Below are 111,819 nucleotides of genomic sequence, written 5' to 3' on the forward strand. Positions count from 1 at the left end.
TCGGCTACGTGCTGGCCTTCTTCGCCGTGGCGCTGGGCGCGATGAACGTGGTGGGCGGATACGTGGTCACCGACCGGATGCTGCACATGTTCCGCGGCAAGCGCGAGGAGAAACCGGCCGGGCCGCCCGCCGGGTCGCCCGCTGAAGCGCCCGCCGGGCCGCCCGCCGTCGCGCCCACCGGCGGCTTCACCGGCGACGACCGGCCCGCCGAACGGCCCGCCGGCGCCGAAGGCCCGTCCGCCCCCGGGAGGCCGGAGTGAACAGTCTGGACGCCGCCGTCCGGTACGTCCTCCTCGCCGCGGCGGCCTGCTTCGTCGTCGGCCTCCATCTGATGAACACCCCGCGTACGGCCCGCCGCGGCAACGCGATCTCGGCAGCCGCGATGGCGGTGGCCGTCCTGGCCACCGCCGTCCTGCTGCTCAACGACGGCGCGATCAGCGGCTACGGCTGGCTGGTGCTGCTCCTCGGCGGGGCGCTGGGCTCGGCCGCCGGACTCTACTCGGCGCGCCGGGTCGCGATGACCGCCATGCCCCAACTGGTCAGCCTCTTCAACGCGGTGGGCGGCGGGGCGGCGGTGCTGATCACGGTCACCGACCTGCTGCAGACCTCCCACCCGGCCGGAATCGCCGCCCGCACCACCGTCCCCGGCGCACTGGACATCGTCATCGGCGCGGTCACCTTCTCCGGCTCGCTGATCGCCGCCGGGAAGCTCCAGGGACTGGTCCCCGGCCGCCCGATCGGGCTGCCCGCGCTGCGTACCGCCTGCACCTTCGGGCTGCCGCTGATGTTCGTGGCGGGGCTGATCTCGGTGCTGGACCCGCAGTGGCTGTGGCTCTCGGCGGCGCTGCTGCCCGCGCTGGGCCTCGCCTTCGGGGTGGCCATGGTGCTGCCGATCGGCGGGGCGGACATGCCGGTGGTGATCTCGCTGCTGAACGCCTGCACCGGCACGGCGGTGGCGATGGCCGGATTCGTCCTGGACGAGCCCGCGCTGATCACCGCCGGCGCGCTGGTCGGCGCCTCCGGCGGGATCCTCACCAAGCTGATGGCGGACGCCATGAACCGCTCGATCGTCTCGATCATCGTCGGCGGCTTCGGCACCGGCGACGAGGGGCCGGTAGGCGGTGAGGGCGCCGGCGACGCCCGGGTCCGCTCGCTGTCCGTGGACGACGCGGCGATCCAACTCGCCTACGCGGAACGGGTGATGATCGTCCCCGGCTACGGCCTGGCGGCCGCCCAGGCCCAGCACGAGCTGGGCGACCTGGCCCAGCTTCTGGAGGAGCACGGGGTGCAGGTGCGGTACGCGGTCCACCCGGTGGCCGGGCGGATGCCGGGCCATATGAACGTCCTGCTGGCCGAGGCAGACGTGCCCTACCCCCAGCTCCTCGACCTGGAGGAGGCCAACCCGGCCTTCCCGCAGACCGACGTCTCGCTGGTGGTCGGGGCCAACGACGTCACCAACCCGGCCGCCCGCCGCCCCGGCAACCCCGTCTCCGGGATGCCCGTCCTGGACGTCGACCGCTCGAAGAACGTCATCGTGATCAAACGCTCGATGGCCCCCGGCTACGCCGGCATCGACAACGAGCTCTACACCGCCCCGCAGACCGGAATGCTCTTCTCCGACGCGAAGCAGGCGCTCTCCGACCTCCGGGCGGCCGTCCGCACCTTCGTGGCCTGAGCCGCGGCAGGGAGCGGGCGGGCGGCTGGAGGAGGAACAGCCAAGCGAGTGACGGGACTTGACGACGCGTCGGCGGAGCCCGCCGGTTCCGCTTATCATGGCGGCGTTCTGGCGGATGATCAGTCGGGTGGTGGCGGATGACGAACACCGAGTGGATGCGGACCGGGCCTGACGGGCGGGAGCCGGTCGAGCTGCGGACCGACGTCCCGCACAGCGCCCGGATGTACGACTACTACCTCGGCGGCAAGGACAACTTCCCCGCGGACCGCGCGGCGGCGGAACGCTTCGTCGCCAACGCGCCGAGCGTCCCCGATGCGGCCCGGGCCAACCGCCGCTTCCTCGGCCGGGCCGTCCGCTTCGCCTGCGAGCAGGGCATCAGCCGCTTCCTCGACGTCGGGACGGGGATTCCGACGGCGGAGAACACCCACGAGGTGGCGCAGTCCGTCGACCCGGCGGCGCAGGTCGTCTACGTCGACAACGACCCGATCGTGCTGGCCCACGCCCGGGCCCTGCTCAGCTCGAAGAACGGGTCCGGCTCGACGGCCTTCCTGGGCGCGGACTTCCGGGATCCGGAGGCGATCCTCTCGGCGCCGGCGACGCGCAAGCTGCTGGAGCCGGGCGAGCCGGTCTGCCTGATGATGGTCGCCCTGCTGCACTTCTTCGCCGACGAGGAGGCGTACGCGTCGGTGCGGCGGCTGACCGCGGCGCTGCCGGACCGGAGCCTGGTCGTCCTCTCCCACCTGACCTCGGACTTCTCCACCCCGGAGTCGGACGAGGAGGGCCGCAGGATCTACCGCGAGGCGGGTATCCCCCTGACCACCCGCAGCCGCGAGGAGGTCGAACACCTCCTCGCCGACTCCGGCCTCACCCTCCTCGCCCCCGGCGTCGTCCCCACCATCGACTGGCGTCCCGGCGACCACCCCTCCGACGCCGCCCTCACCGCCGAACTCGTCTGCACCTACGCGGCCGTGGCCGCCAAGGACTGACCCTTCCGGAAGTCACGGCACGGACCGCTCCCCGCCGCTCGACGACCAGCGCAAGCGCACCCCAAGGGCGCGGGGATCGGCGCGGCCGACCACCCCACCAGCCCCGGCCGGCAACGGCGCCCCCTCGCCCGCGGCTACTCCGCGGCGAGCGCCCGGCGCAGGTGGGGGGCCGTCGCCCCCTCCGTCGCGCGGGCGACGTCCGGCGGCTCGCCGGCGGCGACCACCCGGCCGCCCGCCTCGCCGCCGCCGGGCCCGAGGTCGATCACCCAGTCCGCTCCCGCCGCGACCGACATGTCGTGCTCCACGACCACCACCGTGTGCCCCGCGTCCACCAGCCCGTGGAGCTGCGCGTTGAGGAGGTCGACGTCGGCCGGGTGAAGCCCGGTGGAGGGCTCGTCCAGCACGTAGAGGGTGTGGCCGCGCCGCCCCCGCTGCAGCTCCGCCGCCAGCTTGACGCGCTGCGCCTCGCCCCCGGACAGCGTGGTGGCCGGCTGCCCGAGCCGCAGATAGCCGAGGCCGACCTCCTCCAGGACGGCCAGCGGGCGGGCCGCGGCCGGGTCCTCGGCGAAGAACTCCCGGGCCTGCTCCACGGTCAGGTCCAGGACCTCGGCCACCGACCGGCCGCGCAGCCGCACCTCCAGCGTCTCCTCGTTGTAGCGGCGCCCGCCGCAGACCGGGCAGGGGGCCGTCGCCCCCGGCAGGAAGAGCATCTCGATCCGGATCTCGCCCTCGCCCTGGCAGTTCTCGCAGCGCCCGCCGGCCACGTTGAAGGAGAACCGGCCGGCCCCCCAACCCCGTTCCCGCGCTTCCCGGGTGGCGGCGAAGAGCTTGCGGACGGTGTCGAAGAGGCCGGTGTAGGTGGCCAGGTTGGAGCGCGGGCTGCGGCCGATCGGCTTCTGGTCGACGCGCACCAGCCGGCGGACCGCCTCCCCGCCGCGGACCACGACCCCCGCGGCCGGATCGTCCTCGCTCGGGGCCTCCGGCTCCCCGTCCGGCTCCTCCTCCGCCGGCCCGGCCTCCGCGGAGGCGTCCCGGGCCACCACCGCCGGCAGCACCTGGCCGACCAGCGTCGACTTCCCGGAGCCCGAGACCCCCGTGACCGCCGTGAACGCGCCCAGCGGAAAGGCGACTTCGAGACCGTGGAGGTTGTGCCGCTCGACACCGGAGAGCTCCAGCCAACCGCTGGGGACGCGGCGGGCGCCCGGCCGCCCACCCGCCCCGGCCGCCCGCGCACCGAAGAGGTAACGGCGGGTCACCGACTCTTCCACATCCGCGAGTTGCGGCACCGCGCCGCTGTAAAGCACCTCACCGCCGCGCTCCCCCGCGCCCGGCCCCACGTCCACGATCCAGTCCGCGGCCCGGATCACGTCCAGGTCGTGCTCCACCACGAAGAGCGAGTTGCCGGCCACCCGCAGCCGCCGCAGCGCCGTCAGCAGCGCGTCCGTGTCGGCCGGGTGCAGCCCCGCGGACGGCTCGTCCAGGACGTACAGCACGCCGAAGAGCCCCGCCCGCAGCTGCGTGCCGAGCCGCAGTCGCTGGAGCTCCCCGGAGGAGAGGGTGTCCGTGGAGCGGTCCGCGCCGAGGTAGCCGAGCCCCAGCTCGACCAGCGCGCCGATCCGGCCGCGGAGGTTCTCCACCAGCGCGGCGGCCGCCTCCGCCCGGGCCCCGTCCACCCCGCCGGCGGCGAGCGCGCCCGGCGCCGCCGCCTGGGCCAGCGCCTCGGCCAGCTCGGCCAGCGGCAGCCGGGCGTACGCGGTGATGTCCCGTCCGCCGAAGCGGACGGCCAGCGGCTCAGGCCGCAGCCGGCGCCCACCGCAGGCCGGGCACGGCCGGGAGAGCAGGAAGCGGGCCGCCTTGGCGCGCAGCGTGCGGCTCTTGGTGGTGGCGTAGGTGTGCAGCACCCAGCGGCGCGGGCTGGAGTACGTCCCCTCGTACGGCCGCTGGATGCGGCCGGCCTCGCGCACCGGGTGGACGGTGACGACCGGCTGCTCCTCGGTGAGGAGGATCCAGTCCCGGCGCTCGGCGGGCAGCTCGGACCAGGGCGCGTCCAGGTCGACGCCGAGCTCGCCGAGGATGTCCCGGTAGTTCTTGCCCTGCCAGGCGCCCGGCCAGGCGGCGACGGCTCCCTCGCGGATGCTCAGCGAGGGGTCCGGGACCATCGCCTCGGCGTCCACGTCGTGCACCCGCCCCAGGCCGTGGCATGCGGGGCAGGCGCCGGCCGGGGTGTTCGGTGAGAAGGCGTCGGAGTCCAGCTGCTCGGCGCCCGGCGGATAGGTCCCCGCCCGGGAGAAGAGCATCCGCAGCACGTTGGAGAGCCCGCTGACCGTGCCGACCGAGGAGCGGGCGCTGCCGCCCCCGCGGGGCTGCCGCAGCGCGACCGCCGGCGGCAGCCCGGTGATCTCGCCCACCCGGGGGGCGCCGACCTGGTCGATCAGCCGCCTGGCGTAGGGGCTGACCGACTCCAGGTAGCGGCGCTGCGCCTCGGCGTAGATCGTGCCGAAGGCCAGCGAGGACTTGCCGGAGCCGGAGACCCCGGTGAAGACCGCGATCCGGTCCCGCGGCACGGCGAGGTCGACCCCGCGCAGGTTGTGCTCCCGCGCGCCGTGGACGCGGACCATGCCGTCGGAAGCGCTCTCGGCCGGCGCGGGCGCGGGCGTCGGCCCCGGCCTGGGGGCTGGGTTCGGCCCCGGTTCGGGCCCCGGTTTTGGCTCCGCCCCAGGTCCCGGCTCTGACGATGCGATCACCCGTCGAACGTACCCGAACGGTTAGGGTGTCCGGGTTTGCCCCCGCGAAGCCCTCGCCCCGCGCCCCCAGGGAGTACCCGTATGCCGGACGGCCCCGACCGCCTCCTGCCGATAGCGGTGGACGCCTGCCGCTCCGCGGCCAAGCTGCTGCGCGGGCTGCTCGGCGGCGCCGAGGACCGGCTCACGGTGCGGGAGAAGTCCGCGGACGGCTTCGACACGGTGACGGCGGCGGATCTGGCGGTCGAGGACCATCTGCGCGGCCTGCTGGCGGACGCCGTCCCCGGCTCGGCCGTCCTCGGCGAGGAGCGCGGCGGCGGCGAGGCCGGGGGCGGGCCAGCACCGGTCCGCTGGTACGTCGACCCGATCGACGGGACCGGCAATCTGCTGCGCGGCATCCCCCTCGCCGCGGTCTCGGTCGGCGCCGCCGTCGGGGACCGGGTGGTGGCCGGCTGCGTGCTGGACGTCTTCCGGGACGAGTGCTTCACCGGCGGGGAGGGGCTGCCGTTCAGGCTGGAGACCCCGCCCGGAGCCCTGCGGGTCGCTCCCGCCGCCGCGCGCAAGCCCCTTGTGCTCACCGACATCCCCCTCCCCGGCCGGGTGGAAGGACCCGAACTCGCCTTCCTGGCCGAGCTGTTGACCAGGGCCGAGGTCCGGCGGATCTACTCCACCGCGCTGAGCCTGGCCTGGGTGGCGGCCGGCCGCGCCGACGCCGCCTGCAACCTCGTCATCAAGCCCTGGGACACCGCGGCGGGCCTCGCCCTGGTCCGCTCGGCGGGCGGCGCCTTCCTGCCCATCGCCGCCCGGGCGCGCCCGCCGCCCATGACGCTCCCGGCGCCCTGCCGCCCCCGGCGACCTTCGCACCCCGCCCCAGCACTCCCCGGCTTCCTGGCCCACCGGCGCCAGGCCGATCCGGCCCTCACCGGCTGGCTGCACACCCGGCTGACCGGCCTCGCGCTCACGTCCCCGGCACCCGCCGCCGCAGGAGGTCCGGGCTGAGCTCGGAGACGCTGCGCACCCCGCACAGCCCCATCGTCACGGTCAGCTCATGGGCGAGGATGTCGATGCAGTGCCGGACGCCCGCCTCCCCGGCGGCTGCCAGCCCGTACAGATGGGCCCGGCCGAGCAGCACCGCCCGGGCGCCCAGGGCGAGCGCCGCCGCGATGTCGCTGCCGCGCCGGAACCCGGAGTCCACCAGCACCTCCACCCGGTCCCCCACCGCCTCGACGATCCCCGGCAGCACGTCGATGGTGGCCGGCACATGGTCCAGCTGCCGGCCGCCGTGGTTGCTCACCACGATGGCGTCGGCCCCGGCCCCCGCGGCCCGGACCGCCTCCTCCGGCCGCAGGACGCCCTTGACCACGACCGGCCCCTCCCACTGCTCGCGGATCCACTTCAGGTCGTTCCAGCAGACCGTGCCGTCGAACAGGTCGGCGACCACGTCCAGCGAACGCCGGTCGTCCGGGCCGATGTTGGGAAAAGTGATCAGCTCCGAGGTGAGGAGGTGCCAGGACCAGTACGGGTGCAGCGCGCCGTCCAGGAAGGACGGCAGGGTCAGCTGCGGCCGGGGCAGCGAGAGGCCGGCGTGCTTCTCCCGCTCGCGCTTGGACCGCACGTTGGTGTCGATGTTGAGCACCAGGGCGTGGAACCCGGCGCGGCGGGCCCGCTCGATCGCCCCCCGGATCACCTCGCGGTCGCTCCAGAGGTAGAGCTGGAACCACAGCGGCGTGTCCGTCTGCGCGGCGACCTCCTCCACCGAGGTGTTGGCGAGGGTGGAGATCCCGTACGGGATTCCCGCGTGCCGGGCCGCCCGGGCCACCGCCACCTCGCCCTCGTGGTGGACCATCCGCGGAGCGCCCACCGGGGAGAGGACGAAGGGCAGCGGCTGGTGGATGCCGAGGACGGTGGTACCGGTGTCGATCTCGCGCACATCGCCCGGGGCCTCGGGGAGGAACTCGAGTTCGTCGAAGGCCGCCCGGTTCCGCCGCAGCGTGTACTCGTCCTCCGCGCCCCCCTCCAGGTAGGCCCAGGCCGCGGACGGCAGCCGGCGGCGGGCCCGGCGGGCCACGTCCGAGATGCTCTCGCAGCGCGCGAGGCGCCAAGCCCCGTACGGCGCCGGGGGCCTGGCGACCCTCAGCATGGCGGGAATCTCAGAGGGTTTCATAAGACGCCGGATATCCCGGGTGGGCCGCGCCAAACGCCCGCGCCCGGGGTGCGGCGGGCAGGCGGGGCGCAAGCGGGGTGGGCAGGCGGGGTGGGCAGGCGGAGCGGCGTCAGAAGGTGGTGTAGCCGCCGTCGACGGTGAACTCGCCGCCGGTGCAGTAGCTCGACTCGTCCGAGAGGAGGAAGAGGACCATGGTGGCCAGCTCCTCGGGGCGGGCCTGGCGCGGGATCGGGAGGTGGGCGACGGCGCCCTCGGTGCCGGGCGCGTCCGCGGTCATCGGGGTGGCCACCATCCCCGGGTGGACCGAGTTGACCCGGATCCCGTACCGGCCGAACTCCTGGGCCGCGGTCTTGGTCATCCCCCGCACCGCCCACTTGGCGGCGGTGTAGCCGACTATGCCGCTGAAGGCGATGATCCCGCCGACCGAGGAGATGTTGACGATCGAGCCGCCGCCGGCCCGCCGCATCGACGGCAGCACGGACTTCATCCCGAGGAAGACGCCGACCTGGTTGACGTCGACCACCTTGCGGTAGTCGGCCTCGGAGAGCTCCGCGATCGGGCCGACGTGGACGATGCCGGCGTTGTTGACCAGCCCCGAGACCGGGCCGAAGGCCTCCTCTGCGGCGGAGACCGCCTGCTGCCAGGCCGCCTCCGAGGTGACGTCCAGCGGCTGGAAGAGGGCGGCGTCCGGGCCCAACTCCTTGGCCAGCGCGCGCCCTTCCTCCTCCAGGATGTCGCCGACGACGACCCGCGCGCCCTCGGCCACCAGCAACCGGGCGTGCGCCTCGCCCATGCCGCGGGCGCCGCCGGTGATCAGCACGGTCCTGCCGGACACCCGGCCGCTCTTGCCCATGCTCATGCTCATCCCGCCATGGTGGCAGTGGGCCCCGCGGACCGGAAGGCGCCGACGCCGGCGGCCCGCACCCTCGCCCGGAGAGCACTTCTCTCCCCCGAATCGCTCACACGACGAGCAGATCAGCCCTACGATTCGATCTCGTGAGCACCTCGCCCGAGTGGATGAGACCCGACCCGGACGCGCCCGCCCAGCGGTCCCTGGACCTGCAGACCGATCGGCCGCACCCGGCCAGGGTCTACGACTACCTGCTCGGCGGGAAGGACAACTTCCCCGCCGACCGCGCGGCCGCCGAGGAAGGCCTCAAGGCCAAGCCCGGCGGCCCGGTGACGGTTCGTCAGAACCGGGACTTCATGCGCAGAGCCGTCCGCTGGCTGGCCGGGGAGGCAGGGGTCGACCGCTTCCTGGACATCGGCACCGGCCTGCCCACCGCGCCGAACGTCCATGAGACCGCGCAGGCGGTCCGGCCGGGGGCCCGCGTGGTCTACGTGGACAACGACCCGATCGTCCTCACCCACGCCCGCGCCCTCCTCCAGGGCACCGCAGAGGGCCGCACCGCGTATCTGGAGGCCGATCTCCGCGACCCGGAGGCGATCCTCAACGCGTCGCTCACCCGCGAGGTGCTCGGCCTGGACGAGGAGCCGGACCGGCCGATCGGGCTCCTGCTGGTCGCGGTGCTCCACCATCTCCAGGACGAGGACGCCCCGGCGGAGATCGTCCGCCGGCTCACCGCGGCGCTGCCCTCCGGCAGCTACCTGGTCCTCTCGCACGTCACGGCGGACTTCGCCCCCGAGGAGTGGGAGGCCGCTCGCAGCGTCTACCGCGAGCACCGCGCCACCAGCCTGATCCGCCCCCGCCCGCGGGCCCGGATAGCCGGCCTGCTGGACGGCCTGGAGCCGGTGGACCCCGGGCTCCGGCTCGTCCACAAGTGGCGCCCGGACGCGGGCGCGCCGGACCCGTCCCTCACCCCGGCGCTGGTCTCCTGCTACGGCGCGGTGGCTCGCGTGCCCTGACCTGGGCTAGCGAACGGGAGCGCCGTGCATCTTCGGCGGCGCGGTCAGGTCGCCCAGATGCTGCGTCACCCCGCTCAGCCCGCTCAGCGGACCGGACTGGGCCACCTTCGGCGGCTGGTGCGAGGTCACGCCCTGGACGTACAGCAGGTCCGCCGGGACGGCGGTGAGTCCCGGCTGGGCGGCCTGCCCCAGCAGCTCACCCGGCCCCAACTGGTTCGCCTGCGCGGTTCCCGCCTGCCCCAGTACGGCGGCGGTGACGGCGCTCGCGGTCAATGCGGTGGCGGCGACGGCTCGGCGCACGATGCCCACCCTCTCTCCTCGACGACCGATGATCGTCCTGCCCAACGACCTCCGGCCGCCGACGTCACGGCCTGGCGTCATGGCCCGGCGTCACGGCCTGGCGTCATGGCACCCGCGCCGTCCACTCCCCCGTGCCGAACTTCTCCTCCACCAGCTCCTTCGCCCGTCCCAGCTCCTCGGCGGAAACCTCGCCCGCGCTCAGCCCGTACCGCGCCCGGAAGGAGTCGACCATCCGGTCGATGACGGTCTCGCGCGGCAGCCCGGTCTGCCGCCGCAGCGGGTCGACGCGCTTCTTGGCGCTGCGGGTGCCCTTGTCGGACATCTTCTCCTTGCCGATCCGCAGCACCCGCAGCATCTTCTCCACGTCGATGTCGTAGGACATCGTCACGTGGTGGAGCACCGCGCCGGGGCCGCCACCCGGGCCCACCAGCCGCTTCTGGGCCGCCCCGGCGATCTTGCCCTGCTCGGTCGCGATGTCGTTGAGCGGCTGGTACCAGGCCTGGATCCCCATGTCCCCGAGGGCGCCCAGCACCCAGTCGTCCAGGTACGCGTAGCTGTCGGCGAAGCTCAGCCCCTGCACCAGCGAGTCCGGCACGGACAGCGAGTAGGTGATGGTGTTCCCGGGCTCGACGAACATCGCCCCGCCGCCGCTGACCCGGCGGACCACGTCCACGCCGAGCCGGGCCGCCGCGTCCAGGTCCACCTCGTTCCGCAGCGACTGGAAGCTGCCGATGATGACGGCCGGGGAGGCCCACTCCCAGACCCGTAGCGTCGGCGGCCGGCGGCCGGCCGCGACCTCCTCGGTGAGCACCTGGTCCAGCGCCATGTGGAGGGCCGGCGGCTGCGGGGCCTCGTGGATGTACTGCCAGTCGTAGTCGGTCCAGTCGGTGGCCTCGGCCAGCGCCCGGCGGACGGCGACGCCGATGCCGGCGCTGGTGAGTCCGAAGAGCACCGCGCCCTCGGGGAGCGCCGCGTCGATCCGTGCGGCGAGCGCCGCCGCGTCGGCGTCCGCGGGCGCGCCCTCGAGCGCCCGGTCGATCAGCAGGATGGCCTCGTCCGGCTCCAGGAAGAAGTCCCCGGCCACCCGGACGTCCCGCAGCACCCCGTCGCGGACCTCCAGGTCCACCGCAACCAGCTTCCCACCGGGGATCTTGTATTCGCCGTGCATCACACCGCCTTCTCCCGCTCTCGCCCCGAGAACGCTATGACCGGTCGGGTTCCTTCCCATCCCGGACACGCGGTGGGCCCCAGGGGATCGGGCGGCGGGCGGTTCGGCGGCCGGGCGAACGGGTGAACGGCGCGGCGCGGCGGCGGCGCGGCGGCCCGGAGCGGCGGGGCCGTCTCCGATGATGGCCGTCGGCCGACCCGCAGGAGGAGACGGTGGCGACCCCGAGCCCGGCCCCGGCTCCGAAGCCGGCGCCCCGCGAGCCGTCCGGACGCCCGCCGCGCAAGCCCCGTCTGGCCCTCCTCGCGGTGCTGGTCGCCCTGGTGCTGATCAACCTGGCGAACAACCGCTGGCTGCACGGCTGGGGCCTGGCCACCGCCTGTGCCGCCACGGCGCTGCTGCTGGGGATCGCCCGCCTGGCCGGCTGTGACGCGGCGGACCTGGGCCTGGGCAGAGCGGCGCTGCCCCGGGGAGCCGCGTGGGCCGGAGCACTGATCGCACTGGTCGCCCTGGTGTATCTGGCCGGCGCTCTGCTGCCGATGACCAGGAGCCTCTTCGACGACCAGCGCAACGCGGGCCTCGGCCTGGGCGCGGTACTGCTGCGGGCCCTGGTCTATGTCCCGATCGGCACGGTGATGCTGGAGGAGGTCGCCTTCCGCGGGGTGCTGTACGCACTGGTCCGGCGCGGCTGGGGAGGGCGGTGGGCGACAGCCGTCTCCTCACTGCTCTTCGGGCTGTGGCACATCCTGCCCTCCCTCGACCTGGCCTCCGACAAGCCCGCGCTGGGCTCGGTGTTCGGGGACTCCCTGGCCGGCCGGGTGGTGGTGGACCTGGGGGCGGTGCTGTTCACCGCGCTCGCCGGGGCGCTCTTCTGCGAGCTGCGCAGGCGGAGCGGCAGTCTGCTGCCGCCCGCCGCGCTCCACTGGTCCACCAACGCCCTCGGCTACCTGGCCGGCTACCTGCTGCGGTAGCCGGTCCGGGAGGCGCTGCCCCGGTCAGCGCACCGCGAACTCCGGATGCAGCCGGCGGGTGTGGTCCACCGGCCGGGCCGGCCCGGTGAGCTCGACCTGAGCGGTGAGCCTGATGTCGGTGCTGGAGGCGCCGAAGCGCAGTTCCAGCCGGCCCGGCTCGACGATCCGCCGGCCCTCGCGACCGGTGAAGGAGGCCAGGTCGCCCGGCACGACGACCTCGATCCTCCGCCGCTCCCCCGGCTCCAGCGGCACCCGCTGGTAGCCCACCAGCCGCTGCACGGGCTGCACCACCGAGGCCACCGGGTCGTGGAGGTAGAGCTGGACCACCTCGGTCCCGGCCCGCTCGCCCCGGTTCCGCAGGGTGAACTCCGCCCGCAGCTCGCCGTCCGTGCCCGCGCTGGGCACGGTGGTCTCCAGCTCCGACCACTCGAACTCGGTGTAGCTCAGGCCGTGGCCGAAGCCGTACGCGGGGGTCGGGTCGATGTTGGAGACATCGCTGACCCCGCCCAGCCGGGCGGTGAGATAGCTGGAGGACTGGACGCCCGGACGGGCCGGAATGCTCACCGGCAGGCGTCCGGACGGGTTGACCCGGCCGCTGAGCACCCGGGCCACGGCCGTGGTCCCCTCCTCGCCGGGGAAGAAGGCCTGCACGATGGCGGCCGCCTCGGTGACCGCCCGCCCCAGCGCGTACGGCCGTCCGGAGAGGAGGACCACCACCACCGGGGTGCCGGTGTCCAGTACGGCGTCCAGCAACCGGCTCTGCACGCCCGGGAGTTCGAGGGACTCCACATCGCAGCCCTCGCCGCTGGTGCCGCGGCCGAAGAGGCCTGCGCGGTCGCCGAGGGCGAGGACCGCGACGTCCGCTTCGCGGGCCGCGGCGACGGCGGCGGCGAAGCCCTCGGTCCCGGTGCCGTCCACGGTCGCGCCCGGCACGGTGGTCACCGTGCTCTGCCCGAACTCGGCGGTCAACGCCTCGCGGAGGGTGGGCAGTTCGATGCCGACCGGCACCTCGGGGTGGTGGGCGCCGACGTGCATCGGGAAGGAGTAGCAGCCGAGCACGGCGTCCGTGGTGTCGGCGTTCGGCCCGACCAGCGCGATCCGGGCGGGCCCGGCCAGCGGCAGGGTGCCGTCGTTGCGCAGCAGCACGACGGCGTTCTCGGCCACCTCGCGGGCGAGGGCCCGGTTCTCCGGCGGGTCCAGGTCGACGCTGCCGCGCAGCGCCTCGGCGGCGGCCTCCGCGGCCTCCGCGGGCGCCTCGGACGTGCCGTCGAGCGCTGGGACCGCTGCCCTGAGGACCTCGGGCACGGGGCTCCAGTCCGGGTCGAGCAGCCCGAGTTCGGCCTTCTGCCGCAGCACCCGGCGCAGGGCGTCGTCGATCACGGACTCCGCGAGCCGGCCGGCCGCGACCTCGGCCTGCAGCGGCTTGCGGAAGGCCTTGACGGTCGGCAGCTCGACGTCGAGTCCGGCCGACAGCGCGGTGACGGCCGCCTCGCCGAGGTCGCCCGCGACCCCGTGGAGGGTCTGGAGGAAGGCGACGCCGAAGTAGTCGGCCACCACGGTGCCCTGGAAGCCCCAGGTCTCCCGGAGGAGGCCGGTGAGGAGCGCCTCGTCGGCGGCCGAGGGCATTCCGTCGGTGTCGGTGTAGGCGTGCATCACCGAGCGGGCGCCGCCCTCGCGGACCGCCATCTCGAACGGGGGCAGGATGACGTCGGCGCGCTCCCGCGGGCCCATCCCCACCGGCGCCAGGTTGCGCCCGGCGCGCGAGGCCGAGTACCCGGCGAAGTGCTTGAGGGTGGCCACCAGACCGGCCGACTGGAGGCCCCGCACATAGGCGGTGCCGATGCTGCCGACCAGGTAGGGGTCCTCGCCGATGGTCTCCTCGACCCGGCCCCAGCGGGCGTCCCGCACCACGTCGAGCACCGGCGCGAGGCCCTGGTGGACGCCGACCGCGCGCAGGTCGCGGCCGATCGCCGCGGCCATCCGCCGGATCAGCCCGGGGTCGAAGGTGGCGCCCCAGGACAGCGGCACCGGATAGGCGGTGGCGCCCCAGGCGGCGAAGCCCGCGAGGCACTCCTCGTGGGCGACGGCGGGGATGCCGAAGCGGTTGGAGCGCGCCACCCGGCGCTGGGTGCGCTGGAGGGAGAGGGCGCCCAGCGCCGGGTCGACGGGGGCGGTGCCGAACGGCCGGGTCAGCTGGCCGAGACCGCTGGGCAGGAGCTCGTCGAGGTCCGGAGCCTCCTCCAGGTTGTCGTGCTGGTGCGGGGCCACCTCCCCGCCCTCGCTCGACGCCCCGACCCAGACTCCGTAGAGCTGCGCGGCCTTCTCCTCCAGGGTCATCTCGGAGATCAGGGCCTCGACGCGGGTGGCGACGTCCAGCGAGGGGTCGTTCCACGGGGCAGGCGCCGGGGTCGGCACCCCGGTGTCGTCGTTCACTTTCCTCCAACTCCCATCAGCCCCTGCACCAGAGCGCGTCGGGCGAACAAGTACACGAGCAGAACGGGCACCATCGACAGCACCACGGCGGCGAGCATGGCCGGGACGTTCACCCCGAACTCGGTCTGGAAGTCGTACAGTCCGAGGGTGATCACCCGGGTGCTGTTCGACTGGGTCAGCACCAGCGGGAAGAGGAACCCGTTCCAGGCCTGGAGCGCCGAGAAGACCACGATGGTGGAGACCCCGCTCTTGGACAGCGGGAGCACCAGGCGGAAGAAGACCCGCCAGGACGAGGCCCCGTCGATGGCCATGGCCTCGTAGAGCTCGGGCGAGATGTCCCGCATCACCCCGGACAGGACCAGGGCGCAGACCGGCAGCGCGAAGGCCGCGGTGGGCAGGATGACGCCGATCAGGTTGTCGTACAGCCCGGCCTTGCTGATCAGGTAGAACATCGGGATGATCACGGCCTGGGCCGGGATGGCCAGCCCCAGCAGGAACATCCGGAAGGCGCCCCTGGTCAGGAAGCCCCGGCCGCGCACGATGGCGTACGCCAGCGGCGGGACCACCAGCAGGACGACGGCCACCACGCTGACCGTCACGATCACCGTGTTGAGGTAGTACCGGCCGAAGCCGCCGGAGAAGTCGGAGACGAAGTTCGAGAAGGTCACGTGGTGCGGCAGGCCCAGCGGGCCGCTCGCGGAGAAGCCGCTGGTGTCCTGCACCGAGGCGGAGACCATCACGTACAGCGGCAGGCCGACCAGCACGAGCCAGACGATGGAGGCGAGGCCGGCGAGGTAGTTGGGTCGACGTCGCATCAGACGCCCTCCGCCATGCTGCGCATCTTGTCGTAGCCGGAGATCCGCACCACGACCAGCGAGATGATCGTCGCCACCACGACCAGCAGCAGGGCGATCGCCGAGCCGGTGCCGAAGTCGAAGCCCTGGAAGGCCTTCCGGTACATGTAGTAGGCGCTGATGGTGGTGTCCGTGCCGGGCCCGCCCTGGGTGAGGATGAGGACGGTGTCGAAGGTCGTCAGACCGCCCACCACCATCAGGATCATCGAGGTGATCATGGCGTTGCGCAGCTGCGGCAGGGTGATATGGAGGAACTGCCGCACCCGCCCCGCGCCGTCGATCTCCGCGGCCTGGTAGAGCACCCGCGGGATGGCCCGCGCGGCGCCCTGGTAGATCAGGGTGTGGAAGGGGGTGTACTGCCAGGCGCCGACGAAGACCAGCACGCCCATCGCCCCGGCCTGCGAGCCGAGGAGGTTCCCGCTTCCGAAGAGCCACCTGGCCTGGGACGGGATACCGAAGTTGGGGTCGAGGAGGGCCCGCCAGAGCACCGAGATGGCGGTCGCCGAGAGCAGCAGCGGAACGAAGTAGATGGCCGAGAGCACCGCGCGGTTGCGCTGGTACCCGGCCGCCCAGACTCCGATGAAGATGCTGACCGGGGTCTGCACGGCCACGCCGAGCACGGTGAGCAGCAGGCTGAGCCAGAGGCTCTGCAGCATCACCGGGTCGTGGAAGAGCTTGGTCCAGTTGGAGACGCCCGCCCACTGCGGCGAGCCGAGGCCGCCCCAGCTCACGAAGGAGAGCACGGCGACCAGGACGAGCGGGACGATGGCGAAGAGCAGGAAGAAGACCGTGGCGGGGAGGGCCCAGGCGAAGCCCGGGCGGGCCACCCGGTCGGTGCCGGCAGCACTGCGCTGCCGGCCCCGGCGGATCGCGACGGTCCGTGCGATGGAGGTCATTTCTGGTGTGCGTCCATGTGGTTCAAGGCGTCCGCGTCGATCGCGTCCGACACTGCGTCAGGAGGTCGACAGCGACTGCATGGCCTGGATGAAGCCGTTCTGGTCGATCTGCCCGTCGAAGAACTGCTGCACGGCGGTGCGGATCGGCTGGCTGTCCGACGGCGGGTAGGCCTGGTCCCAGGAGAGCGCGAAGGAGGGGGCCTTCTGCACCAGTCCGTACTGGAACTGGTCGTAGGCGGGGCTGGCGGCCGCGGTGGAGATGAACTGCCTGGTGTTGGTGGTGGTCGGCAGGTTGCCGATGGACAGCTGCTCCTTGACGAACTGGTCGGAGTACATCAGCGTCAGGAACTTGGCGATGGCCGCCTGGTACTTGGTGGTCTTCAGCACCGAGTAGAAGTTGTTGGTGTTGCCGACCACGTCGGCCGGGTCGCCCTTGCCGCCGGGGATGCTCGGGAAGGCGCCGTAGCCGAGGTCGGTCTTGACGAAGTCCGGCGAGATGGACTGCAGGGTCGAGTAGTCCCAGGAGCCCATCAGCTCGAAGGCGGCCTTGCCGGTGGCGAGCAGCTTCGGCGAGCCGTTGTCGGTGAACTTCACCGAGTCGTAGTTCTTGCCGAAGGCCCCGGCGTCGATCAGCTGCTTGAGGACGGTCAGCGCCTTCTTGCTGTCGCTGCTCGCCCAGGCGCTCTTGTCGCCGCTGAGCGCCTTCTGCAGCAGGTCCGGGCCGGCGATCCGGTCGTAGACGTACTCGAACCACATCTGGGTGGGCCACTGGTCGCCGCCGCCGAGCGCGATCGGGGTGACGCCCTTGGCCTTCAGCGCGGAGACGTCGGCGAGGAGGTCGTTCCAGGTCTTCGGCTGGCTGATGCCGGCCGACTTGAGCACCTTGGTGTTGCTGAACAGCAGCACGGGCTGGGTGCCGCGCATCGGGATGCCGTAGCTCTTGCCGTTGACCTCGGCGGAGCTGAAGACCGAGGGCAGGAAGCTGGACTTGAGCTTCGGGTTGCTCTTGATCATGTCGTCCAGCGGCAGCAGCAGGCCCGCCTTGACGAAGGGCGAGATGCTGCCGCCGCCCCAGTTGAAGAAGACGTCGGGGGCCTGCTGGGTGCCGATGATGGTCTGCAGCTTGGCCTGGTAGTCCGCGCCCGGGATAGTGTCGAGCACGGCCTTGACCTTGGACGTCTTGTTGAACTGGGCGACCACTTCCTGCTCCACCTTGTTGGTGGCGTCACCGTAGACGAGGACGTGGAAGCTGCCGGAGGTGGCCTGCTTGGGAACGCCTCCGGAGCTCCCGCAGGCTGCCAGCCCCATGCTCGCGGCCACGGCTATGCATCCGGTGACGACGCGGGCAGTCCACGTGTGTCTGCGCACTGTTCTCTCCCTGACTCCGAAAAGTTTCGTACACTTCGCCGAAACATATTGTTCGACGAGACCCTAGAATGCGTGCGATCTTGGGTCAACGCCCGAGCGACAGGTTGCCGAAGCGTTACATCCGAGCTTCATGGCCTACTCAACGTGTAGGTCTGGCAAGGAAATCGGGGATAGTGTCCCGATTTGACCGAAAGCGGGACGGAAGTCCAGGGAAGGGATCAGTGACGGACACCGAGAAGTCGGGAACAGCGACTCTGGCCGCGATCGGGCGAGAGGCCGGGGTATCCGTTCCGACAGTTTCGAAGGTCTTGAACGGCCGGGGCGACGTGGCGCCCGCGACCCGCGAGCGGGTGGAACGGCTGCTCCGCCGGCACGGCTACCAGCGCCGGCGCGGCCGCCCGCAGCCGGCGCCCCTGCTGGAGCTGGTCTTCCACGAGCTGGAGAGCGCCTGGGCGACCGAGGTCATCCGGGGTGTGGAGAACGTCGCCCGCGAGGAGGGGATGAGCGTCGTCCTCTCCGAGTGCGCCGGCCGCCTCGAACTCCGCCAGTCCTGGCTGGACGCGGTGCTCGCCCGCCGCCCCACCGGCGTGGTGCTGGTCCTCTCCGGCCTGGACGCCGCCCAGAAGGCCGAACTGACCCGCAGCGAGGTGCCGTTCGCCGTCCTCGACCCGGCCGGCGACCCCGGCGAGGACGTCCCCGCGGTCGGCGCCGCCAACTGGCACGGCGGCCTGGCCGCCACCCGCCACCTGCTGGAACTCGGTCACCGCAGGATCGGGGCGATCGCCGGACCGTCCCGGATGATGTGCAGCCGGGCGCGGATCGACGGCTACCGGGCCGCGCTGGAGACCGCCGGAGTGGTCTTCGATCCCGGCCTCATCGCCGAGGGCAACTTCCACCACGACGCCGGCCGCACCGCCGGCCTCGAACTGCTGGGCCGGCCCGACCGCCCGACCGCCGTCTTCGCCGGGAACGACCTCCAGGCCCTCGGCGTCTACGAGGCGGCCCGGGAACTCGGTCTGCGGATCCCCGAGGACCTCAGCGTGGTCGGCTTCGACGACCTGCCGGTCGCCCGCTGGGTCGGACCGCCGCTGACCACCGTGCGCCAGCCGCTCACCGACATGGCCGAGACCGCCGCCCGGATCGTCCTCGACCTGGCCCGCGGGGACGAGCCGGCGACCCTGCGGGTGGATCTGGCCACCCGGCTGGTGGAGCGGAGCAGCACCGCCCGGCTGCCGGACTGAGGCCGCCCCGGCGCCCGCCGGGCCGCCGGCGGCTCAGCAGGCCGAGCGGACCGAGCAGACCCAGAAAGCTCAGCAGGCCCAGCAGGCTCAGTAGTCCACCGGGTCGCGGCTCAGCGGGCAGGTCATGCAGTGGCCGCCGCCGCGACCGCGGCCGAGCTCCGCGCCGACGATGGTGACCACCTCGATGCCCGCCTTCCGCAGCAGGGTGTTGGTGTGGGTGTTGCGGTCGTAGGTGAAGACCACCCCGGGCTCCACCGCCACCGCGTTGTTGCCGCTGTCCCACTGCTGGCGCTCGGAGGCGTAGGCGTCGCCACCGGTCTCGATCACCCGCAGCTCCGGCAGGCCCAGCGCCTCGGCGACCACCTCGGTGAAGCGCCGCGAGCCCTCGTCGGTGATCTCCAGCCCCGGTGCCCGGTCGGCCGACCGCAGGGTGAAGGTGTGCACCCCGTCCATGATGTTCGGGTAGAGGGTGACGGTGTCCCGGTCGACGAAGGTGAAGACGGTGTCCAGGTGCATCGCCGAGCGGAGCTTGGGCATCCCGGCGACGATCACCCGCTCGGCCGCCCCGTTGGCGAAGAGCTCGTGCGCGACCTGGGTGATGGCCTGCCGCGAGGTGCGCTCGCTCATCCCCATCAGCACCACGCCGTTGCCCACCGGCATGATGTCGCCGCCCTCGAAACTCGCCTGGCCCCAGTCCCGTTCCGGGTCGCCCCACCACACGGTGCTGCCCTCGAAGTCCGGGTGGAAGGCGTAGACCGCCTTCATCAGCAGCGTCTCGTCGTGCCTGGCCGGCCAGTACAGCGGGTTGAGGGTGACCCCGCCGTACAGCCAGCAGGTGGTGTCCCGGGTGTAGAGGGTGTTGGGCAGCGGCGGCATCAGGTACTCGGGGACGCCGGTGGACTCCCTGGCCAGCGCCAGGTACTCCGGGCGCAGCTCCTCCGGAAGGTCGCCGGTGGCCAGTCCGCCGATCAGGTACTCGGCCAGGGCCCGGGGCCGCAGCGTCTCCAGATAGGCCCGGGTGGGCTCGATCAGTCCCAGGCCGACCTGGTTGGCGACGATCTTCCGGTCCAGCAGCCAGTCCCGGGCGCCGGGCACGGCCATCGTCTCGGCGAGGAGGTCGTGCAGCTCGACCACCTCGACCCCGCGCGCGGTCAGCTTGTTGACGAAGTCGGCGTGGTCGCGCTGGGCGTTCTCCACCCACAGCACGTCGTCGAAGAGCAGCGTCTCGGCGTTGCTCGGGGTCAGCCGGCGGTGGGCCAGCCCGGGGGCGCAGACCAGCACCTTGCGCAGCCGGCCGACCTCGGAGTGGACGCCGAGAGTGTGGGGATCGGTGGAGTTCGGGGCTGACATGGGGGTGTTCCTCCCGAGGGCGGCGGTGCGGTGACGAGGTGTGCGGTGACGAGGGGTCAGATGCTGATCCAGCCGAGAGCCAGCGCGACCACCCCCAGCACTCCGCCGGCGCAGACCACCGCGAGGATCACCAGTTCGGACCGGCTGAAGACGGTGCGCCCCTGCTCGCGCCTGGTCATCACGAAGAGCACGGTGGCGGGGGCGTAGATGACGAACGAGAGGAGGAGGTACTTCAGCCCGGCGGCGTAGATGAGGAACGCGGTGTAGACCGTGGCCAGCAGCGCCACCACCAGTTCGCGGACGGGCGGGCGCCCAGCCTCGGCCGCCGCCCCTGCCGCCCGCTCCGCCCCCGCCCGCTCCGCCCCCGCCTGGCCCGGCCTCCTCGGCCAGGCGATCAGCAGGGCGTACCCGGCCGCGAGGAGGAACGGGATCAGGGTCAGCGCGCTGGTCAGCTCCAGGGCGAAGTTGAAGGCGTCGTCCGAGAAGATCGTCACGATCAGCACCAGCTGGGACAGCGCGGTGGTCATCACCAGCGCCGGGACCGGCACGTCCGCCTCTGTCGACCGGCCCAGGAAGCGCGGCATGTCGCCGTCCTGGGCGGCCACGAAGAGCACCTCGGCGGCCATCAGTGTCCAGGCCAGATAGGCGCCCAGCACCGAGACGATCAGGCCGACGCTGACGAAGACCCGCCCCCAGGTGCCGACCGCGGCCTCCAGCACCCCGGCCATCGAGGGCTGGCGCAGCCCGGCGATCTCGCCCATCGGCAGGAGGCCGTAGGAGACGATGGTGACCGAGGCGAAGATCGCGAAGACGCTGAGGAAGCCCAGCACCGTCGCCCGCCCGACGTCCTCCCGCCGCTTGGCGTGCCGGGAGTAGACGCTCGCCCCCTCCACCCCGAGGAAGACGAAGACGGTGGCCAGCATGGTGCCGCGGACCTGGTGGAAGAGGGAGCCGGCGTAGTCCGCGCCGCCGAAGTTCTCCGCGAAGACGTGCGGCTTGAGGTAGAAGAGCGCCAGCACGACGAAGACGAGGATCGGGATCAGCTTGGCCACCGTGACGATCCGGTTGATCGCCGCGGCCTCCCGGACGCCCCGCCGGATCAGCAGGAAGAAGCCCCACAACCCGAGGGTGGAGAGCCCCGCCGCCAGCAGGGTGTCGCCGTCGCCCAGGGACGGCCAGATCGCGCCCACCGTCGACATGATCAGCACCCAGTAGGTCACGTTGCCGACGCAGGCGCTGGCCCAGTAGCCGACGGCCGAGTAGAAGCCGGTGTACTCGCCGAACCCGGCCTTGGCGTAGGCGTAGACGCCGGCGTTCAGGTCCGGCCTGCGCACCGCCAGGGTCTGGAAGACGAAGGCCAGCATCAGCATGCCGACGCCGGCGATCGCCCAGGCGATCAGCGCCCCGCCGACCCCCGTCTCCTCGGCGAAGCGCCGCGGCAGGGAGAAGACCCCCGCGCCGACCATCGAGCCGACCACCATGCCGGCCATCGTCGGCATCGACAGCTTGGCCGCCGCCGGCTCCCCGTCGGCCGTCGCTGCGGCGGGTCGGTCTGCCTCGGTCACCTGTTCCTCCTCCCGTGGTCGCGCCCGGTCGCGGCTCGCGGCCGGCGCACCACCATCTCCCCACGCTGCCCCGGCCCCCGGGCACAGCGCAGTCCACGCGCGGCCGTTGGAGGGCTGTGGGGTTCTGCGGCTTGGGCCGTACGGGTCATCGGACGGCGTGGAGCCGCCGCCCGGCGGCCGGCGGGACGGGATAGTCGGCGGATGGGCAGTTCTCGATCGGGAGTCCCCCGCCGGCTGGTGCGTCGCCGCCCGGCCTGGACGGCGCTGCTGGGCGCGGTGCTGGGCTACTGGCTGTCCTTCACCCCCTCGCTGCTGCCCCGGCCGTGGCTGCTGCAGGCGCTGGCGGCCGCCGTCACCGCGCTGATCGGCTACGCCCTGGGCGCCTTCGTGCAGTGGCTGGCCGGGCGGTGGGTGACGATCGATCCGCGGTTCCGCCGCTGGGCCTGGTGGGCGATGGCGGTGGGCGGCCCGGCGGCCGCGGTCTACATCACCGCCTGGAGCGTGCGCTGGCAGGGCGACCTGCGGCGGGCGGTCGGGATGGACCCGCGGCTGGTGTGGTGGCAGTGGGCGCTGGTGCCGGTGGTGACGCTGGTGCTGGCCGGGCTGCTGCTGCTCCTCGGCCGGTCGATCCGGCTCGGCACCCGGGCGCTGGGACGGCAGCTCGGCCGGCTGCGGTTCGTCTCACCCGCGGTGGCGCTCTGCGCGGCCGTCGTGGTGACCGCCGTCATCCTCGCCGGCAGCCTGCAGGGCTTTCTGGAGCGGGGACTGCTGGCCTCGGTCGAGCGCAGCGCGGAGCTCTCCAACGACCTGATCGCCCCGGACGTGCCGCAGCCCCAGCTGTCCACCGTCTCGGGCGGGCCGGGCTCGTTCGAGGACTGGTCCTCGCTCGGCGCCAACGGCCGGGACTTCGTCTCCCAGACGCCCGCCCGCGCCAGGATCGCGGACTTCTCCGGGCACCCGGCGATGGACCCGGTCCGGGTCTACGTGGGCCTGCGCTCGGCCCCGACGCTGGCCGACCGGGCCCGGCTGGCCGTCGCCGAGCTGGAGCGCACCGGCGCCTTCAAACGGCGGGTGCTGGCGGTGATGAACACCACCGGCAGCGGCTGGATCAACGAGAACATCGCCAGCCCGCTGGAGTACATGTACGGCGGGGACACCGCGCTGGTCGCGATCCAGTACTCCTATCTGCCCAGCTGGGTCTCCTTCCTGACGGAGGGTGAGGCCAGCTCGGCCGGGTACGCCCTGTTCTCCGCCGTCTACCAGCACTGGCGCTCACTCCCCGCCGACTCCCGGCCGACCCTGCTGCTGGCCGGCGAGAGCCTCGGCTCGTACGCCACCGAGCAGTCCTTCCACGGCCGGCTGGACCAGCTGACCGCGAGCGCCGACGGGGCGCTGCTGGTCGGGCCCACCCCGGACAACCCGATCCACCACCACGTCACCGAGCGGCGCGATCCCGGCAGCCCCGCCTGGCTGCCGGTCTACCAGGACGGGCGCACCGTGCGCTTCGGCCAGACCGCCGCCGACCTGGACCGCCCCGGGGGCCAGGAATGGCGGCCACCCCGGGTGGCCTATCTGCAGAACGGCACCGACCCGGTCACCTGGTGGATCCCCGACCTCATCTGGAGACATCCGGACTGGCTGCGGGGCCGCCGGGCGCCGGACGTCTCGCCGGACATGCAGTGGTACCCGCTGCTCACCTTCTGGCAGGTGACCTGCGATCTGGCGGCCGCCGACACCGTGCCGGACGGCCACGGCCACCGCTTCGGCCAACTCCCCGTCGAGGCCTGGGCCCGAATCGCCCCCCCGCCCGGCTGGACCGCCGCCGACTCCCGGCGCCTGGCCCACCTCCTCCGCGGTGAACGGGAGGAGCAGGGCTGAGACGGCGATCGCCTTCGGCCCCCCGGCGTCGGGTGAACGGTGACCTCTCGGAAGAGGCCCGAGCCCCGGCTAGGCCCCCTCGAGGGGCCCGGCGCTCCACGCCAGCAGACCCGCCTCGTCCTTGACCTCGCGGGCTACCGGTCGGCCCTCCAGCAGGGCCTTCAGATCGTTGAGGCTGTCCCGTTCGACCCACTCGCGGGCGATCCGGGCGACCGATTCCGGGAGGAGCGCGGTGCACTGACGGAGCGTCACCACGGTGAGCCGCAGCGCGGCCTCCGGGCCGTCCGCGGTCCACCGGATCCGGAACTGCTCCGAATCGGCGGACCCCGGGACCCAGTCGCAGACCACCCGCATGGTGCGCGCGGACGGCGACGTCGAAGACGGCTTCGCAGCGTGCTTCCTCGGTTCGCGCATCAGCGCGCTCCTCCTTCTTCGCAAGAGCCCTGCCGGGGTCAGGGTTTGAAGGCGACCCCGGCGTACTGCGAGACCTCGGTGTCGGTGATGTCGCCGGTGCGCGCCCGCAGCGGCCCGACGTCCTCGGGGCGCCAGCGGTGCGGCACCTCGACCCCGGGGTCGACCAGATCCAGTCCCTCGAAGAACTTCTCCACCTCGGCCCGGGACCGGGTGCGCAACGGGGTCCCGCCCTTGCGGTAGACCTCGGCCACCCCCGCCCAGCCCTCCGGGTCGAAGTCCGCGGTGGCGTGCGAGAGGGCGAGCGCCGACCCGGAGGGCAGCGCCGCCAGCAGGCGCCCGACGATCTCGTAGGGCCCCCACTCGTCCGGGACGAAGTGCATCAGGGCGTTGAGCGAGAGGACCACCGGACGGCTGAGGTCCAGGGTCCGCTCCAGCTCGGGGGAGGACAGGATCGCCTCCGGGTCGCGGACGTTGCCGTCGATGTACGCGGTGGCCCCGCCGGGAGCGGCGTTGAGCAGCGCCCGGGAGTGGGCGAGGACGATCGGGTCGTTGTCCGCGTACACCACCCGGGCGTCCGGGGCCACGGACTGCGCCACCTCGTGGAGGTTGGGCGAGGTGGGGATGCCGGTGCCGATGTCCAGCCACTGCCGGATCCCCCGCTCGGCGAGGAACCGGGTGGCCCGCTGCATGAAGGCGCGGTTCACCCGGGCGGCGATCAGCACCCCGGGGAAGGCGGCCATCGCCTTGGCCACGGCCGCGCGGTCCACCGCGTAGTTGTCCTTGCCGCCCAGGTAGTAGTCGTACATCCGGGCGCTGTGCGGACGGTCCTGCTGGAGGTCGCGCGGCACTGAGGCCCCGCCCGGCCCGTCGGTCTGCATGACTGCTCCCCTTCGTCTGCTGCTCGGCCCCCGTGTGCCCCGCATGCTAGCGGCACCGCGGCCCGCCGAACCCCGGCCTGATGCCCCGTCAACTCAGCTGGTGGCAGCGGCACTCAGGCTCGCCCAGACGCTCTTCCCGGGGCGGTCGGCGGACAGCGTCCAGCCCCAGGACTCGCTGAGCGAATCGATCAGGTGCAGTCCGCGGCCGGACTCGGCGAAGTAGTCGGGCTCCTTCAGCACCGGCGGCGCCGGGCTGGGGTCGGAGACCGAGCAGAGCAGCCGGCCGCGGCGCAGCCGCAGGTCGAGACGGATCGGCGGGGTCGCGGAGCAGCCCCCCGTGGTCCCCTCCGAGACCCCGCCGATCCCGTGCCGGAGCGCGTTCCCCAGCAGCTCGGACGCCACCAGCGCGCAGGAGTCGAAGACCTCCGCCGCGCCCCAGAGCCGCAGCGTCGTGCGGATCAGGCCGCGGGCGGCGCCCACGGTCTGCGGTCTGGGGGCCAGCGCCCAGCACGCGTGCTGCGGAGCCGCCGCGTCGCGGCAGACTCCGGGGGGTCCGGCGGCCGAGGCCGAGCCCTCCGCCGACACCGCAGAAGTTGTCATCACGCTCTCCGAGCGGCCGCCGGAGCCGGGGCCGCAGGTTGTCATGATCAGATGCCCGCTCTCGCCCACTATCCCCGGCGGAGGCTGGCGCTGCAAGTACATCTGCACTTACATTCGCAAGCACCACGGTACGCACACCTGCAAGCGAGCGTGCAAGAACGCATGCAAGCACCGATGCATGAACAGGCGTACGAACACCGCGAGTTGGGCAAGGAGCGCGCAATTGACCAGTGAGCACCAGACGGTCGCGAACGGCACGCGGGCGACCCGCATCGCAGGGGCGGCCTGGCGGAAGAGCCGGTACAGCAACCCGAACGGCAACTGCGTGGAGGTGGCCCTGCTGCCCGGCGGCGACGTCGCCATGCGCAACTCCCGCCATCCGGACGGCCCGGCCCTCGTCTACACCCGGGCCGAGATCGCCGCCTTCCTCGACGGCGCCAAGGACGGCGATTTCGACTCCCTTGTGGACCAAGCGAGTTGAGTTTCTGTGAAGAAGCGGAGGGACCCGGCCGATGACGGCGGGTCGCCGCTTGTAAGGTGCATCCTTCTGCTGCGAGACTGAGTGCTCGTCCTGTCACTCTTGGGAGTCGTAATGACCGCGGCCGCCAGGCCTCACAGCGAAGCGCTCCACGCTCCCGCCGCCGAGCAGCCGCGCGGCGGCCCCACCGTGCTGCGGATGGTGCTCGGCGGCCAACTCCGCAGGCTCCGCGAGAAGTCCGGGATCACCCGCGAGGCCGCGGGCGACGCCATCCGGGGTTCGCACGCCAAGATCAGCCGTCTCGAGCTCGGCCGGGTCGGCTTCAAGGAGCGCGACATCTCCGACCTCCTCACCCTCTACGGGGTGCTGGAGGCGGACGAGCGGGCGCGGTACTTCGAACTCGCCCGCCGCGCCAACGAGCCGGGCTGGTGGCAGCGGTACGGCGACGTCCTCACCAACTGGTTCGAGACGCTGATCGGCCTGGAGGAGGCCGCCTCCCTCATCCGCACCTACGAGGTGCAGTTCATCCCCGGCCTGCTGCAGACCGAGTCCTACGCCCGCTCGGTGGTCCGGCTCGGCCACGCCCAGGCGACGGAGCGGCAGGTGGAGCGCCGGGTCGAGCTGCGGCTGACCCGGCAGAAGCTGCTCACCGCGCCGGACGCCCCTCGCCTGTGGGCGGTGATCGACGAGGCCGCGCTGCGCCGCCCGCTCGGCACCGCCGAGGAGATGCGCGAGCAGCTCGAGCACCTCCTGGAGGTGGCCGAGCTGCCGAACGTCACCCTCCAGGTGGCCCCGTTCGCGGTCGGCGGCCACGCCGCCGCCGGCGGCCCGATCACCATCCTCCGGTTCCAGACCCACGACCTCCCCGACATCGTCTATCTGGAGCAGCTGACCAGCGCGCTCTACCTGGACAAGGAGGACGACGTGGACGGCTATCTGACGGTCATGGACCGGCTCTGCGCGACCGCCCAGCAGCCCGCCGAGACCATCCGCTTCCTCAAGGAACTGATCAGCCAGAGCGGCTGACCCGCATGGCGTCGGCGTCACCCGCCCGGTCCACCCGTCCCACGATCGGCCGCCCTCACCTCGCACGGGGGCGGCGCACGGGTTCGGATCGAGGGGTCAACGCACCACCCTCCCTCTAGGAGAGATGACCATGCGCATCCGGACCCTCGTGGCCGCCGCCGCCGTCGCCGGCGTCACCGTCCTGGGCACCGCCACCGCCGCCAGCGCCGACTCCGGCGCCGTGGGCGGAGCCGCGGGCTCCCCCGGTGTCCTGTCGGGCAACAACCTCCAGCTGCCGATCCACATCCCGATCAACGCCTGTGGTGACTCGCTCGACATCATCGGCCTGCTCAACCCGGCCTTCGGCAACGTCTGCGCCAACGGCTGACCCGGCCTAGTCCGGCACCGCCGGCCCCGCCCCGCACCCCGCGGGGCGGGGCCGGCCGCCGTCGTCCCTCAGGCCACGGCGCCGGCCACGGTGTCGCAGGCCAGGCGGGCGACGGAGCGGAGCTCGGCGTCGGTGGCACCGGCCCGGCTGAGCACCGCGAGGGCCTGGTTGACCGCGACCACGTATCCGGCCAGCTCGTCCAGCGCCCCCGGCGCGGCGGAGGCGCCGTCCAGCGCCGCGCGCACCCGCCGCCGCTGCTGGTCGAGCAGTCCGCGCACCCGCTCGCCGTTCTCCGCGGGCAGCGTCGCCGCCTGGGCGGCGGACTGGGCGATCAGGCAGCCGCCGGGCACCGCCGGATCGGCGAGCCGGGCCAGCACCGTGTCGAAGAAGGCCCGGACGGCCCGCACCGGGTCGCCGGAATGCCCGTCGAGCGCCCGCTCGAACGCCGCCCCGTAGATCGCGGAGTAGCGGTCCAGGCACTTGCGGAAGAGGGCGTCCTTGTTGCCGAAGGCCCCGTAGAGCGAGCCCCGGCCGAGGCCGGTGGCGGAGCCCAGCGCGTCGAGCGAGGCGTCGGCGTAGCCGCGCTGCCAGAACACCCGCATCGCCTGGTCCAGCGCCGCCTCGGGGTCGAACTGCTTCCGGCCGGCCATCGCGGCCACCTCCGTTCCGGTACTCCGCCTGCCGGTGTGATCGTATCGCCATCCTGGACCGATCGGTCGGAACATCCTTGACCGATCGGTCCAGGATGGCTAGCGTGGCGCCGACCAGCCCGCTCCGGCCGAAAGGCGCCCCATGGCCGCCCCCACTCCCCCGCTTCCGTCCGCTCCTCCGTCCGCGCCTCCCGGCCCTCCGCCGGCCGCGCCGGAGGGCTCCGGCTCGGCGTCCGGGGCACCGGAACTGCCCGCCGGCTTCGGCGAGACCTTCACCAGCCGCTATGTGGACACCGGCGCACTGCGCCTCCACGCCGTCGTCGGCGGCCGGGGCCCCGCCCTGCTGCTGATCTGCGGCTGGCCGCAGACCTGGTACGCCTGGCGGCTGCTGATGCCGGCACTGGCCGAGCACTTCAGCGTGGTCGCCGTCGATCCGCGCGGGGTCGGGCTCTCCGACAAACCCGCGACCGGCTACGACACCGGCACCCTCGCGGCCGACCTGGCTGCGCTGATGGACGCACTGGGCCATGCGCGGTTCTCCGTGGCCGGCCACGACGTCGGCATGTGGACCGGCTACGCGCTGGCCGCGGACCACCGGGAGCGGGTGGAACGGCTCGCCCTGGCCGAGGCCCTGGTGGCCGGGATATCCCCCTCCCCGCCGCTGCTCGGCGACCACGAGGCCAACCGCCGGCTCTGGCACTTCGCCTTCAACCGGCTGGACGGACTCAACGAGGAACTGGTCCGCGGCCGGGAGCGGCTGTACTTCGGCCATCAGTTCGCCACGAAGGCCGCCCGCCCGCTGCCGGAGCACGCCGTCCGCCAGTACACCGACCCGATCGCCGCCGGCCCGGAGGCCCTCAGCGCCGCCTTCGGCTTCTACCGCGAGCTGGACCGCACCATGGCACAGAACCAGCGCCGCAAGGAGCGGCCGCTCACCATCCCCGTCCTCACCATCGCGGGCGCGGACTCCCTGGGCGGGGCGGTCGGCGGGGCCATGCGGCTCGCCGCGGAGGACGTCCGCGAGGTGATCCTCCCGCAGTGCGGCCACTACCCCGCCGAGGAGGCCCCGGAGGCGACCCTGGCCGCGCTGACGGCCTTCCTCACCGCGCGCTGACGACCTTCCCCGCCGCACCGGGCGCAGCCCGACGACGCGCGGCCGCGGGGCCCGGGACGGCCGATCGCCGTCCCGGGCCCCGCGGTCTGCGCTCTGTGCGCCGCGCGCTGTGGTCTGCGCTCTGCGGTCTGCGCTCGACCGCCCCTTACTGCCCCTGGGGGTTGTCGCCCCCCTGGTTGCGGATCTGGTCCTCGACCTTCTCGCGACCGGAGTCGATCTGCTGGTCGTACTTGCCGCCGGTCTTGCCCTTGGCCATGTCGGCGGCCTTGCCGACCCCTGAGGAAGCCTGGTCCTCGTGGCCGTGCAGCATGCTCTTGAGCTTGTCCATCACACTCATCGCTGGCCTCCAGTCGTGCTCGAGTGCTCGTCTCAGGGAAAGCCCCTCGGACCGCGTATGTCCCGATCTCCTACTCCGTATGAGGGTCGCCCCCGGAATGCGGGGCTCCCCGGCGGCGCGCAGGCTGGGAGCCGAAGCAAGACCGGAGGTGTTCCCGTGACCGTGCCCGACCCGCATCCCGCCGTCTGCCTGATCTGTGGGCTGCCGATCACCTGGGAGGAGAGCAAGGCGGAATCCCCACCGCCGGAGACCGACACCAGGCCCGGCGACCCGGGGCACCCCTTCCCCCACCACTCCCGGGTGGGCGTCTGCCCGAACGGCCATGTCCGGCGGGAGCCGATCGCGCCGGAGATCGAGTAGCGGCCCGGCCGCCCTCGTCGAGTGCCTGAACCGCCTCCCCTCCGGGTGCGCGGCCGGCGGCCCGGTCCGGCTAACCTGCTCGGCGGATCCGGTGATCCGGTGACCCGGTGATCCGTTGGAACGAGTCGGACCGGGAGGCCGCCGTGCCCGTACATCCCTTCTACCAGGCGAGGTTCGCCGCGCTGCTGGAGCCGCGCGGCGACGGACGGCCCGATGACGCCCTGATCGAGGAGCGGACCCGGGAGCAGTCCCGGCGGCTGGCCGAGCGCGCCCGCTCCTGGGCGCCGGCCGGAGTCGAGATACGGGCCGCGGAGACCGCGGGCCCGCACGGCCCGGTCCCGCTGCGCACCTACCGCCCGGCGGCCGGCGCTCCGCTCGGCTCCGCCCTGGTCTGGGCGCACGGCGGGGGCTTCCGGGCCGGCGACCTCGACATGCCGGAGGCGCATGTGGTCTGCGCCGAACTCGCCCAGCGGGCGGGCGCGTTGGTGGTGTCCGTGGGCTACCGGCTGGCGGTGGACGGCGTCCGCCATCCGGTGCCCGTCGACGACGTCCACGCGGTCTGGACGGCTCTCTGCCGGGGCGAACTCCCCGCCGAGGCGGGGGCGGTGGACGTCGAACGGCTACCGGTCGCGCTCGGCGGGGCCAGCGCCGGAGCCGCGCTGGCCCTGGCCACCGCGCTGCGCGGGCGGGACGGCGGCCCCCGGCCGGCCGACGCGCTGCTGCTCGCCTATCCCTTCGCCCACTTCCCCAATCCGGCGCCGGACGAGGCGCTGGCCGCCGGAATGGCGGGCCTGCCGCTGCGGCTCGGGCCGGACCGGGTCGAGGACATGGTGCGCGGATACGTCGGGCGGACGACCGACCTCCCGCCGGACGCCCTGCCCGGCGCCGCTCCGCTGCGCGGACTGCCGCCGACCAGGATCCTCGTCTCCGAGTACGACGACCTCCGCCCCTCCGGGGAACTACTGGGGCGTCAACTCGCGGAGTGCGATGTGCCGGTGGCCTCGCTGCTCGCCGAGGGGATGGTGCACGGGCACCTCAACAACCTGCCGGACGAGCTGCCGGAGATCGGCAAGTCGCTGGAGTTCCTGGCCGAGGGGCTGCGCCTGGCCGGGCGCTGACGGCACCGAAGCGGGCCCGGAGGCGGGCCCGGAGGCCGGCCCGGCGGCGGGCGCGCCGACGGAGCCCGCCGGGCCGCGCCGAAGACCGCCGACCCCCGTGCGGCAGCGGCCGGCGCGGCCCGGCGGCGTTCCCCCGGGGGGTTCTCCCGGTGTCTCCCCGACGGACCGGGCGCGGACCGGAGTCCCTCCCGAACCGTGCGCGCACCCACGATACGAATTGCGAACACGCATGTACATAGTCTCGGACTAACCGTCCAGCATGGCCGCCGCCAGTTCCATCACCTGGCCGCGCAGCGCCGGCAGCCGGTCGTACTCGCCGGCGTCCACGTGCGCGGTCACCAGGGCGCTGACCGCGCCGATCACCGCCCGCCCGATGAAGGCCGGCTCCAGGCCGCCCCGCCACCGCCGGCCGTAGGTGATCACGTCGGCGATCGCCACCGCGAAACGCTCCTGGACGGCGATCCGGCGGGAGACCGCCGCGTGCCCGGCGCCGTACACCTCGATCAGGAAGGTCCTGGCCAGGGCCGGGAAGCCGGCCAGGGTGTCGAGGTAGACGGCCAGCACCCGGTCGAGCCGGTCCAGCACCTCGTCCCCGGGCGGGCCCAGGGCCTCCTCGATGACCGCGATCAGCAGATCGGAGGCCTGGTCGAAGGCGGCGAGGAAGCACTCCTCCTTGTTGGCGAAGTGCTGGTAGAAGGTCTCCCGGGAGATGTGGACGCGCCGGAGGACATCGCCGACCGTGGTGTCGGCGTAGCCCTTCTCGGCCACCGTCTCGGCGATCCCCGCCAGCAGCCGGTCGCGCTGCGAACGGCGGACCTCGTCGCGGCTCAGGCGATGGCGCCCGCGGGGCAGCGGGGTCGGTGCGCTCGCCGGGACCGGGGCGCTCGATGCGCTCGATGCGCTCGATGGGCTCGGTGCGCTCGGACCGCTCGATTCGCTCGGTTCTGCTGGTGCCTTGTCGCGTTCCACAAGCAGAATCTATGCCCGCCGGTCAGTTCGCCCGGCGCAGTCCCGTGATGAGGAGCCGGACCAGCCGCCGGGCGTCGTACTCGGGGTCGGCGTCCGCGCCGATGCAGAGGTTGCCGACGCCGTGCATCAGCTCCAGCGGCGCCATCCCCGGCTCGATCTCGCCGGCCTCGACCGAGGCGTCCAGCAGCATGCCGCAGACCGGCACCAGGGTCTCGATGAAGTAGGCGTGGAGGGCCTCCTGGCCGGCGCCGTCCGAGCGGAGGACGCCGGCCAGTCCGTGCTTGGTGACCAGGAAGTCGACGAAGAGGTCGATCCACCGCTCCAGCGCGGCGAACGGGCCGACGCCCTCCGCGAGCAGCGCCGGGCCGGCTTCGGCGCAGGCCTCCACCTGGTGCCGGAAGACGGCGATGATCAGGTCCGCGCGGGTCGGGAAGTGCCGGTAGATGGTGCCCATGCCGACTCCCGCCTCGGCAGCGATCGCCCGGACCGGGGCGTCCACACCCGAGCGGACGAAGACCTTTGCGGCCGCGTCGAGCAGGGCCTCCTGGTTGCGCCGGGCGTCCGCGCGCTTGGGCCGGCCGGGGCGCGCCGCGTCCGCCGCCTCTGCCGCGCCGGTCGCGCTCGTCCGCGCCTCGCGGGCACCGCCGCGCTCGCCGCCGTCCTTCACCGCATCGTCCCATCCACTCGACCGGCCCTCGCGAGCCTCGCGCTTGCAAAGTGGAACAACGCTCCGTATTGTTAACGGAGCATAGTTCCGTTTCCCATCATGCCAGAGCCGGCCGCCGACGGCCATCGCCGCGGCACGCCTCCGCGCAGGAAAGGACCGACGGCCCATGACCACCCACGCCTCCCGGCCGAGCTTCGGCATCATGACCGCCCCGCAGCAGGTCGCCTACCAGGACCTGCTGGACGTCTGGCGGGCGGCCGACGCGGTCCCGGAGATCGAGCACGCCTGGCTGTTCGACCATCTCATGCCGATCGCCGGCGACCCGGAGGGACCCATTCTGGAGGGCTGGACACTGCTCTCCGCGCTCGCCGCTCAGACCCGGCGGCTGCGTCTCGGCCTGATGGTCACCAGCAACCGGTTCCGCCCGCCGGCGATGCTGGCCAAGATCGCCACCACCGTCGACATCGTGTCCGGCGGGCGGCTCGACTTCGGCATCGGCGTCGGCTCCCGCCCGGGCCACCCGCTGGCGCGGCGCGAGTACGCGGCGCACGGCCTCCCCTTCCACGACTCCGGGCGGGCGGTGGAGAGCCTCGCGGAGGCCTGCACGGTGATCCGGCGGCTGTGGACCGAGGAGAAGCCGTTCGACTTCGAGGGGGCACAGGTCCGGCTCAGCGGGGCGTTCGGCAACCCGAAGCCGGTGCAGCGGCCGCATCCGCCGGTCCTGATCGGCGGCCGCTCCTCCTCGACCCTGCGGGTCGTCGCCGAGCACGCCGACCTGTGGAACATCCCCGGCGGCGACCTCGCGGACGCCGTCGCCCGCAGCGCGCTGCTTGACCGCTACTGCGCCGAGATCGGGCGCGACCCGGCCGGGATCACCCGCTCGATGGTGCTGCCCGTCGATCTCGAGCGACCCGACGCGGCCCGCGCCGAGATCCGCGAGGCGATCGCCGCCGGCTTCCCGCACATCGTCCTCCCACTGCCCGCCCCCTACCGGCCGGAGACCGTCCACCGCATGGCAGACGAGCTGATCAGAGCTCTGTAGCCGAACGCGGGACGACGGCGCCTGGGGAGGGTGACGCCTGGTCGGGTGCCAGGCGGCGCAGGGCGAGAGCCGACCGGCCGGCGCCGAGAACAACCAGGGCCGCGCTGTGGGCACGCCCACAGGCCACGCGAGGTCCAAGCAGGGTCCGCGGCGCCGTCGGCCTCGCGGCCGGCCGAGGCGGCGGCGCAGGCCCACCGGAGACGGGCGGTGGCCGCCGCACGCCTTCGCCGTCGGACGGGGCTCAGGGGCCCACCGACCCCCAGGGCAGGCCAGGTCCAGACGTGGACCACAGCGCCGTCGCGCAGCCACCTGGCCTCACAGCCGGCCGAGGCGGAGGCCCACCGGACACGGGCGGTGGCACGCCGCACGCCTTCGCCGTCGAACGGAGCGCAGGCGCCCACCGACCCCCAGGGCAGGCCAAGACCAGACGGGGACCACCGCGCCGTCGCGCAGCCACCTGGCCTCACAGCCGGCCGAGGCGGAGGCCCACCGGAGACGGGCGACGGCACGCCGCAGGCCTCCGCTGGGGGACGGAGCGCAGGGGCCTACCGGTCCCGGGGGCGCGCCAGGTCCAGACGGGGACCACCGCGCCGTCGCGCAGCGACCGGGCCGAGGGGGAGGTCCACCGGAGACCGGTGGTGGCGAGTCGCGGGTCTTCCGGTGTCGGACACGACCGCGGGGGTCCGCCAGGCCACCGGACGCATGGAGACCAGGCGAGAGTCGCGGCGCCGTTGCGCGGTGGCCGGGTCTCGGCGGTCCGGCCGCGGCAGGGCTACGGGGTGGGGTGCCGGGTGGTGGTGACGGTGATGACGGCGGCGGTGCCGTGGACGTGGGTGCGGGCGGCGGCGGAGGCGGCCGGGTGGTGGATCGCGTCATGGCGGCGAAGCCGGAGGGCTGCGGCCGGGAGGGTCGCGGTGCCGGACAGGACCACCAGAAGCCGCTCCTCGCCCGCCTCGGCGGCCGGCTCGACGGCCCGGTCCCGGACGATCTCGACCCGGCCGGCCGCCCGGCCCCGCCCGGTCATCAGGTTCAGCGCCGTCACCGGCCCGCCGAGGAGCCGGCACTCGGTCGCGGCGTCGCCGGGGAAGGCGAAGGGCCGGAACGGCCTTTCCAGGCCGTGCCGTTCGCCGTCCACGGTCAGCTCGATCCCCGCGTCGCCCTCGACGACCGTGAGGATCCGGTCGACGTCGGGGAAGGCCGAGAACGGGCCGTCCTCGGCGATCTCGGCGAGGCTGACCCGCCAGTCGAAGCCGTCCGCCCCGGCCGAGGCCGGCGCCGACGCGACCTCCCTGGTCGCCCCGCCGCCGTTGCGCCAGGGGACGGCCGGCCGCCCGGCCGCCCGCAGCACCCGAAGATCCGTCATGGCCCGATGATCACATGCCGGCCGCCCCGGCGGAAAACCCGGTGAGGCGACCGTCCCCGGCCGCTTATCCTCGGCCCATGCCAGCCTTCCCGGAACCCCGCCTCCTCTCCGTCAACGTCGGCCGCCCGCGCCCCAATCCGTGGAAGACCGCCGGGTACACCTGGTTCGACAAGCAGCCGGCCGACGGGCCGGTCGGCGTCTCCGCCCCCGGCCCGAAGGGCACCGGCGAGGTCGGGCTCGCCGGTGACGCCGTCGGCGACGTCAAGCACCACGGCGGCACCGACCAGGCCGTCTACGCCTACGCCAGGGAGGACCTGGACGACTGGCAGCTGCGGCTGGAGCGGCCGATCGCCGCCGGCGGCTTCGGCGAGAACCTCACCACCGCCGGAGTCGACGTCAACGGCGCCCTGATCGGCGAGCGCTGGCGGATCGGCCGGGACGTGCTGCTGGAGGTCAGCTGCCCGCGGATCCCCTGCGGGACGTTTCAGGGCTGGATGGAGGAGCCGGGCTGGATCAAGCGGTTCACCCTGGCCGCCCTGCCGGGGGCCTACCTGCGGGTGGTCGAGCCGGGCGAGATACGCGGCGGCGACCGCGTGGTGGTCGAGTACCGGCCGAGCGGCCACGAGGTCAGCGTCGCCACCGCCTTCCGCGCCCTCACCACGGCTCCGGAGCTGCTGCCCGGCCTCCTCGACGCCCCCGCCCTCCCCGCCGAGCTCCGCGAACGCGCGCGCAAGCGGCTGCCGTTCGACTGACGACCGCCCACCGCGGGCTCGACGATGTCCGCCCGCTCGCCTGAACATGCGGAACGCCCGATTGCCCGGGTAGCGTTCTGCCCGACTCGGCGCCGGCTTCGTCGAAGGAGCATCCGACATGGAATTCCTCGTCACGATGACCACCACCGTCCCGGCGGGGACCCCGGAAGCGGAGGTCGACGACGTCCGCGCCCGCGAGGCCGCGAACTCCGCCCGACTGGCCGAGGAGGGCAGCCTGCTGCGGCTGTGGCGTCCCCCGCTGCAGCCCGGCGAGTGGCGCAGCCTCGGCCTGTTCGAGGCCCCGGACGCGAAGTGGCTGGAGGAGACGCTGGCCGGCATGCCGCTCCGGATCTGGCGGAGCGACGAGGTCACCCCGCTCGCCCCGCATCCCAACGATCCGGGCCCGGCCGCCTCCGACGGCGGTGCGGACTCCCCCGAGTTCTTCGTCCTCTTCGTCGTCGATCCCGCGAAGGGCGGTCCCGCCGACGCCTTCAAGGAGGCCACCGCGGCCGAGGCGGTCCGCACCCGCGAGCTGGCCGCGGAGGGGCATCTGGCCCGCCTCTGGCGCCTTCCCGGGGACGGAAGGGCGCTCGGCCTCTGGCGGGCCGGGTCCCCCGAGGAGATGCGGGACATCCTCGGCACCCTGCCCCTCACCCCCTGGCTCACCACCGAGACGACGCCGCTCACCGCGCATCCCAGCGACCCGGCGAGCCGGCCCTGACGTCCTGCCCCGGAGGTTCCGGGCTCCCGAGCTCTTGGTTCCGATAAGAACAATCGTTCCTAAGGTGGTGTACGTTTGTTCCTATGGCGACCGCAGAGCAGCGACACGAACGTCGGCCCCGCCGGCACGACCCGGAGCGGCGCGCGCGGATCCTGGACGCCGCGCTCGACGCCCTGGTCTCGGACGGGGCCGCCGGCCTGACCCATCGGAAGGTGGCCGCGCGGGCGGACGTGCCGCTGGGCTCGGTCACCTACCATTTCGCGAGCCTGGCCGACCTCCAGGCACAGGCCTTCGCCCGCTATGTGGAGCAGCGGACGGCGGAGTTCGCGGCACTCTTCACGGGAGTGCGCGAGCGGGCGGAGCTCGTCGAGGTCCTGGTGGAGCTCGTGCAGGGAGGACCCGCCCGCAGCCGCAGCGCGGTACTCGGCTTCGAGCTCCACCTGGCCGCCCTGCGTGACCCCGCCCTCCGCGCCCTCACCGCGCGGTGGACCGCCGACAGCCGGGCCGTGCTGGCCCGCTTCACCGATCCGGAGACCGCGGGGCAACTCGACGCGCTGCTGGAGGGCCTGATCATGCATCAGCTGCTGGCGACCGAACCGTCCTCCCGCGCGTCCACCCGAGCGGCGATCACCAAGGCACTGTGTACGACCGAACCCACTGGAGGCCGCGATGCCGAGCAGTAGCAGCCGCAGCGGCGAGGGCAGCAGCCGAGCCGCCCGTCCGCTGATCGCCGTCCCCGCCGTCCCCGGCGCCCCCGCCGTCTCTGACGCCGAACTCGCCGATCTGCGCGAGCGGTTGAGACGTACCCGGTGGGCCGCGCGCTGGCCGCTGGACGGCTGGGCGGCCGGCACCGATCCGGAGGAGCTCCGCCGCCTGGTCGCGTACTGGGCGGACGGCTACGACTGGCGGGCCCGCGAGGCCGAGCTCGGCGCCCTCCCGGCACACCTCGCCGATCTGGACGGCACTCCCCTCCACTACCTCCGCTACGACGGCGAGCACCCGGACGCACTGCCCCTGGTCCTCACCCACGGCTGGCCCAGCACGGTCCTCGAACTCACCGCGCTGGCCGAGCGGTTGGCCGCCCCCAGCCGCTACGGCGGCGAGGCGGCGGACGCCTTCACCGTCATCGTCCCGGCCCTCCCCGGCTTTCCGTTCTCCCCGCAGCGCCCGGCGCTCACCGCCGCCGAGCAGACCCACGACCTGTGGCACCGCCTGATGCACGACGTCCTGGGCTTCGAGCGGTATGCCGCCCACGGCGGCGACCTGGGCGCCGGCATCACCTCCCGGCTCGCCGAGGCCCACCCGGAGTCCCTGGTCGGCATCCACCTGCTGGCGGTGGCCGCCCCGGCCTCGTACCAGGCGTCCGAACTCACCGCCGAGGAGCGGGAGTACCTGGACTCGCTGACCGCCTGGCAGCAGCAGGAGGGCGGCTACCAGCACCAGCAGAGCACCCGCCCGCTCACCCTCGCCCAGGGCCTCTCCGACTCCCCCGCCGGGCTGCTCGCCTGGCTGGTCGAGAAGTACCGGGCCTGGAGCGACTGCGGCGGCGACCTCTCCACCCGCTTCACCGACGACTTCCTCCTCACCCAGGCCTCGCTGTACTGGTTCACCAACAGCATCTCCACCTCCTTCCGGCCCTACTACGAGTACGCCCAGGGCCTGACCCACCGGGTGGCCCGGGTGGAGGTTCCGACCGCCGTCGCGGTCTTCCCCGCCGACATCAGCCGCCCCCCGCGCTCCTGGGCCGAGCGCACCTACGAGGTCGCCCGGTACACCCGGATGCCCCGTGGCGGCCACTTCGCCGCCCACGAGGAGCCGGCCCTGCTGGCCGAGGACATCACCGCCTTCTACCGCCCGTACCGTCGCCCCCCCGGCCTCAGCCCGCGGTGAACCCGCCGTCGGCGGCCAGGACGGCGCCGGTCACGAAGGAGGAGCGCGGCGAGGCGAGGAAGCAGAGGACCTCGGCGATCTCCCGGGGGCCGGCCACCCGGCCGAGCGGATGGGCGTCGCCGAAGGAGGTCAGATACGCGCGGCTGTCCGGGCGGAAGGTGTCCAGGAAGTCCGTCTCGATCACGCCCGCCGCGACCAGGTTCGCCCGGATGCCGAGCGGGCCGCCCTCCAGCGCCAGCACCTTGGTCAGCTGGGCCAGTGCCCCCTTGGAGGCGCTGTAGGCGGCGCCCTGCGGCAGGCCGACGGTGCCCGCATAGGAGCCGGTGGAGACGATGGCGCCGCCGCCTCGGGCGGCCATGACCCGGAAGCACTCGCGGGCGAGGAGGAAGGCGCCGCGGGCGTTGACCGCCAGCAGCTCGTCCCAGTCCTCGGCGGTGGTCTCGGTGACCGGCTTGTTGAGGGTCCGGCCGGCGTTGTTGACCAGGATGTCCAGCCGGCCGAAGGCCTCCAGGGCGGCGCCCACCGCACGGACCGCGGTCTCCTCCAGGGCCACGTCCCCGGTGAGCGTCACCACGCCCGGCGTCTCCTCGGCGAGGGCCGCGAGTTCGGGTCCGCGCAGGTCGACGGCGAGCACCCGGGCGCCACGCGCGGTGAGCAGCGCGGTCGTCTCCCGGCCGACGCCGCGCGCGGCCCCGGTGACGAGGGCGGTCATTCCGGCGAATTCGTTGGTGGTCATGCGGTCTCCCGGTTCAGGTCGGGGCGGTGGCGGAGGAGGGTCGCCGCGGCCAGTCCGGCCAGCACGACGGCGACGATGACGGCGGTCGCGGAGGCGTATCCGGCCGGCGCCCCGCCCGCCGGCCCCGCCCCCGCCGGCTGCCCGGACTCGACCACGGCGGTGACCACGGCGAGCACCACGGCGCCGCCGATCTGCATGGACGTGTTGAGGAGGGCGCCCGCGAGGCCCTGGTCCCGGTCCGGCACCCCGGCCACCGCGCTCAGGTTCAGCGCCGGGAAGACGGCCGCCGTGCCGAGCCCGTTGAGCACCATCACCGGCAGGACGACGCCGGTGAAGGAGGCCCCGGGCCCGATCCGGAAGAAGAGCGCGTACGACAGCGCCAGCAGCAGCATCCCGACAGCGATCATCCGGTGGGCGCCGAACCGCGCGGCCAGCCGCCCGGCGAAGGGCGCCAGGCCGCCGTTGACGAGTCCGAGCGGGACGAACGCCCCGGCGGTCCGCAGCGGCGACCAGTGGAGCACGTTCTGCAGACAGAGGGTGGCGATGAAGGCGAACGCGGTGTAGCCGCCCCACATCGCGAAGATGGTGAGGCTGGTCCCCGCGGTCCTCCGCCGCGCCAGGAAGGGCAGCGGCACCAGCGGCCGGCGCGTCCCGGACTCGATCCGCAGGAAGAGGGCCAGCAGCAGCACCGCAGCCGCGAACAGCACCAGGGTGCCGGCGGACCCCCAGCCCTCCTCGGGCGCCCGCGTGATGGCGTACACCAGGAGGACCAGGCCGCCGGTGGCGGTCAGCGCGCCGGGGACGTCGACCCGGGCCCGCTCCCCGGCCGGCGGGTCCGCGGGCAGCAGCCGGAGCCCGGCGAGCAGGGCCAGCACGGCGATCGGCGCCGGCAGGACCAGCACCAGCCGCCAGGAGAGCTCGGTGAGCACCCCGCCCAGCACCAGCCCGCCGACGAAGCCGCAGGCGCCCGCGGTGGCGTACCAGCCCAGGGCGCGGCCGCGCCGCGGCCCCTCAGGCCAGCCCGTGGTGATCAGTGAGAGGGCGGCGGGAGCAAGGAAGCCCGCCGCCACGCCCTTCACCAGGCGGGCCGCGATCAGCAGCCCGCCGTTCGGGGCCAGCGCGCCGAAGAGGCTCACCACGGCGAACACCGCCACCGCCGCCAGAAAGGCCCGGCGGCGGCCGAAGAGGTCCGCCACCCGCCCGCCGAGCAGCAGGAACCCGCCGTAGCCGAGGGCGTAGGCGGAGACGATCCACTGCAGCGCGCCGGAGCCCATGCCGAGGTCGCGCTGGATGGCGGGCAGGGCGACGTTGACGTCGGAGAGGTCGACGGCGTCCATGAAGTGGGCGGCGCACAGCACCAGGAGTGCGGCTGCGCCGGGGTCGGTTGTGCCGGGGTCGGTTGTGCCAGGGTCGGTTGTGCCAGGGTCGGCTTTGCGTGTCGTCCGCATGTGAGTCCCAGGGGTCGGTCGGTTCCGGCACCGAGTCTGGGCGGCTCGTCCCGCGGCGGCCAGGACGCGTGCAGCCTGGGTGCGGCACACCCAGGCTGCCCCGCGGACCGGCCCTTACGCTGGACGTATGGACGGCAACCACCTGGGAGAGTTCCTCCGCGCCCGCCGGGCCCGGCTGCGGCCCGAGGACGTGGGGATGACCGGCTACGGGGTGCGCCGGGTCAGCGGGCTGCGCCGCGAGGAGGTGGCCGTCCTGGCCGGCGTCAACGCCGACTACTACACCCGGCTGGAACAGGGCCGGGAGCGCCGCCCGTCAGCCCAGGTGCTGGACGCCCTGGGCCGCGCGCTGCGGCTGGACGCCGACGCCCGGGCGCACCTCCACCGGCTGGCCGGTACCGCCCCGGAGCCGGCCCCGCCGCTGTACACCGCCGAGCGGGTCAGCCCCGAGCTGCGGCAGCTGATGGACGGCTACGCCGGCACCCCGGCCTTCGTGATGAACAGGACCCTGGACCTCCTGGCCGCCAACGCGCTGGCCGAGGCGCTCTACTCGGCCTTCACCCCGGCCGACAACCTGGCCCGGATGACCTTCCTCGACCCGGCGGGCCGGCGGTTCTACCAGGACTGGGATCGGGCCGCCCAGTCCGCCGTCGCCAACCTCCGCGAGGCCGCCGGCTTCGACCCCGACCATCCACGGCTGCGCGAACTGGTCACCGCCCTCAGCGAGGGCAGTTCCCACTTCGCGCGCCTCTGGCGGGCCCACGACGTCCGCGGCAAGACCCGGGACGCCAAGCACCTCGTCCACCCCGACGTCGGCCCCCTCACCCTCACCTACCAGTCCTTCGACGTCCGCGAGGCCCCCGGCCAGCAACTGGTCATCTACCACGCGGAACCCGCCACCCCCAGCGCCGAGGCCCTGAAGCTCCTCGGCTCCCTCCACGCCAGTCGGCACCCGAGCCGACCGGCTGCCGGCGGCTAGGCCGCCGCCCCGGGTCATTCGGTCAGGAGGCGCTCCGCCACGGCCGAGTCGGTGACCAGCGAGGTGATCAGGCCCGAGCGGAGGACGGCACCGATGGCGCGGGCCTTGCGGACCCCGCCGGCCACCGCGAGCACCTCGGGGACCGCGCGCAGATCCTCGGCGCCGATGGCGACGCAGCGGTCGGTCAACTCCTGTGCGGTGAGCGAGCCCTGGGCGTCGAAGAGGAGTCCGGCCATCTCGCCGACGACGCCCTCGTCGGCCAGCCGCTCCCGCTCCTCCGAGCTGAGCGAGTCGTAGACCGTGGAGACCCCGGGCCCCCAGGCGCCGATCGACACCACCGCCACCCGCACCTGCGGATACTCGGCGAAGACCCTGGCCACGCCCGGCTGGGCGCGCAGGGTGGCCGCCGTCCCGGGGTCGGGGAGCACCAGCGGCGCGTAGATGGGCAGCGCGGAGCCGCCGGAGATCCGGGCGGCCCGGCGTACCGACTCGACCGAGCCGGCCTGGCCGGGCGGCACACCGGGGGTGCCGGTGCCGTTCGGGCCGCCGTCGTAGACGCCGGTGAGCTGGACGACCGTGCAGTGCGGGAGGGTGGTGAGGGCGTCGGCGGTGGCGTTCACCGCGTTGCCCCAGGCGAGGCCCAGCACCCCGTCCTCCTCGACGAGTTCGCCGATCAGGCGGGCCGCCGAGCCGCCCAGGCCGACCGGGTCGGGCAGACCCTCCTCCTCGTGGGCGGTGACCACCACCGCGTGGTGCAGCCCGTAGCGGGCGCGCAGCGCGTCGGAGCGCTCGGCGTCCAGCTCGTCCGGGGTGCGGATCTCTATCCGGACCAGTCCGGTCTCCAGCGCGCGGTCGAGGACCCGCGCCACCCGGAACCGGCTGACCCCGAACTCCTCGGCTATCTGCACCTTGGAGCGGCCCTGCAGGTAGAAGCGCCGCGCCATGGCCGCCGCCTGGATCAGCTCGCCCGGCCCCATGCCGCCGGTTCCGACCGCCGCCACCGTTCCCCACCTCCCCTGCCGCGACCGCTTCGGGACCGATTCGCCGCGGGGGGAGACCGAAACCTCCACGAAAGCAGCTGACGGGTGACCTTGACGGCCGGATCTGACAGTACTTCAATGAGCGTCGCTCAGATGATACTTGCCGCGCTCAGATGAGCACCATACGCCGATGGCAAGCAGGACAGGAAGACCCAGCAGGACGAGCAGGCACGGGAGCCCAGAGAGATGCCGATACCCAGAGCCGCCGGACGCCCCCACCGCCGGGCCGCGACCACCACCGGCGCCGCCGCACTGACCGCCGTGCTCGCCCTCACGGCCAGTGGCTGTGCCGGCGCCGGCGAGGTCGGCAGCGCGTCCGGCGGGACCACCGTGACCGTCGCGATCGTCGCCAACCCGCAGATGCAGGACGTCGAGACGCTCACCTCGGAGTTCACCAGGACCCATCCGGGGATCCACATCGACTACGTCACCCTGCCGGAGAACGAGGCCCGGCAGAAGATCACCGAGTCGGTGGCCACCGGCAGTGGCGAGTTCGACGTCGTCATGATCAGCAACTACGAGACCCCGATGTGGGCCAAGAACGGCTGGCTGGTGGACCTCCAGCCGTATGCGAACAACACCGCCGGCTACGACCCGGCGGACTTCATCGGCCCGATCCGGCAGTCGCTCTCCTACCGGGGCGACCTCTACTCGGTGCCGTTCTACGGCGAGTCGTCGTTCCTGATGTACCGCAAGGACCTCTTCGCCGCCCACCACCTGACCATGCCGGCCCACCCCACCTGGCAGCAGGTCGCGCACTTCGCCGACGTGCTGAACGACCCCGGGCACAACATGGCCGGCATCTGCCTCCGCGGCGACCCCGGCTGGGGCGAGAACCTGGCGCCGCTCGACACCGTCATCAACACCTTCGGCGGCACCTGGTACGACAAGGACTGGAACGCGAAGCTCGACTCACCCGCCACCGAGAAGGCGGTCTCCTTCTACACCGACCTGGTCCACCGGGACGGCGAGCCCAGCGCGGCCACCTCGGGCTTCACCGAATGCGGCACCGACATGGGCCAGGGCACCGCCGCGATGTGGTACGACGCCACCTCCGCGGCCGGCACGCTGGAGGACCCGACGTCCTCCAAGGTCGCCGGAAAGGTCGGCTACGCGCCGGCGCCGGTGGTCGACACGCCCTCCTCCGGCTGGCTGTACTCCTGGTCGCTCGCCCTGCCCAAGACCTCCCAGCACAAGGACGCGGCCTGGCAGTTCGTCTCCTGGGCCACCTCGAAGGAGTACATCAGACTGGTCGGCTCGAAGCTCGGCTGGTCCCGGGTGCCGCCCGGCAGCCGGGAGTCCACCTACGCCATCCCGCAGTACCGGAAGGCGGCCGCCGCGTTCGCCCAGCCCACCCTGGACTCGATCAGCACCGCACGGCCGCAGCAGCCAGGCGTCCAGCCGGTTCCGTACACCGGCGTGCAGTTCCTGGACATCCCGGAGTTCGAGGACCTGGGCACCCGGGTGAGCCAGCAGATCTCCGCCGCCGTCGCCGGACAGGAGTCGGTCCCCTCGGCACTGTCCCAGGCCCAGTCCTACGCCGAGACGGTCGGCCGCACCTACCGCAAGCAGTGATCTGACCAACCGTCGAAGACACCTCATCTCACGAGAGTTGGGAGGCACCCACGCCATGGCCGCCCTCGCCCCGACCGCCTCCGCGCCGGAGCTCAGCCGCCCCGCGGGCGGCCGGCGAAGCCCGCGCGCCGAGGCCAGAAGCCGCCGGATACCGCTGAGCCCGGCTCTGGTCTTCATGCTGATCGTCACCCAGATCCCCTTCCTGCTGACGATCGTCTTCTCCTTCGAGTCCTGGAACCTGGTCCGCCCCGGATCGCGGCACTGGGTCGGGTTCTCCAACTACGCGGACGTCTTCACCGACAGCGAGTTCCGCGACTCGCTCTTCACCGAGATCGAGATGACCGCGCTCGCGGTGGCGATCTCGATGGTGCTCGGCATCGGCCTCGCGGTGCTCCTGGACCGCAAGTTCCCCGGCCGCGGGGTGGTCAGGACCCTGCTGATCGCGCCGTTCCTGATCATGCCGACGGTCGCCGGGCTGCTCTGGAAGACCACGATGTTCGACCCGACCTACGGCATCGTCAACTGGCTGCTCCACCTGGTCGGCGCCGGCCCGGTCGACTTCACCAGCCAGTTCCCGCTCTCCTCGGTGGTCGCCGTGCTGGTCTGGCAGTGGACGCCGTTCATGATGCTGATCGTGCTGGCCGGGCTGCAGAGCCAGTCCGCCGACGTGCTGGAGGCCGCCCGGGTGGACGGCGCCGGGGCCTGGACCACCTTCCGGGCGATCACCGTCCCGCATCTGCGCCCCTACATCGAGCTGGGCGTGCTCCTCGGGGCGATCTACCTGGTCAACACCTTCGACGTGATCTACATGATGACCCAGGGCGGGCCCGGCACGGCCACCACCAACCTGCCGTACTACCTCTACCAGCGGGCCTTCCTCGGCTTCGACGTCGGCCAGGCCTCGGCGCTCGGGGTGGTCACCGTCATCGGCACGCTGATCGTCGCCTCGGTCGCGCTGCGGATGCTCTTCACCGTCTTCTCCGCCGCCAACGACACCACCGGGAGGCGTTCCTGATGGCCGCTCAACTCACCGCCCCCGCACGACCGGCGGCACCGGCCGCGGCACCGCCGCGCCGCCGGGGCGCGGTCCGGCGCAGGATCGGCCGCACAGCCTGGGCGGCCGGAGCCTGGATCTGCGGGATCGTCTTCTTCTTCCCGGTGCTGTGGATGGCGCTCACCGCGTTCAAGTACGAGGCGGACGCCTACACCACCACCCCGCACCTGATCTTCACCCCCACCCTCAGCCAGTTCCGTGCCGTGTTCTCCGCCGGGATCGGCCCCTACCTCGGCAACTCGGCGATCGCCACCGCGGTCTCCACGCTGCTGGTGCTGGCCCTCGGCGTGCCGGCGGCGTACGCGCTGTCCATCCGCTCGGTGGCGAAGTGGCGGGACGCCATGTTCTTCTTCATCTCGACGAAGATGCTGCCGGCGGTGGCCGCGATCATCCCGATCTACCTGGCCGTCCGCGACCTCGGGGCACTGGACAGCGTCTGGACGCTGGTCGTCCTCTACACCGCGATGAACCTGCCGATCGCGGTCTGGATGCTGCGCTCGTTCTTCCTGGAGGTGCCGGTCGAGGTGCTGGAGGCGGCCCGGGTGGACGGGGTCTCGCGGCGGGAGGAGATCACCCGCGTGCTGCTGCCGATCTCCGCGCCCGGGATCGCCGCCACCGCGCTGATCTGCGTGCTGTTCTCCTGGAACGAGTTCTTCTTCGCCCTCAACCTGACCTCCTTCCGGGCCGCGACCATGCCGGTCTTCCTGGTCGGCCTGATGACCAGCGAGGGCCTGTACTGGGCGAAGCTGGCCGCCGCGGCGACGCTGGCCTGCCTCCCGGTGCTGCTGGCCGGGTGGATCGCGCAGAAGCAGCTGGTCCGCGGGCTCTCCATGGGCGCGGTGAAGTAACCGCGCCGGGGCCGGGGAGGCGCAGGGGCATCGATCTCCTGTCACCGGTCACCGAATCGACCTACGACGAGCAAACCCCCACCGTTTGGAGCAAGATTTCATGCGCGCTGTGGTCATCGACAAGCCCGGCCGGGTCCGCGTCACCGAGGTCCCGGACCCGACGCCGGCGGCCGGGCAGGTGGTGGTCGAGGTCGCCGCCTGCGGGGTGTGCGGCACCGACCTCCACATCCTGGACGGCGAGTTCCCGCCCTCCCCGTACCCGCTGATCCCCGGGCACGAGTTCGCGGGCACCATCGCCGCCTCCGACGACCCCGCGCTGCCGGTGGGCATCCGGGTCGCCGTCGACCCGTCGCTGTACTGCGGCAGGTGCGAGTACTGCCGCATCGGGCGGGGCAACCTCTGCGCCGACTGGAACGCCGTCGGCGACACCGTCGACGGCGCCTTCGCCCAGTACGTCGCCGTCCCGGCAACCAACGTCCACCGACTCCCGGACTCCGTACCGGACTTCCGCACCGCCGCGATGATCGAGCCGCTCTCCTGCGCGGTGCACGGCGTGGACCTCCTCGGTCCGGTGCTGGGCAAGCGGGTGCTGGTCATCGGCTCCGGGACGATGGGCCTGCTGATCGCCCAGCTCCTGGGCCGGGCCGGCGCCTCCGAGGTGGCGGTGGTCGACCGGGCCGGCGAGCGGCTGACCATCGCGCAGGCGCTCGGCTTCACCTCCACCGCCACCTCGGTCGGCGAACTCGCGGGCGGGGCAAGGGGGTTCGACATCGCGGTGGATGCCACCGGCGCGCCGGCGGCGATCGCCTCCGGGCTGGACGCCCTGCGTCGCGGCGGCACCCTGCTGGTCTTCGGGGTCGCCGACGCGGAGGCCGTCGTCCCGGTCTCCCCGTTCCGGATCTACAACGACGAGATCCGGATCCTGGGCTCGATGGCGGTGCTGAACAGCTACGCGCCGGCCGTCGACCTGATCGCGGCAGGTGCGGTGGACGTCGCCCCGCTGCTCGGCGACGCCTACCCGCTGGACGGCTACACCGAGGCGGTCGACGCCGTCCGCACCGGCGCCACCGGCGCGGGCCCGAAGATCCACGTACTGCCGAACGCGGAGGCGTAGGCGCCGGCTTCGGCGGGCGGCAGACCGGCCGCCGGTTCGGTCCGCGTGGGCCGCGGCGGCGGCCGGCGGCGGGGCACCCACCGCGGGCCAAGGGCCGCGCGCGGCTTAGCCGGGGAGACGGGACTCGATGGCGTCGGCCGCCCGGGGGGCGCCGCCCGCCTTGCATATCTCCTCCCGCATCGCTTCCAGCCGGCCGTGGAGGGCGGCGGTGTCGTCGCCGTGCAGCAGGCCGCCCACCGCCTCCCGCAGCCGCTCGGCGGTGGCCTCGGCGGGCGCCAGCACGCGGCCCAGGCCGAGCTCCGCGATCCGGTCCGCGGTGGTCCGCTGCTCGGGAGTGTGCGGGACGGCCACCATCGGGACGGCGGCGGCCAGCGACTCCATCGCCGAGTTCATCCCGGCGGCGGTGACGAAGACGTCCGCGTGGGCGAGGACGAGGGGCTGCGGCACCTCCTGACGGGCCGTCACCCCCGGCGGCAGCGGTCCCAGCGCCGCCGGCTCGATCCCGTCGCCGACCGACATCAGGACCCGGCAGGGCAGCTCTGCGAAGGCCCGGACGCAGGTGCGGAAGAAGTCCGGGCGGCTGATGATCGTGCCGAGGGAGACATAGACCAGCGGACGACCCGGCGGCCCCCAGCCGCCGCCGGCCGGCTCGGCCCCGGGCAGCCGGGTCGGGCCGACGAAGGCGTACCGGTCGTCGAAGGTCTCGTTGCGCACGTGGAAGGCCCTGGGCTGGTACACCAGGTTGGACTCGGCCGGACGGTAGAAGTCGCGCAGCGCGAACGGCGGTACCCCGTGCCTCGCCTGGACGTCGGCGAGGAGTGCGTCGAACTCCGGCTTCCACGGGCTGCCGGCGAACATCTGGTCGGCGAACGCGCCGAAGTCGTAGCCCTCGCTGGCGGCGTGGGCACTCCAGGACTGGACGCGGGGGATCCCCCACTTGGCGGCGAGCATCGGCCCCGCCCAGGCGAGCCAGTCGCTGACGATCACGTCCGGGCGGTCGTCCCGGTAGCCGGCCTCGATCTGCGGCAGCACCTGCGCGAGCTGCTTGAGCATCCCGAGGGCGGCGCGGGCGGCGGCGTCCATCCCGTCGATGACCAGGGGCTCGGCGGCGGGCTCGGCCGCGGAATCGGCCGCGGGCTCGCAGCGGTACGGCACGATCTCCGCGCCGGTGGGGCGGATCCGCTCGGCCATCGAGGCGTCGGCCGGATAGCTGACCCGGTGCCCCCGGGCCATCAGCTCCCGGGCGACAGGCAGCGTCGGATTGAGATGCCCGGCCTCGGCCAGGCTGACGAAGGCGATATGAGCCATGCCCCTACCGTCAACCGGAGACATGGATTTGTCAAACGTCTGATTGATTGAATCGCTCGCCCATATGACACAATCATGGCCATGGACACTCCGGACGCCCCCCGTAAGCGCAGGTCACCGGCCCCAGGCGAGCGCCAGCGGGACGCCGAGCGGACCCGGGAGCGGATTCTGGACGCAGCGGTGGAGATCTTCTCCGCCAAGGGCCCGGCCGGTGCCCGGGTCGCCGAGATCGCCCGGCGCGCGGGCGTGAACCAGCAGCTCATCTCGTACTACTTCGACGGCAAGGACGGCCTCTACCGCGAGATCGGCCGCCGCTGGCGGGCCTACGAGGCGCAGGCCATCCCGGATGACCTGGACCTCGGCGAGCAGGTCCGGCGCGGTGTGCGGGCCAGTGTGGACCCCCGGTTCGGCGGCCGCCTGCTGGCCTGGGAAGGCCTCACCGACAGCGAGGGCGAGGGCGAGGGCGAAGCCGGCCCCGACGCCGAGGAGCGCGACGCCCGGCTCCGCCACGAGGTGGAGCGGATCCGCGAGCGGCAGCGCGCCGGCGAGGTCGACGACCGCATCGACCCCGCCGCGCTGCTGCTGATCACGATCAGCGCCGGCAACGCCCTCGCCGTCTACCCGCAGCTGGCCCGCGCGCTCTTCGGCGCGGCGGCCGACTCACCCGAGGTCGTCGACCGCTACGCCGAGGAACTCGCCTCGGCCGTGGGGCGGCTCGCCGAAGCCGGTCGGCGCGGCGGCACCACCTCGGACGACACGCCGGGCCGTCATGGGCCCGGCGCCCCGGTCGATCCGCCGCCACCGGCACCGCGGTGACGCCTAGTCATGCAGGCCCGCCCGGTCGGAGCAGACCGGCCAGGCGCCCGGGCCCTGGGCGTCCAGCACCCGTTCGGCGACGGCGATCTGCTGCCCCTTGCTGGCCAGGTCGGCGCGGGGGGCGTAGCGGTGGCCGCCGTAGGCGCGCCAGGTGGAGGAGGTGAACTGGAGCCCACCGTAGTAGCCGTTACCGCTGTTGACGTGCCAGCGGTTGGAGGACTCGCAGGCCGCGACGCGCTCCCAGACGGCGGTCGGTGCGGCGGATGTGCGAGCGGCGGCGTTCGGCACCAGGAATGCGATCGAGATTCCGGCGAAGGCGAATGCGGTGGAGACGACGAAGCGTTCGGTATTACTGCACACACTCATGTGCACGTTTCCCGTGTCACGCCTACGAGGTGAGCTGTCGGGTTCGGAGCCTGTACGGCCCCGGCCGCGCGCCCGCGGCTTCACCCCTAGCCGCGACCTTGCGCGGCAGCGATGGTTCCCCCGCTCCCGACCGACTCTTCGATGCTCACGGCGCGCGCGGTGGTCGGGATTCGGCGTTCCCGCGGCGCAGGCCCACGGCTGCGGGCCCATTCGAACGCTAATCATGCTTTTAACATCAACTCAATTATGCTCCGCCGCATGGGTGTTGTCGCTGTGGTGCTTACGGGGGATTCCGCACCCGAACCCACCGGTCCACGTTTAAATCCGGGAATCGGGCGAGGCCGGCGTGTCGGACCGGAATTCGGCGCGGCCGGCCGTCGTTTGGAATGCGGCCTTCGCAGGTGTCAACTCCCCACAAAGCGCGCCGAATTCGGAGGCCGGCACAGCGCAGGCACCGTGCCCGTCGGCGGGTTGGCGTACGTTTCGCTCAAGACCACCGTCCGGGCCCTTCCGTCACGCCGACGGGTGCCTCGGGCACGCGGCGACACGCGGGGCCGGGCCGGCCGCGTCCCGTGGTCCCGGAACGGGCGGGCTTCAGCGAGCGCCTCACCGACCACGTCCGTCACCCGCCCGCCGCCGAAGCTGACGCTCCGACAGGCCGGGCTCCGGGGCTACCGGCTACCGGCTACCGGCTACCGGCTACCGGCTACCGGATCAAAGGTCCCCGGGCTTGGGGGGCGAGCCGGGGCAGCCTCGCCGGATCGGACCCGCCCCGGCCAGCCGCCGCCGCATCCGGCTGGCGATTCCGCCCCGACCTCCCCGCCTCCCCCAGCACTCACCCCGCTCTCCCGTCCGTCCGGCCCGAGGCCCGCGCCCGCGCCCCACACCGACACGCAGGCCAGCCGCCGCGCCCGCAATGGCGTCGGCGCGGGGTGACCCCGGGTCCAGCGGTCAGCCGAAATGCGCCCCGCCGTTGGCGTGGAGGACCTGGCCGGTGATGAAGCCGGCGTCGGGGCCCAGCAGGAAGGCCGCGGTGCCGGCCAGTTCCTCGGCCTCGCCGGCCCGGCCGAGGAGGGTGGTCTCGGCGAACGCCCGGTTCTCGGACTCGTCGGCCGCACCCAGCATCGGGGTCGCGGTCGGGCCGGGGGCGATCGCGTTGACGCGGATCCGGTCCGCGGCCAACTCCCGCGCCAGCGCCCGGATCAGGCTCACCACGGCGCCCTTGGATGCGGCGTAGGCGGTGCCGCCCAGGAGCCCGCCGCCGCGGAACGCGGCCAGACTCGCCAGGGCGACGATCGAACCGGCCCGCGCCGACCGCAGATCGGGCAGCACCGCCTGCACGGCGTGCACCACACCTCCGACGTTCACCGCGAAGGCGGACCGCAACTGCTCGTCCGTCACGGTGTCGATCCCGCCGCGCGGGGCGATCCCCGCCGAAGCCACCAGCCCGGTGAACGGGCCGACGCGGTCCCGGAGCCCGTCCACGGCGGCCGCCATGCGCGCGCCGTCCGAGACGTCCGCGCCCGCACCGGCGTGCGCGCCCGGCTCGCCCGGCAGCTCGGCGGCCACCGCCCGGGCCGCCTCGGCGTCCAGGTCGAGGACGCCCACCCGGGCGCCGTCCGCCGCGGCCCGGTGGGCGCAGGCCCGGCCTATCCCCGAGGCGCCGCCGGTGATCAGCACCACCGGCCGGGTCATGCGGACGCCCCAGCCGCTCCAGCCGCCCCGGCCGCCCGGGCCTCGGCGCCGTCGGCGGTCTCCGCGCCGACCTCGCCCGGGCCGAAGCTGTCGTCCTTGGTCTCCCGCAGCAGCGCCACGCAGCCGAAGGCGACCAGCGCGATCCCCATCATCCAGAGCGAGGTCGGCCACGAACTCCCGGTCATCGACTGCCACTTGGTGGCCAGCAGCGGGCTCACCCCGCCGCCGACGATCCCGCTCGCGCTGTACGCGAAGGAGGCGCCGGAGAACCGGTACCGGGTGGCGAAGAGCTCCGGCAGGTAGGCGCCCATCGGCCCGTACAGGAAGGCGAAGCAGAGCAGGCCGACGCAGAGCGCGACGATCACCAGCGCCGTCTGGCGGGTGTTCAGCAGCCAGAACATCGGGAACGCCCACACCGCGGCGGCGAGCGTCGCGCCCAGGCAGACCTTCCGCCGCCCGATCCGGTCCGACCGCACCGCGAAGTACGGGGTCGCCGCGCCCATCACCGCGGCGGCCAGGATCGTGCCGATCAGCATCATGTTCTTGTTCAGCCCGAGCACCGAAGTCCCGTACGACAGCGCGTAGGTGGTGACGGTGTAGAAGACGGTGTGCGCCAGGATGAACGCGAGGGTGGCCAGCGCGAGCACCTTCGGCTGGCGCCGGAGCAGTTCGAGGAACGGCACCTTGCCGCGCTCCTCGCGCTCCGCGGCGGCGCGCTCCTGGGCGGCGCGGAAGACGGGGGTCTCGGCGATCCGCATCCGGATGAAGAAACCGATCGCGACCAGCACCGCCGAGATCAGGAACGGCACCCGCCAGCCCCAGCTCTGGAACGAGCCGGCCGACAGCGTCTCACCGAGCACCAGGAAGAGCCCGCTGGAGAGGATGAAGCCGACGGCCGGTCCGATCTGCGGGAACGCGGAGTACAGGCCGCGCTTGCCCTTGGGCGCGTACTCGGTGGCCAGCAAGACGGCCCCGCCCCACTCGCCGCCGAGGCCGAGCCCCTGGATCAGCCGGGCGACCACCAGCAGCAGCGGCGAAGCGACCCCGATGCTGGCGTAGGAGGGGATGAGGCCGACCGCGAAGGTCGCGAGCCCCATCATCAGCAGGCTTGCCACCAGGGTCTTCTTCCGGCCCACCCGGTCGCCGAAGTGCCCCAGCAGGATCGCGCCGATGGGCCGCGCGATGAAGCCCACCCCGAAGGTCGCGAACGAGGCCAGCGTCCCGGCCGTGGACGAGAACGACGGGAAGAAGACCTTCCCGAAGACCAGCGCAGCCGCGGTCCCGTACATGTAGAAGTCGTAGAACTCGATCGCCGTCCCGACGAAGCTCGCGACCGCGACTCTCCCCCGCGAGACCTGCTCCTCCACCGTCACCCTCGTCCTCTCCTCAACATCACACCCTCGTGACCGCCAAGGATCCGACCATTACCCATCACCGCTGGTCAACCACCATCCACACAGTGAGACCACCGCTGCCCCACGCTCACGTCGCCCCTCCCCCGACCACCACCTCCACGGCCCGCCCCTCGGGATCCCGCAGCACATGCCGCCCGGCCTCCAGCCCGGCCACCGGCCCGGCGCTCGAGAACCCGATCCGCAGCCGCCCGGTGGGCGCGCACCCCACGGCGGGATACAGCTCCAGGACCGCACCGCCCCCAGGGTCGCGGCGTAGTGCTCGGGCCCGCTGCCGTGCTGCTCGCGGTGGAGGTCGAGGCCGAGCCGGGCGTAGAAGTCCCTGCACTCCGGCAGTCGACTGGTGTAGATCACCACGAGGGTGAGGTGCGGACTGAGCTGATGTTCGGTCATGGTCGGTTCCCTTCGGGAGCATTCGCGGGGCGGGGAAAATCGCTCGGCTGTGCGGCGGGGGTTCCGGTAGCTTGCCAGTGCCGCGAAGCGAGGTCCGGGGTTACTCCCTTTCACTGGAAACCATCCCCGGGCACTGGGCACTCGCAGCGTCCCAGCAGAGGCGACAACTGGATACGGGTGATCGGCGAAGCGCAGTGCGGAGTTCCTTCGACTTGAGATCGAGTGGTCGCAGGTTCGAGTCCTGCCCGGCGCCTCGGCGTCGGTAGCTCAGTGGATAGAGCGCTAACGGCCTTCGCGCGCCTGGCACTCGCCGGTCTCCCGTGTCCAGTCGCCGCCACTGCACCGGTCACCGGTCGTCTCGCGGTCCGGCGGGACTGCGGCGCCGCCGCGAAGCGCAGTGCGGGCCTACTTCTGGTCACCACAGGTTCGACTCCTGGAGCGGGGCTGATCCCCCGCGAAGGCTCGCACGACAGGTACTCGCGGCGTCCGCGGCGCAGTCCCACGCGGCGCAGTCCCACGCAAGCCCCCCACCCCGACCGCACGGAGGAGAGACCGCCATGTCCAAGTTCGCCCGCTCCCCGACCACCGCCGCCCCGCGCGGCCCGGTGACCACCACCGGCACCGCGGCCACCTTCGAGGGCGGACCGGCCCACAGCCGGGACGCCAAGAGCGACCTGTTCCTCCTCGCCGCGGTGAACATGGTCGGTGAGAGCGGCTTCTACGAGTCCGCCGGCGACCGCGACGACCGGTTCCGCGCGCTCGTCCACACCGTCACCCGGCAGGACCCGGACTGGGTCGCCCGCTTCGTGCCCTACCTGCGCGGCGAGATGAACATGCGGTCGGCCGCCGTCGTGGTCGCGGCCGAGTCCGCCCTCGCCCGCCGCGGCGGCACCGACCGCGAGGCCACCGTCCCGGTGCGGAGGATGGTCGCCGACGCCCTGCTGCGGGCGGACGAGCCCGCCGAGTTCCTCGCCTACTGGCGGCAGCGCACCGGGAAGGTCACCCTCCCCGGCGGCGTGCAGCGCGGCCTGGCCGACGCCGTCCAGCGCCTCTACACCGAGAAGGCCGCACTGAAGTACGACGGCGGGGCCTCCGCGTGGCGGATGGCGGACGTCGTCGCGCTGGCCAAGCCGCACCCCCGGGAGCCGTGGCAGGCGGACCTGTTCGACTACCTCGCCGACCGCAGGTGGCGGCGCGACACCGTGCGGGTCACCGACCGCCTGCCCGTCCTCAGTGCCTACCGCGCGGCCCTGGCACTGCCGGAGGCCGAGCGCAGGGCGTACTTCCTGGCCGACCCCGGCCGGCTCGCCGAGGCGGGGATGACCTGGGAGCAGCTGTCCGGCCTCGGACCGATGGACGCGGACGCGTGGACCGCCGTGATCCCCTCGATGGGGCTGATGGCGCTCACCCGCAACCTCCGCAACCTCGACGAGGCGGGCGTCGGCGACGAGGTCGCGGCGGGGGTGGGCGCGCGGCTCGCGGACCCGGAGGAGGTGCGGCGCTCGCGGCAGCTCCCGTACCGGTTCCTGTCCGCCTACCGTGCTGCGCCGTCGCTGCGCTGGGGCCACCCGCTGGAGCGGGCACTGGCCGCGTCGACGGCGAACATCCCGGCACTGCCGGGACGGACGCTGGTGCTCGTCGACACCTCCGGCTCGATGGGGCAGCGGGTGTCCGCGCGGTCGGCGGTGCGGCACGTGGACGTCGGCGCGCTCTTCGGGGTGGCGCTGGCGGCCCGCGGCTGCGAGGTGGACCTGGTCGGATTCGCGACCGACAGCTTCACCCACCCGCTGGACAAGGCTGGTTCGGTGCTGCGGCAGACCGAGGCGTTCTGCGCCCGGATCGGCGAGGTCGGGCACGGCACCCGGATCATCGAGGCCCTGCGGTCCGCCTACCGCGGGCAGGACCGGGTGGTGGTGATCTCCGACATGCAGACCTTCGCGCCGGCGGCCTCCGCCGGGCCGACGGCGTCGACGGTGTCGACGGCGCTCCCGCCGCAGGTGCCGCTGTTCGGCGTGAACACCGCCGGGTGCGCGGCGTCGGCGATCGACACCGCCACGCCGAACCGCTACGAGATCGCCGGTTTCAGCGACAAGCTGTTCACCATGGTGGCCCTCCTCACCCGCGGCCGGGACGCCGGCTGGCCGTGGGAGCAGGCTGACTGAGCGGCAGCCCGGCGGCGGACGAGGCAGGGTTGCCCGCCGCCGGGACGGTGCCGCGGACGCCGGCCTGGTCTCGTCGACGGCCAGCGGGCGACACACCGTGCGCAACGCGCCGGGGCGGCCGGAGGCACGGCCCTCCACCGAAGGCGACACGTTTCTTCACTCGGTGGGGGGTCACCCCGGGTTGGGTCACTCCGGGACGGGTCACTCCGGGGCGGGTCACTCCGGGGCGGGTCACTCCCGGGTGGATCACTCCGAGGTGCGTCGGCCACGGCGCAGCAACATGGCACCGCCCGCCAGCAGTACGGCGCCGAGTCCGCTCATCGCCGCCAGTTGCGCCGGGCCGGCGCCGGTCTCGGCGAGCTGCGGGCCGTCCGGGGCGGCCAGCGGCGGCGGCGCCTCGTGCCGCACGGTGGGGGTGGCGGCGCGGACCGGCTCGGGCGGCGGGGCCAGGTGGTGGACGGGCGCGCTCCGCGGGGTCGTCGGCACCGGCGCGGCGGGCGCGGACGAGACGTTGGCGCACTTGTTGCCGAAGGCGGGGTTGAGCGCCCCGACCCCGTTGGCGCTGTTGCCGCAGACGTCGACCGGCACCTCCACCGGGGCCTGCACGCTGTTGCCGGACAGCAGCCCTGGACTGCCCGAACTCGAGCCTCCCGCGCTCGAGTCGGCGTACGCGGTCCCCGCCGCGGCGAGCGCCGCGCTGGAGGCCCCGGCGAGCAGGGCGACGGTGGACAGGCGACTGCGGGTCATCTCGGTCTCCTCGACTTGGGGGTGTCCGACGCCCGGGATATCGACCGAAGGGGTTACGTGTCACGGTTTCTGCACATACCTCACCCGACTGGCCCAACGATCCGCCCGCCTGCCGCAGGCGGGTGCCGAGGACATGCGCGCCCCCTTCAGCGCGGTGAGGCTGGGCAGCGACCCAGGCAACGGATCCTAGGAGCTCACGTGATCGCCTTCATCCTCCTGCTCATCCTCGTCGCGGTGGCGCTCGGCATCGTCGGCGCCGTGGTCAAGGGCCTGCTGTGGCTTCTGATCATCGGCGTCGTGGTGTTCCTGATCGCCCTCGTGGTCGGCGGAATGCGGATGGGCCGGGCCGGCGGCCGCCGCGCGGAGCGCCGCGCGCGGCGCTGAGCACGGCGCTGAGCGAGCAGACCGCGACTTTTAGCACCAATAGCCATCACCCGCGCGTAGATTTACGGAAATCACCGTAACGCGTGACTTTGGGTTAGGAGTTGACCCATGGCGCACACGGGCCTCCGGCATATGCGGTTACGTTGACCGGGAAGTCAGTGCAACGGAACCACGGCACGGCCGCGACCCGAGGAGGCAGCACGGTGAATGCGGAGGCGACGCAATGGACTGATCAGGCGTCCTGCGCCTACCTGGATCCGGAGGAGCTGTTCGTGGAGGGCGCGGCCCAGAACCGCGCCAAGACGGTCTGCCTGGCCTGCCCCGTGCGGACCGAATGCCTCGCCTACGCGCTCGACCACCGCATCGAGTTCGGCGTGTGGGGCGGGGCGACCGAACGGGAGCGCCGCGCGATCCTCCGCCGGCGGCCGGCCGTCAGCTCGTGGCGACAACTGCTGGAGGCCGCGCGGTCGGACTGGGCGCACTGCGGCGACGACGACGCGTCGGACGTGACAGCCGCCCCGACGTCCGTCCCCGCGCCGGCCGACCCGAGCGTGCCGGCCGCCCGCAGCGCACCGGGCACGCGAGCAACCGCCCGCACCGCGCAGACCGCCCAGCGCGACCAGCCCGCGCAGGCCGCCCAGCCAACCCAGCCCGCGCCGAACGCCCCGATCGCTCCCGGGCACGCCGGCGCTCACAGTCCCGGCAGCGAGTCCTGGGGGATCTCGCCGGAGCGACGGGCCGCCTCCCACTCCCTGCACTCCGGGCCCAGCCGCAGCGCCCGCGCCTCGGGGGCGCGCAACGGCCGCCCGCAGCCCCTGCACCGAACCGTCCGCGGCGGCTCCTGCGGCACCTCGGTCCGAAACAGCGGGGCCTGAGCAGCGGCGGCGGCAAGCGGGTCCACACCCGCGATGGTAGCCGTGCCGGCCCGATGAGCGCCGTCGCCCCCGTCCGACGGCCCGCTCGGGATCTCCCGAGAGAATCCCCCGAAAAAATCTGGCCGAGGATGTCGAGAAGCCGCGTCCGGCTCCGTCCCAGGGGTGAGCGCGGCCACAATGGCCGCATCCGCACGGAGGAGCATCCCGATGGCCAAGTACCTGCTGCTGAAGCACTACCGAGGCGACAAGCCGGCGAACTGCGCGCCGATGGACCAGTGGACGCCCGAGGAGATCTCGAACCACATCCGTTACATGCAGGACTTCGCCGCGGCGCTGGAGAAGACCGGTGAGTTCGTCGACGCCCAGGCGCTCGCCCCCGAGGGCACCTGGGTGCGGTACGACGGCGAGGGCCGTCCGCCGGTCACCGACGGGCCGTTCGCCGAGACCAAGGACCTGATCGCCGGCTGGATGGTGATCGACGTCGACAGCTACCAGCGCGCCCTGGAGCTGGCCGGCGAGCTGTCCGCCGCGCCCGGTCCCGGCGGGAAGCCGATCCACGAGTGGCTGGAGCTCCGCCCGTTCATGTCCGAGCCGCCCACCGTCACGGAGTGACCTCGTCGATGGACGAGGCCCTGCTCCGGAGCCTCACGCCGAGCGTCCTCGGGATCCTCGTCCGCCGCGGAGCCGACTTCGCGGCGGCCGAGGACGCCGTCCAGGACGCCCTGCTGGAGGCCGTCCGGGCGTGGCCCGAGGACCCCCCGAGGGATCCGAAGGGCTGGCTGGTCACGGTGGCCTGGCGGCGGTTCCTCGACGCGACCCGGTCGGACGCCGCCCGCCGCCGGCGGGAGGACCTCGTCGAGGAGGAGCCGCCGCCCGGGCCCGCGCCGGACGCCGACGACACCCTCCAGCTCTACTTCCTGTGCGCCCACCCCGCGCTGTCGCCGTCCTCCGCGGTGGCCCTCACGCTGCGCGCGGTGGGCGGATTGACCACCCGTCAGATCGCCCGGGCGTACCTGGTGCCGGAGGCGACCATGGCGCAGCGGATCAGCCGGGCCAAGCGCACCGTCTCCGAGGTGCGCCTGGACCGGCCGGGCCACGTGGCCACCGTGCTGCGCGTCCTCTACCTGGTCTTCAACGAGGGCTACTCCGGCGACGTCGACCTCGCCGCCGAGGCGATCCGGCTCACCCGGCAGCTCGCCGCCGTCATCGACCACCCCGAGGTGGCCGGACTGCTCGCCCTGATGCTCCTCCACCACGCCCGGCGGGCCGCGCGTACCGGAGCCGACGGCGAGCTGGTGCCGCTCGCCGAGCAGGACCGCGGCCGGTGGGACACCGCGGCCATCGCCGAGGGCGTCCGCATCCTCCAGGCGGCCCTCGCCCGCGACCGGCTCGGCGAGTTCCAGGCCCAGGCCGCCATCGCGGCGCTGCACGCGGACGCCCCCACCGCCGAGGAGACCGACTGGGTTCAGATCGTCGAGTGGTACGACGAGCTGGCCGGCCTGACGGACAGTCCGATCGTGCGGCTCAACCGGGCGGTGGCGGTCGGCGAGGCCGACGGCCCGCGGGCCGGGCTGGCCGCCCTCGCCGAGCTGGACGAGTCGCTGCCGCGGTACGCGGCGGTGGCCGCCTACCTCCACGAGCGGGACGGCGATCCGGCGGCCGCCGCCCGGCTCTACGCCGAGGCCGCGGGCAAGGCGCAGAACCTCGCCGAACGCGACCACCTCACCCGGCAGGCCGCCCGGCTCAACGCTCGGGGCCGCGACTGACGACCAGCGGGACCGAACGGGGACGAGATCCGGTACGACGAACTGCTGATGCGCGTACGACGCCCTCCTCGTCCTCGGCGTCCGCCTCCCCGCCCTCCTCCCCGCCCTCGGCGACCGATCGGGCCGCGGGGCCGTACCGGGCCGGGCGGACGGCTGCTTCAATGCGGTATGAGCATCTTCGTGCGGGCGCGGTTCGAGGTCGGGGCCGAGCGGCGGCGGGAGTTCGAGGAGCTGGTACGCGCCCTGCGGAAGCAGGCCGCGGACGAGCCGGGGACGTCGACCTTCCGGTTCTTCAGCGCCGGGCCGGGCAGCTACCTGGTGCTGGAGGAGTACACCGATCCGCAGGCGGCCGCCGCCCACAACGAGCGGGCGGCCGCGCTGCTGGCCGGGGTGACCCGCTGCGCCGAGCTCCTCGGCATCGAGCTGTACGGCGACATCGGCCCCGAGCTGGGCGAATGGGCCCGCACCCAGCCGCGGGCGACGACCTACCCGGAGCTGCCGCTCTGATCCCCGGCCGCGTCCCCCTCAGCTGCCGGTGGCCTGCTGCCAGGCGTCGACGTACTTCTGCAGGTCGGCGTCGACCTCGGTCCAGTCCGGGGTGAAGACCTCCACCCCGGTCATGATCTGCTTGAGCCTGGCGGCGTTGGCGTCGTTCGGGCGGACGTCGGTGCGCGCCGGGAAGCCGCCCGCGATCGAGCCGGCCTCCTGCTGGACCTGGTCGCTGAGGAGGAAGTCGAGGAACTTCTCGGCGTTCGCCTTGTGCGGCGCGTTCCTCACCAACCCGGCCGCGTACGGGAGGGCGAAGGTGGAGGGCCTGCCGTCGGCGCCGGCCAAGAAGAAGATCCCCTGGTGCGGCATGGTCGCCATGTCCGCGTAGTTCATCTGCACGTCGCCGTTGGCGACCAGCAGCTCGCCCTTGTCCACCTTGGGCGCGAGCTGACCCGTGGACGACGACGGGCCGACGTTGTTCGCCTGCAGCCTGCCGAGGAAGTCGGTGGCCGGCTTGAGGCCGCCGAAGTCGTGGATCGCCTTGATCAGCACGGCGGTGCCGTCCCCCGCCACGCCCGGGGTGGAGTACTGGAGCTTGTTCCTGTACTTCGCCGAGAGGAGGTCCTGCCAGGTCTTCGGCGGCGCACTGAGCTGCTGCTTGTTGTAGATGAAGCAGAGGTAGTTGTCGATCACGGCGTTCCAGGTGCCGTCCGCGGCCTTGTCCGCGGTCGCCACCCGCTCCGCCCCGGCCGGGTGGTAGGCGGCGAGGAGGCCCCGCTGGTCGGCCTGCTGGATAAACGGCGGCAGGGTCACCACCACGTCCGCCTGGGTGTTGGATCTCTCGCGCAGCAGCCGCTGCACGACCTCGCCGGAGCCGCCCTCCACGTAGTTCACCCTGATCCCGGTCCGGGCGGTGAAGTCCTTGAACACCTTGTCGTAGAAGCCGGTGCCGTCATCGGACTTGAGGCCGTCGGCGCTGTAGACGGTGATCTCCTTGGCGTCGCTGCCGGCGGAGGCGGCGGCGCCCGCGCAGGCGGAGAGCGAGGTGGCGAGAGCGAGGGCTCCGGCGGCAGCGGCCACCGGCTTGAGGAAGCGGGACACGGAAGTCTCCTGAGGGAGGGGAGGGAGGACGAGGGGACGGTTCAGCGGTAGGCGGCCCGGGTGCGCAGGCGCGCGGTGCCGAGGAGGACCACCAGGGTGCTGGCCATCAGGACCACGGCGAGCGCGGCGCCGGTGAAGAGGGCGCCCCGGTCGGTGGTGGCGAAGATGCGGACCGGCAGCGGCAGCCAGTCCGGCGGGTAGAGCATCATCGTGGCGCTGAGCTCCCCCATCGACAGGGCGAAGCACAGTCCGAGTGCCGCACTGAACGCGGGCAGCAGCAGTGGCAGGGTGATCCGCCACAGCACCCGCGCTGGGCGCGCGCCGAGCCCCGCGGCGGACTGCTCGAGCGCGGGGTCGAGGCGGACCAGTGCGGCCGAGACGGACTGGTAGCCGAAGGCGCTGACCAGCACGGTGTGGGCGAGGATGACGATCGTGCCGGTGCCGTTGAGGAGCAGCGGCGGGCGGCTGAACGCGACCAGCAGGGACAGGCCGACGACCACCGAGGGCACCGCGACCGGCAGCATGAACAGCCCGTCCAGCAGCCGGCGGGCCCGCCGCCCCAGGCGCCGGCCGGCGAGCGCCGCCCACCCGCCGGCCAGGAGGGCGACGAGTCCGGCGACGGCGGCCGTGACCAGGCTGGTGACCAGCGCGTCCACGGACTCGCCCGAGCCGAGGTCGGCATAGTGGGCGGTGGTGAACGCGGAGGGCAGCACCCCGCTCCAGCGTCCGGCGAAGGAGGCGGCCAGGACGACCGCGGAGGGGAGGACGAAGAGCGGCAGGGCGAGCACCGCGAAGAGGGCCCACAGAGCCCATCGGGCGGCCCGGCTACCCACCAGCATGACCGGCACCCCCGATGCCTCCGGCGCTCTTGGCGCTCTTGGCGCTCTTGGCGCCCTTGGCGGAGGCCGGGACGCAGGCCCGGTACACCCCGTAGAGGGCGACCGACAGCACCACGTTGACCACCGCGACCACGCAGGCCGCCGGGTAGTCGGACTCCAGGATGGCCCGGCTGTAGACCAGCATCGGCAGGGTGACCACGTCCTTCGCCCCGGTGAAGAGGACGATGCCGAACTCGTTGAGGCACATCACCAGCACCAGGCTGCCGCCGGCCGCCAGCGAGGGCAGCGCCTCGGGGAGGATCACCCGCCGGACGATCCGCCAGGGCCGGGCGCCGAGCGAGCAGGCCGCCTCGATCTGCGCGGTCTCCACCTGCGAGAAGGCGCCGAGCAGCGGGCGCATCACGAACGGCGTGAAGTAGGTGATCTCGGCGAGGAGCACCCCCCAGGGGGTGGTGAGGAAGTCGAACGGCGACTGCCGGCTGTGGGTCAGGTCCTGCCAGGCGCCGTTGGCCATCCCCGCCGTGCCGTAGACGAAGACCAGGGCCAGGGTGATCAGGAAGGACGGGAAGGCGACGAACACGTCGATGAACCGGCCGAACAGCCGCGCCCCGGGGAACGGCACGAAGGCGATCACCAGGGCGAGGAGGAAGCCCAGCAGCAGGCAGCCAGCGGTGGAGCCGAGGGCGATCTCCACCGTGGTCACCAGCGCCCGGCGGAAGGCGGTCGAGCCCAGCGTCTGCCGCCAGGTGTCCAGCGAGGCGCCGCCGCCGTCCGAGGTCGGCGAGTCCGAGGTGAAGGACTGCTGGACGACCAGGGCCAGCGGGTAGAGGAAGGCCACCCCGAGGGCGGCGACCGGCGGCAGCGCCCACACCAGGGCGGGCACCGGGCGCGGTCGGCGCGGGAACGGGCGCGCCTCGGGGAGCGCCGGGGCGGAGGCGGTCATGACGCCCCCTCGGCCGGCAGCAGCACCCCGTCCTCGGGGTCGAAGCCGAGGGCGAGCTCCTCCCCGGCGGCGGGCGGCACCCGCAGTCCGGACAGTTCGGCGGCGACCCGCGGGCCGGCGTCGAGGTCGACCTGGACGCGGTGGGTGGAGCCGAGCCACTGGACGTCGGAGACCCTGCCGCGGAGGAGGTTGGGGCCGCCCTCCGTGGCCGGGCGCAACTGGTGCGGGCGGACGCAGAGAAGGGCGGGGGACCCGGCCGGGAAGCCGTCCTGCGCGGTGATCCGCAGCTCGACGGCGCCGGTCCTGTGCGTCGCGGCCCCGAGGACCACTCGGTCGGGCTCCTGACCGGCCGTCACCGGCAACAGGTTGGCGCGGCCGACGAAGGAGGCGGTGAAGGCGTCGGCGGGCCGGCGGTAGAGCCGCTCGGGGGTGCCGCAGTCGACCAGCCTGGCGTCCCGCAGCACCGCGATCCGGTCGGCCAGGGTCAGCGCCTCGATCTGGTCGTGGGTCACATAGAGGATGCTGACCTCCGGCAACTCCCGGTGCAGCCGGGCCAGTTCGGCGAGCATCCCGGCCCGCAGTCCGGCGTCCAGGGCGGAGAGCGGCTCGTCGAGGAGGAGCACCTCGGGGCGGATCGCCAGTGCCCGGGCGAGGGCGACGCGCTGTTGCTGGCCGCCGGAGAGCTCGCGCGGGTAGCGCCGGGCGTAGCCGGCCATCCCGGTCATCTCCAGCGCCTCGGCCACCCGGCCCGGGACCTGGGCGCGCGGCGTCCGGTGCGCCTTCAGACCGAAGGCGACGTTCTGCTCGACCCGCAGGTGCGGGAAGAGGGCGTACTGCTGGACCACCATGCCGATTCCCCGGCGGTGCGGCGGCAGTCCGGTGACGTCCCGTCCGCCGATGCCGACGCGGCCGCGCACGGGAGCGGTGAAGCCGGCGACCGTGCGCAGGGCGGTGGTCTTGCCGGAGCCGCTCGGTCCGAGAAGGGCGACGACCTCTCCGGCGGCGACGTCGAGGGTGAATCCGTTCAGGACCACCTGGTCCCGGTAGGCGACGGTGACGTCCTCGAAGCTGATCCCCGGGCGGCGGGCGGCCGGCGCGGGCCCCGCGTCCGGCGCGGCTCCCGCGTCCGGCGCGGCGACGGCCGCCGTGGTTGCGGAGCCGTTCATCGGGGGCGGCCCCCTTCGGCCGTCAGCGCGGGGAGTTCGGCGACCGACGCCAGCACGTGGGTGGCGCCGGCCGCACGGAGCCGGTCCTCGCCGTGGGCGCCGGTGAGGACGCCGGCGACCACCGAGGCCCCGGCCCGGCGGCCGCTGAGGACGTCGTAGGCGGTGTCGCCGACCACGGCCATCTCCCGGACGTCGTCCGTCCCGGTGCGCAGCAGGGCGGTCAGCGCCAGGTCGGGGTAGGGGCGGCCGCGGCCGGCCTCGGCCGGGCAGAGGGTGAGGTCCGCGAGGTCCCGCCAGCCGAGGGCGTCCAGGATGCGGTCCTGGGTGGTCCGGGAGAAACCGGTGGTGAGCACCGTCCGCACGCCCGCCTCGCGGAGGGCGGTCACCGCCTCCGCGGCGCCCGGGACGGGTTTGCACAGCCCCTGCGCGATCAGGTCGTGGTAGGCCGATTCGAAGGCCCGGTTGGCCTCCTGGGCACGCTCCTCGTCCCCGAAGAGGTGCCGGAAGACGGAGATCTTGCTCTCTCCCATGGTGGCGCGGACGTGGTCGAGCATCCGGGCCTGCTCGGGGCCGCCGTCCGGGACGCCGAGCCGGGCGGCGGCCCGGAAGGCCTCCTCGACCAGGCCGCCGTCGGCGACGGTGGTCCCGGCCATGTCCAGGACGACCAGGCGGATGGCGGGCGCGGGGCCGCTGTCCGCCGGCTGACTGCCGTTCCTCATGCTTTCTCCTGTGTCGGGCTGCGGGTTGCGGGTCACAGGCCGAGTTGGTCGGCGGTGGTCTCGGCGATCGCCGGGGAGCAGGTCATTCCGCGGCCGCCGGGGCCGGTGACCAGCCACACGCCGTCGGCGACCCGCCGTCGGAGCACCACCTCCCCCGGGTCGAGGCACTGCGCGTACACACCCGCCCAGCGCCTCCTGATCGGCGGCAGCGGCCGGCCGAGGAGGCTCTCCACCACCTCGGTGAGGTACGCGTAGGGCTCCTCGACGACGTCGAAGGCGAACGGGGTCTCGTACTCGTGGGTGTCGCCGATGGTCAGCCCGCCGTCCTCGCGCTGGACCGCGAGCAGCTGCATCCGGTGCTCGCCGGCCACCGGGTGCTGGGGCTGGCCGGCGTTCAGCGCGTCCAGTCCCGGGCCGGCGAAGCCCGGGTAGTAGCGGAGGCTGTCGCCGTCGGCGATCGCGGTGGTGAGCTCCTCGCCGAGCGGGGCTGTCTGCATCATCTGCAGCCGGACCCGGCGCAGCGGCAGCGTCGCGTCGAGTTCGCGGACCAGGCCGCCGAGGGTGGCGCCGGTGCAGAGCAGCACGGCGTCCCCGCGGTGGGTGTCGCCGTGGTCGTCGCGGACGGCGGCGGGGCCGACCACCTCGCGGGCCTCGCGGCCGGGCAGGAAGCTGTACCTGCCGGTGGCCAGCAGCCTGGTGCGCAGCGCTCGTTGGGCTTTGCGGGGTTCCACGGCGGCGTCCCGCTCGCACCACAGGGCGCCGAGGAATCCGCCGCGCAGGGCGGGGTTGACGGCGAGGGCCTCGGCGCGGTCGAGGAGCTTGAAGCCTCGGGCGGCCGCGTCCGGGCGGGCGGCGGCCTCGGCGGCGACCGCCCGCTCGGCCTCCGTGCGCAGCACGGTGAGCGAGCCACTGGGGCGGAAGCCGAGACCGGGGACCTCGGCGCCGATCCGCTCCCACAGCTCGCGGGCCCGCAGGGCGGTGTCCAGCTCTGGTCCGGCGGCGCGGCCGCTGACCCAGACCAGGCCGAAGTTGCGCACCGACGCGCCGCGCGCCTCCTCCTCCCGCTCCAGGTGGACCACCTCGTGGCCGCGTTCGACGGCGTGCCAGGCGTGCATGGTGCCCAGGGCCCCGGCTCCTACGACGATCACTCTCATGGCCGCCACTCTCCGGCGGCCGGTTGCCGGGCGGCCGATCCGCGGAGGAACGCGCGGTGAACAGGCGAGGAAACATGGACTAGACCCGTTACCTTTCCGTGATCCTGTCTCTTCGGTTCGTCGGCTCGTCCGACCGTCAGATCATCCGGTGGTCCCGTCGGGCGACGGGCGACGGGCGACGGGCGACGGGCGTCGGGCGTGGGCGTCGGGCGTCGGGCGTCCGCCGTCGGCCGTCCGCCTGTGACGGGGCGTCAGCCCTTCCTCAGCCGCCGGGGCGCAGTTCGGTGGTGAAGCTGAAGCGGTCGCCGCGGTAGAGCAGCCGGACCCGCTCCAGCGGGCGGCCGTCCCGGTCCCGGCTGGAGCGGTTCAGCAGCAGCATCGGCAGTCCCGGCGGGGTGCCGATGAGGAGCGCCTCACGCGGGGTGGCCAGGACGGTCTCGATCCGCTCGGTCGCCCCGCCGAAGTCGATGCCGAGCCGCTCGCGGAGGTGGGCGTAGAAGGAGGAGTCGGGGTCGAAGTCCTGGTCGAGCCGGGGTGCACGGGCGACCGGGAGATAGGTGCTCTCCAGGCCGATCCGCTCGTCGTCGGCGGTGAGCACCCGCTCCAGATGCCAGACCGGCTCACCGCTCGGCACCTCCAGGGCGGCGGCGAGGGCGGCGTCCGCCGGGAACCGCTCCAGCGCGACCAGCCGCCTTCCGGGCACCCGCCCCTGGCGGCGCACCCCCTCGGTGTAACTGACCAGCGAGAGCGGCTGTTCGAGCTTGGGTCCGGCGACGACGGTCCGCCGGCCCCGGCGCTGGAGCCGCCCCTCCAGCACCAGCTCGCGCAGGGCGAGCCGGAGGGTCTCCCGGGCCACCCCGTAGCGGGCGGCCAGATCGCGCTCGGCGGGCAGCGAGCCGCCCTCCCCCAGCTCGTCGACCAGGTCGAGCAGCCGCCCCTTGACCGCGTAGTACTTGGGCAGTCTGCCGTGCTCGGGAATGCCCGAGCGCACCGGGCCGCGCACCGCCTCCGACGGCGGGGAGGCGGTCCGACGCGATGATCCGGTGCCGTTGTCCACCCGGCCCACGGTAGCCGCCCCCGGCCGGTGCTCCGGCACCCCGGACGGCCCAGGCCAGGGCGGTCCACCCGCAGTCCACCCGGCGTTCATCCCGGGGCGCTGGACTCCCCGCATCCCACCGCCGATGACCTCCGACGCTCACGACCACCGCTGTCCCCCTTTCCCTCCCGATGGGAGCCTCTCCGACGTGTACCCCGACGACCCTGAACCCCTCTGCGACATCGAGCAGTTGATGGACCTCCTGGACGCCTGCCGCGGCGCCTGGGACACTCCTGACCGCTCGGGCGACCCCGTGGACCTCCACGACCACGGGCTGCAGACGGCGAACCTCCTGCTGCTCCGCCATCCCCACGACGTGGCACTGCAGGTCGCCGGCCTGGTGCACGACCTCGGCCACCTGCTGCGGCCCGGGGACGACGCCGGCCACGCCCAGCACGCCGCCACCGCCGTCCGGCCCCTCCTCGGCGAGCGGGTGGCCCGCCTGGTGGAGCTGCACGTGCCGGCGAAGCGCTACCTTGCCGCGGTACGCCCTCGGCGCGCGCTCTCCCGGCAGAGCGCGTTCACCCTCCTCGCCCAGGGCGGGCCGATGTCCGAGGCCGAGCGCGCGGACTTCCGCGCCGACCCGCTGGCGGCCGCCGCGCTCGCGCTCCGCCGCGCGGACGACGCCGCCAAGGTGGTCGGCCTGGACTGCGGTTCGCTGGCTGCCTGGCGGCCCCGGATCACCGCTGTCGCCGCGATGGCCGCGGCTGGCGCCACCGCCACGGCCGAACCCCCACCCCGAGTGTGACAGCGGACGGCGACGGGCGGTCCCGCCACCGGAGCGGCTTGTGGATATCCGGGACGGGTCAGCATCGCCGTCCGTCCCGCGAGTGAATTCGTGTGGGTACGAAGGGAATCGACGGAAACCGGTGATGGAATGCCGGGCATGGCTGTCGACGAGGTAACGGACGAGGACACCGAGGGCGTGGGGCCGCCGGGCGGCGCGGGCCCCCGGGTGACGCGGGTCCGGCAGGCGGCGCGGGCCCCCGGGCGACGCGGGCCCGCCGCCCGGTATGGCCCCGCGAGTGCTGGCGGTGTTGCAGCGCAGGCTGCTCCTGCTGATGGTGGGGGCCTATCTGCTGGCCGCCGTGCTGCCGGGGCCCGGCAGTGCCGTCCGGGCGTGGCATCTGACGCCGATCCTCCTCGGCGCGGTGGTCTTCAATGCCGGCCTGACGGCGCGGCTCGGCCGGCTGCCGAGGCTGCTCGCCCGGCCCGGCACACTGCTCTGCGGCGTGGCCGCGAACGCGCTGCTGCCGGCCGCGCTGCTGGCCTCCACCGGCTGGGTGCTGGCCGGCTGGCACAACCACCGCGAGGGCCAGAGCATCCTGCTCGGGCTCGCCGTGGTCGGCGCGATGCCGGTGGCCGCCGGCGCCACCGTCTTCGTCCAGAGCGGGGAGGGCGACGACACGCTGGCCCTCGGCATGGTCCTGGGCTCCACACTGCTGAGTCCGCTCACCATCCCACTGGCGCTGACCCTGGCCGGCTGGGCGACGGACGCCGCGTCGGCCGACCGGCTCCGGGTGATGGCCGCGGAGTTGGGACCGTGGTTCGCCCTCCCCGCGGTCGCCGTGCCGTGCTCGCTCGGGCTCACCGCCAACGCCGTGCTCCACCGGGTCCGGCGACGACGGCGGCGCACGGGCGCCGGGCGCGGCGGGCGCGGCGAACGCTCGGCAGCGCTGCTGCCCTGGGTGAAGCTGTCCAACCTGGCGGTCGTGCTGACCCTCAGCTACTCCAACGCCTGTGGTGCGATGGGGATGGTGACGGACCATCCGGACCCCGACTACCTGGCCCTCGCGGTGGCCGCCGCGGGGCTGATGTGCCTGAGCACCTTCCTGCTGGGCTGGTGGCTGGCCCGCCGGCTGGGCCTGTCGCGCGCCGACGCCATCGCCGTGACGTACGCCTCCGGTATGAGCAACACCAGTGCCGGCGCCGTGGTCGCAGCGACCAGGCTGCCCGCGCAGCCGATGGTGCTGGTGCCGATTCTGGCCTTCAGCCTGCTGCAAAAGCTCGCCGCGGGAGCGGTGGCCGGTGTGCTGCCGAGGTGCGGTCGGCGAAGGCCGGTGGCGGCGGCCGAACCGGGGTGAGGGGCGGGGCGGGTGGCCGAGGTTAGGGGCGAGACAGGTGGCCGAGGTGAGGGGCGGCCCGGCCCGGGCACCGTGGCTGCGCTCAGTTCTGAGCCGGCGTCAGCTCCGCTTCCTCGGCGGGCGTCCGGTGTCCGCGACGACCTCGACCGGTACCGCGCCGTCCGAGGGGCAGCAGTACCGGCGTCACCAGCATCACGGCGCCCGCCAGACCGACTGCCGCGGACGGGCCGATCACCGAGGCGAGTCCGCCCCACAGCCCGGTCAGCAGGGCGGTGGACAGCTTGCTGGTGACGGACCAGGAAGAGAGGACGCGCGCGACCCGGTCATGGGGGAGCAGTCTCAGGCGATGGGTGGCGAGCAGTGGGTTGTAGACGCCGCAGCAGAAGATCAGGCCGCACTCCACGGCCATCACCACAAGCAGCCCGCCGAGCCCTGGCCTCAGAGCGACCAGGCCGATCACCCAGAAGCACCGCGCCACCGCGAAGACCAGCAGCATCCGACGCTCCCCGTACCGGGTGGCGAGCGGCCGCGCCAGCCGCGAGCCCACCAGCCCACCGAGGCACGGGACGGCGAAGGCGAGCCCGAACTCCCAGGGCGGGAAGCCGAGTCGGCCGAGCATCAGCACGGACAGCAGTGGCTCGCCCACCATGATCAGGCCGTTCACCAGCACGCTGTGGAAGAAGAAGGGACGCAGCTCCGGCTCGTCGAGGATGAACCGCCAGCCGGCCAGCAGCTCACGCCCCCGGGCCCGGGCCCGGGCGCGGGCGCGGGCGCGGGCGCCGCCGCCGGGGCTGCGGCTCCGGTGGGCGCCGCCGCGGGCCGTGCCTCCTCGCCGCCGATCGCGCGGATCCCCAGCGCGGAGAGGAGGTAGCTGACGGCGTCGGCGACGATCGTCGCCACCGGGCCGAGGAGTCCCATCGCGGCTCCGCCCAGCGGCGGGCCGAGCACGGTCGTGATCCAGGTGGTGGACTCGAAGCGGCTGTTCGCGGTGAGCAGGTCCGCCGGCGCGACCAGCGACTTGAGCGCCGCGCCGCCGGCCGCCCGGAAGGTGGTCTCCGCGGCCCCGACCACCGTCGAGACAACCAGCAACTGCACGAACCCGAGCCGCCCCAGCGCGTACGCCAGCGGCACGGTGAGCAGCACCCCGAAACGGAGGAGGTCCGCCGCCACCATCACCAGCCGCTTCCGCCGGTACTCGACCCACGGACCGAGCGGCACCGCGAGTACCGCCCCGGCCGCCGTGCCGGCCGCGGACAGCGCCGCCACCTCGCCGGGGCCGGCGTGCAGCACCAGGACGGCGACCATCGGGAAGGCGCTGAAGGCAAGCCCGGAGCCGACCGCGCTGACCGTGTACGCGCCCCAGAGCCATGCGAACGGCCGCCCGAGCGGACGCGCGCCGCGGCGCTCTCCACGGCTCCCGGCCACGGGCGCACCGCGCTCCCCCGCGCCGCTCTCGCCGCCCGCGCCGCCCGCGCCGCGGCTACGGCTGCTGCTCCCGCTGCCGTCGTCCATCCGCGTGGTCCCCGCTCGCTCGCGCCACCCCAGTGAGTGGCCCCGTACCTGGCCGCAGGACATCCAAGCCGACCCAAAGCCGCAGTTCAAACAAACGAATGCAGTGATCGGCACAACCATCGGTTGTGCGTCGGCGGGGCCGGAAGGCGGACGCCAGGTCGGTCAGGGCGACAGGTCGGTCAGGGCGAGGACGAGCCGCGGGCCGCGTCCGCCCGCTCGGCGATCCGGCGGAGCTTCCCGGCGAAGTGCCCGGCCGGATCGTCGGCGAAGGAGTGCAGCGCCACCATCGCGGTGACGATCACGTCGCATAGCTCGTCGGCCACGTCCTCGCGCTCATGCGTCCGGCCCTTGCGGGGGTTCTGGCCGATCAGGCCGATGTAGGCGGCCATCGCCTCCCCGGCCTCCTCGCCCAGCTTCATCAGGCGCATCGCGGTCTCCTGCGGCCCGCCGCCGTTCTCCGCGTCCAGCCAGTCCACCAGCCCGCGCACGGTGCTCCAGGGCTCGGCGGCCGCCCCGCTCACCCCAGCACGGCGGCCAGCACCGCCGCCTCGGCGCGCAGCAGCGCCGCCCGCTCCGCCGCGCCCGCCACCCCGGTGACCGCCGCCAGCTCTGCCGCCGCGGCCTCCCGCTCGTCCACCTCGGCCCGGACGATCCCGACGACCTGATCCTCCGTCAGCTCACGTCGGGCGACCTCGGCCGCCCCGGCTCCGACCGGCGCGGCCTCGATCGCCCCAGCCCGCGAACCGGGACCGTCCGGGAGCGCGACAGCCTCGGCGTTGGCCACCGCCGCGAGGGCGGAGCGCAGGGCGCCGGCCGCGATCCGGTCGCGCGCCTTGAGCGCCGTGGTCAGCGCGGCTCGCAGGCGGGCCGGTACGGGGTGCTGGTCAGGGGAGGCCGGTTGCAGCGCGGCGCCGTTCGACATGGGCGGCAATCTAGGCCCACCCCGACGCCCGGGACCAGCGAATTCCCCGGCCGCACGCCCCCGCCGTCCGGCGCACTCCCCCTGGCCGGTCGGCCCCGCCCCGGGCAGTCTGGCGGCATGAGCATCGATGACTTCGGCGGCGGACCGGACAGCTCGGACGTTCTGGTGGTGACCACCAACGACGTGCCGGGCCGACCGGTGCAACGGGTGATCGGCGAGGTCTTCGGCCTCACCGTGCGCTCCCGCAATCTCGGCAGCCAGATCGGCGCGGGCCTCAAGTCGGTCTTCGGCGGCGAGCTGAAGGGGCTGACCCGGACCCTCGCCGAGTCCCGCGAGCAGGCGGTCGAGCGCCTGGTCGAGCAGGCGCGGGCGCGCGGCGCGAACGCGGTCCTGATGATGCGGTACGAGGTCACCTCCGCCGAGGACATCGGCACCGAGGTCTGCGCCTACGGCACCGCCGTCGTCCTCGCCGGCTGATCCCCGGCCCCGGCCCGAGCGGCGATCAGCTGCGGAAACCCCCACGACGCCCGCACGCCTCCCGTACGCGCCCGCACGCCTCCCGTACGCGCCCATACGCCTCCCGCACGACATCGGTACCGCGCCCGCGCGTCGCCGGTTCTCGGCCCCTGCGGCGCCCCTGCGGCGTCGGAGCGGTTCTGCGCCGTTTGTGAGCTTGTGCGCCGCCCCCGGGAGCGCTCGCGCCAACCCGCCCCCGCACGGGCATTGACCGGACCGCTCCGCCGCCGCTACTTTGCGCCCACTTCCTACGCACGAGCGTTCGCTCTGCGAACAGATCATGATGGGGGCACCATGTCCGAGGCATCAGGCGTCCCAGGCCAGCGGACCGAGAGCAGCAGAACGAACAGCGCGGCAACCGGCGGGGCCCCAGGCGCCCGCCTGGCGGTCGGCACGCTGATCGCCGGCTGCCTGGCCGTATGCCTGGCACAGATCGGAATCGCCATCCCGGCCACGCTCAACGGCCTCTTCCAGTCTGACCTCCACCCCATCGGCTCCCAGCTCACCTGGATCTCCGACGCGTTCCTGCTGCCGGTGTCCGTGCTGGAGCTCACCTTCGGCGTGCTGGGCGACCTCTTCGGCCGCAAGCGGCTGCTGGTCGGCGGGGCACTGCTGATGGTGGCCGGCGAGGTGGTGGCCGCCGCCGCGCCGGGGGTGCACGTCCTGTGGGTCGGTCAGGCCCTGGCCGGGCTCGGCGCCGCCGCGCTCTTCCCGACCTCTCTCGCGATGCTCGCGGCCGGCACCCACACCCACGCGGCCCGCGCCCGGGTGATCGCACTGTGGGCGGCACTGCTCTCCACCGGCGGATTCCTCGCCCCGCTGCTCGGCGGGATCACCGGCAACTACGGCTCCTGGCGCTGGTCGTTCATCGTCGTGGCGATCATCGCCGCGCTGAGCACCGTGGTGAGCGCCCTCCTGGCGCGCGACTCCCGGGCGCCGCAGGGGCGTTCGCTGGACCCGGCCGGCCAGGTGACGATCGGCCTCTCCCTCTTCGCCCTCCTCTTCGCGGTGATCCAGGGACCCACCGACGGCTGGGGCTCCGGCCCGGTGGTGATCGGTTTCGTCCTCTTCGCGGTGTTCATGGCCCTCTTCGTCCTCGCCGAACTGCGGGCCCGCAACCCGCTGCTGCGGCTCGACCTGTTCCGCAACCGGGCCTTCGCCACCGCCTCCGTGGTGGCCGTGGTCGGCATGTTCGCCTTCCTCGGTACCGCGTACGACACCAGCATCCGGATGGGCCCGATCCAGCATCAGTCCACGCTGCGCACAGCGGTGGCGTTCCTTCTCCTCAACGGACTGACGATCTTCCTCACCCCGCTGACCTCGCAGCTGATGGCCCGGCTGGCACCGCGCTGGGTCCTGGGCCTGGGCTTCGCGCTGATGGCGGCCGGCGACTTCATCGCCGCCGGGATGCCGGTCGGCGACCGCACCCTCACCTCGCTGATCCTGCCGCTCGGCCTGGTCGGTGTCGGCTTCAGCTTCGCGGTCTCCTCGATCACCGCGACCGCCGTCAACACCGTGCCGGTTCCGCTGGCCGGCATGGCCTCCGCGACCACCAGCCTCCTCCGCGACTTCGGCTTCACCCTCGGCCCCGCGGTGGTCGGCGCGATCGCGCTGAGCAACGCGGCCTCCCGGTTCGGCCACGCCCTCGGCGGCTCCGCGCTGCCCGCCCAGGTCAAGGCGGCGGCCGGACAGGTCGCGGCGGAGGGCGGTCCGCTCGCCGTCAACTCCGTTCCCCCCAACACCCCTCCGGGTCAGGCGGCGCCGCTGGCGGTGGACGCCCTGGGCCACGGCTACGCGCTGGGATACGTGGTCTGCGGCTGCGCGGCACTGCTCTCCTGCCTGCTGACGGTGGCCGCGCTGCGCGGGCACGCCGGCCAGGAGACCGCTGAGGAGGAGGCCGAGGAGGCCGTGGAAGCCGCGGAGGCGAGCACCGGGGCCTCAGGCGCAGCCCCTACCCTTGGCGCATGACAGAGCAGCAGCCCGAGCAGCACGGCGACCAGCCGCGCGCGGCGCACTTCGTCCAGTCACTGGCCCGGGGGCTCGCGGTGATCCGCGCCTTCGACGCCGACCACGCGGAGTTGACGCTCAGTGAGGTGGCCAAGGAGTGCGGGCTGCCGCGCGCGGCGGCCCGCCGCTTCCTGCTGACCCTGGCCGACCTGGGGTACGTGCGGACGGACGGCTCGCGGTTCCGGCTCACCCCCCGAGTGCTCGAACTGGGCTTCGCCTTCCTCTCCAGCGTCCCGCTGCCGGAGATCGCGGAGCCGCATTTGGAACGGCTGGTGGCGGAGGTGCACGAGTCGGCGTCGATGTCGGTGCTCGACGGCGGGCACATCGTGTATGTGGCGCGGGTGCCGACCCGGCGGATCATGACCGTCAACATCACGGTGGGCACCCGCTTTCCGGCACATGTCACCGCCATGGGCCGGGTGCTGCTGGCGCATCTGCCGGCGGCGGAGCGGGAGCGGCGGCTGACGGCGCTGCTGGCCGAGCCGCGGGACCGGCACGGGGAGCCGCCTCCGACCCCGCACACCATCTCCGACCCGGACGAGCTGCGGGCCGAGCTGGAGCGGGTGCGGGCGCAGGGGTACGCGGTGGTGGACCAGGAGTTGGAGGAGGGGCTGCGGTCGATCGCGGCGCCGGTCCGGGATTCCGCGGGCGCGGTGGCGGCGGCGGTCAACGTCCCCGTCCACGCGAGCCGCACCGGCGCGGAGGAGCTGCGCGAGACCATCCTCCCCCACCTCCTCGACTGCGTCGCCCGCATCCAGTCCGACCTCCACGCCACCCGCCGGTGACGCGGCCTACGGGCTGCGGCGGCTGACAGGCTGAGGCCGCAGACGGGCTGAGGCGACAGAAGCGGCGACGCCGACGGCGCCCCGTCGTTGCCCAGCCAGAACGTGGCGCCTAGCCTGGGCACTTACTCGCGAGCCGCCGGCACGGCGGCCGCGGGGACCGGGAAACCCCTACGCAAGGAGGCGTAAATGAAGATCGGGGTCTCGACCTTCGTGACGGACCGGGGCATCGCACCCACCGCCCTCGCCCGCGCACTGGAGGCCCGGAACTTCGACTCCCTCTTCATCGCCGAGCACACCCACATCCCGGCCTCCCGCGAGACCCCCTACCCCGGGGGCGGCGACCTCCCCGAGGTCTACTACCGCACCCTGGACCCCTTCGTCACCCTTGCCGCCGCGGCCGCCGTCACCGACCGCCTCCTCCTCGGCACCGGCATCGCCCTGCTCTCGCAGCGCGATCCGATCATCACCGCCAAGGAGGTCGCCTCCCTCGACCACGTCTCGCGCGGCCGGGCGATCCTCGGCGTCGGCGTCGGCTGGAACCGCGAGGAGATGCGCAACCACGGCACCGAGCCCGGCACCCGTGGCCGTCTGGTGGACGAACGACTGCTGGCCATCCGCGAGTTGTGGACGGAGGAGAAGGCCGAGTTCCACGGCGACTTCGTCGACTTCGACCCGGTCTACTCCTGGCCCAAGCCGGTGCAGCGGCCGCATCCGCCGATCTACGTCGGCGGCGGAGAGGGCGCCTTCCCGCGGATCGCCAGGTTCGGCGACTCCTGGCTGGCCAACAGCGTGCCGGCGGACCGCCTGGGCGAGCAGATGGACCGGCTCAACGACCTGGCCAACCGCGAGGTCCCGGTCACCGTCTTCGCCGCCCCGCGCGGCGGCGGGGGTCTGGAGCGGTACGCGGAGCTCGGCGTGGACCGGGTGCTCCTCTACCTGCCGACCCGCCCCGAGGCGGAGACCCTCGAGTACCTGGACCGCCTCGCCGCCGACGCGGCCCCGTTCCGCTGAGCTCCGGTTCCAGTCCCAGCACCAGCTCCGATTCCATCTCCGACTCCAGCTCCTGGCGGCCGAGTCCCAGCAGCCCCACCGGCGCCGAGCCGTCGACCGTAGGATCGCCGCCATGACCACGGAGTGGATCAGCAGCACCGGCCGGATATCCCTGACCGGCCCACGGGACCTCCACGCGGACCGGCCCCAGCCGGCCCGGATGTACGACTACTACCTCGACGGCGAGACCAACTTCGCCGCGGACCGGGAGGCCGCCGACCGGGTGCTGAGCGTCTTCCCGGCGGCCCGCGACTTCGCCCGGGAGAACCGCGGCTTTCTCCGCCGCGCCGTCACCACCCTCGCCGAGGCCGGCGCCGACCAGTTCCTGGACATCGGCTCGGGCATCCCGACCAGTCCCAACACCCATGAACTGGCCCAGTCCGCCGCGCCCGCCGCGCACATCGTCTACGCCGACCACGATCCGCTGGTCCTCGCGCACGCCCGCGACCTGATGTCCAGCACCCCGCAGGGACGCGTGGACTACATCCGGGCGGACCTCCGCGCCCCCGAGACCGTCCTCACCCACCCCTGCCTGGTGGGCGGCGATCGCGCGCTGGACCTGTCCCGCCCCGTCGTCCTCCTTCTCGTCGCGGTCCTCCACTTCTTCGAGGACTCCGCCGAACCGTACGCCCTAGTAAGGAAGTTGACGGATGCCCTGCCGTCCGGCAGCCATCTGGTCCTCTCCCACATCACCGCCGATCTGGATCCGGAGGGGATCGCCGGGGCGGGCGAGGTCTACCAGGCATCCAAGATCCCCGGGCAGGCCCGCGGCCTGGCCGAGGTCTCCCGGTTCGCCGAGGGCTGGGAGCTGCTGGAGCCGGGCGTGGTCCCGGTCGACCGCTGGCGCGCAGCCGGCGCCGGGCGGCCCGTCTCCTGCTACGGCCTGGTCGCCCGCAAGCCCTGAGCGCTGGGCGCTGAGCGTTGATCCCTGGACGCCGGCCGCCGGCTGTCCGGGGCCCTGGCTATGAGAACCCTCTGACGCCGGGCCCGGGCCCGGCCCGCCCCCGCCCGCTGTGCGAGGGTTGATTCACGACCGGTGATGTCGTGGGGGGTTCGGAGATGCGCGCGCACGGATCGAGACAGGCATGGCCGCGACGGGCGGCGACCACCACCGCCGCGGCCCTGCTGGCCGTCGCGGGGCTGGCCGCCTGCGGCGGCGGCAGCGGAGGCGGAGGCGGCTCGGGCGGCGGCGGGGCGGGCGGCAGCGGCGGCGCCGCCACCCAGGGCCAGGCGGACTCCCGCGGCACCGTCGCCTCCGCACCCCCCGCCTCGCCGACCTACACCCGGCGCGCCCCCGCCGACGGCGTGCCGCAGCCCCGCCACGTGGTGGTGGTCGTCGAGGAGAACCGGGCCTACCAGCAGATCATCGGCAGTCCGGAAGCGCCCTATCTCAACTCCCTGGCCCGGCAGGGCGCCCAGTTCACCGCCTTCGACGCCGAGACCCACCCCAGCCAGCCCAACTACCTGGCCCTCTTCTCCGGCTCACCGCAGGGCGTGACCGGCGACGCATGCCCGTCCCACGCCTTCTCCGCGGCCAACCTCGGCTCCGAGCTGATCGCCGCCGGCGAGGGCTTCACCGGCTACGCGGAGAGCCTGCCCGGCGTCGGCTCCACCTCCTGCGACACCGGCGACTACGCCCGCCGGCACGTCCCCTGGGCGGACTTCTCCAACCTGCCGGCCTCGGCCGACCAGCCGTTCAGCGCCTTCCCCCGGACGGCGTCCGGCTGGGCGGCGCTGCCCGCCGTCTCCTTCGTCATCCCGAACGTCCAGCACGACATGCACGACGGCTCGATCGCGCAGGGCGACACCTGGCTCAAGGAGAACCTCGGCGGCTACGCGGACTGGGCCCGCTCCCACGACAGCCTGCTGGTCGTCACCTGGGACGAGGACGACACGGACAGCCCGAACAGCAACCGCATCCCCACCTTCGTGGTCGGCGGCGGCATCCGCCCCGGCGCCTACAGCACGCATCTGAACCACTACAGCCTGCTGCGCACCCTCGAGGACGCCTACGGCCTGGCCCCCACCGGGGCCGCCGCGAACACCGCCCCGATCCGCGGCATCTGGACGCGTTCGAATTGACACCGCCTCAGAAGACGGGCCCGCCGGCCCCACCCGTCCGGGCCACTCCGCTCGCCGTGCCGTAACCTACCCACCACAGTGGGCGGGACGGCACGAGCGGCACACGGGAGCGAACGGTGGCACCAGGGACCGACCGGTCGCGTCGCGTCCAGCCGCCGCCCCGCCTGCCCCGCCACGGCGGCCCGGCCACCCGCCGGCTGCAGGCGCCGGCCCGCCGGCTCCTCCGCGTCCTGCTGCCGGCCGCCCTGGTCCTGGTCGGCATCATGGCGGACGTCTTCACCCCACCCGACTTCAGCGGAGCCCCGCTGTACTCGGCCGCGCCGATGGCAGCCGCCGCGCTCCTCTCCTTCCGCGGCACGGTCTTCATCGGCCTGGCCGCGATCGCGGCGGACACCGGCCAGCTGGCCGCCCTCGGCTACCTGTCCACACCGGGCAACTTCACCGAGCCCGCCACCATCGCCACCGTCACGGCGGTGGCCCTGATCACCAACGTGATGCTGCGCCGCAGCGACCGCAAGGCCCGGTCGGCCCGGACGGTGGCCGCGGCGGTGCAGCGGGCGGTGCTGCCGCACCCGCCCTCCCGGCTGGACGGCCTGCTGCTGGCCGCGCGCTACCAGGCCGCCTTCGCCGACACCCTGATCGGCGGCGACCTCTACGCCGCCCAGCAGACCCCGTACGGCGTCCGGCTGCTGGTGGGGGACGTCCGGGGCAAGGGACTTGACGCCGTCGAGGCGGTGACCGTGGTGATCGGCGCGTTCCGGGAGGCCGCGGACGAGGAGCCGACCCTGAAGGGACTCGCCGACCGGCTGGAGCGGGCGCTGCTGCGCGAGGGACGCCGCCGGGCCGGACTGGACCAGGTGGAGGGGTTCACCACCGCCCTCCTGGCCGAGATCGCCCCGGCCGACCCCGAGCGCGGCGCCGACGCGCCGCGCGCCCTCCGCCTGGTGAACTGCGGCCATCCGGCCCCGATGCTGCTCACCCCCGGCACCCCGGACTCCCCCGGCACCGCGCGAGTGCTGGAGCCGAGCTCCCACGCGCTTCCGCTGGGCACCTCGCTGGACGCGGACGGGCCGGTCGAGGACTGCTGGGATCTCCCGGCCGACGCCACCCTGCTGCTCTTCACCGACGGGGTGACCGAGGCCAGGGACGAGCTCGGCGTGTTCTACGACTCGGCCGAGCGCCTGCCCCAGCTGCCGTTCACCAGCCCCGGCCAACTCCTGGACGCCCTGATCGAGGACGTCACCCGCCACACCGGCGGCACCATCACCGACGACATGGCCCTCCTCGCCCTCACCCGCCCGACCCCGACGCTGCCGGCCCGACCGGACGCGGCGCGGGCTGCGGCCGGGTGAGGGGCGGGGGCGCGAGCGGCGGCGGCCTCGCCCCCGGTCCGCGCTCACGGTTCACCGGGCATTACGGTGGGACACGAAGACCTCCGCGCGGTGAAGACTCGACACCTCCACCACACCGGAGGTCTTCGCCTTCACTCAAGACCACCCAGCGTCAACAACGCTCGTGGGCATTACAGCTAGTCTCCCAGGAACCACAGATAGCGGTGCGATCCGCCCTCCACGGTCCGGCAGAGGTCCGCGATCTCCGCCGCGGCCTCCTCGCCCAGCAGTTCCCGGATGGTCCGGCTACCGACCTCCCCGCGGACCCTGACCGCCTGCCGCGCGTTGAACATCGTGTCCGCGTACGGCAGCAGGCCGCCCAGGTGCGGGTACGCGTCCTCGTCGACCTGCTGGAGCGCCCCCCAGTCGAGCCGGCACTCCGCGCGCTGGACGATGTCGCCGCGTTCCCCGCGAACCTGAACCGTGATCATGCGCGGACGTCCTCAGTTCCTCATCGTCCGTGCGATCCCTTCGGATTGCGCGCAGCCTCGAGGGCGCGCTGCTCGCGAACCCGCCTCTGCATCCGCCCGACGGCCAGCACCGTCGACGTCACCACACACGCGATCAGGAACAGCCTCTCCGCGCTCACGAACGCCCCTCCCGAGGACTCGTCAGTTCCGATTCCGCTCCAGGACCTGGACGAGGCCGTCCAGTGACTCCCGCGCGGCGACCCGGTCCTCCTCGCTGACCCAGCTCGCCTCCCACCAGCCCCCGCCGTGGGAGACGGCCGCGCGCACCGCACGTACCGCGACCGCGCCCAGGCCCGCCGCGGAGCCGGCAGCCAGCCCCGCACCGGCCAGGGCGTCGTCGCCCGCCCAGGGGAGCGCTTCTCCTCCCGGCAGGGCCCCCGCCACGACGGCCGCCGCGGCCAGGACCTCCTCGGGCACGATCTCCCGCATGATCGCCTCAGGCCGCTGGTCCGCGATGGTCAGGACGTCCACCACCCGGGTCCTGCGGTCTCCTTCGGGAAGCTCCGCCAGGAGGTCGAGGAAATCCATGGCGCTGTCACTACCGATCGGAGAAACTCCCCAAGTTCCCATGTCTCCTGCTGCTCCGTTCCTAGACTCACCCATACGCTAGGCCCTGCCGAGGTCCTGGGACCTCTATGGCCAGGAGATGCCCAAGCCACTGACGTCGATCTCGGGATCGCGGCGGTTCAGCAGCGTCGCCCCGAAGTCCTTCCAGCCTTCCATTACCGTCTGCTCCACCCGCCGGGCGGTAACAGAGGTCACTCCCCTGGGCAGCGTCATCCAGGTGACGTTGGCGATGTCGGACTCGCCGAACCCGGCCGCGGTGAGCGCATGGCCCGGCTTTATCGAAGCCGCGACCCGGCCGCGGATGCTCGTGGTGGACATCCCCACGTACTTGGACCCGTTGTTCATGTGGATCGTGTACACGCCCGGACTGTCCGGTACACCGAACGTCGCGGCCGGGCAGTTGTGCACCAGGACCGACGTGGCTCCGGCCGCGACGTAGAAGTCGTGAACCGCCGGGACGGTGAGGTCCCACATGTCGCCGTCGGAGACCTTCGGGGCGTCGCCGCCCACGACGATGACGAGCGAGCCGTCGGGGCTGGTGAGCAGGTCTCCGGGGCGCAGGTGGGAGGCCTCGACCCAGCTGTGCCTGGTCCGGTCGAAGAACAGGTGGTGGGCAGTGGTGTGGATCACCGTGCCGCCGCCTGCCGAGGCCGTACGGACGGTCAGGTCGTACAGGTCGGTGTCATGGTGGACCAGTACGTGGGACAGGGGCGTGCTCTCGGTCCTGCCGGTCCGCGTATCGGTGGCCACGACCCTGTCGCCCGGCTTCAACTGGCTGATCGCCACCCGCTTGCCGCCGGTGAGCAGGACCGGCGTGTCGGCGGTGAAGCTCTCGCCGCCGCAGCCGACCCCCTGCGCCTCGCTCTCCGCGACCTGCTCGCCCTCGTTCTCCGCCGCGGCGCTCGCCGCCTGCTCGCGCTCTGCCGCGGCCCGGGCCTCCGCCGCGCGCTGCTCCGCGGCCTTCGCCTCCTCCGCCGCCTTGGCTTGCGCCTTCGCCTCGTTCGCCGCCGCCGTGGTGGTGTCCGCCGCTGCCGCGTCGCCCGCCTTGGTGGCGGTCTTGGCGGCCTCGCCGGCGTCGACCGCGTCCTTCACGTCGTTCGCGGCGTGGTCGATGTTCTTGGCCGCCTCCACGGCCTCGATGCCCTCGTCCGCGTACTTCGCGCCCTTGATGGCGTAGCGGGCGCCCAGCGCCGCGTCGCCGACCACCGGGATCGCTCCGGCGAAGGAGAGGCCCGCGTCCAGGTAGTCGCCGTCGGCCGCGTACCAGGCGCCGTTGGCCACGTCCGCGACCGCGCCGACGACCGGGACCATGCCCACCGCGTCGAGGGCGGCGTGTCCGAGGTCGGAGAGCCAGCCGTGGCCGTCCAGCTCGATGTTGGAGAGCGGGTTGCCGGCGCCGAAGGCGTACGGGTTGCCGCTGTACGGGTCGGAGACCAGGCCCATGTCGGAGAGGGCGCCGTTGTACATGTCCCGGGAGAGGAAGCGGTTCAGCCCCGGGTCGTAGGTGCGGAAGCCCATGTTGTAGTCGCCGGTGTTGCCGTCCACGGCCTGGGCGTTGAACCGGTACTCGTTGTACGGACCGGAGGCCGAGGTGCTGGAGCCGGGCTTGTCGGCCCCGGTGTCCTGGGCCGAGCTGTCGGCGCCGTAGGCGGTGTAGCCGTAGGTCGACTTGGTGTCGCCGTTGGCGTCGGTGACCGCCTGGACGTCGGAGTGGGAGTCGTAGCTGTAGTAGGTCGGCTCCTCGGTGCCGTCCGACTTGTGGACCACCTGGGCGATCCGCTCACCCCAGGGCGAGTAGTCGTAGGACTTGGTGACCTTGCCACCCACCTGCTCGTCGACGACCGCGCTGGACATCGCCAGGTAGTCGTAGACCGTGGTCTGCGCCGAGGTCCCGCCGGCGTTGTCCGTCTCGGAGACCTTGCGGTCGAACGGGTCGTAGGTGAAGTCGGTGGTGGTGAAGGCCGATCCGGACTTCTTCTGCTCCGAGGCGATGTGGTCGAACCCGTCGTAGCTGTACCGCTCGACCACGCTGCCCGCGGTGCTGACGGTGTCCATCCGGCCGAAGGGGTCGTAGTCGTACGCCGAGGTGATCCCGGCGACCACGGTGGACTGCAGCCGGTTGCGGTCGTAGTTCGAGGTCGTCGTCGTGCCGTGGACGGTCTGCGAGACGACGTTGCCGTTCTGGTCGTAGGTGTAGGACTCGTTGCCGCTGTTGTCGGAGTTGGTCACCGACTGGACCTGGTCCTGCGGCGTGTAGGCGGTGTCCTTGGTGTCCGTCAGGTACGCCGAGTGGTTGTCGGCGTTCTGGGTGGTGGAGGCGTCCTCGGTCTGGTTGCCGTTGGGGTCGTAGGTGTAGGTGTGCTCGGCGACCTTGGTGCTGCCGTCGGACTTGGTCTCCAGCTGGTGCTGGAGCGAACCGTCCAGGAAGTAGCTGGAGTCGACCACGTTCCCGTTCGGCTTGGTCTCGGTGGCGACCTGGCCGGAGGGGGTCCAGGTGAAGGAGGTGGTCTTCGGCGACGGGTCGCTGCCGGACTCCTTGTTCACCACCTGGGTGAGGAGGTTGCGCACGTCGTACTGGAAGGAGTCGACCTCCTGGTCGTGGGTGCGCGAGGTGGTGTTGCCGTCCGCGTCGTAGTTGAACGAGGTGGTGTGGACGGCGCTGCCGGACTTGTTCTCCTTGAGCGTCGTCAGCTGGCCGGCCTGGTCGTAGCTGGCCGCGTAGTCGTCGACCCGGGCGTTCGGCGAGTTGTCGGCCAGGTCGGTGAGCTGGCCGTCGGGGTCGTAGGAGTAGGTGAAGGAGACGGGCTTGGGCTGGGTGTCACCGGAGTTGTCGCGGACCAGCTTCACCGCGTCCGCGGTCACCGCGCCGCCGGAGTTCTCGGCGAGCGAGATGCTCTGGCCGGTGCCGTCCTGGGTGAAGGCGTAGGAGCCCAGGGAGACCCAGGTGCCGGTGTTCTTGGTCTGGTCGACGGTGACCTTGCTGCTGCCGCTGCTCCCGGTGACGGTGTAGGAGGCGCCGGTGGCGGCGCCGCTGACGCTCGGGTAGTCGACGAAGACCTGGTAGGTGCCGTCCTCGGGGATGTTCAGGTTCCAGGTGAAGCTGTCGGAGCCGGAACCGGCCGAGTGGGTCAGGTAGTCGTAGCCCTGGTAGCCGGTGCCGCTGCCGGAGGAGGCCCAACTGCCGGTCGCCGAGACGTTCTGCGCGTCGGAGTCGTCGACCAGGGCGACCTGGAGGCCGACCGGGACGCCGTTGTCGGTGCGGGTCTCGATCTTGCCGTCGGGGTAGTAGCCCCAGCCCTGGGTGCGCGAGGAGGAGCCGCCGGCCGAGGTGATGGTCCGGGCGGTCTGCTGGCCGTCGGCGTTGTAGTCGTACGAGGTGGTGATGGACCACGGGTCGGTGGTCGCCTTGGTCCAGCCGTTGTCCCAGTAGCTGAAGGTGGTGTCGTTGCGGACCGACTGGCCCTGCGAGGGCGGGGCGCTGACCTTGCTCATCCGGCCGGCCGCGTCGTAGGAGTAGTCGGTCTCCGGCGCGGTCTTGTAGGTCGGGTCGTTCGGGTTGTACGCCCCGAACACCTTGGAGGTGCGGTTGTCCGCGTCGTACTGGGTGGTCGTGGTGTACGCGCCGGCGACGCCCGAGGCGACACCCCGCGGGGTGATCACCGAGGTCTCGTTGCCGACCTGGTCGTAGGTGTACTCCGTGGTGTCGTACGCGATGGTGCCGTTGGACGACGAGTGGGGGTTCTGGACCTTGGTGGTCTGCCCGTTCTGGTCGTAGGAGTAGAGGGTTGCGTTGCCGTTCTCGTCGGTGGTCGAGGTCTGCAGGCCGTCCACGTCGTACGAGGTGGACTTGTAGTGGCCGGCCGCGTCGGTGACCTTCACGGCACGGTGGTCCAGGTCGTACTCGTACTTGCTGGTGTAGCCGCTGGTGTTGTACTTCAGCGGGTCGATGACCTCGGAGACGTTGCCCACGTCGTCGTACTGGGTCGTGGTGACGTGGTTGTTCGGGTCGGTGACCGTGGTCGGCTCGCCGTCCGCGTCGTAGCCGTAGTTCGTGGTGTACGAGCCGGCGGCGGCCCCGGGGACGTTGCCGTTTGGAGCGGTGGAGCTCGACTCGTCGCCCACGTTGTCGTAGGCGTAGGTCGCGGTCCGGATCGGCGAGGTCGAGGTGTCCTGGGGCAGGGTCGTCGAGGTGTTCTCGTCGTTCGCGTCGTAGACCGCGGTGGTCACCGCGCCGTTCGGGGCGGTGGACCTGGTGACGTTGTCGTTGGCGTCGTAGGTGGGCGCCGGGGTGGTGATGTACACCCCGCTCGCCTGGTCCTTGGGCACCTTGCTGGTGGTCGGGCGGCCGAACACGTCGTAGCCGTAGCTGGAGGTGTGGTTCAGCGCGTCGGTGACCGAGACGACGTTGCCGCGGATGTCGTAGGCGGTGGTGGTGGGGTTGGTCAGCGGGTCGGTGGTGGTGTCCGGGTAGCCGGAGGGGTCGTAGCCGGAGTAGGTGGTGGTGTGCTGGTCGGCGTCGGTGACGGAGGTCAGCTCGCCCAGGGCGTCGTAGCCGTAGGCGGTGGTGTAGCCGGAGCCGGCCGCCACGCCGTCCGGGTCCTGGACGCTGGTCAGGTTGCCCTTGCCGTCATAGCCGAACTTCCATTGCCGGCCGCCCGCGCTGGTCTTGCCGGTGAGGTCGGCGACATGCCCGCCGAGCGAGGTCTGGTACGTGTACGTGGTCCCCGCGGTGTTGTTCTGGTTGGCGACCGCGTCCTTGTAGCTCAGTGGATCGCCGGTGTTCGGGTCGTAGGTCCAGGTGGTCTGGGCGCCGTTGTTCTCGATCAGGCTGGTGACGTTGTTGTCGGAGTCCCAGCCGACCGAGATCTTGCGGTTCAGCGGGTCGACGGACTGCAGCAGCCGGCCGTCGGTGTCCAACTGGTAGGTGTAGGCGTGGCTGTTGGCGTCGGTGACCGTGGTCTGCACGGTGGCGTTGGCGATCGCGCCGGGCTCGGTGTACGCGAAGCCGGTGGTCTTGCCGCGGCGGTCGGTGACCGACTGGGTCCACCAGTGCACCTTGGGGTCGGTGACCGGGTCGTAGTACTTCAGGTTCGTGGTGTTGCCGCGCGGGTCGGTGACGCCGACCAGCTTGACGTTCTTCATCCCCTGCGTGGCGTCGTAGGTGAACCTGAAGGTCTTGGCGGCGGTGTTGCCGGCCCCGTCGACCAGCTGCCCGAGGAGGCCGTTGGTGGTGTAGAGGAAGTCCACCACCCGGCCGTCGGCCCCGGTGGGATCGGCGATCCCGGTGATGTCGCTGATCGACTTGACGTGGTCGATGATGTTCGGGTCGGTCAGGTTCGTCCCGGACTGGACCGCTCCGGTGGAGTCGACGTACTGGTAGTCGTCGCCCTTCTGGAAGTAGTCGACCTTGAGGGTCTGCCGGCCCACCGGGTCGGTGATGTAGGTCAGGAACTCCTCCGGCTTGTTCTCCGACTTCCGCGAGGTGTAGGTGAAGTCGGCCTCGTTGCCGTTCTTGTCGACCATCGCGGTCGGGTAGCCCTCGCAGTCGTAGAAGAACTGCGTGCGGTCGGGCTTGGTCATCTCCCAGGCGCGGGCGTTGGTCACCTGCGGCCCGCAGCTGGCCAGTTGCTGCAGATACAGGTGGAGCCCGGCCGGGGCGGTCCAGCTGGAGCTGGTGGAGTCCCAGGTGAAGACGTGGCTGGTGCCGTCACCGTCGGTGAAGGTCACCTCGGTGGGGTTGGGGTTGGGGTGGAAGTCCAGCGGGGTGCCCAGCCGCGTCGGCGTGGACAGCTGCACCGACCAGCCGAAGCCCGTCGTGGAGTCGGTGGTGTCCAGCGAGTTGTAGGACATCCGGGCGAAGGTCGAGAAGCCCCGGGAGGGGTTGGAGAAGGCGTTGTAGTTCCACACCGTGTTGCCCGAGGAGGCGTTGGTGTAGAGCGCCGAACCGGCACCGGTCGCGGTGGTCGTGTACTGGTAGAAGTTCTCCAGGCCGAGCTGGTTGGAGCCGGGCTCCTTCACCCCCACCGCCTGGGCCAGCGAGCCGATGCCCCCGGCCGAGGTGGAGAGGTAGCTGCCGGTGCTGGTGTTCTCCATGTCCCAGGAGAGGGTGTACGCCTCACTGGTGTTGGTGTCCGTCGGCGTCGGCGGGGTGACCGTCGCGTTCACCGTCTGCTGGCTGCCGGGCTGCATGTCCGCGGGCAGGGCGGTCTGCACCTGGTTGCCGCTGCCGGTGACGTCCGTGCCGTCGGGCAGCGTCCAGTGGTACGTCAGCTTCTCGTTCGAGGCCGACCAGGTGGAGGCGGTGGTGTTGTTCAGCGTCACCGGCACCGTGTAGCTGCTGCCCGGCGCCATCTTCTGCGGGGTGGTGGGCGCGTAGTAGGTGTTGCCGGGGGTGGGGTCGAGGTAGGTGACCACCAGGGTCGGCGAGAGGATCGGCTCGGCGGTGTTCGTCCCCGCGAACAGGGTGCGCTCCTGCGGGCTGCTGGAGGACTCGCCGGCCAGCTTCACCTCCAGGCCGTGGTTCGAGCTGGGCGTGTTGACCCAGCCCTGCACGATCGAGGTGGCGTCGAACTCCTGCCGGTTCGGGTCGTTGGTCAGCCCGGAGACGGTGCCGTCGGCGGTGGTGGCGTAGTCGCCGCCCGCGGTGGTCCAGGCGGTGGCCGAGTCGGCGTTCTTCCAGGTGACCTGCGAGCGGGTGAAGCTCCGGGTCAGCGCGTGGAGTTCGTAGACCGCCCCGGAGGTGCCGGTGGTCGTCTGCTCCTGCCACAGCTTCAGATGGGCGTCCATCACGGTGGCGTCGGTCGGGATGGACGAGGGCAGCGCCCCGAAGTCGAAGACGCCGCGGGCGGTGCCGTAGGTGCCGGAGTCGTCACCGACCTCCACCCACTGCTGCGGGCTGCTCGACGTGCCGTCCACCAGGGTGTTGAGCACCGTGCCCGGCTGCGCGGAGGACAGCGTGCCGGCCGCTCCCTGCCGGATCAGCACCGTGGTCAGACCGGCCTTCGGCAGCCGCACCAGCTGGGTGGGCCCGGGGATGACGCTGCCGTTCGCGGTCTTCACCGCGACCATGTAGTAGTACGCGTTGCCGTACGGGTCGCTGGAACTCGTCGGCGTGGGCTGGGCGGTGCTGTCGGTGAACGAGGTGGAGCCGGAGGCGACCGGGGCCACCTCGGTCGAGGCGCTCGGCGTGAAGGTCTGGTACACGCTGCGGTGCACCTGGTACTCGACGATGTCGTTGCCGGCGTTCCCGGTGTTGTTCACATAGGCCGGCCAGGAGAGCTCCGCTCCGGTGGAGTGGATCACGGTCGGCGGGTTCACCGAGACGCCGGGGGCGCCGTAGGTGATCACCAGCTGCGGGGCGTTGACCGCCTCGCCGTTGTAGGCGTAGATGCTGCCCTCGTACCGTGGGCCGCCCTGGACGCCGGTGCTGCCCTCGGTCTTCCCCTGCACCACGAAGCCGTTGTCGGCGGTCGAGCCGTTCAGCCAGGACTGCACCAGCGAGGTGACCGGGTAGGAGTTCCAGACCCCGTAGGTGGACGCCGCCTTGGTGGTGGAGCCGGCCAGCGCGCCGGAGATGCCGCTCGCGTTGTTCCAGGTCGCCGTCGTCGCGTCCCAGGCCGCCGTGGCCTGGTGGGCCTCCAGCGGGACGCTGGTGGTGCAGGTGGTGTGGCACTGGTCGAAGTACAGGTTGAGGTTCGCCGAGGTGATCGTGGTGTTCGCGGGCACCGACGGCAGCGGGAACCTGATCAGGGCGCGGGAGACCCCGGTGGTGGTGTTGCCCACCGAGAGCCGCCAGCTGGTGTCGTAGTTGGTGGACGCCCCGTCGGAGGAGATCATCACGTTCGACGCGGTCGAGGGCGTGGGCGCGTCCACGATGGTCGGGTCGATGGTCACCGGGTACTGCCGGGCCTTCGCCGCCAGCCAGCCGGCGTCCGGCCGCTCGGTCACCCGCAGGGTCCCGGTCCTCGCGTTCCAGACCATCGACTGGGCGACCCCGGTCGAGTAGACCTTCCCGTACGGGGAGGAGGCGTCCGCCTTGGCGTCCGACATGTACGGCGCCGGGATGACGAACACCGCCTGGCCGGACTCCCCGCCGTAGAAGGCGATCGAGCCGTCCGGCCGCTGCTTAGGGGTGAGTCCGCCGACCTTGAAGGTGAAGCCGAAGGAGGGGCTCGTTCCGGCCGCGGGGGCCTTCGGCAGGACGATGCTCTCCTTGACGCCGCCCGCGCCCACCCGGTAGTCCAGACCGGCCCCGCCGGGCAGCACGCCGGCATAGCCGACCGTGTCGCCGGAGACCTTGGGGGCCCGCGCTCTGCCGCCGTCCGCGCCCAACTGGACGAAGGCCGAGCCCTCCTCGACCCGGACCAGTGCGGCCGGGTCGGAGGAGAAGTAGGTGTGGAAGGAGTTGCCCTCACTGCCGAGCGAGAAGCCGCCGGGGTGCGAGACCTTGGACACCGTGGTGGAGATGGACTTCCAGGCGCCCTCCTTGTCCCGGTAGTGCACCGGGGCCGCGGAGAGCACCTCCTGGGTCCGCCCGTCCGAGAGCCGGTAGAAGCTGGCGTCGGCGGTCCGGCGGGAGGTCAGCTCGCCGACCCGGTGGGCGTGCGGGTCCACCTTCGGCGCATGGGTGGTCGAGCGGCCGCCGGGCGCCTGCCACTTGAAGGTCGAGTCGGTCAGTTTCGGGGTCTTCCCGGTGCCGAACCAGCCGAACGGGTCGTACCAGGAGCGGTTCCGGTGCGGAGTCGAACTCGCTGACGGCTTCCCGGTGTTCGTATGCGCGGTCGCGGCATGCGCCGCTTGCGGCAACCCGGCGGCCAGCACCGAGGACACCGCCAGCGCGGCGGCAGTTCGTCGCAGGCTGTGCATCACGGGCACCCTTCACTTCGACTGGAACGGCGGGAGCGACAGTCCACTCCCATCACTCCAATCAGCGCAGGAGGCTCCGAATCCGTGACACCCCCGACGGCCGAATCGGCGTGATCCACGTCACAGAGGCCCCCAAGGTTCCCCACAGGCAGCCCTTTTGGGGTTCTCGTTCGCGGTATAAATCGTTCCGCCTGTGATTGCATGTTCATCACAGGAGTGCCACGCGACCCCCAAGTCCCCCGTATGCCCAGGAGGGCGTTTTGACCCGGTTCCCCTCCCGTCGGCCGGACCGCGCCCTCGCTGCGGCGGCCCTCACCCTGAGCCTCGCGGGCGCGTTGACGGCCTGCTCCGGCGGAGACGGTGGGCACGGCTCGCAAGCGGGCCGGGCCGGCGCCGGCCACCGACTGACCCTCACCGTCGAGGGTCATGGCACGGCCGCGCTCAACTGGTCGGCAGCGCACGGCGGCAGCCTCGCGCACGCCGCGCTGCCCTGGCATCTGACGCTGCCCGCCGGACGGTCCGCCGACGCCGTCGACCTCAGCGTGGTCCTGGACGGCAGTGGCGGCCGGGCCACCTGCAGTATCGCCGTGGACGGCCGACGGGTCGTCAGTTCCCTGGCCCAGGGCCGCTTCGGCCGGGCCAACTGCCGGACACCGGGCCTGGGTTCGGGCGCCGGCACGGATTCGGGTTCGGTCTCCGCCGCCGATCAGGCGAATGGCTGACTCCGCCGCTGCCGCCGCCACCCGGCGGCGGGCCGCGGAACTGGAGGCCGCCGTACAGGGCGCCAGAACCGGCGACGAGGACGACTTCCGCGCCCTGTACCGGGAGTTGGGCCCCCGGCTGCTCAACTACGTGCGAAGCATCGTCGGCGAGGCGGACGCCGAGGACGTGGCCGCGGAGACCTGGGCCGCGATCGCCCGCGGGCTGCCCCGCTTCACCGGCGACGCCGACGGCTTCCGCGGCTGGACCACGACCATCGCCCGCAATCGCGCCCGCGACCACCTCCGCCGGCGGCGGCCCGTCCTCCCCATGCCCAACGAGGAACTCCCGGTGGCCACCGCCGTGGACGACACGGCGGTGGAGGCGGTCGACGCCCTCTCCACCGCGGTCGCCCTCCGCCTGATCGCCGGGCTGCCGCCGGACCAGGCACAGGCCGTGCTGCTCCAGGTCGTGGTGGGGCTGGACAGTCCGAGCGCGGCCACCCTGCTGGACAAGAAGGCGGACAACGTGCGCGCCGCCACCCGCAGAGGACTCCGGTCACTGGCTCGCCGCCTCCACCTCGATGTGGCACCATCGTCGAATCCCGTACCTCGGAAGGCCCGATGACCCGCGCTCCCACCGGCCCGCCGGGCCCCTCCGATCCGGAGCCCGGCTCGGCAGCAGACCCGCAGCCCCCCGCCGAGCTGACCCCGGAGGAGGCGGACGCCCTGATCGAGCAGGCCCGTTCGGGCCGGCTGACCGGCCAGGACCCGCTCTCCCAGCTGCTCCGGGCGGCCATCAGCGCCCCCGAGTCGGCACGCGGCGAGGAGGCCGCGGTCGCCGCCTTCCGCGCCGCCCGGCGCGAGCGGCTGCGGGAGCGCCGGCAGTGGTCCCGGATCGTCTCCTGGCTGCGCAACCGCGGCGGCGCCCTGGCCATCGCGCTGCTCGGCCTCGGCGCGCTCGCCGGGGTCGCGGCCGCGGCGGAGCGGCACGGGCTGCCGGTCCGGCTTCCGTTCGCCCACTCCGCCACGCGGCCGTCAGCGCCCGGAGACGCCTCACCGCCGACCTCTCCGGCGCCGCCGCAGCAGGCCACCGACTACACCCTGCGGGAGCCGGCCCCGCCCGCGACCCGGTCGGCCGGACCTCAGGGCAGCAGCCGGGGCCGGACGGCGACCCAGCCGGCCGCGACTCCGGCCGAGCCCGGCGACGACACGGGCAAGGGCAACGGGGAGGGGGAGGGGAACGGCAACGGCAACAGCAAGGGCAGGGCCAACGGCAGCGGTGAAGGCAAAGGCACAGCCAAGGCCCACGCCGCCGCCCACGCCGCGTCCCCCACCACCCCCGCCCGGGCCTCGTCCGCCCACCCCGATGCCGACCCGAAGCCCCCGAAGTCCCCGAAAGCCCGGCCGAGTCGAGTGATTGCGGGCGCCTCGAAGTTCCACGGGCGCCCACTCGCCGATCCGGAGGGCCCCGGTCTGTCCTGAGCGGCTCACCTCCCGGCGCCCCCGGCCGCCAGAACGTCGGCGACCGGGGGCACGGGTACCGCCGCCGAGGCTCCGTGCCGTCCGCTCCCCCGCGCCCGAGGCGGTGGGAACAGACGGATCGCACGAGGTCAACCGCCGGTACCCGCAGGCTGCTTCGGCCGGCCTCCCCCGCCCCGAGGCCGCCCCGGGGCCGCTGCCGGAACCGCCGCCCTCCGCGCCGCCGCGCCACCCGAGCCGCCTCCACCGCGGCGGCCGGCGGGTGCCTCCTCGTCCTGGTCCTCCGCGCCCTCCTCGAAGAGCTTGCGGGCCACCGAGTCCATCGCCTCCCGCAGCTTGGCGCGGTCCTCGGGCCGGTCGAAGTCCCAGTCGGAGAGCCGCTCGTTGAGCCAGTTCCGCCAGGCCGCGACCAGCCGGTCCATCTCCGCCTGGCCGAGGGTGGTGAGGAACAGCTCGCCGCCTTCGTCCTCCACCAGATACCCGTCCGCGGCCACGTCGTTGACCATCGGCCGCAGCACCTCGGACGGCAGCCGGTGGCCCCGGGCCAGGTCCGGGAGGCGGACCGTGTCCCTGGCCCGGCGGAAGACGAACACATGGGTGAGCACCCAGGCCTGACCCATCGTCAGCGCGCTGCCGGACTCGGCCAGCACCTCCCGCTTGACGCTCTGCCCGGACCGGCCGACCAGCCGGCCCACCGCGAGCTCCAGCCGGCGCTCGGAGGTCTTGGAGTCCGGCGCGCCGAACCCGTCGCCCATGTCGGTGGCGCCCGCCCGGGCCGCGTCCCGCAGCGGCACCTCCTTGAGGAACCAGGCCACCACGAAGCCGACCAGCGCGACCGGCACCACCCAGCGGAAGACGAAGTCCACGGTGTCGGCATAGGCGTGGACGATGTGGGTGATCGAGTCGGCCGGCAGCTTGTGCAGCGCGGCCGGGCTGTCGATCACGTTCGGCGGCACCCCGGGCGACTTGGCGAAGGCCTCCCTGAGGTTGGGCTCCAGCTGACTGCTGTACAGCGTGCCGAAGACCGCGGTGCCGAAGGAGCTGCCCAGGGTGCGGAAGAAGGTGACGCCGGAGGTGGCCGCGCCCATCTCCTCGTACGCGACGGTGTTCTGCACGGCGATGGTGAGGACCTGCATGGCAAGGCCGATGCCGACGCCCAGCACGAACATGTAGAAGGACTCCAGGGCGACCCCGGTGTCCGGCCCCATCGTGGACATCAGATAGAGCCCGACCGACATCACCGCGGTGCCCATGATCGGGAACATCCGGTACCGCCCGGTCCGGCTGACCACCGTGCCGGACACCATCGACATCCCCATCAGCCCGACCACCATGGGCAGCGTCCGCACCCCGGACATGGTCGCCGAGACCCCGTCCACGTACTGCAGATAGGTCGGCAGATAGGTCATCGCGCCGAGCATCGCGAAGCCGACGATGAAGGAGAGGATCGAGCAGACCGTGAAGACCGGGTTGGCGAAGAGGTGCATCGGCAGCACCGGCTGCGCGGCCCGGCGCTCGATCACCACGAAGGCCGCCAGCAGCAGCACCGAGCCGACGAAGATGCCGATGATCTCCGGCGATCCCCACGGATAGGTGTTGCCGCCCCAGGACAGGCCGAGCACCAGACCGGCGGCGCCGAGGCCGACGAGGACGATCCCGGCGTAGTCGATGATCGGCCGGATCCTGGCCTTGACCACCGGGATGAACCGTGCCGACATCAGCAGCATGATCACGGCCACCGGCACGTTGACGTAGAAGCACCAGCGCCAGGAGAGGTGGTCGGTGAAGAGCCCGCCGATGGTCGGCCCGATCACCGTGGTCACGCCGAAGACCGCGCCCAGCGCGCCCTGGTACTTGCCGCGTTCGCGAAGCGGGATGACGTCCGCGATCAGCGCCATCGCGGTGACCATCAGACCGCCGCCGCCGATGCCCTGCACCGCCCGGGCCACGATCAGCATGATCATGCCGGTCGAGGCGCCGGCGATGACCGAGCCGCCGACGAAGATGACCGCGCTCAGCTGGAAGATGATCTTCCGTCCGAAGAGGTCGCCGAACTTGCCGACCAGCGCCGTGGAGACCGTCTCGGCCAGCAGATAGGCGGTGACCACCCAGGACATGTGCTCCAGGCCGCCGAGGTCGCCCACGATCGTCGGCAGGGCGGTCGACACGATGGTCTGGTCCAGCGCCGCCAGCAGCATCCCCAGAATGATCGTGACGAAGACCAGGTTCCGGCTTCGGAGGTCGTTCGCCGTCCCCGGCGACCGGCCACCCTCCGGCCCTCCGCGCTCCGACCGGCTGTCCTGCGGCCGGCTGCCCTCCGGCCCGTCTCCGTCCGCCCGCGCCTGCGTGGTGTCACTGCCGCTCATGTGTAGCCAGGCCTCTCTGCCACGAGTGCTCCCCCCACCCTCATCACCCGCGGCGCTTGCCCGCCACCCGGCCGGAGCACTCGTGTGACATGCCGTCAGACGGCTCCGGCGCAGTACGTTTCAGCCATGACGTCCATGCCATGCCACCGCGGGCTGCCCCTCGACCCGCTCGCGGAACTTCGCACCCCGACCGACCCCGAGTTCGACGTCTATCTGACCGGCACCGTCTTTCTGGACATCATCTTCACCGGTCTCGACCGCGCCCCCGTGCGCGGCACCGAGACATGGGCCCGCGGTATGGGATCCAGCCCCGGCGGCATCGCCAACACCGCGACCGCCTTCTCCCGGCTCGGCCTGCGCACCGCGCTGGCCGCGGCCTTCGGCGACGACAAGTACGGCGACTACTGCTGGGAGGCCCTCTCCGAGGACGAGGGGATCGACCTCTCCCGCTCCCGCCGGATCCCCGGCTGGCACACCCCCGTCACGGTCTCGATGGCCTACGAGGGCGAGCGCACCATGGTCACCCACGGCCATCCCGCCCCCCTCGCCTGCGGGGTCGGCGGGCTCGGCGGGGCCGGCGGCGGGGCCGACGAGGTCGGGGCCGGCCAGGGCGGCGTGGCCGGCCAGGCCGAGGCCCCGGGCGAGCCGGGCACCCCAGGCGAGCCGGGCGGGCCGCCGTCCGCCCGCGCCTGTGTCGCCACCTTCACGCCCGGCCAGCGGCAGGACTGGCTGGCCACCGCGCACGCCCGGGGCAGCAGGATCCACGCCGACGTCGGCTGGGACGACACCGGCCGCTGGGACCTCGCGGAACTCCCCGACCTCCAGCACTGCGAGGCCTTCCTGCCGAACGCCGCCGAGGCCATGCACTACACCCGCACCGAGAGCCCGGAGGCGGCTGCCCGCGCCCTCGCCGAACTGGTCCCGGTCGCGGTGGTGACGATGGGCCAGGACGGGGCGGTCGCCGCGGACTCCGGCAGCGGGCAGCTGATCAGGGTGCCCGCGCTCCAGGTGGAGGCGCTCGATCCGACCGGCGCGGGCGACGTCTTCATCGTCGGCTTCACCACGGCCAGCCTGGCCGGCCGGCCGCTGGCCGACGCGGTCGCCTTCGGCTGCCTCACCGCGGCGCTCTCCGTCCAGGAGTTCGGCGGCGCGCTGGCCGCCCCCGGCTGGATCGAGATCGCCGCCTGGTGGCACCACGTGAAGCGGTACGACGACCAGGCGGCCTCGTCCGCGCGGGAGGACACCCTCAGCCGCTACGCCTTTCTGGACGACCTGCTGCCGGCGACCGTCCGCCCGTGGCCGCTGCGCCGGGCGATGCCGACCCTCGGGTTCCGCGCGGAGCGCTGAGACCGCGCCCGCCCCGCCATCCGGCGCAGTCCGAGCGGCGGGGCGCGGGCGGCGGCCCGCAGACTGGCCGGGTACCGCACCGCGAGTCGAACCACCAGGCAGGGAAGCCGCCATGAGCCACCGTCACCGCCATCCCTCGTCCCGCCGCAAGGACCTCGGGCTGCTCGCCCTGCGACTCGGCACCGGAGGAGTGCTCTTCGCGCACGGCGCGCAGAAGCTCTTCGGCTGGTTCGGCGGCGGTGGGCTGGACGCCACCGCCGGCGCCATGGAGCACATGGGCTTCCGCCCCGGCCGGCAGAACGCCATGGTCGCCGGGTTGAGCGAGGCCGGCGGCGGGGCGCTGCTCGCCCTCGGCGCGGCCACCCCCGCGGCCGGCGCCGCAGCCACCGGCGCCATGGCGGCGGCCGTCTCGGTGCACGCCCCGGCGGGCTTCTTCGCCACCTCGGGCGGCTTCGAGTACCCGGCCTTCCTCGGCTTCGTCGCCGCCGGGATCGGCCTGGCCGGGCCCGGCCGGTACTCCTTCGACCACCTCACCTGCCATGTCCTCGACCGGCGGTGGGTGGTCGGCACCGCCTTCCTGGCCAGCGCGGGCGCCGCCTACGCCGTACTCCAGAAGCGCACCGAGAACCTCCGCGCAGAGGCCCTGCGCGCCGAGGACGAGGCGCGTCGCGCCTCCGCCACCGAGGACACCGAGGACAGCCCGCGCGACCTCTGACCCGCGCCCGCGGTATCCGCCTGCGGAGGCAGGCCCGGCAGGCCGGGCACGCCGCAGGCCCGGCAAACCCACCAACCCGGCAAGCCGGGCACGCCCGACGGGCCGCAGGCCCCGGCAGGCCCCGCAAGCCCGGCAAGCGCGGCAAGCCCACGAGCCCGGCAAGCCCGACGGGCCGCAAGCCCGGCAGGCCCGACGGGCCGCAAGCCCGACGGGCCGCAGGTCCGCAGGCCCGGCAAGCCCACGAGCCCGGCAGGCCGCAGGCCCGCAAGCCCACGCGCCCCCCGCACGCCCGGCAAGCCCGCACACCCCCACGCCCGGCAAGCCCGCAGGCCCTCCGGCGCGCCCGCGCGCCCGCACGCCCGCGCGCCCGAGGAACCCGCAGCTCTCAGACCCCTCGCCAGCCCTCCGGGTCCACCCCGCCCGGCACGGCCGCGGACCCCGCGCCCGTCGCCGGGTAGGGCGCCCGGGTCAGCACGAACGAGCCCAGATCGAGGTGGTCGGCCTCGCCGTCCGGGCCGCGCACCACCCGCAGCCGCTCGCCGGCGTAGTAGCCGTCCAGTCCGGTCCAGCAGTCCCGGCCGGGGCCGGGACGGAACCGCGAGGCGCGCCCGCCGCCCCCGCCCACCGGGGCCAGCTCCAACTGCCCGCCGTCCGCCCCACCCGCCGCATCCCCCGCATCCGCCCCGTCCGAGGCCCGCAGCCGCAGCGCGAAGCACGCCGGCCCCCAGTACCAGGGCCCGGTCAGCGCGAGGACCGCCTCGTCCACGGCGTCCGCCGGCAGCGGGCGCCACGGCTCCGGGATCCGCGGCTCGCGCTCCGCCGTGATCCGCACCAGGTCGATCGCGGCCCCGGCCGGGTCCACCTCGGCGGTCGCGTTGGCCAGCACGATCCCGGCCAGCCCCTCCTCTGCGTCGCACCAGAGCCCCGCCCGGAAGCCTGGCATCGACCCGGAGTGCCCGAAGTACACCCGTCCCTGACGGCGGACCAGCTGCAACCCCAGCCCGTACCCCCCGCCCCACTCCGCGCCCTCCGGCGGCGCGACCGGCCGCCGCATCTCCGCCAGCGCCGCCGGGCCGAGCACCCGCTCGTCGCCCCGGATCAGAAAGCGCGCCCAGCGGGCCAGGTCCTCGACGGTGGACCAGAGCTGCCCGGCGGGGGCCATCCGCCCGGTGGCGGTGTGCGGCTCGGGCAGCAGCACGTCGGCCCAGGGATGGACGGCCCAGCCGCCGGCGTGCGGCGGCTCCGGGTCGAGAGTGGTGCGCCGCATCCCCAGCGGTTCGAGGACCTCGGTCCGCAGCACATCCCCCCAGGACCTTCCGCGCACCGCCTCGACCACCCCGCCGAGCAGCGCGTACCCCGGGTTGGAGTAGTGGAAGGCCCGTCCGGGCGGCAGCCGCAGCGCCGACTCCGGCGGCCCGGCCAGCACGTCCGCCGGCTCGGGCCGCAGCCCGCCGTCCGTCCGCTCCCACCACGGGCCCGGCGTCTCGGCCGCCAACCCGCCCGTGTGCGAGAGGAGTTGGGCGAGGGTCAGCTCGGCGGCGTCCGCCGGCAGCCCGTCCACCCACTTCCCGACCGGCTCACCGAGCCCGAGCAGCCCCTCCTCTCGCAGCCGCAGCACCAGCACCCCGGCGAAGGTCTTGCTCAGCGAACCGATCCGGTACTGCACGTCCGGCGTCGGCCCGTGCCCGGGTACGGAGGTCCGTGACCCGGTCCACACCAACTCGCCGTCCCGGACCAGCCCGGCCGCCAGCGAGGGCGCCCGCCCCCGCGACTGCTCCTGCGCGATCCGCCGCAGCAGCTCCCGCGCCGTCCCCGGCAGCGGCTGCTCCGCCGCCCGCGTCGAATCGCTCGACTCCGCCGACCCGTTCCACGACCCTGTGACCATGGCCGTACTCTCCCCCACCACGCCACTGGCGATCCACCTGATAAAGGCCCCCCGCCCCTGCGTCGGCTACGCCGCCACCGTCCTCGCCGACGACGGCGACCGGATCACCGTCCGCGCGCCCTGGACCGGCCCGCCCGAGTACGACCTGGGCTACACCACCTTCGCCGCCGGCGACCTCTTCACCGAGTACTACTGGCGCAGCCGCTGGTACTCGGTCAAACGGGTGGACGCGCCGGACGGCACCACCAAGGGCTATTACTGCGACATCTGCCGCCCGGCCCGCCTGACCGGCGCGCCCGCCACCCTCCACGCGGTCGACCTCCACCTCGACCTCTGGCTCTCCGGCGACCGCCGGACCCTCGCCGTCCTCGACGAGGACGAGTTCGCCGCCAGCGGCATCGAGCAGCGGGCACCGGCGACCGCCGCCCGGGCCCGCGCCGCCCTCGCCGAGCTGGAGTCGCTGGCCCGGGCGACCGGACTGTCGGACTTCTAGTCCAGAATGTTCCCCATGGCCACCACCGTCACCGCCGTCACCACCGTCACCACCGTCAACGTCAACGGCCTGCGCGCCGCCGCCCGCAAGGGCTACCAGGAGTGGCTCGCCGCCACCTCGGCCGACGTCGTCTGCCTCCAGGAGGTCCGCGCCGAGCCCGAGCAGCTTCCGGCCGAGGTCCGCGAGCCGGAGGGCTGGCACACCGTCTGGGCCCCGGCGGCCGCCAAGGGCCGGGCCGGGGTCGCGGTCCTCTCCCGCGAGGAGCCGCTCGCCACCCGGATCGGCTTCGGCTCCGCCGAGTTCGACACCTCCGGCCGGTACGCCGAGATCGAGCTCCCGGGCCTGGTGGTGGCCAGCCTGTACCTCCCCTCCGGCGAGGTCGGCACCGAGCGGCAGGACGAGAAGGAGCGCTTCATGGCCGAGTTCCTGCCCTTCCTGATCGAACGCCGCGCCAAGGCCGCCGCCGAGGGCCGCGAGGTCGTGGTCTGCGGCGACTGGAACATCGCCCACACCGAGAACGACATCAAGAACTGGAAGTCCAACCAGAAGAACTCCGGCTTCCTCCCGGAGGAGCGCGCCTGGCTCACCCGCGTCCTCGAAGAGGCCGGCTACGTGGACACCGTCCGCCACCTCCACCCCGACCAGCCCGGCCCCTACTCCTGGTGGTCCTACCGAGGCCGAGCCTTCGACAACGACGCGGGCTGGCGGATCGACTACCAGCTGTCCACCCCGGGCCTCGCCGCCCGCGCCGCCACCGCCACGGTCGAACGGGCCCCCAGCCACCCGGAGCGCTGGAGCGATCACGCGCCGGTCACCGTCACCTACGCGGCCTGAGAGAGAACGGGCCCACCCCTCGTCTCCGCAGCCCGGCATACGGAGCCGAGGTCAGCGGTCGGCGGACAGCACGGCGGCAAGGCCGTCCTGCAGGTCCCTGACGAAGAACTCGGGGACTTCGAGCGACGGGAAGTGGCCTCCGACCTCGGGCGCACTCCAGCGGACGATCCGCCGGTAGCGCTCCTGCGCCCAGGTGCGCGGGCACTTCTCGACGTCGCGGGGGTAGGCGGTGATCGCCGACGGGACGTCGACCCGCAGTTCGGGGTCCAGCGAGTTGTGGCTCTCGTAGTAGATGCGGGCCGCCGACGCGCCGGTCCGCGTCAGCCAGTACAGCGTGACGTCGTCGAGCACGCGGTCTCGGGAGATCGTCTCGAACGGGCTGTCCTCGGTGTCCGACCACTCGGCGAACTTGTCGAGGATCCAGGCGAGTAGCCCCACCGGCGAGTCGACGAGCGAGTAGCCGATCGTCTGCGGCCGGGTCGCCTGCTGCTTCGCGTACGCCGCGCGGTGGCGCCAGAAATGCCGGGTCTCCTCGGCCCACCTGCGCTCCTCCGCCGTCAGTCCGTCCGTCGTCAGACCGGGCGGCGCCTCCGCGAACGTCGTGTGGATGCCGAGCACGTGCTCCGGGAACCGGCCGCCGAGGACCGTGGTGATGTTGCCGCCCCAGTCGCCGCCATGGGCGGCGAACCTGCGGTAGCCGAGCCTTCCCATCAGGTCCACCCATGCTGCCGCGATCTTCTCGGTTCCCCACCCGGTGGCGGCCGGCTTGTCGCTGTAGCCGAATCCCGGCAGCGAGGGGACCACGACATGGAACGCCGGCGCGTCCGCATCTGCCGGCTCTGCCAGCTCGTCCACCACATCGACGAACCGGGCGACGCTGTCCGGCCAGCCGTGGGTCAGGATCAGCGGCGTGGCGTCCGCGCGCGGGGACCGGCGGTGCAGAAAGTGGATTCCCAGGCCGTCGATGGTCGTGCGGAACTGGCCGATCCGGTCGAGGCGCTCCTCGAACGACCGCCAGTCGTAGCCGGTGCGCCAGTAGTCCACGACATCGACGAGATCGGCGAGCGGAACGCCCTGGTCCCATCGGCCGGGGCCAAGCGCGGCGCCGTGGACCGTCTCGGCCTCCGGCAGCCGCGCCGCGGCCAGTCGCGCCCGCAGATCGTCGAGGTCGGCGTCGGTCGCGCGGGCTTCGAATGCCTGCACGTCGCTGCTGGGACGGGACATGAGTCCTCCTCGCCATCGTGGCCATGCCGGAACCGTCTAAGACGGTTCTAGCAGGCCTCCGACCACGCCGCAACCGGCTAAGGTGGTTCCATGACCGCTGAGTTCCCTGACTTCCGCCTCGGCAACGTGCTGGCCACCAGCTTCACGGGGACGCTGTCCGAACGTCACGGCGAGACCGTGGAACGCATCCCCACACCGCAGCGACTCGTCGACTGGCTGACGGTGAGCGGCCTCGCCGTCGACACCTGCACCGCCGCCCAGCTCGACAGCGCCCGGGAACTCAGGGAGGCGATCCATGCCGCCGCGACGGCGGCCGCCGCGCAGCGCCCACTCCCCGCGGCCGCCGTCCAGGTCATCAACGACTTCAGCACTCAGGGGCGGGCCGCGGCGGTCCTCACGCCCGAGGGCAAGCGGCGCTGGCGGCTCAGCTCGGCCTCCTGCGTGGAGGACGCTCTCAGCGTGATCGCCGCCGACGCGGTCGGCATCATCGCGGGCGAGCGGGACGGCAGGCTGGCCATGTGCGCGTCGCCGACCTGCCAGGCCGTCTTCTTCGATACCAGTCAGAGCCGCACCCGCAAATGGTGCGACATGAACACCTGCGGGAATCGCCAGAAGAAGGCGCGCTTCATCGCCAACCGGCGGAAGAACGCCGAATCGTCGGAGTGATCGGGTCGGCTCCCCGCGGGCGACGCCGGGTACGCGCCGTCCACGTCCACGTCCTCCCTCCGGGCCGGCGCGGCCGACCGACGCGGCTGGCCGGCCGGTCGCCGGGCCGAAGGCGGGCGGCAGCCGGGTTACGCTGATCACTGTCCGCTTTCCGGTAGCTCGTGAACGTCGAGGCGGCCATGCCTGAACTGCCCGAAGTCGAAGCCCTGACCGGCCTGCTGGCCGAGGACGCGGTCGGCCGGGAGGTCGAGCGGGTGTACCCGGTCTCCTTCTCGGCGCTGAAGACCTACGACCCGCCGGTCTCCGCGCTGGAGGGCCGCACCCTCGACGCCGTGGCCCGGCACGGCAAGTTCCTCGACCTCGCCGCCGGCGACCTCCACCTGGTGTTCCACCTGGCCCGGGCCGGCTGGGTGCGCTGGCACGACACGCTGCCCGACGCCCCGCCGCGCCCCGGCAAGGGCCCGCTGGCGCTGCGCGTCCGGCTCTCCGGTGGCGCCGGCTTCGACCTCACGGAGGCCGGCACCCAGAAGCACCTGGCCGTCTATCTGGTCCGCGACCCCCTGGAGGTACCCGGGGTCGCCCGCCTCGGACCGGACCCGCTCTCGCCGGACTTCACCCAGGAGGCCTTCGCCGCTCTGCTGGGCGGCGAGAAGCGGCAGATCAAGGGGTTCCTCCGGGACCAGAGCGTGATCGCCGGGATCGGCAACGCCTACTCGGACGAGATCCTCCACGCCGCCCGGATGTCCCCCTTCAAGCCCGCCGCCAACCTCACCGGCGAGGAGATCGCCCGCCTCTACGCGGCGATCGGCGAGACGCTGGGCGCCGCCGTGGAGCGGGCCCGCGGGGTCCCGCTGCGCTCGCTGAAGTCGGAGAAGAAGAGCGGCCTCCGGGTGCACGGACGTACCGGCGAGCCCTGCCCGGTCTGCGGGGACACCATCCGCGAGGTGTCCTTCAGCGACTCCTCGCTGCAGTACTGCCCCACCTGCCAGACCGGCGGCAAGCCGCTGGCCGACCGCCGCCTCTCCCGCCTCCTGAAGTGACCGGGCCCCGTCCGGCGGGCCTCTTTTGTAGAGTGGCGGAACAAAACGTTCTGCCCGTCTGCTGCCCGCCGCCGCCCGCGGGCGCCCGCCGCCCGCCGTCCCGAGGAGCCCGCTGATGTCCACCCGTCCGACGACGACCGTGTCCGCGCGCGCCCTGCTGCTGGACATGGACGGCACCCTGGTCAACTCCGACGCCGTCGTCGAGCGGATCTGGCGCGGCTGGGCGGCGGAGAACGGCGTGGACGCCGAGGCGGTACTGAGCGTCGCCCACGGCCGGCAGGGGCACGCCACCATGGCGCTGCTGTTCCCCGAGCGGCCGCACGCCCAGAACCTCGCCGACAACGAACGACTGCTGGAGAGGGAGCGGAACGACACCGAGGGCGTGGTCCCCATACCGGGAGCCCCCGCCCTCCTGGACGCGCTGCTCGCGCAGGGCATCGCCCACGCCCTGGTCACCTCGGCCGACGTACCGCTGTCCGAGGCCCGGATGGCGGCCGCCGGAGTCCGCTACCCGGCGGTCCGGATCACCGCCGAGAACGTCTCCGCCAGCAAGCCCGACCCGGAGGGCTTCCTCAAGGGCGCCGCCGAGCTCGGCGTCGATCCGGCGGACTGCCTCGTCCTCGAGGACTCCGAGGCCGGCATCGCCGCAGGGCGCGCGGCCGGGATGCGGGTGGTGGGCGTCGGCCCGCGCGCCGCCGCCCACCGGCCCGACCACCACGTCCAGGACCTGACCGGAGTCCGGGTCGAGGCCGGTCCGGTGCCCGGAAGCGTGCGACTCCACCTCGGCTAGTCGCGCAGGGTTCCGGCTCCGGCCAGAGGCCCGGGCCTAGGCGTACTCCGCGAGCAACCGCCCCACCTGCGGCACGTCCACATACCGGGCCAGCCCGGCCAGCACCACCCGGGCCCGCTCCGCCGTCCGCTCGGAGGCGATCTCGGCAGCCAGCTCCAGCACCCGCCGCGCGGTGCCGGCCGCCGCCTCGGGTTCGTTGGCGTCGGCGTAGGCCACCGCCAACCAGGAGAGGTAGAGCGCCAGTTCGCGGGCGCGGGTGGCGTCGTATCCGGCGAGTACCTCGGTGAGCAGCGGCACCGCCTTCAGCGGGCGGTGCAGCTCGGTGAAGCAGCGGGCCTCCATCACCCGCAGCTCGCCGGCGTCCACCCAGTACAGCCAGGCCGGCTCGGCCGGGCCCCCGCCCTGGGCGCCGTGCCGGTCCAGGGCCTCGGCGGCCTCGCCGAGTGCCCGGACGGCGGCGCCGGCCTCGCCTGCCTTGGCCCGAGCCCAGGCGACCCGGTCCCAGAACAGGGCACGCGCCCGCGGCGGGGCGTCCTCACCCGCCGCCGCCAGCGCCCCCTCGGCCAGGGTGACGCCGTCCCTGACCCGGCCGGTGTTGCTGAACTGGTAGCCCATCGTCCCCATCAGCTGCCCGGTCAGCGTGCCGTCGGCCGCCTCGCGCGCGGCCGAGACGCCCAGCCGGTAGATGTCCGCCGCCCGGTCGTACTGCCCGGCGTCGGACGCGATCCAGCCGACGATCTGCGCCAACTCCCCTATCGCGAGCAGCAGTCGGCGGCCGACCTGCTCGCTGTAGGAGGCCTCGCCGTGCAGCCGCACGGCCGCGTCGAGTTCCCGCGCGGCCGGGCCGAGGAGGTCGCCGCCGGCCAGCACATCGTCCGCGAGCCGCAGCCCGTGCACCCGCGCGGTCAGGTCCCGGACCTCGCCCTCGCCGATCCGCCGGCCGCCGCGCTCCCGTCCCCGGGCGCCGCCCAGCCGCTCGGACCGGGGCACCAGTTCGGCGAGGGTGGCGGCCGACGCGTCCAGGGCGTACAGCGGCACGCCGAGGGCGCGGACCACGAACGGCAGCCATACCGTCGGACGGCGACGCCCGGTCTCCCAGCGGTACACGTCGACCCGGCCGAGCCGGTCCGGCGGAACGCCCGCGGCACGGCAGATCTCCCGCGCCAGTCGCGCCTGGCTCCAGCCGAGCGCCTCCCGATGGTGGCGGATCCGTCCGCCGACCCCTGCCCACATGGCCCAACGCTGGCATACATCCTGGCCGACACGCGGCAACTCCCGCAGAACCACCCGACGGAGGACCCTCGGCAGCATGACCACCCCCACCCAGGTCCCCGCCCCCGCGGACTGCCCCGACTGCCTGGCCCTGGCCCGCGCCCTCACCGAGGCCAGACGCACCCGCGACCGGCCCGCCGAGACGGAGATCCACACTCGCCTCAAGCACCACTGGTCGGAGACCCACCGAAGCGAACCGCCCCGCCCGCAGGGGCCGCGCGGCTCTACCTGCTGAGCGGCGCCAGGAGAGGGGTGCCAGGAGCACCAGGCAGCCTCCGCGCGCCGGCGCGCCCGGGCGGGAAGACTGGGCGGTATGGCTATGGCAGGGAAGACCGTACTGATCACCGGGGCCACCGACGGGCTCGGTCGGATGCTCGCCGGGCGGCTCGGCGCCGACGGGGCCCGGGTGCTGGTGCACGGCCGCGACACCGGCCGGGCCGAGGAGGTGCGCCGGGAGATCCTCGCGGCCGGCGGCCCGGAGCCGCTGCTGCTGACCGCCGACCTCGGTTCGCTGAAGGAGGTGGACGGGCTGGCGGACGCCGTCCTCGGCGCTCTCGACCGGCTCGACGTGCTGGTCAGCAACGCCGGTGTGGGCTTCGGCGCGCCGGAGGCCGGGCGGCAGCTCAGCAAGGACGGCGTCGAGCTCCGCTTCGCCGTCAACTACCTGGCCGGATACCGGCTGACCCGGCGCCTGCTGCCGCTGCTGCGCCGCTCGGCCCCGGCCCGGGTGCTCAACATGGCGTCGGTCGGCCAGCAGGCCCTGGACTTCGACGACCTCATGCTGGAGCGGGCGTACGACGGCGTCGACGCCTACCGCCGCAGCAAGCTGGCGCAGATCATGTCGGCCTTCGACCTGGCCGAGGAGCTGCGCGGCAGCGGGGTCACCGTGAACGCGCTGCACCCCGCCTCGCTGATGGCCACCACCATGGTCCGCGAGGCGGGCTGGTCCACCATGAGCACGGTGGAGGACGGCGCCGAGGCGGCCCTCCAGCTGATCGCCGGACCGGAGTTCGCCGACACCACCGGCGAGTACTTCGAGGGCCCGCACTCCCCCACCCCGGCCCGGGCCAAGCCCCAGGCATACGACCCGGAGGCGCGCGCCCGCCTCCGCCAGGCCACCGACCGCCTGCTCGCAGACGCCGGCCGCCCACCGATCGAGGACTGAGTAGCTGGCGCGAGCGGCCCCTCTTCGGCCAGGATTACGCCCCGGCGAACGGCGAACGGCAAACGGCAAACGCCGGCCGCCGGCCGGTAGACCGGCGGACCCGGGGGGCCGCCGGCGGGGACGGCAGGAGGGGGCCGGGTCGTGACGGAGGATCAGCCCGAAGCGATGGCCGGGGAGCACGCGGACGAGCAGGCCGAAGCGCATCCGAAGGAGCACATCGCCCCCGGCAGGCTCCAGGCCTTCAGCGACGGCGTGGTGGCGATCGCCGCGACCCTGCTGATCCTCGAGGTGAAGGCGCCCGCCTCGGACGAACCGGTCTGGGCGGGCCTGCGGCACGAATGGGGCGCGCTGGCGGCGTACGCGGTCAGCTTCGTGATCATCGGTCTGGCCTGGATCCACCACCACAACCTCTTCCACCAAGTTCGCCGGGTGGACCGCACGCTGCTGCTGCTCAACCTCGGCATGCTGGCCACGATCGCCTTCCTCCCGCTGCCCACCGCCACCCTCGGCAACCACCTCCGCGGCCACGACGCCACCGCCGCCGCGGTCTTCTACTCGCTCTCGATGGCCGCGGCATCCGGCTGGTTCACCCTGTTCTGGCAGCACCTGTGCCGGCACCCCGAGCTCCTCCACCCCGCCGCCCGCGGGCAGTCGGCGGCGGCCCGGCGGCAGTCCCTGCTCGGCCCTGTCGGCTACCTCGCCGCCGCCCTGGTCGCGCCGGCCAGCCCGCTCGGCTCGCTCGGCCTCAGCGCCCTGCTGGTGCTGTACTTCCTGGCCGGCCGGGGCGCCCCGGCCGGCCGCGTCCGGATCAGGTCCGGAGGATGATCCGCTCGACGACCGTCCGGGTCGTGGCGGTGCGGAGATAGAGCTCCGCGGACAGGAGAGACACGGCAGAGGACCCGCCCCTGGCCCGGCCGACCCGCCGAGAGACGACCGTGGCCGTCACCTCCGACAGCGCGAACACCGCGGCGAACACCGGCAGTCGGCTACCCGCAGCATGCAGCGGACGCCCGCCGAGCCGCACCCCGTCCGGCTCGTCACGCCGCCGGGTGCCGGTCCGCCCGCCGAGGCTGTGCAGCGAGCGCGCTCCAGACCGCCGCGAACCCGATGGCCCCCAGCGCGATCGAGGCCGCCGCCCTCCCCGGGCCGAACGCCGCCGCCAGCGGTGCCACCGCCAGCGAGGAGACGCCCTGGAGGGCGGTGGAGAGGGTGAATGCCAGCACCATCACGCGCCCCCGCAACCGGTCCGGCGTCGCCGTCTGCAACCCGCTCAGGGCGAGGACCGCGCAGGCCCCCACGCCGACATGGCCGAGCACCGCCGCCGCCAGGCCCGGCAGCAGGCCGTACGCCCGCGCCAGCAGCAGGTAGCCGGCGCCGAAGAGGGCCAGCGCCGCTCCCCCGGTACGCAGCAGCCGCCCGTCCGAGCCCCGGGCCAGCCGTCGGCCGAGGAACGGGCCGAGCACCGCGCCGACGCCCTGCGCCAGGTACATCACGCCGACGCCGCCCGCACCGACCTGGAACCGCGCCAGCGCGAAGACCGGAAGCAGACCCACCACCCCATAGCAGAGCCGCAGTCCGGCGGTCAGCCACAGCAGACGCCCGACCAGCGGAGTGCGCCGGACGAAGCGCCACAGCTCGACGGTGTCGGCGGCGACACCCCCGCGGTCGCGCCCACCGTGACCCGCGCCGCCGCCCGCGCCCGCGCCGCCACCCGCGCCCTCGCCCCCGCCCCCGACGGGCTCCGCGGAGAAGTCCCCGCGGATCCGCGCGATCAGCCAGGCCGACAGCAGGAACGACACCGCGTCGCAGCCCAGCGTCGCCGAGGTGCCGAAGGCGGCCGTCACCACCCCTCCGAGCCCCGCCCCTACCAGCAGCCCCGCCGAGTAGACCCCACCCAACAGCGTTTGTGCGTAAGGAAGTTGACGGTCAGTCACCAGATTGGGCAGTGCCGCCTGCGGAACCGGCCCGGCCACCGCCGCGCACCCGGACAGCGCGGCCAGCGAGCCCAGCGCCAGGGGGACGCTGCCGGTCCGGAACGCGGCCAGCAGGCCGGCCAGCGGCAGCAGCGAGGCCAGGTCGCAGCCGATCCGCAGCCGCCGCCGGTCCCTACGGTCCGCCAGCGACCCGACCAACGGCATCAGCAGAACACCGGGCAGCGACTCCACGGCGAACAGCAGCGCCGTCCACCCCGCGGATCCGGTCCGCCGGTAGACGAAGCCGCTCAGCGCGACGAACGTGAACCAGTCCCCGACCAGGCTGACCGCGACGGCCCCGTACAGCCGCCGGAAGTCGCCGCTGCCCCGCAGCAGTCCGACCGTTCCGGACCCGGCCGCGCCTCCGGGCAGCACGACACGAAAGAACCCACCCACACCAGACACCATGACTCCAGCACAGCGAACGCCCGGCCGCCGGCCGTACGACCGAGGACCGCGCGTGACGACGGATCAGAGAACGCCGTATCGGCGGCCGTTCGGCCGCCCGCTGGTTCGGCTAGTCACGGGTGCGCTGCATGGCGTGCATCGTACACGTCAGGGCTTCGCCGGCACCCCTCCGCGAGTGCTGCTCTCCCGGACCACCAGCCGGTGCCGGGCGGTGACGTGCTGGGAGTCGAGCCCGGCCTGCCAGCCCTGGATCCTGGCGGCCAGGAGCAGCAGCGCCCGTTCGGCGATCTCCCGCTTGTCCGGGGCGACGGTACTGAGGGTGGGCGCGTGGTAGCGGCCGTCCTCGGTGTCGTCGAAGCCGACGACCAGGAGGTCGTGCGGGCTCCGCAGACCGCGCGCCCGCGCCGCGTGGAGGGCGCCGAGGGCCAGCTCGTCGGTGAAGCAGAAGACGGCGTCCGGCGGTTCGGGCAGGTCGAGCAGCGCGTTCATGGCCCGGTGACCGTCGGCGCGGTGCAACGACTCGACCACGGCCTCCCGTTCGGGGGCCGGCGCCATCCGGGCCTCGCGCAGCGCCTGGTGATAGCCCTTCAGCCGGAGGGGGGCGGTGCGATTGTGGAGATGCGGCTGGAGACCGAGCGCCGCGGGGCGCCGGGCGCCCTCGGCGATCAGGTGGCGGGTCGCCTCGCACGCGGCGGCGACGTTGTCGATCGCCACATGGTCGGCGGCGCCGCCCGGCTCGACCTCGCCGAGGACCACGGTCGGCACCCGCTCGGCGTGCAGCGCTATCTCGTCCGGGGTCACCGACCAGGGGCTGATGATCAGGCCGTCCAGCACCGGCCCGGCGGCGCCGGAGAGGAGGTTCCGCTCGCGCTCCGCCTGCCCGGCCGTCTGGTCGATGAGCACGGTCCAACCGCGCTTCTGCGCCGCGTCGATGAGCAGTCCGGCGAGTTCGCCGAAGTACGGCGAGCCGATCTCCGGGACGGCCAGCCCGATCAGCCCGGTACGCCCCTGCCGCAGGTTGCGGGCGGCGAGGTTGGGCCGGTAGCCGGTCTCCTCGATCGCGGCCAGCACCCGGGCCCTGGTCTCGGCGGCCACCTGGCCGGCCCCGCTGACGACGTTCGACACGGTGCGCACCGACACGCCCGCGATCGCGGCCACGTCCTTGAGTCTCGCCGCCACCGGCCGCAGCTCTCCTCCCACACGGTGATCTTCTCACGCCGCTCCGAACCCCGGGGCCGGGGGCGAAAATGACTGGGAGAAGACTATTGCAACGTTGCATGCCACGTTGCAATACTAAGCGGGCCCAGCCTCCCTCCCATCGATGCGAGGAGCCATGTCCGTTCCGACGACCCGTCCGCCCCAGACCCCGACCGCCGCCCCCACCGGGCCCGAGATCGGCACCGCCGTCCGCGAGCTCTACACCGACGGCATCACCGCCCGGCGAGCCGCCTTCCCGCCCGAGTTCGCGGACCGGCTCCGCGAGGACATCGAGGCGGCCTTCGCGGACGCCCGTACCCGGGAGGGCGGGGCGGTGGGACGCGGCCCCAACCGCTACTACGTCGAGATCCACCCCGAGCAGATGCGCGGCTTCGCCGAACTGGCCGGCCACCCCTGGGTGCGGGCGGTCTGCGAGTCGGTGCTCGGCCCCGACTACCGGATCGTCGAACTCGGCTTCGACATACCGATGGAGGGGGCGGTCAACCAGCCCTGGCACCGCGACTTCCCCTCACCGCCCGCCACCCGCGAGGACCACCGCCTCACCTCCCTCGCCTTCAACGTGACGGCGGTCGACACCGAACCGGACATGGGCCCCTTCGAGATCGCCCCCGGCACCCAGTGGGAGACCGGCGAGGGATTCGACCACGAGATGTTCCCGGACCGGGCCGAGTACCCGCGCTACGAGGCGCGCGCGGTCCGCAAGTACCCGAAGCGCGGCGACGTCTCCGCCCGCTCCGCGCTGACCGTCCACCGCGGCACCGCGAGCAGCTCGCCCACCGCACGGCCGGTGCTGGTGCTCGGGGTCGACGCCCCCGGCGCCGGCAACGAGGCCCACCACGACATGGCGGTCACCCATGGATACTGGTCGACACTGCCGGACTGCGTCCGCGAGCACCTCCACGCCCGCGTCGTGGACGAGCTGGCGCCGGTCGTGCAGCAGCACACCATCGAGGGCCTGATCATGGGAGACGCATGAGCCGCCGCGCCGACACCCGCGCGACCGCCGCCGCCGATGACGCCTCCGCCGCCGATGCCTCCGGCTCCTCTTCCGAGGGGTCCGTCCGCCGCCAGCCGCTCCTGCTGTACGCCGTGGCGGCGGTCTCCGCCCTCGGCGGGCTCCTCTTCGGCTACGACACCGGCATCATCTCCAGCGCCCTCCTCGACCTCGGCCGCGACCTCGGCCTCGGCACCGGCCAGCGGGAGATCGTGGTCAGCGCCATCCTGGTGGGCGCCATCATCGGCGCCCCGGTGTCCGGGCTGCTGAGCACCCGGATCGGCCGGCGGCCGGTGGTGATCGGCGTGGCGCTGGTCTTCGCCTGCGGCGCACTGGTCTCCGCCGTCGCCCCCGACGTCCTCGTCCTCGTCCTCTCCAGAGTGGTCCTGGGGCTGGCGGTCGGCGGGGCGTCCAACACCGTTCCGGTCTACATAGCGGAGACCGCCCCGCCGGCGCTGCGCGGCCGGCTGATGGTGCTCTTCCAGCTCATGGTGGCGATCGGCCAGCTCGTCTCGTACCTGGTCGGCTACCTGCTGGCCGGGCCGGGCGGCTGGCGCTGGATGTTCGGCCTGGCCGCGATCCCGGCGCTGGTGCTGGCCGCGGGGATGCTGCCGCTTCCGGAGAGCCCGCGCTGGCTGATCGAACGCGGCGCAGCGGATCGCGCCCGTCAGGTGCTCGGCCGGCTCCGGCCGGCAGGCGCGCGGCTCGCCCGGGCGGTGGACGAGGAGATCGCCGAGATCACCGCCGTCTGCCGGGCGGGGGACGCGGCGCCGCGCGGCCTGCGCGCGACCCTGCGGGTCCTGGGCTCCCGGCGCCTCCGCCCCGCACTGCTGGTGGCCCTGGGCGTCGCCGCGTTCTCCCAACTCACCGGCATCAACGCGATGGTGTACTACGCGCCGAGCATGCTCACCGATGCGGGCTTCGGCGGGTCGGTGGCACTGATCACCGGGATCGGGATCGGCGTCATGCTGGTGCTGGCCGGCATCACCGGCGCGCTGAGTGTGGACCGGATCGGCCGCCGCCGGCTGCTGCTGTGGCTGATGCCCGCCTCGGGCGCGGCGATGGCGCTGCTGGCCGTGGGCTTCCTGCTGCCGGGCGGCGGGCCCCGCCAGTGGACCGTGATCGGGGCCCTGTTCGCCTACATCTTCTGCAACGGCGCCGGAATGCAGTCGGTGGTGTGGCTGCTGGCCCCGGAGGTACTGCCGCTGTCCGTACGCGGACCCGCCACCAGCCTGGCCACCGCCACCGTCTGGGGGTTCGACCTGCTGATCGCCGCCACCGCGCTGTCCGCGGTGCAGGCCTTCGGCCTGGCGCCGACGCTGCTCACCTACGCGGTGATGAACGCGCTGTGCTGGGTCTTCGTCCGGCGCCGCGTCCCGGAGACCCGCGGCCGAACCCTGGAGGAGGTCGAACGCCTGCTCTGCGGCCCGGCGCCCACCCACCCAGGTTCCGAGGCCTCTCAGCCCCCACCCTTCGTCGCAGCCGGCCCCGAGCACCCGCAGCGGTGACCGAGCAGCACCGGAAGGGCCCCCCCGGGCCGGCCCCATCAACCCCCCGGCCATCAGCCCCCCCCGGCCACCGCCCCTCCCGGCCAGCCCGAACATCCGACAGAACCGCCGGCCCCGCACCGCACCGCACCGTCACCGGCAGCCCCATTCCCCGCCACGCCCGGCGCCCACGGGGCGCGGCGGCACGAGGGGAAGCACAGGGGCGCCGCAGCCTGAGAGGCGCGACAACGCGGCAAGCCGGGCCCGCCAGGCAAGCCTGACAGCGCGGTAGGCCAGACAGACCCAGGAAGCGCGGCAGCCCCCGCGCCCCGGCCAGGCACAGCAAGCAAGAAAGCCCCCCAGGCTTGGCCGGCACGCCAGCGGGGCGAGCCCGACAGGCCCGCCCCACGCGCAAGCGCGGCCAGCGCGGCACGCGCGGCAGCGCCCCAGCCCCTAGGCCGCGCCCCGCCCTCACCTCCGGTGGAGGCGCAGTCGGAACCCGGCCGGCATCAGGGTCAGGCGTTCGGCGACGCTCAGTCGGTAGCCGGGATCCGGCTCCAGCTCGTACCGCCGGACCAGGAGGCCCAGCACCAGCACCGCCTCGTGGAGGGCGAACTGGCGCCCGATGCAGGCCCGGGCGCCGGTCCCGAAGGGCTTGAAGACGTGGGCGGGCCGTCCGCGCACCGCCTCCGGCGCGAACCGCTCCGGGTCGAAGGACTCGGCGTCCTCGCCCCAGGCCTCCGGGTCGCGGTGCAGCAGTCCGGCCAGCACCAGCGCCCACGCGCCCCGCCGCATCGGATGCGCGCCACCGGTGACGTCCTCGCCGCCGAGGACGGTGTCCTGCCGCGCCTCACGCGCGAACGCGGGGGCGGTCGGCCACAGCCGCAGCGACTCGTCCAGCACCCGCCGCAGGTAGCGCGCCTTGGCCACCTGCTCATACGAGGGCTCGGCGCCGTCCGGCCAGATCCGGTCGGCCTCCTCGCGCGCCCGGGCCAGCACCTCGGGGTGCTTGGCCAGGTAGTAGAGCGCGAAGGAGAGCGCGCCCGAGGTGGTCTCGTGCCCGGCCACCAGGAAGGTCACCACCTGGTGC

101 protein-coding genes, 1 tRNA gene, 4 pseudogenes and 1 riboswitch (2 of these 107 running past the window's edge) are annotated in these 111,819 nt (G+C 73.4%); of the genes and pseudogenes, 56 read left to right on the forward strand and 50 right to left on the reverse strand.

Annotation, left to right across the window (positions count from 1 at the left end):
• The 3 genes from BS73_RS35945 to BS73_RS07625 form a co-directional block, all read left to right on the forward strand.
• A protein-coding gene (locus BS73_RS35945; RefSeq protein ID WP_084703879.1) for an NAD(P) transhydrogenase subunit alpha crosses the window boundary here: on the forward strand, positions 1–260 show its 3' portion. 178 nt of this gene lie to the left of the window's left edge; 260 of the gene's 438 nt are visible here — the last part of the coding sequence; its start codon lies beyond the left edge, outside the window; the stop codon is at positions 258–260.
• Positions 257–1,675, forward strand: coding sequence for an NAD(P)(+) transhydrogenase (Re/Si-specific) subunit beta (locus BS73_RS07620; protein ID WP_037570575.1), 1,419 nt, complete (start codon positions 257–259; stop codon positions 1,673–1,675). Before BS73_RS35945 ends, BS73_RS07620 begins: the two co-directional genes overlap by 4 nt.
• Positions 1,676–1,812: 137 nt before the next feature.
• Positions 1,813–2,661, forward strand: a complete 849-nt coding sequence (locus tag BS73_RS07625) for an SAM-dependent methyltransferase (protein ID WP_037570576.1) — start codon at positions 1,813–1,815, stop codon at positions 2,659–2,661.
• A 134-nt stretch (positions 2,662–2,795) separates the two neighbouring features.
• Here the strand turns inward: BS73_RS07625 and BS73_RS07630 are convergent, their stop codons facing one another.
• On the reverse strand, positions 2,796–5,279 hold the full coding sequence (locus tag BS73_RS07630) for an excinuclease ABC subunit UvrA (protein WP_037570577.1): 2,484 nt from the start codon (positions 5,277–5,279) through the stop codon (positions 2,796–2,798).
• A gap of 207 nt (positions 5,280–5,486) precedes the next feature.
• On the opposite strand from BS73_RS07630, the gene BS73_RS07635 reads away from it, so the two are divergent.
• Positions 5,487–6,401, forward strand: coding sequence for an inositol monophosphatase family protein (locus BS73_RS07635; RefSeq protein WP_051939667.1), 915 nt, complete (start codon positions 5,487–5,489; stop codon positions 6,399–6,401).
• On the opposite strand, the gene BS73_RS07640 is transcribed toward BS73_RS07635, so the two are convergent.
• Positions 6,361–7,470, reverse strand: coding sequence for an alpha-hydroxy acid oxidase (locus BS73_RS07640; protein WP_161789654.1), 1,110 nt, complete (start codon positions 7,468–7,470; stop codon positions 6,361–6,363). The two genes, BS73_RS07635 and BS73_RS07640, sit on opposite strands and share 41 nt — an antisense overlap.
• 205 nt (positions 7,471–7,675) lie before the next feature.
• Positions 7,676–8,431: a glucose 1-dehydrogenase gene (locus tag BS73_RS07645; protein ID WP_235215341.1), complete on the reverse strand. Its 756-nt coding sequence runs from the start codon at positions 8,429–8,431 to the stop codon at positions 7,676–7,678.
• A gap of 131 nt (positions 8,432–8,562) precedes the next feature.
• Here BS73_RS07645 and BS73_RS07650 point away from each other — a divergent pair, with 131 nt between their 5' ends.
• Entirely contained in the window at positions 8,563–9,432 is an 870-nt protein-coding gene (locus BS73_RS07650) for an SAM-dependent methyltransferase (protein WP_322987245.1), read from the forward strand.
• Positions 9,433–9,438: 6 nt separating this feature from the next.
• On the opposite strand, the gene BS73_RS07655 is transcribed toward BS73_RS07650, so the two are convergent.
• The gene (locus BS73_RS07655; protein ID WP_037570580.1) at positions 9,439–9,741 is read right to left on the reverse strand and encodes a hypothetical protein; all 303 of its coding nucleotides are present in this window, start codon (positions 9,739–9,741) and stop codon (positions 9,439–9,441) included.
• Positions 9,742–9,835: 94 nt separating this feature from the next.
• Positions 9,836–10,900, reverse strand: coding sequence for a lipoate--protein ligase family protein (locus BS73_RS07660; protein ID WP_037570581.1), 1,065 nt, complete (start codon positions 10,898–10,900; stop codon positions 9,836–9,838).
• Positions 10,901–11,112: 212 nt separating this feature from the next.
• Here BS73_RS07660 and BS73_RS07665 point away from each other — a divergent pair, with 212 nt between their 5' ends.
• Entirely contained in the window at positions 11,113–11,868 is a 756-nt protein-coding gene (locus BS73_RS07665) for a CPBP family intramembrane glutamic endopeptidase (RefSeq protein WP_235215342.1), read from the forward strand.
• A 24-nt stretch (positions 11,869–11,892) separates the two neighbouring features.
• Here the strand turns inward: BS73_RS07665 and BS73_RS07670 are convergent, their stop codons facing one another.
• Genes BS73_RS07670 through BS73_RS07685 form a run of 4 tightly spaced genes read right to left on the reverse strand, consistent with a single transcriptional unit; the run spans position 11,893 to position 17,359 of the window.
• Positions 11,893–14,301 carry a beta-xylosidase/alpha-l-arabinosidase gene (locus tag BS73_RS07670; RefSeq protein ID WP_235215343.1) on the reverse strand — a complete coding sequence of 803 codons (2,409 nt, stop codon included), beginning with the start codon at positions 14,299–14,301 and terminating at the stop codon, positions 11,893–11,895.
• Positions 14,298–15,116, reverse strand: coding sequence for a carbohydrate ABC transporter permease (locus tag BS73_RS07675; RefSeq protein WP_037570583.1), 819 nt, complete (start codon positions 15,114–15,116; stop codon positions 14,298–14,300). Before BS73_RS07675 ends, BS73_RS07670 begins: the two co-directional genes overlap by 4 nt.
• Positions 15,116–16,051 (reverse strand): carbohydrate ABC transporter permease, encoded by a 936-nt coding sequence (locus BS73_RS07680; protein WP_037570585.1) that lies wholly within the window; start codon positions 16,049–16,051, stop codon positions 15,116–15,118. Before BS73_RS07680 ends, BS73_RS07675 begins: the two co-directional genes overlap by 1 nt.
• Before the next feature lie 57 nt (positions 16,052–16,108).
• Positions 16,109–17,359 (reverse strand): ABC transporter substrate-binding protein, encoded by a 1,251-nt coding sequence (locus tag BS73_RS07685; RefSeq protein WP_051939669.1) that lies wholly within the window; start codon positions 17,357–17,359, stop codon positions 16,109–16,111.
• Between the two features lie 281 nt (positions 17,360–17,640).
• On the opposite strand from BS73_RS07685, the gene BS73_RS07690 reads away from it, so the two are divergent.
• A complete protein-coding gene (locus BS73_RS07690) occupies positions 17,641–18,660 on the forward strand; it encodes a LacI family DNA-binding transcriptional regulator (RefSeq protein ID WP_235215344.1) in 1,020 nt (339 codons plus the stop codon).
• Between the two features lie 87 nt (positions 18,661–18,747).
• On the opposite strand, the gene arcA is transcribed toward BS73_RS07690, so the two are convergent.
• The gene (gene arcA, locus BS73_RS07695; RefSeq protein ID WP_037570588.1) at positions 18,748–20,010 is read right to left on the reverse strand and encodes an arginine deiminase; all 1,263 of its coding nucleotides are present in this window, start codon (positions 20,008–20,010) and stop codon (positions 18,748–18,750) included.
• Positions 20,011–20,066: 56 nt separating this feature from the next.
• Positions 20,067–21,509 carry a basic amino acid/polyamine antiporter gene (locus tag BS73_RS07700; protein WP_051941357.1) on the reverse strand — a complete coding sequence of 481 codons (1,443 nt, stop codon included), beginning with the start codon at positions 21,507–21,509 and terminating at the stop codon, positions 20,067–20,069.
• Between the two features lie 267 nt (positions 21,510–21,776).
• Here BS73_RS07700 and BS73_RS07705 point away from each other — a divergent pair, with 267 nt between their 5' ends.
• A complete protein-coding gene (locus BS73_RS07705) occupies positions 21,777–23,453 on the forward strand; it encodes an alpha/beta hydrolase (RefSeq protein ID WP_037570592.1) in 1,677 nt (558 codons plus the stop codon).
• A 69-nt stretch (positions 23,454–23,522) separates the two neighbouring features.
• Here the strand turns inward: BS73_RS07705 and BS73_RS07710 are convergent, their stop codons facing one another.
• From BS73_RS07710 to BS73_RS07720, 3 genes are all read right to left on the reverse strand, one after another.
• Complete coding sequence (locus tag BS73_RS07710; protein WP_152617545.1) at positions 23,523–23,867, reverse strand: hypothetical protein; 345 nt, start codon at positions 23,865–23,867, stop codon at positions 23,523–23,525.
• 38 nt (positions 23,868–23,905) lie between these two features.
• Complete coding sequence (locus BS73_RS07715; protein ID WP_051939670.1) at positions 23,906–24,745, reverse strand: SAM-dependent methyltransferase; 840 nt, start codon at positions 24,743–24,745, stop codon at positions 23,906–23,908.
• A 93-nt stretch (positions 24,746–24,838) separates the two neighbouring features.
• Complete coding sequence (locus tag BS73_RS07720; RefSeq protein WP_161789655.1) at positions 24,839–25,345, reverse strand: ATP-binding protein; 507 nt, start codon at positions 25,343–25,345, stop codon at positions 24,839–24,841.
• A 223-nt stretch (positions 25,346–25,568) separates the two neighbouring features.
• On the opposite strand from BS73_RS07720, the gene BS73_RS07725 reads away from it, so the two are divergent.
• The 3 genes from BS73_RS07725 (at position 25,569) to BS73_RS07735 (ending at position 27,216) form a co-directional block, all read left to right on the forward strand.
• Positions 25,569–25,826 carry a DUF397 domain-containing protein gene (locus tag BS73_RS07725; protein ID WP_037570596.1) on the forward strand — a complete coding sequence of 86 codons (258 nt, stop codon included), beginning with the start codon at positions 25,569–25,571 and terminating at the stop codon, positions 25,824–25,826.
• 111 nt (positions 25,827–25,937) lie between these two features.
• Positions 25,938–26,849 (forward strand): helix-turn-helix domain-containing protein, encoded by a 912-nt coding sequence (locus tag BS73_RS07730; RefSeq protein WP_037570598.1) that lies wholly within the window; start codon positions 25,938–25,940, stop codon positions 26,847–26,849.
• 130 nt (positions 26,850–26,979) lie between these two features.
• Positions 26,980–27,216: a chaplin gene (locus tag BS73_RS07735; RefSeq protein ID WP_037578660.1), complete on the forward strand. Its 237-nt coding sequence runs from the start codon at positions 26,980–26,982 to the stop codon at positions 27,214–27,216.
• A 68-nt stretch (positions 27,217–27,284) separates the two neighbouring features.
• Here the strand turns inward: BS73_RS07735 and BS73_RS07740 are convergent, their stop codons facing one another.
• Entirely contained in the window at positions 27,285–27,866 is a 582-nt protein-coding gene (locus BS73_RS07740; protein WP_037578662.1) for a TetR/AcrR family transcriptional regulator, read from the reverse strand.
• A 142-nt stretch (positions 27,867–28,008) separates the two neighbouring features.
• Between BS73_RS07740 and BS73_RS07745 the strand changes: the two genes are divergently transcribed.
• Positions 28,009–28,980 carry an alpha/beta fold hydrolase gene (locus tag BS73_RS07745; protein ID WP_037570599.1) on the forward strand — a complete coding sequence of 324 codons (972 nt, stop codon included), beginning with the start codon at positions 28,009–28,011 and terminating at the stop codon, positions 28,978–28,980.
• A gap of 145 nt (positions 28,981–29,125) precedes the next feature.
• On the opposite strand, the gene BS73_RS38130 is transcribed toward BS73_RS07745, so the two are convergent.
• Positions 29,126–29,317 (reverse strand): antitoxin, encoded by a 192-nt coding sequence (locus BS73_RS38130; RefSeq protein ID WP_037570600.1) that lies wholly within the window; start codon positions 29,315–29,317, stop codon positions 29,126–29,128.
• 156 nt (positions 29,318–29,473) lie between these two features.
• Between BS73_RS38130 and BS73_RS38135 the strand changes: the two genes are divergently transcribed.
• Both BS73_RS38135 and BS73_RS07760 read left to right on the forward strand, forming a co-directional pair.
• Positions 29,474–29,677, forward strand: coding sequence for a hypothetical protein (locus BS73_RS38135; protein ID WP_037570602.1), 204 nt, complete (start codon positions 29,474–29,476; stop codon positions 29,675–29,677).
• 143 nt (positions 29,678–29,820) lie between these two features.
• Positions 29,821–30,795, forward strand: a complete 975-nt coding sequence (locus tag BS73_RS07760; protein WP_235215345.1) for an alpha/beta hydrolase — start codon at positions 29,821–29,823, stop codon at positions 30,793–30,795.
• A gap of 246 nt (positions 30,796–31,041) precedes the next feature.
• Here the strand turns inward: BS73_RS07760 and BS73_RS07765 are convergent, their stop codons facing one another.
• Positions 31,042–31,764: a TetR/AcrR family transcriptional regulator gene (locus BS73_RS07765; protein WP_152617547.1), complete on the reverse strand. Its 723-nt coding sequence runs from the start codon at positions 31,762–31,764 to the stop codon at positions 31,042–31,044.
• Positions 31,765–31,786: 22 nt separating this feature from the next.
• The gene (locus tag BS73_RS07770; protein WP_235215346.1) at positions 31,787–32,431 is read right to left on the reverse strand and encodes a TetR/AcrR family transcriptional regulator; all 645 of its coding nucleotides are present in this window, start codon (positions 32,429–32,431) and stop codon (positions 31,787–31,789) included.
• A gap of 166 nt (positions 32,432–32,597) precedes the next feature.
• Between BS73_RS07770 and BS73_RS07775 the strand changes: the two genes are divergently transcribed.
• The gene (locus tag BS73_RS07775; RefSeq protein ID WP_037570604.1) at positions 32,598–33,473 is read left to right on the forward strand and encodes an LLM class flavin-dependent oxidoreductase; all 876 of its coding nucleotides are present in this window, start codon (positions 32,598–32,600) and stop codon (positions 33,471–33,473) included.
• Between the two features lie 772 nt (positions 33,474–34,245).
• On the opposite strand, the gene BS73_RS34470 is transcribed toward BS73_RS07775, so the two are convergent.
• Positions 34,246–34,836 (reverse strand): HutD/Ves family protein, encoded by a 591-nt coding sequence (locus tag BS73_RS34470; protein ID WP_084703885.1) that lies wholly within the window; start codon positions 34,834–34,836, stop codon positions 34,246–34,248.
• Positions 34,837–34,913: 77 nt separating this feature from the next.
• Between BS73_RS34470 and BS73_RS07785 the strand changes: the two genes are divergently transcribed.
• From BS73_RS07785 to BS73_RS07800, 4 genes are all read left to right on the forward strand, one after another.
• Positions 34,914–35,588: an MOSC domain-containing protein gene (locus BS73_RS07785; RefSeq protein ID WP_037570605.1), complete on the forward strand. Its 675-nt coding sequence runs from the start codon at positions 34,914–34,916 to the stop codon at positions 35,586–35,588.
• A gap of 118 nt (positions 35,589–35,706) precedes the next feature.
• Entirely contained in the window at positions 35,707–36,309 is a 603-nt protein-coding gene (locus BS73_RS40640) for a muconolactone Delta-isomerase family protein (protein ID WP_037570607.1), read from the forward strand.
• Positions 36,310–36,392: 83 nt separating this feature from the next.
• Positions 36,393–36,992: a TetR/AcrR family transcriptional regulator gene (locus tag BS73_RS07795; RefSeq protein WP_051939675.1), complete on the forward strand. Its 600-nt coding sequence runs from the start codon at positions 36,393–36,395 to the stop codon at positions 36,990–36,992.
• Positions 36,979–38,199 (forward strand): epoxide hydrolase family protein, encoded by a 1,221-nt coding sequence (locus tag BS73_RS07800; RefSeq protein ID WP_084703886.1) that lies wholly within the window; start codon positions 36,979–36,981, stop codon positions 38,197–38,199. Before BS73_RS07795 ends, BS73_RS07800 begins: the two co-directional genes overlap by 14 nt.
• On the opposite strand, the gene BS73_RS07805 is transcribed toward BS73_RS07800, so the two are convergent.
• Complete coding sequence (locus tag BS73_RS07805; protein ID WP_037570608.1) at positions 38,186–38,935, reverse strand: SDR family NAD(P)-dependent oxidoreductase; 750 nt, start codon at positions 38,933–38,935, stop codon at positions 38,186–38,188. The two genes, BS73_RS07800 and BS73_RS07805, sit on opposite strands and share 14 nt — an antisense overlap.
• A complete protein-coding gene (locus BS73_RS07810) occupies positions 38,932–40,293 on the reverse strand; it encodes an MFS transporter (protein WP_235215347.1) in 1,362 nt (453 codons plus the stop codon). Before BS73_RS07810 ends, BS73_RS07805 begins: the two co-directional genes overlap by 4 nt.
• A gap of 217 nt (positions 40,294–40,510) precedes the next feature.
• On the opposite strand from BS73_RS07810, the gene BS73_RS07815 reads away from it, so the two are divergent.
• On the forward strand, positions 40,511–41,359 hold the full coding sequence (locus BS73_RS07815; RefSeq protein ID WP_037570612.1) for a helix-turn-helix transcriptional regulator: 849 nt from the start codon (positions 40,511–40,513) through the stop codon (positions 41,357–41,359).
• 14 nt (positions 41,360–41,373) lie between these two features.
• Here BS73_RS07815 and BS73_RS07820 read toward each other — a convergent pair whose 3' ends face one another.
• Positions 41,374–42,336 carry a sugar-binding transcriptional regulator gene (locus BS73_RS07820; protein ID WP_051941360.1) on the reverse strand — a complete coding sequence of 321 codons (963 nt, stop codon included), beginning with the start codon at positions 42,334–42,336 and terminating at the stop codon, positions 41,374–41,376.
• A gap of 249 nt (positions 42,337–42,585) precedes the next feature.
• Between BS73_RS07820 and BS73_RS07825 the strand changes: the two genes are divergently transcribed.
• From BS73_RS07825 to BS73_RS07840, 4 genes are all read left to right on the forward strand, one after another.
• Positions 42,586–43,974: an ABC transporter substrate-binding protein gene (locus tag BS73_RS07825; RefSeq protein ID WP_084703887.1), complete on the forward strand. Its 1,389-nt coding sequence runs from the start codon at positions 42,586–42,588 to the stop codon at positions 43,972–43,974.
• 55 nt (positions 43,975–44,029) lie between these two features.
• A complete protein-coding gene (locus BS73_RS07830) occupies positions 44,030–44,989 on the forward strand; it encodes a carbohydrate ABC transporter permease (RefSeq protein WP_037570614.1) in 960 nt (319 codons plus the stop codon).
• Positions 44,989–45,876 (forward strand): carbohydrate ABC transporter permease, encoded by an 888-nt coding sequence (locus BS73_RS07835; RefSeq protein WP_037570616.1) that lies wholly within the window; start codon positions 44,989–44,991, stop codon positions 45,874–45,876. Before BS73_RS07830 ends, BS73_RS07835 begins: the two co-directional genes overlap by 1 nt.
• Positions 45,877–45,976: 100 nt before the next feature.
• Complete coding sequence (locus BS73_RS07840) at positions 45,977–46,990, forward strand: zinc-dependent alcohol dehydrogenase family protein (RefSeq protein ID WP_037570618.1); 1,014 nt, start codon at positions 45,977–45,979, stop codon at positions 46,988–46,990.
• 105 nt (positions 46,991–47,095) lie between these two features.
• On the opposite strand, the gene BS73_RS07845 is transcribed toward BS73_RS07840, so the two are convergent.
• On the reverse strand, positions 47,096–48,298 hold the full coding sequence (locus BS73_RS07845; protein ID WP_051939676.1) for a macrolide family glycosyltransferase: 1,203 nt from the start codon (positions 48,296–48,298) through the stop codon (positions 47,096–47,098).
• 81 nt (positions 48,299–48,379) lie between these two features.
• On the opposite strand from BS73_RS07845, the gene BS73_RS07850 reads away from it, so the two are divergent.
• Positions 48,380–49,114, forward strand: coding sequence for a TetR/AcrR family transcriptional regulator (locus BS73_RS07850; RefSeq protein ID WP_161789656.1), 735 nt, complete (start codon positions 48,380–48,382; stop codon positions 49,112–49,114).
• A gap of 12 nt (positions 49,115–49,126) precedes the next feature.
• Here the strand turns inward: BS73_RS07850 and BS73_RS07855 are convergent.
• From BS73_RS07855 to BS73_RS40645, 4 genes and pseudogenes are all read right to left on the reverse strand, one after another.
• A pseudogene (locus BS73_RS07855) lies at positions 49,127–49,480 on the reverse strand (transglycosylase family protein); the annotation flags it as partial.
• A 4-nt stretch (positions 49,481–49,484) separates the two neighbouring features.
• Positions 49,485–49,666: riboswitch (cyclic di-AMP (ydaO/yuaA leader) on the reverse strand.
• A 765-nt stretch (positions 49,667–50,431) separates the two neighbouring features.
• The gene (locus BS73_RS07860) at positions 50,432–51,175 is read right to left on the reverse strand and encodes an SDR family NAD(P)-dependent oxidoreductase (RefSeq protein WP_037570621.1); all 744 of its coding nucleotides are present in this window, start codon (positions 51,173–51,175) and stop codon (positions 50,432–50,434) included.
• Positions 51,172–52,548: an MFS transporter gene (locus BS73_RS07865; protein ID WP_051939679.1), complete on the reverse strand. Its 1,377-nt coding sequence runs from the start codon at positions 52,546–52,548 to the stop codon at positions 51,172–51,174. Before BS73_RS07865 ends, BS73_RS07860 begins: the two co-directional genes overlap by 4 nt.
• A gap of 109 nt (positions 52,549–52,657) precedes the next feature.
• Positions 52,658–52,798 carry a hypothetical protein gene (locus BS73_RS40645; protein ID WP_161789657.1) on the reverse strand — a complete coding sequence of 47 codons (141 nt, stop codon included), beginning with the start codon at positions 52,796–52,798 and terminating at the stop codon, positions 52,658–52,660.
• 366 nt (positions 52,799–53,164) lie between these two features.
• Here BS73_RS40645 and BS73_RS07875 point away from each other — a divergent pair.
• Positions 53,165–53,233 (forward strand) — tRNA-Ser (locus tag BS73_RS07875).
• Between the two features lie 304 nt (positions 53,234–53,537).
• Positions 53,538–55,142 carry a TROVE domain-containing protein gene (locus BS73_RS07880; protein WP_037570622.1) on the forward strand — a complete coding sequence of 535 codons (1,605 nt, stop codon included), beginning with the start codon at positions 53,538–53,540 and terminating at the stop codon, positions 55,140–55,142.
• A gap of 246 nt (positions 55,143–55,388) precedes the next feature.
• Here the strand turns inward: BS73_RS07880 and BS73_RS07885 are convergent, their stop codons facing one another.
• Positions 55,389–55,889 carry a chaplin gene (locus BS73_RS07885; RefSeq protein ID WP_037570623.1) on the reverse strand — a complete coding sequence of 167 codons (501 nt, stop codon included), beginning with the start codon at positions 55,887–55,889 and terminating at the stop codon, positions 55,389–55,391.
• A gap of 198 nt (positions 55,890–56,087) precedes the next feature.
• Between BS73_RS07885 and BS73_RS07890 the strand changes: the two genes are divergently transcribed.
• Complete coding sequence (locus BS73_RS07890; RefSeq protein WP_037570624.1) at positions 56,088–56,273, forward strand: hypothetical protein; 186 nt, start codon at positions 56,088–56,090, stop codon at positions 56,271–56,273.
• 46 nt (positions 56,274–56,319) lie between these two features.
• Here the strand turns inward: BS73_RS07890 and BS73_RS40905 are convergent.
• Positions 56,320–56,367, reverse strand: a pseudogene (locus BS73_RS40905) (lasso RiPP family leader peptide-containing protein); the annotation flags it as partial.
• Between the two features lie 109 nt (positions 56,368–56,476).
• On the opposite strand from BS73_RS40905, the pseudogene BS73_RS07895 reads away from it, so the two are divergent.
• Positions 56,477–56,749, forward strand: a pseudogene (locus BS73_RS07895) (WhiB family transcriptional regulator); the annotation flags it as partial.
• 215 nt (positions 56,750–56,964) lie between these two features.
• On the opposite strand, the gene BS73_RS39320 reads toward BS73_RS07895, so the two are convergent.
• Complete coding sequence (locus tag BS73_RS39320; protein ID WP_235215633.1) at positions 56,965–57,351, reverse strand: DUF6011 domain-containing protein; 387 nt, start codon at positions 57,349–57,351, stop codon at positions 56,965–56,967.
• Between the two features lie 4 nt (positions 57,352–57,355).
• Between BS73_RS39320 and BS73_RS07900 the strand changes: the two genes are divergently transcribed.
• The 3 genes from BS73_RS07900 (at position 57,356) to BS73_RS07910 (ending at position 59,421) form a co-directional block, all read left to right on the forward strand.
• Positions 57,356–57,760, forward strand: a complete 405-nt coding sequence (locus tag BS73_RS07900; protein WP_037570625.1) for a YciI family protein — start codon at positions 57,356–57,358, stop codon at positions 57,758–57,760.
• Positions 57,761–57,768: 8 nt separating this feature from the next.
• The gene (locus BS73_RS07905) at positions 57,769–58,914 is read left to right on the forward strand and encodes an RNA polymerase sigma factor (RefSeq protein ID WP_037570627.1); all 1,146 of its coding nucleotides are present in this window, start codon (positions 57,769–57,771) and stop codon (positions 58,912–58,914) included.
• 168 nt (positions 58,915–59,082) lie between these two features.
• Positions 59,083–59,421: a putative quinol monooxygenase gene (locus tag BS73_RS07910; RefSeq protein ID WP_037570628.1), complete on the forward strand. Its 339-nt coding sequence runs from the start codon at positions 59,083–59,085 to the stop codon at positions 59,419–59,421.
• 18 nt (positions 59,422–59,439) lie between these two features.
• On the opposite strand, the gene BS73_RS07915 is transcribed toward BS73_RS07910, so the two are convergent.
• From BS73_RS07915 to BS73_RS07945, 7 genes are all read right to left on the reverse strand, one after another.
• Complete coding sequence (locus BS73_RS07915) at positions 59,440–60,504, reverse strand: 2-aminoethylphosphonate ABC transporter substrate-binding protein (RefSeq protein WP_152617548.1); 1,065 nt, start codon at positions 60,502–60,504, stop codon at positions 59,440–59,442.
• Positions 60,505–60,545: 41 nt separating this feature from the next.
• Entirely contained in the window at positions 60,546–61,343 is a 798-nt protein-coding gene (locus tag BS73_RS07920; RefSeq protein WP_037578687.1) for an ABC transporter permease, read from the reverse strand.
• Positions 61,330–62,286 carry a 2-aminoethylphosphonate ABC transporter permease subunit gene (locus BS73_RS07925; protein ID WP_051939680.1) on the reverse strand — a complete coding sequence of 319 codons (957 nt, stop codon included), beginning with the start codon at positions 62,284–62,286 and terminating at the stop codon, positions 61,330–61,332. The genes BS73_RS07920 and BS73_RS07925 overlap by 14 nt, the downstream gene beginning before the upstream one ends.
• Positions 62,283–63,452 (reverse strand): ABC transporter ATP-binding protein, encoded by a 1,170-nt coding sequence (locus BS73_RS07930; protein WP_084703891.1) that lies wholly within the window; start codon positions 63,450–63,452, stop codon positions 62,283–62,285. Before BS73_RS07930 ends, BS73_RS07925 begins: the two co-directional genes overlap by 4 nt.
• On the reverse strand, positions 63,449–64,171 hold the full coding sequence (locus BS73_RS07935; protein WP_037570630.1) for a phosphonatase-like hydrolase: 723 nt from the start codon (positions 64,169–64,171) through the stop codon (positions 63,449–63,451). Before BS73_RS07935 ends, BS73_RS07930 begins: the two co-directional genes overlap by 4 nt.
• 32 nt (positions 64,172–64,203) lie before the next feature.
• Positions 64,204–65,325, reverse strand: coding sequence for a TIGR03364 family FAD-dependent oxidoreductase (locus BS73_RS07940; protein ID WP_037570632.1), 1,122 nt, complete (start codon positions 65,323–65,325; stop codon positions 64,204–64,206).
• Positions 65,326–65,587: 262 nt separating this feature from the next.
• Complete coding sequence (locus BS73_RS07945) at positions 65,588–66,382, reverse strand: GntR family transcriptional regulator (protein WP_051941361.1); 795 nt, start codon at positions 66,380–66,382, stop codon at positions 65,588–65,590.
• 232 nt (positions 66,383–66,614) lie between these two features.
• Here BS73_RS07945 and BS73_RS07950 point away from each other — a divergent pair, with 232 nt between their 5' ends.
• Together BS73_RS07950 and BS73_RS34475 are read left to right on the forward strand one after the other, a co-directional pair.
• Complete coding sequence (locus BS73_RS07950; RefSeq protein ID WP_051941362.1) at positions 66,615–67,169, forward strand: HD domain-containing protein; 555 nt, start codon at positions 66,615–66,617, stop codon at positions 67,167–67,169.
• A 277-nt stretch (positions 67,170–67,446) separates the two neighbouring features.
• On the forward strand, positions 67,447–68,505 hold the full coding sequence (locus BS73_RS34475) for a bile acid:sodium symporter family protein (RefSeq protein ID WP_051939681.1): 1,059 nt from the start codon (positions 67,447–67,449) through the stop codon (positions 68,503–68,505).
• Positions 68,506–68,587: 82 nt separating this feature from the next.
• Here BS73_RS34475 and BS73_RS07960 read toward each other — a convergent pair.
• The 3 genes and pseudogenes from BS73_RS07960 to BS73_RS07970 form a co-directional block, all read right to left on the reverse strand.
• A pseudogene (locus BS73_RS07960) lies at positions 68,588–69,930 on the reverse strand (MFS transporter).
• 266 nt (positions 69,931–70,196) lie between these two features.
• Positions 70,197–70,538, reverse strand: a complete 342-nt coding sequence (locus tag BS73_RS07965; protein ID WP_037570633.1) for a MazG-like family protein — start codon at positions 70,536–70,538, stop codon at positions 70,197–70,199.
• A complete protein-coding gene (locus BS73_RS07970) occupies positions 70,535–70,939 on the reverse strand; it encodes a hypothetical protein (protein ID WP_051939682.1) in 405 nt (134 codons plus the stop codon). The genes BS73_RS07965 and BS73_RS07970 overlap by 4 nt, the downstream gene beginning before the upstream one ends.
• Before the next feature lie 117 nt (positions 70,940–71,056).
• Here BS73_RS07970 and BS73_RS07975 point away from each other — a divergent pair, with 117 nt between their 5' ends.
• The 7 genes from BS73_RS07975 (at position 71,057) to BS73_RS08005 (ending at position 78,731) form a co-directional block, all read left to right on the forward strand.
• A complete protein-coding gene (locus BS73_RS07975; protein WP_037570634.1) occupies positions 71,057–71,416 on the forward strand; it encodes a YbjQ family protein in 360 nt (119 codons plus the stop codon).
• Positions 71,417–71,749: 333 nt separating this feature from the next.
• Positions 71,750–73,423 (forward strand): MFS transporter, encoded by a 1,674-nt coding sequence (locus BS73_RS07980; protein ID WP_051939683.1) that lies wholly within the window; start codon positions 71,750–71,752, stop codon positions 73,421–73,423.
• The gene (locus tag BS73_RS07985; RefSeq protein WP_051939684.1) at positions 73,420–74,247 is read left to right on the forward strand and encodes an IclR family transcriptional regulator domain-containing protein; all 828 of its coding nucleotides are present in this window, start codon (positions 73,420–73,422) and stop codon (positions 74,245–74,247) included. Before BS73_RS07980 ends, BS73_RS07985 begins: the two co-directional genes overlap by 4 nt.
• A gap of 186 nt (positions 74,248–74,433) precedes the next feature.
• A complete protein-coding gene (locus BS73_RS07990; RefSeq protein ID WP_037570635.1) occupies positions 74,434–75,258 on the forward strand; it encodes an LLM class F420-dependent oxidoreductase in 825 nt (274 codons plus the stop codon).
• A 112-nt stretch (positions 75,259–75,370) separates the two neighbouring features.
• Positions 75,371–76,201 (forward strand): SAM-dependent methyltransferase, encoded by an 831-nt coding sequence (locus BS73_RS07995; RefSeq protein ID WP_037570637.1) that lies wholly within the window; start codon positions 75,371–75,373, stop codon positions 76,199–76,201.
• Positions 76,202–76,356: 155 nt separating this feature from the next.
• Positions 76,357–77,379 (forward strand): alkaline phosphatase family protein, encoded by a 1,023-nt coding sequence (locus tag BS73_RS08000; RefSeq protein WP_084703894.1) that lies wholly within the window; start codon positions 76,357–76,359, stop codon positions 77,377–77,379.
• Positions 77,380–77,495: 116 nt separating this feature from the next.
• Entirely contained in the window at positions 77,496–78,731 is a 1,236-nt protein-coding gene (locus tag BS73_RS08005) for a PP2C family protein-serine/threonine phosphatase (protein WP_235215349.1), read from the forward strand.
• Between the two features lie 176 nt (positions 78,732–78,907).
• Here the strand turns inward: BS73_RS08005 and BS73_RS08010 are convergent, their stop codons facing one another.
• The 3 genes from BS73_RS08010 to BS73_RS08020 form a co-directional block, all read right to left on the reverse strand.
• Positions 78,908–79,201: a hypothetical protein gene (locus BS73_RS08010; RefSeq protein WP_037570638.1), complete on the reverse strand. Its 294-nt coding sequence runs from the start codon at positions 79,199–79,201 to the stop codon at positions 78,908–78,910.
• A 180-nt stretch (positions 79,202–79,381) separates the two neighbouring features.
• Positions 79,382–79,843: a DUF4259 domain-containing protein gene (locus tag BS73_RS08015; RefSeq protein WP_084703895.1), complete on the reverse strand. Its 462-nt coding sequence runs from the start codon at positions 79,841–79,843 to the stop codon at positions 79,382–79,384.
• 30 nt (positions 79,844–79,873) lie between these two features.
• A complete protein-coding gene (locus BS73_RS08020; protein WP_084703896.1) occupies positions 79,874–88,672 on the reverse strand; it encodes a DNRLRE domain-containing protein in 8,799 nt (2,932 codons plus the stop codon).
• A 260-nt stretch (positions 88,673–88,932) separates the two neighbouring features.
• Here BS73_RS08020 and BS73_RS08025 point away from each other — a divergent pair, with 260 nt between their 5' ends.
• Genes BS73_RS08025 through BS73_RS38675 form a run of 3 tightly spaced genes read left to right on the forward strand, consistent with a single transcriptional unit; the run spans position 88,933 to position 90,855 of the window.
• The gene (locus BS73_RS08025) at positions 88,933–89,394 is read left to right on the forward strand and encodes a hypothetical protein (RefSeq protein ID WP_037570641.1); all 462 of its coding nucleotides are present in this window, start codon (positions 88,933–88,935) and stop codon (positions 89,392–89,394) included.
• Positions 89,387–89,998, forward strand: a complete 612-nt coding sequence (locus BS73_RS37135) for an RNA polymerase sigma factor (protein WP_051939686.1) — start codon at positions 89,387–89,389, stop codon at positions 89,996–89,998. Before BS73_RS08025 ends, BS73_RS37135 begins: the two co-directional genes overlap by 8 nt.
• Complete coding sequence (locus BS73_RS38675; RefSeq protein ID WP_037570643.1) at positions 89,995–90,855, forward strand: hypothetical protein; 861 nt, start codon at positions 89,995–89,997, stop codon at positions 90,853–90,855. The genes BS73_RS37135 and BS73_RS38675 overlap by 4 nt, the downstream gene beginning before the upstream one ends.
• A 128-nt stretch (positions 90,856–90,983) precedes the next feature.
• Here BS73_RS38675 and BS73_RS08040 read toward each other — a convergent pair whose 3' ends face one another.
• The gene (locus BS73_RS08040; protein WP_084703897.1) at positions 90,984–93,218 is read right to left on the reverse strand and encodes an MDR family MFS transporter; all 2,235 of its coding nucleotides are present in this window, start codon (positions 93,216–93,218) and stop codon (positions 90,984–90,986) included.
• Between the two features lie 126 nt (positions 93,219–93,344).
• Between BS73_RS08040 and BS73_RS08045 the strand changes: the two genes are divergently transcribed.
• Both BS73_RS08045 and BS73_RS08050 read left to right on the forward strand, forming a co-directional pair.
• The gene (locus BS73_RS08045; protein WP_063836937.1) at positions 93,345–94,565 is read left to right on the forward strand and encodes a carbohydrate kinase family protein; all 1,221 of its coding nucleotides are present in this window, start codon (positions 93,345–93,347) and stop codon (positions 94,563–94,565) included.
• A 112-nt stretch (positions 94,566–94,677) separates the two neighbouring features.
• Positions 94,678–95,280 carry a DoxX family protein gene (locus tag BS73_RS08050; RefSeq protein WP_037570646.1) on the forward strand — a complete coding sequence of 201 codons (603 nt, stop codon included), beginning with the start codon at positions 94,678–94,680 and terminating at the stop codon, positions 95,278–95,280.
• Between the two features lie 385 nt (positions 95,281–95,665).
• Here BS73_RS08050 and BS73_RS08055 read toward each other — a convergent pair whose 3' ends face one another.
• A complete protein-coding gene (locus tag BS73_RS08055) occupies positions 95,666–97,165 on the reverse strand; it encodes a serine hydrolase domain-containing protein (RefSeq protein ID WP_051939687.1) in 1,500 nt (499 codons plus the stop codon).
• Here BS73_RS08055 and BS73_RS08060 point away from each other — a divergent pair.
• Positions 97,164–97,658: a DUF402 domain-containing protein gene (locus BS73_RS08060; protein ID WP_037570648.1), complete on the forward strand. Its 495-nt coding sequence runs from the start codon at positions 97,164–97,166 to the stop codon at positions 97,656–97,658. The genes BS73_RS08055 and BS73_RS08060 overlap by 2 nt on opposite strands.
• Before the next feature lie 15 nt (positions 97,659–97,673).
• The gene (locus tag BS73_RS08065; RefSeq protein WP_037570649.1) at positions 97,674–98,492 is read left to right on the forward strand and encodes an exodeoxyribonuclease III; all 819 of its coding nucleotides are present in this window, start codon (positions 97,674–97,676) and stop codon (positions 98,490–98,492) included.
• A 51-nt stretch (positions 98,493–98,543) separates the two neighbouring features.
• On the opposite strand, the gene BS73_RS08070 is transcribed toward BS73_RS08065, so the two are convergent.
• Positions 98,544–99,716 carry an epoxide hydrolase family protein gene (locus tag BS73_RS08070; RefSeq protein WP_037570650.1) on the reverse strand — a complete coding sequence of 391 codons (1,173 nt, stop codon included), beginning with the start codon at positions 99,714–99,716 and terminating at the stop codon, positions 98,544–98,546.
• 90 nt (positions 99,717–99,806) lie between these two features.
• Between BS73_RS08070 and BS73_RS08075 the strand changes: the two genes are divergently transcribed.
• The 3 genes from BS73_RS08075 to BS73_RS08085 all read left to right on the forward strand — a co-directional run bounded on the left by BS73_RS08075 (position 99,807) and on the right by BS73_RS08085 (position 102,212).
• On the forward strand, positions 99,807–100,382 hold the full coding sequence (locus tag BS73_RS08075; RefSeq protein WP_037570652.1) for a CGNR zinc finger domain-containing protein: 576 nt from the start codon (positions 99,807–99,809) through the stop codon (positions 100,380–100,382).
• A gap of 179 nt (positions 100,383–100,561) precedes the next feature.
• On the forward strand, positions 100,562–101,422 hold the full coding sequence (locus tag BS73_RS08080) for an Fpg/Nei family DNA glycosylase (protein ID WP_037578712.1): 861 nt from the start codon (positions 100,562–100,564) through the stop codon (positions 101,420–101,422).
• Between the two features lie 115 nt (positions 101,423–101,537).
• On the forward strand, positions 101,538–102,212 hold the full coding sequence (locus BS73_RS08085) for an HAD-IA family hydrolase (RefSeq protein WP_037570654.1): 675 nt from the start codon (positions 101,538–101,540) through the stop codon (positions 102,210–102,212).
• 36 nt (positions 102,213–102,248) lie between these two features.
• Here the strand turns inward: BS73_RS08085 and BS73_RS08090 are convergent, their stop codons facing one another.
• A complete protein-coding gene (locus BS73_RS08090; protein WP_037570655.1) occupies positions 102,249–103,445 on the reverse strand; it encodes a helix-turn-helix domain-containing protein in 1,197 nt (398 codons plus the stop codon).
• A gap of 76 nt (positions 103,446–103,521) precedes the next feature.
• Here BS73_RS08090 and BS73_RS08095 point away from each other — a divergent pair, with 76 nt between their 5' ends.
• The 3 genes from BS73_RS08095 to BS73_RS34480 all read left to right on the forward strand — a co-directional run bounded on the left by BS73_RS08095 (position 103,522) and on the right by BS73_RS34480 (position 105,474).
• Positions 103,522–103,719 (forward strand): hypothetical protein, encoded by a 198-nt coding sequence (locus BS73_RS08095; protein ID WP_037570656.1) that lies wholly within the window; start codon positions 103,522–103,524, stop codon positions 103,717–103,719.
• A gap of 78 nt (positions 103,720–103,797) precedes the next feature.
• Complete coding sequence (locus BS73_RS08100) at positions 103,798–104,649, forward strand: SDR family NAD(P)-dependent oxidoreductase (protein ID WP_037570657.1); 852 nt, start codon at positions 103,798–103,800, stop codon at positions 104,647–104,649.
• Positions 104,650–104,790: 141 nt separating this feature from the next.
• Positions 104,791–105,474 carry a TMEM175 family protein gene (locus BS73_RS34480; protein WP_152617551.1) on the forward strand — a complete coding sequence of 228 codons (684 nt, stop codon included), beginning with the start codon at positions 104,791–104,793 and terminating at the stop codon, positions 105,472–105,474.
• A 212-nt stretch (positions 105,475–105,686) separates the two neighbouring features.
• Here BS73_RS34480 and BS73_RS08110 read toward each other — a convergent pair whose 3' ends face one another.
• Entirely contained in the window at positions 105,687–106,997 is a 1,311-nt protein-coding gene (locus tag BS73_RS08110; protein ID WP_037570659.1) for an MFS transporter, read from the reverse strand.
• A gap of 180 nt (positions 106,998–107,177) precedes the next feature.
• Complete coding sequence (locus tag BS73_RS08115) at positions 107,178–108,209, reverse strand: LacI family DNA-binding transcriptional regulator (protein WP_037570662.1); 1,032 nt, start codon at positions 108,207–108,209, stop codon at positions 107,178–107,180.
• A gap of 154 nt (positions 108,210–108,363) precedes the next feature.
• On the opposite strand from BS73_RS08115, the gene BS73_RS08120 reads away from it, so the two are divergent.
• Together BS73_RS08120 and BS73_RS08125 are read left to right on the forward strand one after the other, a co-directional pair.
• Complete coding sequence (locus tag BS73_RS08120) at positions 108,364–109,224, forward strand: phytanoyl-CoA dioxygenase family protein (protein WP_037570664.1); 861 nt, start codon at positions 108,364–108,366, stop codon at positions 109,222–109,224.
• Positions 109,221–110,750: a sugar porter family MFS transporter gene (locus BS73_RS08125; protein ID WP_051939689.1), complete on the forward strand. Its 1,530-nt coding sequence runs from the start codon at positions 109,221–109,223 to the stop codon at positions 110,748–110,750. Before BS73_RS08120 ends, BS73_RS08125 begins: the two co-directional genes overlap by 4 nt.
• A gap of 450 nt (positions 110,751–111,200) precedes the next feature.
• Here BS73_RS08125 and BS73_RS08130 read toward each other — a convergent pair whose 3' ends face one another.
• On the reverse strand, positions 111,201–111,819 hold the 3' portion of the coding sequence (locus BS73_RS08130) for a cytochrome P450 (protein ID WP_084703900.1). The gene runs 995 nt beyond the window's last position; only the last 619 of its 1,614 coding nucleotides appear in the window; its start codon lies beyond the right edge, outside the window — the gene reads right to left on this strand; its stop codon occupies positions 111,201–111,203.

The sequence above is a fragment of the Phaeacidiphilus oryzae TH49 genome (assembly GCF_000744815.1).
GTDB classification, from domain to species: Bacteria; Actinomycetota; Actinomycetes; order Streptomycetales; family Streptomycetaceae; genus Phaeacidiphilus; species Phaeacidiphilus oryzae.

Excerpts from the sequence above, each read along its gene's own strand:
- BS73_RS07625 (WP_037570576.1), top strand. The coding sequence starts at position 1,813 with ATGACGAACACCGAGTGGATGCGGACCGGGCCTGACGGGCGGGAGCCG.
- BS73_RS07630 (WP_037570577.1), bottom strand. The coding sequence starts at position 5,279 with ATGGTCCGCGTCCACGGCGCGCGGGAGCACAACCTGCGCGGGGTCGAC.
- BS73_RS07635 (WP_051939667.1), top strand. The coding sequence starts at position 5,487 with ATGCCGGACGGCCCCGACCGCCTCCTGCCGATAGCGGTGGACGCCTGC.
- BS73_RS07645 (WP_235215341.1), bottom strand. The coding sequence starts at position 8,431 with ATGAGCATGAGCATGGGCAAGAGCGGCCGGGTGTCCGGCAGGACCGTG.
- BS73_RS07660 (WP_037570581.1), bottom strand. The coding sequence starts at position 10,900 with ATGCACGGCGAATACAAGATCCCCGGTGGGAAGCTGGTTGCGGTGGAC.
- BS73_RS07675 (WP_037570583.1), bottom strand. The coding sequence starts at position 15,116 with ATGCGACGTCGACCCAACTACCTCGCCGGCCTCGCCTCCATCGTCTGG.
- BS73_RS07680 (WP_037570585.1), bottom strand. The coding sequence starts at position 16,051 with ATGACCTCCATCGCACGGACCGTCGCGATCCGCCGGGGCCGGCAGCGC.
- BS73_RS07685 (WP_051939669.1), bottom strand. The coding sequence starts at position 17,359 with ATGGGGCTGGCAGCCTGCGGGAGCTCCGGAGGCGTTCCCAAGCAGGCC.
- arcA (WP_037570588.1), bottom strand. The coding sequence starts at position 20,010 with ATGTCAGCCCCGAACTCCACCGATCCCCACACTCTCGGCGTCCACTCC.
- BS73_RS07700 (WP_051941357.1), bottom strand. The coding sequence starts at position 21,509 with ATGCCGACGATGGCCGGCATGGTGGTCGGCTCGATGGTCGGCGCGGGG.
- BS73_RS07705 (WP_037570592.1), top strand. The coding sequence starts at position 21,777 with ATGGGCAGTTCTCGATCGGGAGTCCCCCGCCGGCTGGTGCGTCGCCGC.
- BS73_RS07710 (WP_152617545.1), bottom strand. The coding sequence starts at position 23,867 with ATGCGCGAACCGAGGAAGCACGCTGCGAAGCCGTCTTCGACGTCGCCG.
- BS73_RS07715 (WP_051939670.1), bottom strand. The coding sequence starts at position 24,745 with ATGCAGACCGACGGGCCGGGCGGGGCCTCAGTGCCGCGCGACCTCCAG.
- BS73_RS07720 (WP_161789655.1), bottom strand. The coding sequence starts at position 25,345 with ATGACAACTTCTGCGGTGTCGGCGGAGGGCTCGGCCTCGGCCGCCGGA.
- BS73_RS07730 (WP_037570598.1), top strand. The coding sequence starts at position 25,938 with ATGACCGCGGCCGCCAGGCCTCACAGCGAAGCGCTCCACGCTCCCGCC.
- BS73_RS07735 (WP_037578660.1), top strand. The coding sequence starts at position 26,980 with ATGCGCATCCGGACCCTCGTGGCCGCCGCCGCCGTCGCCGGCGTCACC.
- BS73_RS07740 (WP_037578662.1), bottom strand. The coding sequence starts at position 27,866 with ATGGCCGGCCGGAAGCAGTTCGACCCCGAGGCGGCGCTGGACCAGGCG.
- BS73_RS07745 (WP_037570599.1), top strand. The coding sequence starts at position 28,009 with ATGGCCGCCCCCACTCCCCCGCTTCCGTCCGCTCCTCCGTCCGCGCCT.
- BS73_RS38130 (WP_037570600.1), bottom strand. The coding sequence starts at position 29,317 with ATGAGTGTGATGGACAAGCTCAAGAGCATGCTGCACGGCCACGAGGAC.
- BS73_RS07775 (WP_037570604.1), top strand. The coding sequence starts at position 32,598 with ATGACCACCCACGCCTCCCGGCCGAGCTTCGGCATCATGACCGCCCCG.
- BS73_RS34470 (WP_084703885.1), bottom strand. The coding sequence starts at position 34,836 with ATGACGGATCTTCGGGTGCTGCGGGCGGCCGGGCGGCCGGCCGTCCCC.
- BS73_RS07785 (WP_037570605.1), top strand. The coding sequence starts at position 34,914 with ATGCCAGCCTTCCCGGAACCCCGCCTCCTCTCCGTCAACGTCGGCCGC.
- BS73_RS40640 (WP_037570607.1), top strand. The coding sequence starts at position 35,707 with ATGGAATTCCTCGTCACGATGACCACCACCGTCCCGGCGGGGACCCCG.
- BS73_RS07795 (WP_051939675.1), top strand. The coding sequence starts at position 36,393 with ATGGCGACCGCAGAGCAGCGACACGAACGTCGGCCCCGCCGGCACGAC.
- BS73_RS07800 (WP_084703886.1), top strand. The coding sequence starts at position 36,979 with ATGCCGAGCAGTAGCAGCCGCAGCGGCGAGGGCAGCAGCCGAGCCGCC.
- BS73_RS07805 (WP_037570608.1), bottom strand. The coding sequence starts at position 38,935 with ATGACCACCAACGAATTCGCCGGAATGACCGCCCTCGTCACCGGGGCC.
- BS73_RS07815 (WP_037570612.1), top strand. The coding sequence starts at position 40,511 with ATGGACGGCAACCACCTGGGAGAGTTCCTCCGCGCCCGCCGGGCCCGG.
- BS73_RS07820 (WP_051941360.1), bottom strand. The coding sequence starts at position 42,336 with ATGGGGCCGGGCGAGCTGATCCAGGCGGCGGCCATGGCGCGGCGCTTC.
- BS73_RS07825 (WP_084703887.1), top strand. The coding sequence starts at position 42,586 with ATGCCGATACCCAGAGCCGCCGGACGCCCCCACCGCCGGGCCGCGACC.
- BS73_RS07830 (WP_037570614.1), top strand. The coding sequence starts at position 44,030 with ATGGCCGCCCTCGCCCCGACCGCCTCCGCGCCGGAGCTCAGCCGCCCC.
- BS73_RS07835 (WP_037570616.1), top strand. The coding sequence starts at position 44,989 with ATGGCCGCTCAACTCACCGCCCCCGCACGACCGGCGGCACCGGCCGCG.
- BS73_RS07840 (WP_037570618.1), top strand. The coding sequence starts at position 45,977 with ATGCGCGCTGTGGTCATCGACAAGCCCGGCCGGGTCCGCGTCACCGAG.
- BS73_RS07845 (WP_051939676.1), bottom strand. The coding sequence starts at position 48,298 with ATGGCTCATATCGCCTTCGTCAGCCTGGCCGAGGCCGGGCATCTCAAT.
- BS73_RS07850 (WP_161789656.1), top strand. The coding sequence starts at position 48,380 with ATGGACACTCCGGACGCCCCCCGTAAGCGCAGGTCACCGGCCCCAGGC.
- BS73_RS07860 (WP_037570621.1), bottom strand. The coding sequence starts at position 51,175 with ATGACCCGGCCGGTGGTGCTGATCACCGGCGGCGCCTCGGGGATAGGC.
- BS73_RS07880 (WP_037570622.1), top strand. The coding sequence starts at position 53,538 with ATGTCCAAGTTCGCCCGCTCCCCGACCACCGCCGCCCCGCGCGGCCCG.
- BS73_RS07885 (WP_037570623.1), bottom strand. The coding sequence starts at position 55,889 with ATGACCCGCAGTCGCCTGTCCACCGTCGCCCTGCTCGCCGGGGCCTCC.
- BS73_RS39320 (WP_235215633.1), bottom strand. The coding sequence starts at position 57,351 with ATGCTCCTCCGTGCGGATGCGGCCATTGTGGCCGCGCTCACCCCTGGG.
- BS73_RS07900 (WP_037570625.1), top strand. The coding sequence starts at position 57,356 with ATGGCCAAGTACCTGCTGCTGAAGCACTACCGAGGCGACAAGCCGGCG.
- BS73_RS07905 (WP_037570627.1), top strand. The coding sequence starts at position 57,769 with ATGGACGAGGCCCTGCTCCGGAGCCTCACGCCGAGCGTCCTCGGGATC.
- BS73_RS07910 (WP_037570628.1), top strand. The coding sequence starts at position 59,083 with ATGAGCATCTTCGTGCGGGCGCGGTTCGAGGTCGGGGCCGAGCGGCGG.
- BS73_RS07920 (WP_037578687.1), bottom strand. The coding sequence starts at position 61,343 with ATGCTGGTGGGTAGCCGGGCCGCCCGATGGGCTCTGTGGGCCCTCTTC.
- BS73_RS07925 (WP_051939680.1), bottom strand. The coding sequence starts at position 62,286 with ATGACCGCCTCCGCCCCGGCGCTCCCCGAGGCGCGCCCGTTCCCGCGC.
- BS73_RS07930 (WP_084703891.1), bottom strand. The coding sequence starts at position 63,452 with ATGAACGGCTCCGCAACCACGGCGGCCGTCGCCGCGCCGGACGCGGGA.
- BS73_RS07935 (WP_037570630.1), bottom strand. The coding sequence starts at position 64,171 with ATGAGGAACGGCAGTCAGCCGGCGGACAGCGGCCCCGCGCCCGCCATC.
- BS73_RS07940 (WP_037570632.1), bottom strand. The coding sequence starts at position 65,325 with ATGAGAGTGATCGTCGTAGGAGCCGGGGCCCTGGGCACCATGCACGCC.
- BS73_RS07950 (WP_051941362.1), top strand. The coding sequence starts at position 66,615 with ATGGACCTCCTGGACGCCTGCCGCGGCGCCTGGGACACTCCTGACCGC.
- BS73_RS07970 (WP_051939682.1), bottom strand. The coding sequence starts at position 70,939 with ATGTCGAACGGCGCCGCGCTGCAACCGGCCTCCCCTGACCAGCACCCC.
- BS73_RS07975 (WP_037570634.1), top strand. The coding sequence starts at position 71,057 with ATGAGCATCGATGACTTCGGCGGCGGACCGGACAGCTCGGACGTTCTG.
- BS73_RS07980 (WP_051939683.1), top strand. The coding sequence starts at position 71,750 with ATGTCCGAGGCATCAGGCGTCCCAGGCCAGCGGACCGAGAGCAGCAGA.
- BS73_RS07985 (WP_051939684.1), top strand. The coding sequence starts at position 73,420 with ATGACAGAGCAGCAGCCCGAGCAGCACGGCGACCAGCCGCGCGCGGCG.
- BS73_RS07990 (WP_037570635.1), top strand. The coding sequence starts at position 74,434 with ATGAAGATCGGGGTCTCGACCTTCGTGACGGACCGGGGCATCGCACCC.
- BS73_RS07995 (WP_037570637.1), top strand. The coding sequence starts at position 75,371 with ATGACCACGGAGTGGATCAGCAGCACCGGCCGGATATCCCTGACCGGC.
- BS73_RS08000 (WP_084703894.1), top strand. The coding sequence starts at position 76,357 with ATGCGCGCGCACGGATCGAGACAGGCATGGCCGCGACGGGCGGCGACC.
- BS73_RS08010 (WP_037570638.1), bottom strand. The coding sequence starts at position 79,201 with ATGATCACGGTTCAGGTTCGCGGGGAACGCGGCGACATCGTCCAGCGC.
- BS73_RS08015 (WP_084703895.1), bottom strand. The coding sequence starts at position 79,843 with ATGGGTGAGTCTAGGAACGGAGCAGCAGGAGACATGGGAACTTGGGGA.
- BS73_RS08020 (WP_084703896.1), bottom strand. The coding sequence starts at position 88,672 with ATGCACAGCCTGCGACGAACTGCCGCCGCGCTGGCGGTGTCCTCGGTG.
- BS73_RS37135 (WP_051939686.1), top strand. The coding sequence starts at position 89,387 with ATGGCTGACTCCGCCGCTGCCGCCGCCACCCGGCGGCGGGCCGCGGAA.
- BS73_RS38675 (WP_037570643.1), top strand. The coding sequence starts at position 89,995 with ATGACCCGCGCTCCCACCGGCCCGCCGGGCCCCTCCGATCCGGAGCCC.
- BS73_RS08040 (WP_084703897.1), bottom strand. The coding sequence starts at position 93,218 with ATGAGCGGCAGTGACACCACGCAGGCGCGGGCGGACGGAGACGGGCCG.
- BS73_RS08045 (WP_063836937.1), top strand. The coding sequence starts at position 93,345 with ATGACGTCCATGCCATGCCACCGCGGGCTGCCCCTCGACCCGCTCGCG.
- BS73_RS08050 (WP_037570646.1), top strand. The coding sequence starts at position 94,678 with ATGAGCCACCGTCACCGCCATCCCTCGTCCCGCCGCAAGGACCTCGGG.
- BS73_RS08060 (WP_037570648.1), top strand. The coding sequence starts at position 97,164 with ATGGCCGTACTCTCCCCCACCACGCCACTGGCGATCCACCTGATAAAG.
- BS73_RS08055 (WP_051939687.1), bottom strand. The coding sequence starts at position 97,165 with ATGGTCACAGGGTCGTGGAACGGGTCGGCGGAGTCGAGCGATTCGACG.
- BS73_RS08065 (WP_037570649.1), top strand. The coding sequence starts at position 97,674 with ATGGCCACCACCGTCACCGCCGTCACCACCGTCACCACCGTCAACGTC.
- BS73_RS08070 (WP_037570650.1), bottom strand. The coding sequence starts at position 99,716 with ATGTCCCGTCCCAGCAGCGACGTGCAGGCATTCGAAGCCCGCGCGACC.
- BS73_RS08075 (WP_037570652.1), top strand. The coding sequence starts at position 99,807 with ATGACCGCTGAGTTCCCTGACTTCCGCCTCGGCAACGTGCTGGCCACC.
- BS73_RS08080 (WP_037578712.1), top strand. The coding sequence starts at position 100,562 with ATGCCTGAACTGCCCGAAGTCGAAGCCCTGACCGGCCTGCTGGCCGAG.
- BS73_RS08085 (WP_037570654.1), top strand. The coding sequence starts at position 101,538 with ATGTCCACCCGTCCGACGACGACCGTGTCCGCGCGCGCCCTGCTGCTG.
- BS73_RS08090 (WP_037570655.1), bottom strand. The coding sequence starts at position 103,445 with ATGTGGGCAGGGGTCGGCGGACGGATCCGCCACCATCGGGAGGCGCTC.
- BS73_RS08095 (WP_037570656.1), top strand. The coding sequence starts at position 103,522 with ATGACCACCCCCACCCAGGTCCCCGCCCCCGCGGACTGCCCCGACTGC.
- BS73_RS08100 (WP_037570657.1), top strand. The coding sequence starts at position 103,798 with ATGGCTATGGCAGGGAAGACCGTACTGATCACCGGGGCCACCGACGGG.
- BS73_RS08120 (WP_037570664.1), top strand. The coding sequence starts at position 108,364 with ATGTCCGTTCCGACGACCCGTCCGCCCCAGACCCCGACCGCCGCCCCC.
- BS73_RS08125 (WP_051939689.1), top strand. The coding sequence starts at position 109,221 with ATGAGCCGCCGCGCCGACACCCGCGCGACCGCCGCCGCCGATGACGCC.